At 50.1% G+C, this 89,043-nt stretch carries 59 protein-coding genes, 3 pseudogenes and 1 riboswitch; of the genes and pseudogenes, 13 read left to right on the forward strand and 49 right to left on the reverse strand.

Features of this window, described 5'->3' with window-relative positions; all coding sequences use genetic code 11:
• Nucleotides 1-227 precede the first annotated feature (227 nt).
• On the forward strand, nucleotides 228-3,467 hold the full coding sequence (locus G7Y39_RS03225; RefSeq protein ID WP_165155012.1) for an FAD-dependent oxidoreductase: 3,240 nt from the start codon (nucleotides 228-230) through the stop codon (nucleotides 3,465-3,467).
• A 175-nt stretch (nucleotides 3,468-3,642) separates the two neighbouring features.
• Here the strand turns inward: G7Y39_RS03225 and G7Y39_RS03230 are convergent, their stop codons facing one another.
• The 3 genes from G7Y39_RS03230 to G7Y39_RS03240 are packed head-to-tail and all read right to left on the reverse strand — an operon-like array spanning nucleotide 3,643 to nucleotide 6,868.
• Entirely contained in the window at nucleotides 3,643-4,656 is a 1,014-nt protein-coding gene (locus G7Y39_RS03230) for an ABC transporter ATP-binding protein (RefSeq protein WP_165155013.1), read from the reverse strand.
• Between the two features lies 1 nt (nucleotide 4,657).
• Entirely contained in the window at nucleotides 4,658-5,695 is a 1,038-nt protein-coding gene (locus tag G7Y39_RS03235) for an iron ABC transporter permease (protein ID WP_165155015.1), read from the reverse strand.
• Between the two features lie 9 nt (nucleotides 5,696-5,704).
• Nucleotides 5,705-6,868 carry an ABC transporter substrate-binding protein gene (locus G7Y39_RS03240; protein ID WP_165155017.1) on the reverse strand — a complete coding sequence of 388 codons (1,164 nt, stop codon included), beginning with the start codon at nucleotides 6,866-6,868 and terminating at the stop codon, nucleotides 5,705-5,707.
• 60 nt (nucleotides 6,869-6,928) lie between these two features.
• Nucleotides 6,929-7,128, reverse strand: a riboswitch (cobalamin riboswitch).
• A 182-nt stretch (nucleotides 7,129-7,310) separates the two neighbouring features.
• Between G7Y39_RS03240 and G7Y39_RS03245 the strand changes: the two genes are divergently transcribed.
• Nucleotides 7,311-8,978 carry a formate--tetrahydrofolate ligase gene (locus G7Y39_RS03245; protein ID WP_165155019.1) on the forward strand — a complete coding sequence of 556 codons (1,668 nt, stop codon included), beginning with the start codon at nucleotides 7,311-7,313 and terminating at the stop codon, nucleotides 8,976-8,978.
• Nucleotides 8,979-9,075: 97 nt separating this feature from the next.
• Here the strand turns inward: G7Y39_RS03245 and proS are convergent, their stop codons facing one another.
• Complete coding sequence (gene proS / locus G7Y39_RS03250) at nucleotides 9,076-10,557, reverse strand: proline--tRNA ligase (protein WP_165155021.1); 1,482 nt, start codon at nucleotides 10,555-10,557, stop codon at nucleotides 9,076-9,078.
• A gap of 175 nt (nucleotides 10,558-10,732) precedes the next feature.
• Here proS and G7Y39_RS03255 point away from each other — a divergent pair, with 175 nt between their 5' ends.
• Nucleotides 10,733-13,843 (forward strand): glycoside hydrolase family 2 TIM barrel-domain containing protein, encoded by a 3,111-nt coding sequence (locus G7Y39_RS03255; protein ID WP_165155023.1) that lies wholly within the window; start codon nucleotides 10,733-10,735, stop codon nucleotides 13,841-13,843.
• Between the two features lie 119 nt (nucleotides 13,844-13,962).
• On the opposite strand, the gene G7Y39_RS03260 is transcribed toward G7Y39_RS03255, so the two are convergent.
• From G7Y39_RS03260 to G7Y39_RS03285, 6 genes are all read right to left on the reverse strand, one after another.
• Nucleotides 13,963-14,646, reverse strand: a complete 684-nt coding sequence (locus G7Y39_RS03260) for an SGNH/GDSL hydrolase family protein (RefSeq protein WP_165155026.1) — start codon at nucleotides 14,644-14,646, stop codon at nucleotides 13,963-13,965.
• 192 nt (nucleotides 14,647-14,838) lie between these two features.
• On the reverse strand, nucleotides 14,839-15,978 hold the full coding sequence (hisB, locus tag G7Y39_RS03265) for a bifunctional histidinol-phosphatase/imidazoleglycerol-phosphate dehydratase HisB (protein WP_165155028.1): 1,140 nt from the start codon (nucleotides 15,976-15,978) through the stop codon (nucleotides 14,839-14,841).
• Nucleotides 15,975-17,012 carry a histidinol-phosphate transaminase gene (gene hisC, locus G7Y39_RS03270; protein ID WP_165155030.1) on the reverse strand — a complete coding sequence of 346 codons (1,038 nt, stop codon included), beginning with the start codon at nucleotides 17,010-17,012 and terminating at the stop codon, nucleotides 15,975-15,977. The genes hisB and hisC overlap by 4 nt, the downstream gene beginning before the upstream one ends.
• Nucleotides 17,009-18,289 carry a histidinol dehydrogenase gene (gene hisD, locus G7Y39_RS03275; protein WP_165155032.1) on the reverse strand — a complete coding sequence of 427 codons (1,281 nt, stop codon included), beginning with the start codon at nucleotides 18,287-18,289 and terminating at the stop codon, nucleotides 17,009-17,011. The genes hisC and hisD overlap by 4 nt, the downstream gene beginning before the upstream one ends.
• A gap of 1 nt (nucleotide 18,290) precedes the next feature.
• Nucleotides 18,291-19,142: an ATP phosphoribosyltransferase gene (gene hisG / locus G7Y39_RS03280; RefSeq protein ID WP_165155034.1), complete on the reverse strand. Its 852-nt coding sequence runs from the start codon at nucleotides 19,140-19,142 to the stop codon at nucleotides 18,291-18,293.
• Between the two features lie 293 nt (nucleotides 19,143-19,435).
• Nucleotides 19,436-22,285 (reverse strand): pitrilysin family protein, encoded by a 2,850-nt coding sequence (locus G7Y39_RS03285; RefSeq protein WP_165155036.1) that lies wholly within the window; start codon nucleotides 22,283-22,285, stop codon nucleotides 19,436-19,438.
• Nucleotides 22,286-22,458: 173 nt separating this feature from the next.
• Between G7Y39_RS03285 and G7Y39_RS03290 the strand changes: the two genes are divergently transcribed.
• Nucleotides 22,459-23,703, forward strand: a complete 1,245-nt coding sequence (locus G7Y39_RS03290; RefSeq protein ID WP_165155038.1) for a mechanosensitive ion channel family protein — start codon at nucleotides 22,459-22,461, stop codon at nucleotides 23,701-23,703.
• 482 nt (nucleotides 23,704-24,185) lie between these two features.
• Here the strand turns inward: G7Y39_RS03290 and G7Y39_RS03295 are convergent, their stop codons facing one another.
• From G7Y39_RS03295 to G7Y39_RS03315, 5 genes are all read right to left on the reverse strand, one after another.
• A complete protein-coding gene (locus G7Y39_RS03295) occupies nucleotides 24,186-24,407 on the reverse strand; it encodes a DUF6140 family protein (protein WP_165155040.1) in 222 nt (73 codons plus the stop codon).
• 98 nt (nucleotides 24,408-24,505) lie between these two features.
• Nucleotides 24,506-26,560 (reverse strand): dynamin family protein, encoded by a 2,055-nt coding sequence (locus G7Y39_RS03300; protein WP_165155042.1) that lies wholly within the window; start codon nucleotides 26,558-26,560, stop codon nucleotides 24,506-24,508.
• 11 nt (nucleotides 26,561-26,571) lie between these two features.
• The gene (locus G7Y39_RS03305; RefSeq protein ID WP_165155044.1) at nucleotides 26,572-28,425 is read right to left on the reverse strand and encodes a dynamin family protein; all 1,854 of its coding nucleotides are present in this window, start codon (nucleotides 28,423-28,425) and stop codon (nucleotides 26,572-26,574) included.
• Between the two features lie 2 nt (nucleotides 28,426-28,427).
• Nucleotides 28,428-28,835: a hypothetical protein gene (locus G7Y39_RS03310; RefSeq protein WP_165155046.1), complete on the reverse strand. Its 408-nt coding sequence runs from the start codon at nucleotides 28,833-28,835 to the stop codon at nucleotides 28,428-28,430.
• Nucleotides 28,836-30,632, reverse strand: a complete 1,797-nt coding sequence (locus G7Y39_RS03315) for a dynamin family protein (protein ID WP_165155048.1) — start codon at nucleotides 30,630-30,632, stop codon at nucleotides 28,836-28,838. It lies immediately after the preceding gene.
• A gap of 1,037 nt (nucleotides 30,633-31,669) precedes the next feature.
• On the opposite strand from G7Y39_RS03315, the gene G7Y39_RS03320 reads away from it, so the two are divergent.
• On the forward strand, nucleotides 31,670-32,566 hold the full coding sequence (locus G7Y39_RS03320) for a YafY family protein (protein WP_165155050.1): 897 nt from the start codon (nucleotides 31,670-31,672) through the stop codon (nucleotides 32,564-32,566).
• Here the strand turns inward: G7Y39_RS03320 and G7Y39_RS03325 are convergent, their stop codons facing one another.
• The 25 genes and pseudogenes from G7Y39_RS03325 to G7Y39_RS03440 form a co-directional block, all read right to left on the reverse strand.
• On the reverse strand, nucleotides 32,567-35,434 hold the full coding sequence (locus G7Y39_RS03325) for a TonB-dependent receptor (RefSeq protein WP_165155052.1): 2,868 nt from the start codon (nucleotides 35,432-35,434) through the stop codon (nucleotides 32,567-32,569).
• A 48-nt stretch (nucleotides 35,435-35,482) separates the two neighbouring features.
• Nucleotides 35,483-36,412, reverse strand: coding sequence for a Ppx/GppA family phosphatase (locus G7Y39_RS03330; protein ID WP_165155054.1), 930 nt, complete (start codon nucleotides 36,410-36,412; stop codon nucleotides 35,483-35,485).
• Nucleotides 36,405-38,468 (reverse strand): RNA degradosome polyphosphate kinase, encoded by a 2,064-nt coding sequence (locus G7Y39_RS03335; protein WP_165155056.1) that lies wholly within the window; start codon nucleotides 38,466-38,468, stop codon nucleotides 36,405-36,407. Before G7Y39_RS03335 ends, G7Y39_RS03330 begins: the two co-directional genes overlap by 8 nt.
• A gap of 10 nt (nucleotides 38,469-38,478) precedes the next feature.
• Complete coding sequence (locus G7Y39_RS03340; protein WP_165155058.1) at nucleotides 38,479-38,838, reverse strand: hypothetical protein; 360 nt, start codon at nucleotides 38,836-38,838, stop codon at nucleotides 38,479-38,481.
• 198 nt (nucleotides 38,839-39,036) lie between these two features.
• Nucleotides 39,037-40,557 (reverse strand): MBOAT family protein, encoded by a 1,521-nt coding sequence (locus tag G7Y39_RS03345; protein ID WP_165155060.1) that lies wholly within the window; start codon nucleotides 40,555-40,557, stop codon nucleotides 39,037-39,039.
• Nucleotides 40,558-40,566: 9 nt separating this feature from the next.
• Nucleotides 40,567-41,898: a GDSL-type esterase/lipase family protein gene (locus G7Y39_RS03350; protein WP_165155063.1), complete on the reverse strand. Its 1,332-nt coding sequence runs from the start codon at nucleotides 41,896-41,898 to the stop codon at nucleotides 40,567-40,569.
• Nucleotides 41,870-43,318 (reverse strand): hypothetical protein, encoded by a 1,449-nt coding sequence (locus tag G7Y39_RS03355; protein WP_165155065.1) that lies wholly within the window; start codon nucleotides 43,316-43,318, stop codon nucleotides 41,870-41,872. The genes G7Y39_RS03350 and G7Y39_RS03355 overlap by 29 nt, the downstream gene beginning before the upstream one ends.
• Nucleotides 43,319-43,395: 77 nt before the next feature.
• On the reverse strand, nucleotides 43,396-44,514 hold the full coding sequence (locus G7Y39_RS03360; RefSeq protein WP_165155067.1) for a universal stress protein: 1,119 nt from the start codon (nucleotides 44,512-44,514) through the stop codon (nucleotides 43,396-43,398).
• A gap of 114 nt (nucleotides 44,515-44,628) precedes the next feature.
• A complete protein-coding gene (locus tag G7Y39_RS03365) occupies nucleotides 44,629-44,901 on the reverse strand; it encodes a DNA-binding protein (protein WP_165155069.1) in 273 nt (90 codons plus the stop codon).
• A 139-nt stretch (nucleotides 44,902-45,040) separates the two neighbouring features.
• Nucleotides 45,041-45,733: a phosphatase PAP2 family protein gene (locus tag G7Y39_RS03370; RefSeq protein WP_165155071.1), complete on the reverse strand. Its 693-nt coding sequence runs from the start codon at nucleotides 45,731-45,733 to the stop codon at nucleotides 45,041-45,043.
• 3 nt (nucleotides 45,734-45,736) lie between these two features.
• Nucleotides 45,737-46,504 carry a tetratricopeptide repeat protein gene (locus G7Y39_RS03375; protein ID WP_165155073.1) on the reverse strand — a complete coding sequence of 256 codons (768 nt, stop codon included), beginning with the start codon at nucleotides 46,502-46,504 and terminating at the stop codon, nucleotides 45,737-45,739.
• A 4-nt stretch (nucleotides 46,505-46,508) separates the two neighbouring features.
• Entirely contained in the window at nucleotides 46,509-48,323 is a 1,815-nt protein-coding gene (locus G7Y39_RS03380) for a BatD family protein (RefSeq protein WP_165155075.1), read from the reverse strand.
• A gap of 32 nt (nucleotides 48,324-48,355) precedes the next feature.
• Nucleotides 48,356-49,087 (reverse strand): tetratricopeptide repeat protein, encoded by a 732-nt coding sequence (locus tag G7Y39_RS13605; RefSeq protein WP_370520350.1) that lies wholly within the window; start codon nucleotides 49,085-49,087, stop codon nucleotides 48,356-48,358.
• Nucleotides 49,061-50,077, reverse strand: a pseudogene (locus tag G7Y39_RS13610) (VWA domain-containing protein); the annotation flags it as partial. The gene G7Y39_RS13605 and the pseudogene G7Y39_RS13610, both read right to left, overlap by 27 nt.
• A gap of 13 nt (nucleotides 50,078-50,090) precedes the next feature.
• Entirely contained in the window at nucleotides 50,091-51,077 is a 987-nt protein-coding gene (locus tag G7Y39_RS03390) for a VWA domain-containing protein (RefSeq protein ID WP_165155079.1), read from the reverse strand.
• Between the two features lie 5 nt (nucleotides 51,078-51,082).
• Nucleotides 51,083-52,057 carry a hypothetical protein gene (locus tag G7Y39_RS03395; protein ID WP_165155081.1) on the reverse strand — a complete coding sequence of 325 codons (975 nt, stop codon included), beginning with the start codon at nucleotides 52,055-52,057 and terminating at the stop codon, nucleotides 51,083-51,085.
• A 9-nt stretch (nucleotides 52,058-52,066) separates the two neighbouring features.
• Entirely contained in the window at nucleotides 52,067-52,936 is an 870-nt protein-coding gene (locus G7Y39_RS03400; protein WP_165155083.1) for a DUF58 domain-containing protein, read from the reverse strand.
• The gene (locus tag G7Y39_RS03405; RefSeq protein WP_165155085.1) at nucleotides 52,937-53,932 is read right to left on the reverse strand and encodes a MoxR family ATPase; all 996 of its coding nucleotides are present in this window, start codon (nucleotides 53,930-53,932) and stop codon (nucleotides 52,937-52,939) included.
• A gap of 165 nt (nucleotides 53,933-54,097) precedes the next feature.
• Nucleotides 54,098-55,150: an HU family DNA-binding protein gene (locus tag G7Y39_RS03410; protein ID WP_165155087.1), complete on the reverse strand. Its 1,053-nt coding sequence runs from the start codon at nucleotides 55,148-55,150 to the stop codon at nucleotides 54,098-54,100.
• Entirely contained in the window at nucleotides 55,143-55,433 is a 291-nt protein-coding gene (locus tag G7Y39_RS03415; protein WP_241159953.1) for an HU family DNA-binding protein, read from the reverse strand. The genes G7Y39_RS03410 and G7Y39_RS03415 overlap by 8 nt, the downstream gene beginning before the upstream one ends.
• A gap of 77 nt (nucleotides 55,434-55,510) precedes the next feature.
• On the reverse strand, nucleotides 55,511-56,809 hold the full coding sequence (gene rimO / locus G7Y39_RS03420; RefSeq protein WP_165155091.1) for a 30S ribosomal protein S12 methylthiotransferase RimO: 1,299 nt from the start codon (nucleotides 56,807-56,809) through the stop codon (nucleotides 55,511-55,513).
• On the reverse strand, nucleotides 56,806-57,759 hold the full coding sequence (gene ftsY / locus G7Y39_RS03425) for a signal recognition particle-docking protein FtsY (protein WP_165155093.1): 954 nt from the start codon (nucleotides 57,757-57,759) through the stop codon (nucleotides 56,806-56,808). Before ftsY ends, rimO begins: the two co-directional genes overlap by 4 nt.
• Nucleotides 57,760-57,887: 128 nt before the next feature.
• On the reverse strand, nucleotides 57,888-59,027 hold the full coding sequence (gene nspC / locus G7Y39_RS03430) for a carboxynorspermidine decarboxylase (protein ID WP_165155095.1): 1,140 nt from the start codon (nucleotides 59,025-59,027) through the stop codon (nucleotides 57,888-57,890).
• A 246-nt stretch (nucleotides 59,028-59,273) separates the two neighbouring features.
• The gene (locus G7Y39_RS03435) at nucleotides 59,274-61,610 is read right to left on the reverse strand and encodes an ATP-dependent helicase (RefSeq protein ID WP_165155097.1); all 2,337 of its coding nucleotides are present in this window, start codon (nucleotides 61,608-61,610) and stop codon (nucleotides 59,274-59,276) included.
• 648 nt (nucleotides 61,611-62,258) lie between these two features.
• Nucleotides 62,259-67,796, reverse strand: a complete 5,538-nt coding sequence (locus G7Y39_RS03440; RefSeq protein ID WP_165155099.1) for an alpha-2-macroglobulin — start codon at nucleotides 67,794-67,796, stop codon at nucleotides 62,259-62,261.
• A gap of 150 nt (nucleotides 67,797-67,946) precedes the next feature.
• Between G7Y39_RS03440 and pbpC the strand changes: the two genes are divergently transcribed.
• Complete coding sequence (gene pbpC, locus G7Y39_RS03445) at nucleotides 67,947-70,361, forward strand: penicillin-binding protein 1C (RefSeq protein WP_370520351.1); 2,415 nt, start codon at nucleotides 67,947-67,949, stop codon at nucleotides 70,359-70,361.
• A 64-nt stretch (nucleotides 70,362-70,425) separates the two neighbouring features.
• On the opposite strand, the gene nhaA is transcribed toward pbpC, so the two are convergent.
• The 5 genes from nhaA to uvrA all read right to left on the reverse strand — a co-directional run bounded on the left by nhaA (nucleotide 70,426) and on the right by uvrA (nucleotide 76,801).
• Complete coding sequence (nhaA, locus tag G7Y39_RS03450; protein WP_165155101.1) at nucleotides 70,426-71,787, reverse strand: Na+/H+ antiporter NhaA; 1,362 nt, start codon at nucleotides 71,785-71,787, stop codon at nucleotides 70,426-70,428.
• Between the two features lie 18 nt (nucleotides 71,788-71,805).
• Nucleotides 71,806-73,014, reverse strand: a complete 1,209-nt coding sequence (locus tag G7Y39_RS03455; RefSeq protein ID WP_165155103.1) for a sodium:proton antiporter — start codon at nucleotides 73,012-73,014, stop codon at nucleotides 71,806-71,808.
• Between the two features lie 95 nt (nucleotides 73,015-73,109).
• Nucleotides 73,110-73,724, reverse strand: a complete 615-nt coding sequence (locus G7Y39_RS03460; RefSeq protein WP_165155105.1) for a YigZ family protein — start codon at nucleotides 73,722-73,724, stop codon at nucleotides 73,110-73,112.
• Between the two features lie 3 nt (nucleotides 73,725-73,727).
• Nucleotides 73,728-73,949 carry a hypothetical protein gene (locus tag G7Y39_RS03465; RefSeq protein ID WP_165155107.1) on the reverse strand — a complete coding sequence of 74 codons (222 nt, stop codon included), beginning with the start codon at nucleotides 73,947-73,949 and terminating at the stop codon, nucleotides 73,728-73,730.
• A complete protein-coding gene (gene uvrA, locus G7Y39_RS03470; RefSeq protein WP_165155109.1) occupies nucleotides 73,946-76,801 on the reverse strand; it encodes an excinuclease ABC subunit UvrA in 2,856 nt (951 codons plus the stop codon). Before uvrA ends, G7Y39_RS03465 begins: the two co-directional genes overlap by 4 nt.
• 569 nt (nucleotides 76,802-77,370) lie before the next feature.
• Between uvrA and G7Y39_RS03475 the strand changes: the two genes are divergently transcribed.
• From G7Y39_RS03475 to G7Y39_RS03495, 5 genes are all read left to right on the forward strand, one after another.
• Nucleotides 77,371-77,583: a hypothetical protein gene (locus tag G7Y39_RS03475; protein WP_165155111.1), complete on the forward strand. Its 213-nt coding sequence runs from the start codon at nucleotides 77,371-77,373 to the stop codon at nucleotides 77,581-77,583.
• 206 nt (nucleotides 77,584-77,789) lie between these two features.
• On the forward strand, nucleotides 77,790-79,556 hold the full coding sequence (locus tag G7Y39_RS03480; RefSeq protein ID WP_165155113.1) for a glycosyltransferase family 39 protein: 1,767 nt from the start codon (nucleotides 77,790-77,792) through the stop codon (nucleotides 79,554-79,556).
• 24 nt (nucleotides 79,557-79,580) lie between these two features.
• Nucleotides 79,581-80,822, forward strand: a complete 1,242-nt coding sequence (locus G7Y39_RS03485; RefSeq protein ID WP_165155115.1) for an anaerobic sulfatase-maturation protein — start codon at nucleotides 79,581-79,583, stop codon at nucleotides 80,820-80,822.
• Nucleotides 80,812-82,347, forward strand: coding sequence for a TldD/PmbA family protein (locus G7Y39_RS03490; protein ID WP_165155117.1), 1,536 nt, complete (start codon nucleotides 80,812-80,814; stop codon nucleotides 82,345-82,347). Before G7Y39_RS03485 ends, G7Y39_RS03490 begins: the two co-directional genes overlap by 11 nt.
• A gap of 1 nt (nucleotide 82,348) precedes the next feature.
• A complete protein-coding gene (locus G7Y39_RS03495) occupies nucleotides 82,349-83,668 on the forward strand; it encodes a TldD/PmbA family protein (RefSeq protein WP_165155119.1) in 1,320 nt (439 codons plus the stop codon).
• Nucleotides 83,669-83,760: 92 nt separating this feature from the next.
• On the opposite strand, the pseudogene G7Y39_RS03500 reads toward G7Y39_RS03495, so the two are convergent.
• The 3 genes and pseudogenes from G7Y39_RS03500 to G7Y39_RS03510 all read right to left on the reverse strand — a co-directional run.
• Nucleotides 83,761-83,943, reverse strand: a pseudogene (locus G7Y39_RS03500) (hemolysin III family protein); the annotation flags it as partial.
• A gap of 18 nt (nucleotides 83,944-83,961) precedes the next feature.
• Complete coding sequence (locus G7Y39_RS03505; RefSeq protein ID WP_165155121.1) at nucleotides 83,962-84,168, reverse strand: heavy-metal-associated domain-containing protein; 207 nt, start codon at nucleotides 84,166-84,168, stop codon at nucleotides 83,962-83,964.
• A 15-nt stretch (nucleotides 84,169-84,183) separates the two neighbouring features.
• The gene (locus G7Y39_RS03510; RefSeq protein ID WP_165155123.1) at nucleotides 84,184-86,397 is read right to left on the reverse strand and encodes a cation-translocating P-type ATPase; all 2,214 of its coding nucleotides are present in this window, start codon (nucleotides 86,395-86,397) and stop codon (nucleotides 84,184-84,186) included.
• Between the two features lie 215 nt (nucleotides 86,398-86,612).
• Between G7Y39_RS03510 and G7Y39_RS03515 the strand changes: the two genes are divergently transcribed.
• Complete coding sequence (locus G7Y39_RS03515; protein ID WP_165155125.1) at nucleotides 86,613-87,062, forward strand: YhcH/YjgK/YiaL family protein; 450 nt, start codon at nucleotides 86,613-86,615, stop codon at nucleotides 87,060-87,062.
• Between the two features lie 258 nt (nucleotides 87,063-87,320).
• Nucleotides 87,321-88,451, forward strand: a complete 1,131-nt coding sequence (locus G7Y39_RS03520; protein ID WP_165155127.1) for an ATP-binding protein — start codon at nucleotides 87,321-87,323, stop codon at nucleotides 88,449-88,451.
• 200 nt (nucleotides 88,452-88,651) lie between these two features.
• Here the strand turns inward: G7Y39_RS03520 and G7Y39_RS13615 are convergent.
• Nucleotides 88,652-88,855 (reverse strand): annotated as a pseudogene (locus G7Y39_RS13615) (site-specific integrase); the annotation flags it as partial.
• Nucleotides 88,856-89,043 lie beyond the last annotated feature (188 nt).

The following is an 89,043-nucleotide window of genomic DNA, read 5'->3' on the forward strand; positions in this document are numbered from 1 at the left end:
TTTAATGTGTGGTCGAATATCATTAAAGATACTGAAATTCAGCTACTTGACCTATTTTATTGAGCTAAACTTTGTTAACTAACTCATTTATTTTCAACGGATTGAATAAAAATTTAACGAAGTATTATTGATCAAGAGTCAAAAAAACAAACGATAGATTTCCGGTAAAATTAGAACATTTATCCAATTATATCTGTAATTTTAGCCCGATTAAATCAATAGCAATTATGGAAAGAATCGTTAATCATCCTATTTTGACAATTCCACAAGAGGAAGAACACACTTTTTTATTCAATGGCAAACCCGTAACGGGAATGAAGGGGTTTACCATTGCCGCCGCCTTACATCAGGCCGGCTATCCGGTACATAGTCATAGCGTAAATGGCCGCAATCGTTCGTTGAATTGCGGTATCGGTAAATGTGGCGCTTGCGAAATGCTGGTAGACGGAGAAGTAAAACGTATCTGTATTACGAAAGTAGACCATGTAAAGGTGGTATCGGAAATAACGACACAGCATTATATGACGGACTCCCGGGTAGAACCCGGAAAAGAACCGGTAGAGATCTATCGGACAGATGTAGCCATCATTGGTGCCGGTCCCGCCGGATTAGCCTGTAGGGAAACCTTAAAAGAACTGGGCTTGAATAGCATCGTAATTGATAGCAATGATAAGATCGGCGGTCAATTCTTGATGCAGACCCATGCCTTTTTCTTTTTCGAGAAAGAGAGACGCTTTGGCGGTATGCGCGGTTTTGATATAGCGAAATCGTTAGCCGGAGACGATCACTCCGGTATTTTCTTACATTCCACGGTTTGGGATATCCTAGAAAATAAGCGTATCGCCGTAAAAGACCTGCTTAGCCATAAGAATTTCTATGTGGAAGCTCAGGCTTTGGTAGTCGCTACCGGCGCGGTTCCTTTTATGCCGACCTTCGAGAATGATGATGTGCCTGGAGTTTATACAGCGGCAGTCGTACAGAAAATGATGAACGCCGAGTTTACGTTACTTGGCAAAAACATATTGACAGTAGGCGCCGGTAATATAGGCTACCTGACGTCCTACCAATTGATGCAAGCCGGAGCGAAAGTCAAGGCTGTCTTAGAGGCGATGCCCCGCGAAGGGGGATTCCCGGTACAAGCGAACCGTATTCGCCGCCTTGGTATACCGATTTATACCTCTCATATGCTTTTGAAAGCCATTCCAAACAAGGATCGGACAGGTATCACCGGTGCGGTTGTCTGCGAATGCGAGAACTTCAAGCCAATCCCGGGAACAGAGAAAGTGATCGATGGTATTGATGTTATCAATATATGTACGGGATTGATTCCCGACAACCAATTGCTGACCAAAGGCCAATATGCATTTGGAAAGCGTTGTGCGGGCGTAGGCGACGCCGTACGGATCGGAGAAGGTACTACCGCCGTACTAAGAGGAAAGCAAGCCGCCTATGAGATCGCCCAAGAGTTAGGTGTACGTATCAACTACAACGATTATTTGCAAGTATCTAAAGAATACATCGACTCCCAGCAACATCCGATTCGCGTCAAGGAAGAGGCCCCAAAGCCCACTCCCGAGCGTCAAGCCCAACGTCCCTTCGTTCGCTTGGATTGCCTATACGGTTTCGCTTGTAACCCTTGTTCTTTCGCTTGTCCCCAAAAGGCGATCACCAAAAGTTCCACCAGCGTAACCCCCGAGATCGATTACGAGAAATGTACCGGCTGCATGCAATGCGTGTCCCATTGTCCGGGACTGGCTATTTTCGGCTACGATATCCGGAAGCGAAACGTATTCTTACCGGTAGAATACGAGGTTGAAGAAGGCGCCGAAGTATGGCTCGTGGATGATAACGGGAAGAAACAGGGCGAAGGCATCATTGAGAAAGTATTAAAAAAACCGACGAAAACAAATGTAGCCCGTGTGAAAGCGGCAGGGATGGAGGAGAACGATGCCTTATTGAATATCACAGGGTTCATCGTAAAAGAAAACGATCCGGAGGGGATCGACTTCAAGCAAGAGCCGGTGTGTGAGTCGGAGACCTATGTTTGCCATTGCGAGGATGTATCTTTGGAAGAACTACTTTCCGCCATTGGTGATCGCAAATATATCTCCGTCGACGAGGTGAAACATATCACCCGCCTAGGAATGGGACCGTGCCGGGGAAAACGCTGCATACCCCGCTTACGTATGAAACTAAGGGAAAAAGGTATCGAATTGGTAGGCGACGCTACTCCCCGTGCACCTTTATCTAGCCGCTTCGTCCTTGGGGAAATGTATCCGCGGCGTCAACTGGCAGATAGCTATAAGGTTGATTCCGGAAAGCAGGTCCGTAAGACGGAAGTCTTGATCGCCGGCGGAGGCATCGGAGGTAGCGCATTGTTCCGTTATTTTGCGGAAGCCGGTAAAAAGAGCGTACTTATTAATGCGGATCGAGGATCATCATGGCGTAATATCGGTGGTGGCCGCCCGGCGTTCTCGATCCCTGAATTAGCGGAGATCGCCCGTAATAACCAAACGATATTCGAAGAGACACAAAAAGAATACGATATCCATTACCGCGAGACACGCTATATCACGTTCGCCCACGACGAGGCTACCTACAATGATCTGGAACGTTCCTGCGGTTGGTCTAACGCTTATTTGATCGACAAGAAAGACTTTCAGAAAGAGGTATCCCCTTACTTCAATACGAACCAAAACACCTATTTTGCCGCGCAAATCTCCCGGCATTGTTGGCAAGCCACCCCCGGGCGTGTGATAGATTTTATACGCAACAAAGGCAAGGAACGGCAATGTGAGGTTTTGGAAGACACACGTCTAGTGGAAGTCCACAAAAACGGTGGAAAATATCACGTCTTATTATACACGCATGATAAGCGATACATCGAATACGAATGCGATCATTTCGTGAATGCCCTTGGTTATAGCGCCGAGCGTTTCGCCCGCATGCTGGGCCTTTACACCGGACTCTATCCGGTCAAGCACCAAGCGTTGATTACCCATCGCCTGCCGAATCTGGGAAAAGACGGGGATATCCTCGACATGTTGATAGATCGCCGGAAACGTAACGATTTCTCCGCTGTCTACGGTCAGCAATTCGCCGAGACCGGACAGATTATCGCTTGCGCCTCTCCCGCTGTCGACGCCAAAGCGGAGATCAGCAACTTTGATGAGTTGAAGTTTAATACCCGTCGTTTCATGGAGATCATCTCCGAGGTATTTTGCGATTGGATTCCATCGTTAGCCACCGTACCTGTACAGGCCACATGGTCCGGTTATTATGTAGAGCCTCGCTACATCATCGACCCGGATAACGGATTATTCGTTGGTTTGCAAGGTCACGGCTTCATGCTCTCTCAATACTTGGCTAAGCTATATGTGGACAAAGCATTGGGTCGCACCGTTCCGGATTACATGGAGCGATTGAGACTCGATGGAGACGGAATTAGCGAGAAAGCTTTCAAATAAACCGAACCACGTCCCAAACAGTGAAATCAGGGAGAGACCATATGCCGGCTTCATCGACCAAGTAAGTTAACTTACTTCCACATTTAAGTTAACTTACTTGGCGAATGAAGCTGGTTTACTTCAAAAGAGTGGACTTGAATGGGAAAAACATAACTATGAATGAAGAAAAACGCAGTTATGATTTTTCGGTATCAAAATAGGCAAGTAATTCTTCTATCGTTTGGGCGATATAGGTACCACCGGAAGTCTCATGGATGATAAAGTGGGTGGTCTTTAAGTCGTCAGTCTCAATCCACATGTTCGACTCCACTTCCCGGTTCGCCAAAATTCCGTTTCGCTGGAGTGCTTTATGCGCCATAGCATATTTCTGCCCATGTCCAACGAGGCGAATCTGTCGGGAGAATTGATTATCTATACGGAATAATCCGGTATCCTTATCAAAAACAATCCCTTTCCGGGCGAAGAAATTGCTTAGATGACCACTCAATGCCAAATCCTCGGGAGTACCGGTAGAGATGCCATTCGCTTTATCCATTAGCCAGATCTTATCCGATATCTGGAGGGCCAGTTCTAGATCGTGAGTGGACATAAATATTGTCTTATTCATTTTTCGAGTCAGATGATGGAGTAATTGCATAATCTCTACCTTGCTAGGGAAATCAAGGAATGCGGTAGGTTCATCCAAATAAATAACCGGAGTCTCTTGGGCGAGCGCCTTAGCGATCATCACTTTCTGGCGTTCTCCATCCGATAAGGTATGGACCATGCGGGATGCTAGTTCCTCAATGCGGACAAGGGCGATGGATTCTTCCACGATCCGCTTATCATCCTTGCTCAACTTGCCCCAGAAGCCGGTATACGGGCTACGTCCCATTCCGACCAATTCTCGTACCGACATATTCCGGATCTCACATTTATCGGTCAGTACGACACCGATCGCGGTACTCAACTCCTTATCGGAATAAGTATCTATATCTTTTCCTAGAACCAATATCTCTCCATTTAATTTCGGTTGGAAAGCCGATAATGTGCGCAATAAAGTGGACTTCCCGACCCCGTTAGCGCCCAACAAACACGTCAATTCGCCACTATAGATCGTAGCGTGTATGTCTTTAGCTACCAGCTTTGTACTACTCTTGGAATGGTAACCGATCGAAAGTCCGTTAATATGAATCGTATCTTGTTTCATCTTACTCGTTCAATTCATTCTTACGTTTTCTAAATAATACCGAGGCTACGACAGGAGCACCTACTAAAGCGGTTACCGAGTTGACAGGCAACGCGCCCTCGAATCCCGGCATACGGGCGATCAAATTGCAGATCAATGCCAACGCCGCGCCAGCGAATAAGACCGCGGGCATTAAAATCCGATGGTCGGAAGTTTGAAATATGGATCGGCATAAATGCGGAACAGCCAGCCCCAAGAAGATGATAGGTCCGCAATAAGCCGTGACAATCGCCGTAAGCACCCCGGCCGAGGTGATAACCGACAGACGGGCCCGCTTGATATCAAGGCCCAAGTTACGTGCGTAACTATCCCCTAAAAGCATCAAGTTCATGGTCTTGATAAGCAGGAACGAGAGCGGGATCAAGATTGTCATAAGAATCACGAATAACATCATCTGATTACCGGATACACGGGCGAAACTCCCCAATCCCCAAATCACGTACGCACGGATATCCTCCTCGACACTAAAGAATTTAAGTACGCCGATCACGGCGTTCGCCACGTAACCGATCATCACGCCGATAATCAACAACGTGACATTTCCTTTTACCTTTTGGGAAACATACACAATCAGCGCCATCACGGATAGGGAACCGGTTACGGCCGCTATCGATAAGGCGATCTCCCCCATAAAACCAAGCTTACTCAAGGCAACACCCCCTAAACTACCGCTTAACAACACCACGAAAGCGACCCCCATGCTCGCTCCCGAACTGATACCTAAAACCGAAGGTCCGGCCAATGGATTACGGAAAACGGTTTGCATCTGTAAGCCGCTGATAGATAAGCCGGCTCCCGCTACCAACGCCGTCAATGCCTGCGGCAGCCGGGATTTCCAGATGATATTTTGCCAGGTTATAGGCTCATCTCCTGAATTCCAGATAATATGCCAAACCGATTGAAGTGGAATAGAGACTGACCCCAACACCAAATTCAAAAAGACCAGGACAAAAATAGCGGCGACAATCGCCAACATCCATAGGGTATTTGAATGTCTCATCAGCGTTCCCTATTTAAGTCGAGAATAATAGACTGGCTCATGATCCGGCAGTAAATCCGGATGAAAGATATGAAGCAAATCCGCTAGGACGATCTCCGGTTCTGTCGGCATACTCTCATAAAACGGCGTATTCTTCATGTTACAGTAGATAATCCCTTTCTCCCGGAACGCACGAAAATCCGCATAACGAGGATCTTGCGCTTTCAAGGCTTCATAGCTAAACGTTCCCGGGAAACTATTCACGATACGCCAGTAATCAGCGTCGTCCGCTTGATTATAGACCGTCTCGAAATCTAATGTGACACCCCCGGATCGCTCATCGTCTTTCAAGAAATAATCAGCGCCGGCATCCTTGAAAAGTTGTGCCAAGAAGCTTTTCCCTCCTACGGCATACCAGTTCCCACCCCGTAACTCACCACTAAAAACGACCGGGCGTTTTTTTACCTTAGCATCCGACGTAAGTTCCTTTAATTCATTATACCTCTTCTCGATGGTAGCGAAACGCTCATTGCTTTCTTTCTCTATCCCCAACAACAAGCCGATGAACTTGATCCACTCTGCTTGTCCCAATGGCGTAGTCTCCTTATAGCCCAAATGGGGAATCAAGGGAATACCCACGTCTTTCAACGTCTCATAGCCTCCCCGCTTGAATGGCGATACAAGGATCAAATCAGGACTCATGCTCATGATAACCTCGTTATCGAAATTTCCTTCGATACCGATCTTGGCAGTTTTACCTTCTTTCAGGCGTTCATTCATCTCTTTATTGAACAAATGCCGCGTACTGGTAATTCCAACGACCTTGTCCAAGGCTCCCAATTTAATAAAGTTCGATAGTTGCAGGGAAGTCATACAGATAACGCTTCGGATAGGAAGCTCTATCCTCGTATAATCAGCGGGAATCCCCGTAGGTTTCGCACCTCTTTTCACGAATGCGTAATGAAACGTGGCGCTTTCCTCATTTTGAGGATCTTGGATATCAACCAAGAGATATTGATCCGCATAGGTAAGCTTGAAACCTTGGGCGTACAAAGGCTTAACCCGCTCTTGTGAGAATGTGGATTGTTCTACGGAAACCGTCTTCCCTGTTTCTCCTTTTTCACGGGTACCTGAGGTACACGATAAAGTCAATACCGATAAAAGCAAGCATCCGCCCGCTATAAACTTATTCATAATCCTTTTAATTGACCGTTGATCACTGACCGTTACTCTCGTCCTGCTCCACGGGACAGCAACATCTATTTATGAACCGGCAGGTCTTCTGACTTACTTCCATCCTGAACGCCTTCCCGATTATGAAACCAGTGGCCAAGGTATTGTCCGAATGTTTAGAAGTTCACAGCAGCGTGGTCTGTCCGGGACTCTCACCCGGTTCCCTTTTAATCCGCCTCCCGGGAAAAGGGATGCGCGGAGCCTGTTACAGCGACAAAAGTAGTAAGAATATTTGTATACATGCGCAATTTTAAGGACTTTTGCATCCCAAATAAAAACAGATACACAGGAATCATCCAATCTTATTATTCCATAAAGGGGGGAGAACCTTGTTCCGTATCGTTTTGTTATTATGATAAATTAGATTTACTTTGCTCGAACTATATAAACTTACATAAAGCACATGAAATCGGACATTGAGATAGCAAGAGAAACAGGCTTGCGTAAAATTAAGGAAGTCGCGACAACGTTAGGTATCCCTCGCGAGGAAGTACAAAATTATGGCAGGTATATTGCCAAGATTCCTATCCATCTGATCGATAAAAAGCAAATGGATCGGCATAATTTAATTCTAGTGACCGCGATCACTCCCACTAAAGCGGGAATCGGAAAGACTACGGTTTCGATCGGTCTGGCTTTAGGACTGAATAAAATCGGAAAGAAAGCGGTAGTCGCTTTACGCGAGCCGTCTCTTGGCCCGTGTTTCGGTATGAAGGGTGGCGCTGCCGGGGGCGGATATGCTCAAGTGCTTCCTATGGAAAACATCAACTTGCATTTTACAGGAGATTTTCACGCGGTCACTTCCGCCCACAATATGATTACCGCTTTATTGGATAACTATATTTATCAGACCCGCAATACCTGCGAAGGATTGAAAGAGATCAAATGGAAACGGGTTCTTGACGTAAACGACCGTAGCTTACGTAACATCGTATCGGGTTTAGGCGGCTCAGCGAACGGTGTCCCTACCGAGACAGGATTTGACATCACTCCCGCTTCCGAAATCATGGCGATCCTTTGCTTGGCTACGGATATCGAGGATTTGAAACGGCGTATCGGAAATATCTTATTGGGTTATACAAACGAAGATAAGCCTTTCACGGTAAATGATCTTGGCATAGCCGGGGCTATCACCGTATTGCTAAAAGACGCGTTACTGCCGAACCTGGTACAAACAACGGAGAATACTCCCGCATTGGTACATGGAGGTCCTTTCGCTAATATCGCCCATGGATGTAATTCCATATTGGCTACCCAAATGGCGCTTACCTATGGGGATTATGTGATCACGGAGGCCGGTTTCGGCGCTGATCTAGGCGCGGAGAAATTCTTTAATATCAAATGTAGAAAAGCGGGACTCTCACCGAAACTGACAGTCATCGTAGCGACTGCCCAGAGCTTGAGACTTCACGGTGGCGTTCCCGAGAAAGCAATCAAGGAACCGAATATCGAGGGATTGAAGAACGGATTCGCCAACTTGGATAAGCACATCGAGAATATGAAGAGCTTCGGCCAGCAAGTAATCGTTACTTTCAACCGTTTCGCTACCGATACGGACGAGGAGATCGCTTTGGTGGCTGAGCATTGCAAGGAAAAGGAGGTTGGATTCGCCCTGAATAACGTTTTCGCCCAAGGAGGTGAAGGAGGAGTGGAACTCGCCCGCCTGGTGGTTGATACGATCGAGAATAATCCTTCCGCGCCTTTGCGATATACCTATGATTTGGATGATCCGATCCGTACGAAAGTGCAAAAAGTGGCCCGGAAGATTTACGGAGCCTCCTCGATCGTTTATACGACTTTGGCCGATAAAAAATTGCGTCAGATCGAAAGCCTGGGTATTTCCCATTACCCGATTTGTATCGCCAAGACTCAGTATTCATTCTCTTCCGATCCGAAAGCTTACGGAGTCGCTAAAGATTTCGAGCTAAAAGTACGAGATGTGATCATCAATAACGGAGCTGAGATGATTGTTGTCGTCATGGGTGAGATCATGCGTATGCCGGGACTTCCGAAAGAGCCGCAAGCCCGAAAGATCGATATTGTGGATGGCCTGATCGAGGGGCTGAGTTGAAACAGGCCGTAAACGATTCAGATAAAAAAGATACGCCTCACACATTCATAAGGCGTACCTTTTTTATAACCACTATCGCCCCGAAACCGGGTGGACATCAATACGCCCTGGCGAACAGTACCCGACAAGCCGACGGTCTACCTGTCACCATGCACTTGCCCGGGGTCTTATCCCCGGCTAAAGGAATACAGCGGATCGTAGCTTTCGTCTCGTTCTTGATCAATTCCTCGGTCTCCGGGGTTCCATCCCAGTGAGCCAGGATAAAGACGCCATCCTCGATCTTCTCCTTAAATTCCTCATAGGTATCTACGTTTATGATGTTAGCCTCACGGTGATCGTACGCTTTCTTGAAGATATTCGCTTGGATCTCCTCCAACAGATTCTTCACATATTCCTCAATGCCATCACAAGTGATCGTCTCCTTCTCCAACGTATCGCGACGCATTACCTCGATCGTATTATCCTCCAGATCGCGCCCTCCCATGGCCAAACGTACAGGAACGCCTTTCAGCTCGTACTCCGCGAACTTCCAGCCCGGCTTCTTGTTGTCGGCATCATCATATTTCACGGAGATGCCTAACGCTTTCAACCCGGCCACGATACCAGCTACCTTCTCGCTGATCTGTGCCAATTGCTCGGCGCTACGGTAGATCGGAACGATCACGACCTGTATCGGAGCCAGACGCGGAGGCAACACCAAACCGTTATCGTCGGAGTGAGACATAATCAACGCTCCGATCAAACGCGTGGAAACCCCCCAAGAAGTAGCCCAGGCATAGTCGCTCTTACCGTTCTTGTCGATGAAAGTAACATCGAAAGCCTTGCCGAAGTTCTGTCCCAAGAAATGGGAAGTCCCGGCCTGCAACGCTTTTCCATCCTGCATCATCGCCTCGATCGTATAAGTATCCAAAGCGCCGGCGAAACGTTCGCTCTCAGACTTCACGCCCTTTATTACCGGCATCGCCATGTAATTCTCGGCGAAGTTCGCGTAAACCTCTTGCATCTTCTTCGCCTCGATCTCCGCTTCCTCGCGGGTAGCGTGAGCGGTATGGCCCTCCTGCCACAAGAACTCGGCCGTACGGAGGAACAAGCGAGTACGCATCTCCCAGCGCATCACGTTCGCCCATTGGTTGCACAAGATAGGCAGGTCGCGGTAAGACTGAATCCAGTTACGGTATGTATTCCATATAATGGTCTCCGAAGTCGGGCGAATGATCAATTCCTCTTCCAGTTTAGCCGCCGGATCTACGACGACCCCCGTACCGTCCTGATTTGTTTTCAAACGATAGTGCGTAACCACGGCACACTCCTTCGCAAATCCTTCCACGTGCTCAGCTTCTTTGCTTAAGAAAGACTTCGGGATCAACAAAGGGAAATAAGCGTTCACATGACCGGTTTCCTTGAACATATCGTCCAAGACACGTTGCATCTTCTCCCAGATCGCGTATCCGTAGGGCTTGATCACCATACAACCACGCACGGCGGAATTCTCCGCTAAATCTGCCTTAATTACCAAATCCTGGTACCACTGCGAATAGTTTACACGTCTCGGTGTAAGTTCTTTCAGCTCTTTTGCCATTTCTTTATATTTCTAAATTAGACTGTTTCCTTAATCCGATCTGAATAAGTGACGGGTCGCAAAGGTAAGAAATAATCGTATATGTTCGTAGCCAGTTTCCGCCGGAATTATTGCCATACCCAGAATTTTATGCTTAGTTTTGTGACTTCATAAAGCAGATTAAAAACGAAATAGCATGAAAAGACAACTGATGACCGGACTGTTTGCCGCTTTGGCTTTCGCAGCGGCAGCCCAGTCGAATGAGTGGCGAGACCCCGAGGTCAACGCCGTAAACCGTGCCCCGATGCACGCCCATTTCTTCGCCTACGAGAGCGCCGAGGCGGCGGCGAAGGGCGCCAAGGAACAATCCCGGAACTTCATGACCTTGAACGGCTCTTGGAAATTCTTCTGGGTAAAGAACGCCGACGCTCGTCCTACCGATTTCTGGAGGAGCGATTACAACGACAAAGGATGGAACGATATGCCCGTGCCCGGTGTATGGGAGCTGAACGGATATGGAGATCCGCTCTACGTGAACATCGGTTACGCTTGGCGCGAGCAATTCAAGAACAACCCGCCCGAGGTCCCTATCGTCGATAACCACGTGGGATCCTACCGTCGCGAGATCCTGGTCCCCGCCGACTGGAACGGAAAAGAGATCATCGCCCATTTCGGCTCCGTCACCTCCAACATGTATCTGTGGGTAAACGGGAAGTACGTAGGCTATAGCGAGGACAGCAAGCTGGAAGCGGAGTTCGACCTGACGCCTTACCTGAGACCGGGACAAAAGAACCTGATCGCTTTCCAGGTGTTCCGCTGGTGTGACGGCACGTATCTGGAAGACCAGGACTTCTTCCGTTACAGTGGTGTCGGACGCGATTGTTATCTATACGCCCGGAATCCCAAGCGGCAGATCGCCGACATACGCGTGACCCCGGATCTGGACGCTCAATACCAAAACGGCTCGTTGGCCGTCGGCCTGACCCTGAAGGGTAAAGGTACGGTGGAGCTTGAGCTGTTGGATGCCCGGAACAAAGCCGTCGCCACCCGCTCCTTGGAGGCTTCCGGCAAGGTCAACGCGACGATAGAGGTCGCCTCCCCTCGCAAATGGACCGCAGAGACCCCCTATCTGTATACCTTGCGGGCTACGTTAAAGGAGGGAGACAAGACCATCGAGGTAATCCCCGTGAAGGTAGGTTTCCGGAAGATCGAATTGAAGGACGCCCAGATACTCGTGAACGGGCAACCGGTCCTTTTCAAGGGCGCCGACCGTCATGAGTTGGATCCCGACGGCGGTTATGTCATCTCGTGCGAGCGCATGATACAGGACATACAGCTCCTGAAGAAATTCAATTTGAACGCCGTTCGTACCTGCCACTATCCGGATGATAACTTCTGGTACGATCTTTGCGATACATACGGTATCTATGTCGTGGCCGAGGCCAACGTGGAGTCTCACGGAATGGGATACGGCAAGGAGACGTTGGCCAAGAACCCCTCCTTCAAGAAAGCGCACCTGGAACGCAACCAACGCAATGTCCAGCGCGGTTTCAACCATCCGAGCATTATCTTCTGGTCCTTGGGGAACGAGGCGGGATACGGCCCGAACTTCGAGGCCGCTTACGACTGGATCAAAAACGAGGATCCCAGCCGGGCCGTGCAATACGAGCAGGCCGGGAAGGACGGGAAGAGCGATATCTTCTGCCCGATGTATTACACCTACGAGGATTGCGCCAAGTACTGCGAGGATAACACCATGCGGAAGCCTTTGATACAATGTGAGTACGCCCATGCCATGGGAAACTCGCAAGGAGGTTTCAAAGAGTATTGGGACTTAATCCGTAAATACCCGAAATTCCAAGGCGGCTTCATATGGGACTTCGTGGATCAATCCGTACGCTGGACCGGCAAGAACGGGAAGATGATTTACGCGTACGGCGGCGATTTCAACAAGTTCGACGCCAGCGACAATAACTTCTGCGATAACGGCCTGGTCAGCCCGGACCGCGTCCCGAACCCGCACATGTATGAGGTCGGGTATTATTACCAGGATATCTGGACCACCCCCGGCGATCTGACGAAGGGCGAGATCAAGGTCTACAACGAGAAATTCTTCCGCGACCTCTCCGCTTATTACCTGGAATGGGAGGTACTGAAGGGTGGCAAGGTGGTCCGTAGCGGACGCATCGACGACTTGAACGTGGCGCCTCAGCAGACCGCGGCGATCCGTTTGGACCTGGGCGAGACTTGCGCGTGCGCGGAGTGGTTGCTGAACGTATCGTATAAATTGAAGAACCGCGAGGGCTTATTGCCTGCCGGGCATACCGTGGCCAAGGATCAGCTGACGCTGAACCCCTACAAGGCGCCATCGATGGAATTGAGGAACGTGGAGAGCGCCACTGTCGAGACCGAGGCACCGGCCGTACGGGCGAACGACGCGAATTACCTGATCGTGGAGGGTAGCGATTTCCGCGCCGAGTTCAACCGCGCGAATGGTTACCTGGTCAAATACGAGGTAGCGGGCCAAGACCTGATCCAGGAGGGAGCGGCCTTGACGCCCAACTTCTGGCGCGCCCCGACCGACAATGATTTCGGTGCCGGCCTACAGATCAAGTACGCCGCGTGGAAGCATCCGGAGATGAAGCTGGCCTCCCTGAGCCAACGGACGGAGAACAAGCTCGTGATCGTAGAGGCCGCTTACGACATGCCGACCGTATCCGCCCGGTTGCACCTGACGTACGTGATCAACAACAGGGGCGCGATCCAGGTCACCCAGCGGATGACGGCCGACAAGCACGCCAAGGTATCCCCCATGTTCCGCTTCGGTATGCAAATGCCGATGCCGCGATCTTTCGAGCATATCGAATACTACGGCCGCGGTCCCCAGGAGAATTACAGCGACCGTAAGGGCAACGCCAACCTGGCCATCTACCGCCAGACCGTAGACGAGCAGTTCTACGCGTACATCCGTCCGCAAGAGACGGGGACGAAATCGGATATCCGCTGGTGGAAAATGCTGAACGAGGCCGGCAACGGCATCGAGATCGTAGCCTCCGCCCCATTCTCGGCCTCCGCCTTGCATTATACGATCGAGTCGTTGGACGACGGCGCGCGGAAGGATCAAAGACACACGCCCGAGGTAGAGGAGGCGGACCTGACCAACCTTTGTATCGACAAGGCGCAGATGGGATTGGGCTGTGTGAACAGCTGGGGAGCCGTCCCGCTTCCGGAATACCAGATCCCTTACGGCGACCAGGTGTTCACGTTTACGCTCACTCCGGTAAAGCACAGCCTCAGGATCGAGTGAGACGGATCGTTTATCCGGTAAGGGGTATCTCAGAGAAGAAGGGGAAAACAATCGCTGTTTTCCCCTTCTTTCAGATTCCTGTCCTCCCTATCCCTTGACAGGCACCGCCCGCACGAACCCTACCTCACGGTCTCGCGAATGGCCTTCAGCACGATCTCCTCCATGATCTTGTAGCCCTCCAGGGTCGGGTGCACGCCATCTTTCGACAGGTTGGCGGGCAGTCCGTCTCGCTCGTCTTTCAGGGCGGAATGATAATCTACGTAGGTCAGGCCGTTCGCGTCCGCGTACGCCTTGATCCACTTGTTGAGCTGGATCACCTTGCCGGCCGGCCGCATGCCCGGACGCCACGGGAAGTCGTAAGCCGGCAGTACCGAGCAGAAGATCACCTGGATATGATTCGCCTTCGCCAGCTCCGCCATGGAGACCAGGTTCCCGAAGACGTTCTCCAGGGCGATCGCGCCGTTGTTGTGGGCGATATCGTTGATTCCCGCCAGGATCACCACGGCTTTCGGCTTCAGGTTGATGACGTCTTGGCGGAAACGGACCAGCATCTCCGAGGTGGTCTGCCCGCTGATCCCCCGGTCCACGAAATCATTCCGGATGAAGAAGGCCGAGTCCGCCGGCCACCATCCGTCCGTGATGGAGTTTCCCATAAATACCACGTTCGAAGGGACTTTCACCGTCTTGTTAGCCTCGGCGTAACGGCCGAACTGCGCCCAGTCCCCCTTCTCGGTCTGGGCGAACGATGTAGCGGCAGCCCATAAACAGCCCGCTACCAGCAACGCTTGTTTTCTGTTTCTCATTTTACGCTTCATTTAACCTACAAAAACCGACACGTTTGTCGTTGTCTGGCAAAGGTAATGAAAATAGCCCACCCACCCGCCCGCACGGGAAATTATCTTCTACTCGCGATCATTCCACCCGACCGCGCGGATCGCGGCGGTGTATGCGGCCGCGGAGCTGGGCAGACCTCCCGAGGCCTCGGGAGGCCTTTTTTACAACATCCCCTTCGTGCTGGGCAGCTCGAAGCGGTAAATATCCCGCCGGATCGCCATCCGGATCGAGCGGGCCAGGGCCTTGAAGATGCCCTCTATCTTGTGATGCTCGTTCGTGCCCTCGGCGCGGATGTTCAGGTTCATGCGGGCCGCGTCGCTCAGGCTCTTGAAGAAATGGAGGAACATCTCCGTGGGCATATCCCCTATTTTCTCGCGGCGGAACTCCGCGTCCCAGACCAACCAAGGACGGCCGCCGAAATCCAGCGCCACGCCGCAGAGGCAGTCGTCCATCGGGAGGCAATAGCCGTAGCGCTCGATCCCCCGCTTATCGCCCAGCGCCTCCCGTATGGCCTCGCCGAGGGCGAGGGCCGTATCCTCGATCGTGTGATGTGCGTCGACGTTCAGGTCGCCCTTCATGCGCACCGTCAGGTCCGTGCCGGAATGCTTGCCGATCTGGTCCAGCATGTGGTCGAAGAAACCCAGCCCGGTGTCGATCGATGTCTTTCCAGTCCCGTCCAGGTTCCACTCCACGTAGATATCCGTCTCCCGCGTGGTTCGCCGTACGACCGCGCGCCGCTCGCCGGCGAACAGGTACTCGGCGATCCGGTCCCAGTCGGTCGCGACGCAGACGGGCGACAAGGGGGTGGCGTAGGCCGCCAGCTCCGCCTCCGCGCCCTCCCACGCCGGGCGCAGCCAGATGCCCTTGGCGCCCAGGTTGCGGGCCAGCTCCATGTCCGTGAGGCGGTCTCCGATCACGTAGCTACGCGCCAGGTCGTACGCGCCCGTCATGTACTTCGCGAGCATCCCCGTATGCGGCTTGCGGTTCGGGGAATTCTCCTCAGGAAGGGAGGGATCGATCAATATCTCGTCGAACACGATCCCCTCGCCCTCCAGTGTCTTCAGCAGCAGGTTGTGGGCCGGCCAGAAGGTCTCCTCAGGGAAGGCGGGCGTGCCCAGCCCGTCCTGGTTGGAGACCATCACGAGCTCGAAATCCATCCGCTCGCGGATGAAGCCCAGGTTGCGCATCACCTTCGGCACGAACGCCAGCTTCTCCAGGCTGTCCAGTTGATAATCCGCGGGCGGCTCCTCGACGAGCGTGCCGTCGCGGTCGATAAACAGGACTCTCTTCCGCGCGCTCATAGCCTTATCCTCCTCATCGCATCCAACAAGCGGTCATTCTCTCTCGGCGTACCGACCGTGACGCGAAGGCAGCCCCGGCACTCCTGCACGCTGTTGCGGTTGCGCACCACGATCCCCCGCCTCAGCAGCTCCTTGTAGATGGCCTCCGCCCTGCCGACGTTCACCAACACGAAATTCGCGTCCGAGGGATATACCCGGTAGGAGAACGGGGGCCGGGAGAGGATCCTGGCCAGCCGGTCGCGCTCCTTGAGGATCTCGCCCACCCGGCGCCGCATGGTCGCCTCGTCGCCCAAGAGCTCCAGGGCCTTCTCCTGCGTGAGCCGGTTGACGTTGTAGGGATACTTGATCTTGTTCAATACGGCGATGATCTCCGGCGAGGCGAAGGCCATGCCCAGGCGGATGCCCGCCGCGCCCCAGGCCTTCGACAGGGTCTGGAGCACGACCAGATTCGGGAACCCGGACAATTCCCTGAGGAAAGAGGGATACGCGGAGAAGTCGATATACGCCTCGTCGATCACCACGATCCCCTCGTAGTTCTTCAGGATCTTGTAGATCGAGCCGCGGTCCAAGCTGTTGCCGGTGGGGTTGTTGGGGGAGCAGAGGAAGATCACCTTGGTCCACTCATCCGCCGCCTCCAGCACGCGCCGGGCGTCCAAGTCGAAGCGGGCGTTGAGGGAGACCTTGCGACACTCCACGTTATTCACCTCCGCGGCCACCTCGTACATGCCGTACGACGGCGAGATCGCCACCACGCCATCCTGCCCCGGCTCGCAAAAGGCGCGGATCACCAGGTCGATGGCCTCGTCGCTGCCGTTGCCCAGGAAGATCGAGTCGCGGCTCACGCCTCTCAGCGCGGCCAGGCGATCCTTCAGTTTCCACTGCGAGGGGTCGGGATAACGGTTATACGGCGCGTTCCACGGATTCTCGTTCGCGTCCAGAAAAACGGAGGCGCTCCCATGAAACTCATCGCGCGCGGATGAGTAGGGCCTCAAATTCCAGACATTCGGTCTTACTAAATCTTTCAAATCTCTCATATCGTGTTCAATCGAATGGTTACTGCCTCGCGATGGGCCTCCAGGCGCTCGCCCTCCGCCATCGTACGGATCGTGTCGCCCAGGGTGCGGATGCCGTCGGCGGTGATCTCCTGGAAGGTGATCTTCCGGATGAAGCTGTCCAGGTTCACGCCGCTGTAGGCTTTGGCATAGCCGTTGGTCGGCAAGGTATGGTTCGTGCCGGAGGCGTAGTCGCCCGCGCTCTCGGGCGTATACGGCCCCATGAAGACACTGCCGGCGTTCTCGATCCGCTCCGCGACGGCGGCGTAATCTGCGGTCTGGATGATCAAGTGCTCGGGGGCATACCGGTTCGTGAAGTCCACGACCTCCCGCCAGTCTCTCAACAGGATGATGCGGCTGTGCGCCAAGGCGCTCTCGGTGATCGCCTTCCGGGGCAGGCGGTCGAGCTGCTCCCGGATGGCGCGGGCCACGGGCGCCACGATCGCCTCCGAGGCGGTCACGAGGATCGCCTGGCTGTCCGCCCCGTGTTCGGCCTGCGAGAGGAAATCGGCGGCGATAAAGTCGGGATTCGCCGTCTCGTCCGCGATCACCGCCACCTCGGACGGCCCGGCGGGCATATCGATGGCGACCTCCTTGAGGCTTACCCATTGCTTCGCCGCCGTCACGTACTGGTTGCCGGGACCGAAGATCTTATGCACCTTGGGGACCGACTCCGTCCCGTAGGCCATCGCCGCGATCGCCTGGATCCCCCCGGCCTTGAAGATCTTATCCACGCCCGCGACCCGTGCGGCGAACAGGATGGCGGGATGTACCCTCCCCTCCCGGTCCGGAGGCGTGCACAATACGATCTCCCGGCATCCGGCGATCCGCGCGGGTACCGCCAACATCAATACCGTGGAGAACAGGGGCGCCGTGCCGCCCGGGATGTAAAGACCGACCTTCTCGATCGCCACCGCCTTCTGCCAGCAGGTGACGCCCGGAGCGGTCTCCACCCGCTTTCCCTCGAAACGCTGCGAGGCGTGGAACTTCTCGATGTTCGCCTTGGCCGCGCAGATCGCCCGTCTCAGCTCGTCGGCGACCTGGGCTTCCGCCTCCCGCATCTCCGCCTCCGAGACGCGCAGGGTGGCGAGGCGCACCTTGTCAAACCGCTCCTCATAGGCTTTCACGGCGGCGTCGCCCCGCTCGCGTACCTCGTCCAGTACCGCGCGGACCGTGCCGAACAGGGTGGTCACATCCAACGCGGGACGCCGGGTCAGCGCATCCCATTCCGCGCGCCCGGGATATCTTACAATCTCCATACTATATGATCATTTTCTCTATCGGGAGCACCAGGATGCCCTCGGCTCCCAACGATTTCAGTTTACCGATAATTTCCCAAAAATGCTTCTCGGCGATCACGGATTGGACCGAGACCCACGCGTCGTCGGCCAGGGGCGTGACGGTCGGGCTCTTCATGCCGGGAAGCACCTCGATGATCGCGTCCAGCCTCTCTTTCGGCGCGTTCAGCAACACGTACTTCTTGCCCTCGGCGACTTGGATCGCCTCGAAGCGGAACAGCAACTCGTCCAAGATCTCCCGCTTCTCCCCGGACAGGTTCTTGTTGGCGATCAATAAAGCCTCACAGGGAAGGACCACCTCCACCTCTTTCAGCTGATTGCTTACCAAGGTGCTGCCGGAGCTTACGATATCGCAGATCGCGTCCGCCAGGCCAATCCCTGGGGCGATCTCCACGGAGCCGCTGATCACGTGTATGTCCGCCCTCACGCCCCGCGCTTCCAGGAAAGCGCACAGGATCGCGGGATAGGAGGTGGCGATCGTCTTTCCCTCGAACCACCCGACCCCCCCGTACGCCTCGTCTCTCGGGATCGCCAGGGAGAGGCGGCACTTGCTGAAGCCCAAGCGCTTGATCAATTCCGCCGCTTGCCCTTTCTCTACATACTCGTTCTCTCCGACAATACCGATATCCGCCACGCCGTTGGCCACGGACTGGGGAATATCGTCGTCGCGCAGGAACAATACCTCTACCGGAAATCCCTTCGCCGACAGCAACAGGATGCGTTTGCCCCTGTTCAGTTTAATACCCGCTTCTTCAAGCAACATCATGGTCTCGTCGTACAGACGGCCTTTCGATTGTACAGCGATTCTCAACATAGCTATCTCTTGTTTTTATGTAACAACCAAAAAAGGCCTACCGCGAAACGGCAAGCCTTTGTCTTTTTACCAGGAGTACATACCATCCGGCTCACCGAACTATTGTCCGTTGTGGCAAGGATGGTGATGTAACGCGGTCATTATTTTCATTTCTTTCGTTATTTACGTCGCGAAGTTACAATAATAATCGAAAGAACAACTATTCCTGACAAGATATGATCGCGATATCGCCGGGACCTCGCGCTCCCCTCTTACGGGGCGACGCTCTTGCCCGCGTATCTCCTTACGACGCGTCATCGATAAATCTCTTTCTTTGTTACCTTGACGATCTGCCCGAACCGGGAGAGTCTCTCCATATCCATACGCTTTGAATCGCCGACTATCGCGTAGATCATCAAATGATCTTGTATGTTCTGCCTGTAGAAACGGAGGATATCCTCCAGCGTCATCCGGTCGATCGCCTCCAGATAATCCCTGTTCGGATCGCTCTCGTATCCCTCGCGCCGGAAACCGGCGATCCGCAAAGAGAGCGATCGGCTGGTCGGATATTCATTGTTGATCCCGTTGCGAATCGTCTGCCTCACCGACTCCACCCGTTCCGGACGCTCCGGCATGTCGCGCACCAGACGCTCCAGCACTTCCATCGCGTCGATCGCCTTATCCGCCTGTGTGGCCAATTTCATCACGAAACTGGCGGGCTTCTCCGAGCGATTCAAGGGCGGATGTCTCAAACGGGCGTTCACCTGGTAGGCGAACGAACGAAACTCGCGGATCTCCTGAAACATCAAAGACGACATATCCCCTCCGAAATAGGCGCTGAACAACCGGGAGACCGAGCGATCCTCCCTGGTCTTTAACGGATCGACGTACATATAGGCGTAGATTATGCTTTGCGCGACATTCTCCATGTCCATGAAAAAGACAGTCGGTTTATCATACCTCGCGAGATCGCGGATATAGGGAACGTTCGACGGAAGGCTTACCTCCTCCAACGGTACATGCCGCTGGATCTGCCGGGCGACCTCCTCCGTCGGCAAGGTGCCGCAATAATGCAGGTCGCAAGCGACCGTGCGCACCTCGCGGAAAGTGTCCAGCAGCATCTTTCCTTTCAGTTTCTTGATCTCGGCGAACGACAATTTGGTCAGATAGCGGGACCGCTCCCCGAATAGGACCTTCTCTAACAGCATGTCGGCTACGCTCTCGCTGGAATTGAACAACGATTTCTCCGCTACCTTCGCCTCGTCCACGATCTGCCGTAGCTTCTTGTCATCCGGCTTGGCGTGCCGCAAGAAATCGCCGACCAAAGCCATGGTCCGGGTAAAATGCTCGTCGAAGCCATTCACCACCATCAGGAACGCGGAATCCGTGGAATCGAAAGTCAGGGTACTGCCCAGTTCCTGCAATTTACCCCGAAAGAGCTCGAAAGACATCGATTCCGTAGCCACGAAAGGCAGATAAGCGGACAACTTATCAAGGTCGCGAAGCTCCAACTGCCCCACGCCATAAGAGAATGTCAGCGAGAATATGTCGTTTACGGGATTAGGCGTCTTATACAACGTGACAAGCGGACGCAAGGATACGGCCTCGACGTCTTTCTCAAAATCGAGAAAACGCGGTTTCAGCTCTTGCACGGGTATCTTTTCCAGACGTTCCACGTACGCGGAGGAGGCATTGGAGTTCTTCGGTATGATCGGTAAATAACCCGGCTTGGGTAAGATCGTTTTCGGATAGCGTCCGGTCTTCTTCGTGACGTACATGTAATTCTCCGTGAAATAGTTCTTGGCGACCTCGATCACGTCTTCTCTCGACAGGGCATCGATGCGGGCGACCTCCTCCAAATAGGCCTGCCAGCTTTTCCCTTGCGAGAAAATACGCATCATCACCTCGGCCCTCGAGTTTATATCTTCCAGCTTGGAGGCATATTCGCGCTTCTGTTCCAATTTCAGGCTTTGGAACATCTCATCGCTGAAATCACCCTCCTGGATACGGTTGATTTGTTTCCATACCAATTTCTCGGCCGCCGCGTACGTCTGGAAAAAGAACTTCGGAAATACCAACAAGCCTAATATTCCGGCCTCATTCATACTTTGGTTCACCGCCATCGCCCCCATTACCTTATGATCTACCGTCAGCTTATCCAAAAATCCCGTACCGTTGGAGTTGTTCAATAAAGAGACGGCCACATTGAGCGCTACTTGATCCGGATGATTCGCGGGAACTCCCCGAAATCCCAACGCCATGATTTTCACGAAAGGCATCGGAATGCGCACACTCACTTTCTCCCGCCCCTCGAATGGTGGAAGCGCGACGATATCCCGGTGGGGCGGCGCTCCTTTTCGGATCCGGGAGAAAGTAGACTCCAGGATGGGCAAGACCTCCTCCGTATCGAAATCCCCGCTCAAGATCAATCCCATATTGGAAGCGACATAGTATTTCTCGAAGAATCGGCGCATCTCCGAAAGACGGGGATTCTTCAGGTTCTCCGCGCTTCCGATAATCGGATACGCGTACGGATGCGGATAGAAATAACGCTCTGTCAATTTCTCGATGGCAACGCTGGCCATCGCATCTCCATACATGTTCTTTTCCTCATAGACCGTCTCCAGCTCATTCTGGAAAAGACGGAACACGGGATTCACCAAACGCTCGCTATTGATCTCGGCCCATTGGGCGATATATTGCGGAGAGAATGTATTGAAATATAAGGTATAGTCGTAAGAGGTCCCGGCATTCAACTTTGTTCCGCCGAAACGAGAGATCAACCGGTCGAACTCATTCGGTATCACATATTCGGCGGCGCGTACGCTCAGGTCGTTGATGATTTGCTGCAAGTGGGCACGCGTATGGGGATCCTCGGTATCCGCCAAAGCGTCATATTTCTCGGCGATAATGTCTAGCAAGACTTTCTCGGACGCATAGTCGATCGTCCCGATCTTATCCGTTCCTTTGAACATCATATGCTCGAAATAATGCGCGATACCTGTGTTTGGGGAATCTTTAGCTCCGGCTTTTACGACTACGGCTCCGAATATCTTAGGTTGGCTATGGTCCTCATTCAACCATACCGTCAAATCATTACTTAATTTATGCTCTCGTACCTGTAGAAAATCTGAGGTTGACAACAGAGATCTCATGGAATCCATTTAAATTTATATTATTTCACAAAGGTACATTTTTCAATTGGATTAATACGCTTACATCTGCAAGCAATCTTAACAAAAGGGGCATTTCGTATATGCCTTGCCCGCGATGGCGTTTGAATTATTTTTCCTATCTTCGTCTCCGGATTATCTACTTAAAGTTTAAAATCGTATTTATGAACAAGATACAAGAATGGGTATATAACTTATTGGTTCAAATGGGGTTGATAAGCGAAAATTCCAGTTACCTGGACAATATCGTGATCTTATTACTTATTGTAGCCGTCACCGTCGGGATCGATTACAGTTGCCGGTATATTTTCCTGGGTATGTTCAAACGATTGGCGAGGAAGACGAAGAATCAACTGGACGACTTAATCGTGGATCGCAAGATCATCAATAAGATGATGCATATGATCCCGGCCCTATTGATTTATCTCTTGTTACCATTCGCCTTCTCGGCCGAAGAGACGCCGAGGATTCTAATCGCGCTCCAAAAACTTTGCCAGATTTATATCATAGCGGTCTCCTTAAGGTTTATAAACGCTTCCTTAAATCTGATCCACGAGATCTATAATCAAAAAGATTCCTTTAAGAACAAACCGTTAAAAGGCTTCATACAGATCCTGCAGGTCACGGTTTTCTTTATTGGGGTGATATTGATTATCAGTATCCTGATCAACAAATCCCCGGTTTCTTTACTGGCCGGATTGGGTGCGTCCGCCGCTATCTTGATGTTGGTCTTTAAGGATACGATCTTAGGCTTCGTCGCCGGCATCCAGTTATCCGCCAATGATATGCTCCGGGCAGGGGATTGGATCACGATGAGTAAACATGGTGCGGACGGCACGGTTGTCGAGGTGACATTGAACGCCGTGAAGGTAAGAAACTTTGACAATACCATTACGACCATCCCTCCTTACGCCTTGGTAAGCGACGCTTTCCAGAATTGGAGAGGGATGAGCGAATCCCCGGGTCGTCGTATCAAGCGCTCTATCAATATCGATATGAACAGCGTACATTTTTGCACCCCGGAAATGCTAGAGAAATTCCGCAAGATCTCTCTTATCGCGGATTACATCGACAGTCCCACGGGAGTGAATGGACGTAGACTGACAAATCTGGGAGTCTTCCGCGCTTATCTCGTACGTTACCTAAGAAGCCTCCCGGAAGTAAGCGAGGAATTAGTCTGCATGGTAAGGCATTTACAACCGACTGAGACAGGTATCCCCATCGAGCTTTATTGCTTTTCATCCAATAAGGTATGGGTCGAATACGAAGGAATCCAAGCGGATATATTCGATCATGTACTCGCGGTAATACCAGAGTTCGGACTAAGGGTATTCCAAAATGTGTCCGGGGCGGATCTGAGGAATATTATCGTCAAACTTCCCGACCCCGGGGTAAGTGATAAGACTTAAATAGACTCTATAGAAAAGTTGTGGGGGTGGGGGCTATCTTTTGAGAAGGTCATGCTTACCAACACGCCCCAATGCGACGAAGGCTGAGCAAAAAAGTATGTTAGGAGACTTGCGCCACTCACCTAAGATACTTTGCCAACGCACCTAAGATACTTGAGGGATGGACCTAAGATGCTTTTTATACGAAACAAAGCCTAATCGCGTGACGGATATCGTTTCCTCCAATACATTTTTTATGATTCAAGAAGCAGAAACTTGGATTTTGTCTCAGCCTGATGTCTTGAAGAAAGAGGGCTAGAGGTCCTTTGTCCCAGGTGCTGGGACAGTACACTCCCAAGGCATGGGAGTTATCAGTCCCAATGCTTGGGACGGTACTCTTTCGCTGACTTAGCTGATATTTATATTTTTAACGGACTATTGCTAAAGGACTTGCCATGTATTTCCCATGAATACTGGCAAGCCTTTAAGAAATGCAGATGCGTTCATCCTATTTTCACCACATCCAAATAAACGGTAGACAAAATGCCTGCTTTTTTAGCATCGATCCCATAGATGCGATAAAAGGCATCGACTACAGCCTGACCTCCGTTCGTTGTCAATGGATTACTCATGGTTAAAGTTACTACTTCTACACTCATTCCTTTTTCCACACGAATGCCGTTGGCATTCTTTGACTGTTTTACAGTTACTCTAAATAATGGCATACTACTTTAATTTAAAAATTAGCACTATATTGTTTGATATTGTTGATAAATAACAGATTTATGCCGGTTGAAAATACTTGCTGCCTGCAAATCGAAAATCAAATCCAATTAAGCGTTAACATTTCGTTCATTTCCGTCTCCATTTTACTTTTTTGCTTGCGTAGCATATCTGCTTTCGTTTTCGCATCTGCCAATTTGGCTTCTTTGGAACCTGCTTGCGAACGAATGTCGTCTATTTGTTGTATCATAGGCTCAATCAACTCTGTAAAGAAACTGTCTTTAACCGAATCGATGATTTTATCTTTGTTTTTGTAAATAGTCTCTAAAAAGGGAGTCGGATTAAATTCACCACTGATAGAATTTACATATTGATGAAGCTTGTTTACATTTTCACTGTGATTCAACACGTTTCCTGCCAATCCTAAAGCTCCCCACATCGCTTTATTTAAGAGACGAAAGATGAATTCACTCCATCCATAGTTCTCATCTTCGGTGGAACTATCGAATGAAAACATATCTTCATTCTCTATATCCAAATTTATTTTGTGCTCCAGTTCTTTCATAAAATCACCGGGATCGAAATCAGGCACGTATTTCATCAGCACGTCATCCACTTCTGCCATAAAATCGCGAACACATTTCTTTATTTCTGTTTTGGCCTTATCACTTAACCCTTCCACCTTCCTTTTCAAGGTACGGGTTAACAAAGTTTGTTTCACTCCATCCAGCTTTGGAGAAATCTTCTCTATATCCTCCAATCGTCCCCAATTGTCTATGATTTTCTGCATTTTCCTGCATGAATTATCCACTTCATCTTCCATTTCGTTTTTCCCTTTGCGGATAATTTGCTCGAAGCTATTATCAATGTCGCACCCAAGAAGATCTATTTTTTTATTCAGCCTACGTTTTGCCTTTTCCAAGTTTTCTTTTTTTTCTTCCAATTCCTTGTCCGGCTTTCCCAAATTTATCATCATACCCTCGTATTCGCGAAGCGATTTCTCAACTTCCATCTTTTTGCCATTACCTGCTGCCATGATGGCATTCACCGGCTTTGCAAAAAGAATTTTTTCTTTTTCATTTTCTGCTAATTGTTTCACAGCTGAGGCTAACTTGCCCAAGTGGCTCTTTTCACGCATTTGGCTTTGGCTACTGATTTCAAAAATGCGGCAAGCACGTTTCCATGCGAACTGGAAATCCTCATTGGCTGTGATTTTGCTCATCGGCAGCTCTGACAACAAAGCCATTTCGGCGGACAATGGTATAGGTTCCGCCTGTTTCAATATTTCAGACAAGGAATCATCCTCACACATTTTGCATGCCTTACGGATCTCCTGTTTCACATATTCTTTTATTTCATCTTCCGTCTCCTCGTTTTCGTATGGGATATCGTATTTATTGATTCCGATAATAACTTTCCCTATTCCACACTGCCGTACATTTTGAAACAATATTTCCCTGTCTGTCGCATCAAAAGGCCGGCCGGCATAAAGCATCATCAACACCACATCCGCTTTTTTCAAAAACGCCTTGGTACGTTCCTCGCGAGAAACAATCGGATCGTTGAATCCCGGAGTATCAACAATCTCTACCCCCTTCAAGTATTCCTTCGGATAATAGATAGTTACAGATTTAGTAATGGAAATATATTTGCCGTCGGCTCCCACATAGTCTATCAGATTGCCAAATTCGTCTTCTTGCGTCTTACCCAAGTAAGAGTTAAGCGTAGGGCCTAGTTTGCCGGCCTTTTCCACCAATTCCTTCGCTGCCTTTACCTTCGATTCTTCCAATGCGTTTCCCTGTACGTCACTCCATGAACGGGAAGCTGTCAACTTCTGTTCCTCCCATTCATCTTTTGTATAAAACTCGGCTACTATTTTCTTACTTTCTCCATAAGTAATAACGGACAAGGCCGCTGTCATAGGAGTAGTTGCCGCCGGCAGCACATTGTCTTCAAAGACAAAAGAATTCAAGAATGTGGACTTCCCGCATTTCATTTGTCCGATCACTCCAATAGTCAAGACATCGTTCTCCAGTTTGTTTACGATTCCTTGCCGGCTTTCCGCTGTTATCCAGCCATATTCGGCTGCTTTTGTCGCCAATGCTACAAGCCTTTGTTTCTTGTCTTGTAACTCTTCAAATAAATTCTGTTCCATAATTAGTTATCTTACTTCAATTCTTCGTATTCTCTGATGTATTTATCCAATCGTTCTTTGCAATCTTTCATTTTCCACCATTCACGTCTCGTTTTAACTAAATCATCATTAGCCTTTCCGGCTTTTTCCCGAGCTTCTTCTTGCTCTTTATGTAGTCTACATAGCTTTTTTAGTTGAACGTTACGGATCTGATTAAGAAACTCAACAAACCTGTAGTACTCAACCTCATTCATTTCATACCTGTCTTTACTGAAAAAATGTTCTTCCCAGCGAGGAATTTTTTCAGTGTCTTTACAATATTCCTTTAACTGATCTATGGTTCTTTTACTGGCAGCATCCAATTCGTCACATTTATTGGAAAGTGAAGTCCAACTTTCATAGGCTTCTTTTACTTTTTTTTCTAACTCTTTGGCCTTGCCATCCACAAACGCTCTTAGCTTCTCGGTATATTGATCACTCAAACTTCTATGGGCAACACTTCTTATAGGATTCATCATATCTTCAAGTGGAGCCTTAGCAGAAAAACGGATAAACTTTTGAACCTGCACATTGTTATCGAGCAAGGTCTTACGAATCAATTGTTCTACTTTGTTTACTTCCGTCTCTGCTTTCGTATCAACTTTGTTGACCACTACAAACAATGGTTTTTTCAAGTTTTCTTTTATCAAACGGATAGAGCTTCGATTGACCGTACCGGCATTCACATCAAATACCCAAAACAAAGCATCGCATTCGTTGATTACCCCGATGGTTCTTTCTGCATCTTCCTTGTCGTTCGAATTAAATCCCGGCGTATCCAGAATACTCAGATTATCCAAGTTCCGGTTCTTGTATGCCATTACAAAATACTGAATCAATGAAGATACCCCCTTTACCTGGTCGAGTACTTCTTTATTCACCCGTTTAAACGTATCCTCGCTAAGATTCTTCTGAATATTATCCGGCGTGACAAAACTGTAACGCGTATTGACACCTCCCGAAATATAAGTAGGAATGGCTGTGGTTGCTTTGGTACTTACAGGCAGAAGGGGCACGTCGGGATTGTCTTGTGACAAGATGCGGTTTACAATCGAAGTTTTACCGGCCGAAAACTCACCCACAAAAGCAATACTGGTTTTCTTTCGAATCCATTGTTTCTTTGCGGTAACCGCCCATTCTTCCAATCCGCTTCCGAAATAGTCCTCTTCTCCATTTATGGATTCGCTTTTGATACAATCCCGCAACTCACTCCCTATAAAATTATACAAGTTATCCACCTTGTTGTAAAGTGCCTTTATGTCAGTATCGCCTATACGAGAGGCTGAGAGTATTTCCTGCACAAAACAGAGAGACTCTACCTTCAAATTCAGTTCATTGACTTTATCCTCCAGTTTTGCTTTAACCTTTTCCAGTTCTTCATGCAGTAGCCTTGAACTTTCTGTTTCTTTATCCAATTGCTCTTGCAAAACGTCATTCTCTTCGTCTTTCTTCTTCAACTTTTTCTTGTAATTGTCAATATCATCTTCACAGTCTTCTATCTCGTCTTGCAAGTCCTTAATTTGTTTCTTCAATTTGTCAATCCCCGCCAATTGCTCTTTGACGTTTTCATCCACATGTCCTTCCAGGCAATTTTTCAATTGCCCGTCCAACCGGGCTATATTCGCTTTTGCCTCAGCGAGTAAAATCTCATAGCTACTTTTAATATTTTCAGTTTTCTTTTCTCTTTCAAGAATCTTTTGCTCGCACTCTTTTTCCAGCCGTTCTCTTTCGACCGACCACTCTTGTCCCTTGCCCGTATCAGTTTTCTTACGGCTAATCCAAAAGTAAGTCAGGGCAGCACCTGCGACAGCGGCAACCACTATCCATATTATCGTCAGGACCTCCATTTTCAATCTCTTATTTTATCTTTCAAACGTCCTATCTCCAGCTCATAATGTTCACATGCCGCTTTATACTCCTGTATCTTTTGGCACAAATCATCATTCTGCATACGGAGTTTCTTTATTTCTTTCTTCGCATCCTGCAAATCATCTTCCAGATCATCGTGAGCGTCATCTTTTTTCTTATACTGTTTATTCAGTTTCCGGTTTTCCGCCAACAAATCTTCTATCTGCCGTTCCATTTCTTTGTTTCGCTTGTGGAACTTTTCATTTTCCGCATACAACCGTTCCATCTCTTGTTGCAGAGTTTGCAGTTTTGAGGAACTGTTATCAAACAATTTATCTTTTGCATAAATGCCGGCGCCGGCACCGATCACTGTACCTAATATAAATTCTACCATTTTAAGATTCTTCATTTATAGTGTTAATAACTGATTTTTGTAATCTCGCAACAACGTCATTCTTTTTTCATAATCGTCCTTTTGGGCTTTCCGTTCCTCTCTCAATTGTTCTAAGGACGCAGTCTTCTCTTGAATAGTTTCATAGGCTTCCCTATGCAACACTTCCTGTATGGAAGAGACCAGTTGTTGTTCAATGCGACTCATGGCCTGTTTGAATTCAGGCATCAGTGTATCTTCCATATATTGGCGGATGGCTCTTTTCCGTTGAGGTTTTCCCCATCCTTTGTCTGTAACGAACCCTACCAGGGATTCTACTATGCCTTTTTGACAACCCACCTGTTCTCCTATTCGTCGGTTGCACGCATCAATGCTACTCAATTTATCACCGGTCCTGCTTGCTATATCAATCGCTTTTTCTATTCTGTTGGCGGTCTTGTTGTTCGACATGATACTACCTACATCACTGACTGTATCAGCCACGTCAACAGCACTTCCGACTGCCACGGCCGCTCCCCCTGTTCCGGCTGTCCCGACCACAACAGCCACAGCACCTATGGCTGCTGCGACAATCTTTACCCCGTCGGCTATCATACTGTCGTATGTATGTCCAATGGAATTCAAATCCAAGTTATAGCTGATGTCCGAAATGGAAAGTGAGGATAAATCCAGTTCCTCCAACGATCGAAGCGGAATGGTGTTTTCCGTTTGCTGCTTTGCCTTTTTACGAAGGATGCCATGAATGTTGTTTCTGAAATCGTTCATCAACAGACTGCTGGTATTATTAATGACCGAAATCGCATCGGAATCAAAATTTTGGCTTTTGCCAACCACCAAAACATCCAACTTCTCGGAAATAATGTCTTCAAACTGACGGGATAACTGTACGCTATTTTCATTAATGTCTTCACGGGTAGATTCAACCAATGTATTAATACTCTGATTCAGACGTTTTAATTCATACTCTTGTCTTCTGATAGCCTCATCCAGTCCCTTGTCAGACGAAGAAGCCTGTAACAGTTCATTAATGTGTTGCAACAGCCTGTTGCTTATATTTTTAAGCCGTTGGGCATTCACTTGCTTCAGAATGTTCGCCTTATCTTTCTGTATCGAATCCAACAGATTGTACAGTTCATCCAAATTACCGGTAGCAACAGAAACACAAGCTATCTGTTTCAAAGGCAGTTGAATATTTTCACTGATATATTGCCGCACGGCATCCAATTCAGAGGAAGACTTGGTGTCACATTTTGTGATAACCAAAAAGATTGGACGCTTGACCAATTTCATCGTTTCGATAAAATCCGTCAGCGATCGCGTTATTTGCTGATTGACATCCGTAACCAAAAGAACGCCATCCGCCTGCGGCAAGAAATCAACAAGGGTTTGTTTATGTTTTGGATCAGGAGAAGACAATCCCGGTGTGTCAACCAATACGGTTGTTGCAGGGATACGGGTGGACGTATCAAATACGTTTACCACTGTCGATCCGGTCAGCTTATCATTCTTCAAATCCGCTATATCTTCCACCTCTCGCATCTCTCCGTTCTCACCAACGACAGTAGCATGGCACCTGTCGCATCCAAAATGGATTTCATAGATTGTAGCAGTAGTAGGCTGTGTAGCTGTTTCCAGTTTTTTACTGTCTGTAAGGGCATTGACAAGCGTTGTTTTTCCCGCACTGAACTCTCCTACCAAAGGCAATACAAGCTCAGCATCATCGCTCAACGACTTTGCCTTTACTTGATTTAATTCTGCAATCAAACTTTTTAAGCTCAGAGTCTGAGCAATTGTAATTAAAGTGTCTTCCAGCATAGTTCCTTTCTTGCCTCCCTTGTTCCCAATCGTTCGGCATTCTTTTCTAAATTATCCCAATAAAAAAAGCGCGGGAACTGTTACCTAATTATCCAATCCAGAGGTATCGCCAAACACCTTCAATCCGGATAATCAAACAACAACCCGCGCTCTATACTGTGATGTTTCTTGTCTGGGACATAGAAAGATACAGTAGAGCGCAAGCATTTGTTGCCTACTATTCCCGGATTGTTGAAAATTGGCGATTTTCTGGATTGGGAATAATATCGTAAACGCTTTTTCGCTTTTCAGTATGTCCTTCCGTTCGATTGCCTCGCTTGGCTTCTACTTGAAATTACTGCAAATGTACCGAAAAGCTATTTGTAAACAAAACATATATTCGTATAAAATCAGGCAAATAAAAAGCGCAAGCCTATCGCTCATTATCTGACTTAGAGGTATCGGCAAACACCCACTATCGAAGATAATAGAGCAACAGCTCACGCCTATGTCGTATGTTGGGAAACCGGGCGGCTTCTCATTATATACAAACCAGCATGAGCGTTTGTTGCCTATTATTCCCCGATAGTAAAATTTTGCCGATTTCCTAAGTCGGGAATAATATCGTAAACGCTTTTTTGCTTCTTTTATGTCCTCCGCCGGGCTTTCTTCGCAGGGAAGCCGTCACGGATTGTCGCAAATGTAGCAATCTTATTTGATCTATCATCTTACTATCCTCGCTTTTTTGTGTTTTATCGGAAAACAATTTTTCCTTTTCCCCGCAAAGGAATCGGTTGGGAGAGACAAAAAGTGTCCGAGGCAGGGATGAAAAATAGGGACTCCCTAAAGGTGGTCTTCCTGCGTTCCGGCAAACATCATCCGGTGTTCCGTAAAAACAGCCTACGACCGGTTGGTGAAAAGGATATAGGCAGTGAGCAAAAAATGTATAGGCAGTGGGCAAAAAGTGTATCTTTGCCGGGAGATGCAGGTCGTGGGAAGATTGAAATGCAGAGATAGGGAATTATTAGCAGAAACATCAGTGGATATAATACAAGCGTATGAATAAGTATGAGCGCTGTCTTTGGATTGTCAGCACATTTATGGATTATGGGAATGCTTCGCTGAAGGAGTTGAACGAGCGTTTCCTGCGTTATTCGCAAAATTATGAGGGCGAGGAGATACAGCCGCGGACGTTCGACCGCGACAGGCGCTATATCGCGTTGACCTTCCGGGTCGATATCGACTTCGATCCGCGCCTTAAGAAGTATTGCCTGGTGAATCCGGAGGAGATACGGGACAATGCGGTCTTCAAATACCTGCTGGGAAGCCTGCATGTCAATAATCTTTCCGCATTGGCGTTGAAACATAGGGAGAAGATCCGGTTGCAGGAGATACCGACCGGAGTTGAATGGTTGCACCTATTGTTGGATGCCATTGATAAGGGGCGGACGGTCTGTTTCAACTATACCTCCTATTATGCCAAAGAGAAGGAGTTTACTTTTGAGCTGATTCCCTGTTTTGTCAGGATGTTCGAACAGCGGTGGTATCTGATCGGCGAATATCCGGACCGTAGCCAGACGCGGGTATTGGCGTTGGAACGGATGAGCCGGGTGCGGATAGGAGAGAAACAGCTGGCCCCTTCGCCCGACATGACGCCGGACCGGTTCTACCGAGATTGCTTCGGCATTATCCGGGATGACAAACAGCCGGAAGAGGTGGTTTTGAAAGTCTACCGCAGCCAGGCCGATTATATGCGTTCCGTCCCGCTCCATCCTTCGCAAGAGGAGCTGGAAGCTGCGGATGATTATGTCGTGTTCCGGTACTATCTGCGACCGTCGTACGACCTTGTCCAGCGTTTGTTATGGCATAGGGAGGGAGTGGAGGTGTTACGCCCGGCATCGCTTCGGGAGGAGATGCGCGACCTGCTCCGAAGGATGTCGGGGTTGTATGAATAGTTAGAATCCTATTTTGAAAGAGGCGCCGAACACACTGGGAGTACCCGCCACGAATGTGGGGAAGCCGATCTGGTTGCCGCTGTTGCCGGCATCCACCAGGTACTTCTCGTTGAGGATGTTCTTGCCGAACAGACCCACTTCATAATAGCACTTGGCAGCCTTCACCACTACCCCCGCATTGGCATTGAGCAATCCATATCCCTGCTGGGAGAGCAGCTCGCTGTTCTCATTCTCGAAATACACCTTTGACTTATAATTATACGCAGGGCGGAAGTAGACGGTAGCCTGCCGGCTTACCGGCAGGGTCACATCGATACCCACGGCTGCCGAATGTTTCGGTGTCAGGCGGAAACGGTTTCCCGCATATTCCTGTGCGTGCCCGTCGCTGTCCTCGTCGTTGAATTTCCCGTCGATGTAGGCATAGTTGCCAAACAGGCTGAACACAGGGCTGAAGGTGTAACGCAATCCCGTTTCCACTCCCAGGCTGTGCGCCTTGCCAGCATCGTCCGCCACATACTTTTTCGTACCGTTCTCGTCGGTTTCGAGGCGACTGCTCTGGAAGTGGCTCCAGTCGTAGTAGAAGAGCGAGAGGTCATAGTTCAACCGGTTATCGAACACTACACCCTTTACCCCCGCTTCGTAGCTCACGATGATTTCAGGTTTCAGGCGGGTGACCTCATCGGGACGGTTGTTGAAAGCGATGACAGCGGGACGCCTGCCGCGTGAAATGCCGGCATACACGTTGTTGCGCCCGATCATGTAGCTGAGTGCGGCGCGCCCTACCCAAGAGTAGTAGCCTCCGCTTTCCCATACACGCTTACCGTCCGAAGACTGATAGAGCAAGGAAGAGCCAAGCAGCGGGGCACTCTCCGACGTGGAGGAGTAGCCGGTGCGCTGATGCTCGTAGGAGCCGCGCAGTCCCGCGGTGAAACTCAACCGCTTGGTGATGCGCCAGGTGAGGTCGGCAAACAGTTCGACCGCCTGGTTGGTGGCATAGTTGGTTGAATTTTCCTGATACGTGTCGGGAATCGCCACGTTGCTGTAGGCAGGCAGACCGGCTTGTGTGAGCGAGGCGCTTACATCGCCGGTAATCTGCGCCGCCACCGCTTCGGGGGTCATTCCTAGCAGGCTCAGGTAGGGTTTCACTCCATCGCTGCCGAAGAGCTGTACCAACACGTTGTTTACCGTATGGTTGATGTCGTTGTAGAAGTCGGGCGTAGCACTCCAGGCAGATGCGTTCATCTGCTCATCCCATTGGGCGGCCACTCCTGTCAACGCTGTGCTCAGATTGTTTTGGATGGCGGCTTGCAGCTGTCCTTTTAGTCCGGCCACGATCGGCGCAAACGCCGGATAGGCTGCCGCGATCTGGTCGAGTTGCGCCCCCACACCCTGCACCACGCCGGTGGTGACGGTGGCAGGCAAGTTGAGCGATTGGATCGTCTTTTTGAAGCTCTCGCCCGCAACCAACGGCAACGTCTGTTGCAGGTTGCTATACAGTTGCACATTCTGTTGCGAATGTTCGTAGAAGTAACCGGTTCCGACAAAGCCTGCCCACTTGCCGCCGTTGTCCCAGTTGAGACGCAGCTCCTGCGAGAACTGATTGCCTTTGACATTCTCCTGGCAGTCGAGCAGGTTGAGGTAAGTACCATCGGCATCAAATTTCTCATTGCTCTTGTAGGCACGGAATCCGGTGATGCCGGTCAGTTTGAGCGTAGGCGAGAGGATGTGGTCGACGGTAAAGGCCGCCCCTCCGGTATGGCGTTTGATGCCCAGTTCCTCCCCACCGTTCAGGTAGGCGGCAGTAAAGGGAGAGGTGTCGCCCCCCTGTGGCGCCAGCAGGTTGCTTTTGAAGGAGGTGCCGGGATAGTTGTCATGCTGGTAGTCGAGAACCAAGTTCAGGACTGTGTTTTCGCCGGCCAGGAGACGCGTGCTGTTGCGCATGGCGACGGCACTTTTGCCGTTGAGCCTCCCGCCCGCCAGGTTGTCGATATACCCGTCGTGTGCGTCGTAACTGAAAGCGAACCGGTTGGCGGCCTTTTCGCTCAGGGGCGTGTTGAGGTATCCCTCGGCTCCTCTCTGGTTGTGCGTGCCGTAATTCAGCTTGACCTCCCCGCCCAATTGGGACGCAGGTTTGTTGCGCAGCAGGTGCATGGCGCCAATCTCCGCGCCCCGCCCGAAAAGGGTCCCCTGCGGTCCCTTCACCACTTCAATCCGTTCCATGTCGTATAACTCCACCACCGAAGCCTGCGAACGGGAGATGGAAACACCATCCATGAATACCGAAATGCGCGGTTGGGAATAGCTTTCACCCCCATCGCTCGTCACACCGCGGATCACGTAACCCGGGTTGTTGGGACTCTGGATCTGCACCTGTAAACCGGGCGTGAAGGCAGCCATCTCATCCATTTGCTTGATGTTGAGGCGCGCCATGGCGGTACCACTCAATGCGCTGACGGCAGTCGGCACCTCGATGCTGGTCTGGCGTCGCTTTTGAGTAGTCACCACCACTTCGCCCAACGCTTGCGCGTCCTCTTCCAGTACCACCACCCATTCGTCACGGTTCTCTGCCGTCTGTTCCGACTCCCGGTAACCGATGTAGGAGAAGACCAGCTTCCCGTCTTGAGGCATCGAAAGGCTGAAATGGCCATTTATATCCGTGATGGTACCCGTATCGGCACCTTTGACACGCACGTTCACCCCGATAAGCGGTTCACCTCGCTCATTGATCACTTTTCCCTTTACGGGAACTACATTAGCATCCACCTTCATCGAAGCCGTTTCGGTCCTGCCCAAGGCGTGGATGCTGATAGGCATAGCCAGCGTCAAGGCGCCGAATATGCATAGTTTGAAAACATTCTTTTGTACCATAAATAGAATATATACCTGTTTTTCTTTTTTCCGGATGGATTGGAAACGTTATTTGGATGCAAAAGAACGAGAAATAGCTTCCTGGTTCTTGATGTACAGGCTGTCGATGATACCGTCTGCCAGGCCGATGACCGGCACATGGATATACTCGGCTTTGACAATCTCGGCAATGGTCAGAAAGATCTTGGCCGCGGGAACGATCACGTCAGCACGGTCTGCTTTCAGATCAAACTCCTCCATGCGCTGTTCTGGCGTAAGAGGCTCCAGCACATCATACAGGCCCTGCAATGTCGGAACAGGCAAGCGCAGATTCTTCTTGTCTTTCAGGTCGGCAAGCCGGTACAGCTTGTTGATATTGCCACCCGAACCGATGATATTGATGTTCCGGTGATCGGCGGTCAAGCGGACCAGGTCACTCTTCATCCGTTCCCAGCACCCCTCCTCCACGGCATTGCTCAGTATCCGGACCGTGCCTATATTGTAAGAAAGAGACTGCGTCAGTTCGCCGTCGATCAACAGGTTTATCTCCGTGCTTCCGCCACCGACATCCACATAGATGTAGCTCCCGGTACGGTCTTCCGTGCATTCCACATGGTTGTTGTAGACGATGCGCGCCTCCTCCTCTCCGCCAATCACCTCGATATGGATGCCGGTATCCTTTAAAATCTTCTTGATGACAGGCTTGCCGTTTTTGGCATCGCGCATGGCAGAGGTGGCACAAGCCCGGTAGTCCGTCACCTCATAAATTTTCATCAGTTGGCGGAAAGCCTTCATCAGCCGGAGTAATTTCATCGTCTTTCCGTCGGAAATCTCTCCCAAAGAGAACACATCGAACCCTAGACGCAACGGCACCCGCAAGAGCATCACCTTGGAAAGGCGTCTGTTTACCGACTTCCCGTTGTCTTTCACTTTTTTAATCAACAGCCGCACGGCATTGGTGCCGATATCGATAGCGGCATAACATCTGTTATCAGCCATTCGTAATTTGTGATTTGTAATCGTTATATAGTTCTTCCTGCGAGCGGAAATCTCCCTCTTCCTCCGTTGTCCAAGGGCGATTTTCTCCGGTTCCATCGACGATGTTTCCCTGGCAATTGTCTCGAAGCCCGAAGTCAATGACCTTCCATAGATCTTCTTTGACCTGAGGATCGTAAACCGGAGTGACGACCTCCACCCGGTTATCCAGGTTGCGCGGCATCCAGTCCGCCGAACCGATGAAGGTCTTGTTCTCTCCACCCGCCGCGAAGATGAAGATCCGCGAATGCTCCAGATACCGGTCTATGATGCCGTTGATACGGATTCTGTCGCTCACCACGGGAATACCTGTCATCAGGGAGCAATTGCCGCGTACCAACAGGTCGACGGGAACCCCGTTTGCGGATGCCTCATAGAGCTTCTTCACCATGGCCACATCTGTAATGTGATTGATTTTGATACGGATATAAGCCGGTTTGCCCGCCTGCTTGTTCTTTATCTCCTCGTTGATCAGCCGGACAAACTTCTGCCGCATCTCATTGGGGGAGACCAGCAGCTCCTTGAAGCGGACCGGCGAATAGGGCTTCTCGATGAAGGTGAACACGGCGTCCACATCCCGTACCACGTTGCGGGCGGCAGTCATCAGCATATAGTCCGTGTACACGCGGGCGTTGCCTTCATGGAAATTCCCGGTACTGATGCAGGCGATGTCATTCCCCGAACCCATACTGATATGCGTGATCTTGGAATGCACCTTCAGTCCCTCCACCCCAAAAATGACGTGGATGCCGGCATCCTGCATCTTCTTGGACCAATCGATGTTGGAGGCTTCGTCGAAGCGTGCCAGCAACTCAATGACCACGGTCACCTTTTTCCCGTTGCGGGCGGCGCAAATAAGGGCTTTAACCACCTTGGAATCCTTGGCCAGGCGGTAGAGTGTTGTCTTTACGCTTTTCACCTCCTTGCTGACAGCCGCCTCCTGCAAGACGCGGATGTAATATTCGAAGCTGTGATAAGGTACGTGAATGAAACGGTCTCCCTGCTGTATCCGCCTCAAAAGGCTTTCGCCACTGTTCAGCTCGGGTCTTATCAGAGGCTCCCACACCGGATACCTCAGATCCTCGCGCCCGCAGTCGGGAAAAGACATCAGATCCTTGTGGTTGTGGTAACGTCCGCCTGCCAGAACCGTATCCAGCTTGTCCAGGTTCAACTTGTTCATGACGCGCTTCAACAGGTCCTTGGGCATCTCCGCATCATAAATCACCCGCAGGGCATCTCCCTTCTTGCGGCTTTTTATCCCCTTTGAAATCTTCTGCAACATGCCGTTGCGCAGGTCATTGTCGATCTCCATCTCGGCATCTTTGGTGAATTTGAACGCGTATGCCTTGAAGGAGACATAACTCAAACCGGAGAAAATCATGGGTAGGCAATAGCGGATGACATCGTCCAAATACATCAGGAAGCTTTTTCCTTCCTTGTCGGGCAAGCTTATAAAACGTCCGCATTCAGCTACCGGAAGCGTGATCAAAGCATAGTCGCTCCCTTTCTTGTCCTTGGCCTGCATCTTGACGGCAAGGTAAATATTCTCATCCGCCTCGTCGGTCAGCTGTTTCACGGCCGACAGCCAGACCGGGCTGATAAAGCCACTCAGCCGCTGCCGATAAAACCGGCGTATAAACTTTTGCTGGTTTTCATCCAGTTCATCCTCTTTCAGCAAGAATATATTTTCCTCGCCCAACCGACGGGTTACCTCGTGGATGGCATGCTCATATTCCTTTGAATAATGGTTGTTCAATTTGTTGATCTGCTTGATAAGGGATCGTGCGTGCTCCCGTTCGGCACGCAGGCTTCTGTCCTCACACTCGGCGATACGGTTGAGCGTGGCCACGCGGACACGGAAGAATTCGTCCAGGTTGTTGGAATAGATCCCGAGAAAGCCCAATCTGTCCAACAAAGGGACCCGGCTTTTAGAGGCTTCTTGCAAAATGCGGCGGTTGAAGTACATCCAACTCAAATCGCGGTCGACGTATGCCTCCGATACAGTTTTCTTATTAATCATTTTTTACTTGTTAACGATTCCCGGCAAAAATATGCGGCGCATATTGCAAAAGCATGTTATTGGGATGAAAATTCAAAGAAGAAAACCTTTTAATCCCATCGCACCCCTGCAACGGTACCAACTCGTGCCCGCCGAACAGCCTCGCACCGATGCGTTTCAGTATACTTACATTGGCAAGGTGTTGAAAAAACAGGGTTTTCAGCTCACGAAATCGAAAGGGAAAACGCCTTTTTGAGATCACGGAAATCACGTTGGAACTGGGAAAAGCCCATTTCTCTGTGCCCAGCCCTCCCCGTTTTTTCCATTGAAACCCGATCGGAAAACCATTGAGATACGGCGTTAAGTCAATGGAACGCGAGACGGATTCCATTGACTTAGCCGAGCAAATAGTTATTCTTCTTTGCCTCGATATCTATTTTCGTAAATTTATCGGCAGCTAAAACCTTGAGGTACGTGACCCGCATCCCTCCGGGAAGAAATTGCGAAGGCTTCTTCAAAAGATGCTGGAGCGCTACCTTTCTACGCCTGTACAGGCATCGACTCACGCCGATATACGTGTTTGCCTTCCTTAGAATTGAAAATAAATAAACGGCTGTACTCCCGCGCTCTTAAACTGGACAACAATGAAAATCGCTATCGCCAATATAGCGGCCTGTATCAATAATGGGGAACGTGTCACGACTCCTCTCAAGACATTCTCAGAGCGTTTCGGCATAAAATGCAGCGCGTAACCGATCACCAGTAACGCGAATACCCCTTTATACCCTGAGACGAATTGCAGGAATACCTCCGGATGAAAATTTGTAAAGATCTGGCGAAGCATCTCTTCCGCTGCCTTCATCGAGTCAGCCCGGAACAAGATCCATCCGAAACAAGTCACATGAAACGTAATCAGGATACCCAACACCCGTCGCCAAGGCTTCATCTCGCCTCCCAAGGCCTTAAAGCCGCTGAAACGCGCCATAACGAACTTATGCGCGGCCAAAGCCATACCGTGCAAGGCTCCCCATAGGATGAAATTCATAGAAGCCCCATGCCACAACCCGCCCAGCAACATCGTTATCAGCAGATTCATATAGGTACGAACATTTCCTTTCCGATTTCCGCCCAAGGATATATACAGGTAATCTTTTAGCCAAGAGGAAAGGGAGATGTGCCAACGACGCCAGAACTCCGTAATCGTGGCCGATTGATAAGGAGAGTCGAAGTTAATATTGAAACGGAATCCCAACCATAAGGCGATGCCGATCGCCATATCCGAATAGCCCGAGAAGTCGCAGTAAATCTGTAGCGCATACCCATAGACTCCCAATAGATTCTCTACGCCCGTATAAAGCGACGGAGCATCAAAAACACGGTCCACGAAATTCATACTGATATAATCCGAGATCACCGTTTTCTTTAAAAGACCGCATAGGATAAGGAACAGCCCCTCTCCAAACTCAGATCGCGTCAGCGTAGGATTCTTATACATCTGGGGTATGAAATCCCGGGCACGGACAATCGGCCCAGCCACCAGCTGAGGAAAAAACGACACATAGAAAACATAATCGATCCAACGACTGAGGGGCCGGATCCGTCCCCGATAAACGTCAATCACATAGCTGATGCTCTGGAAGGTAAAGAAAGAGATTCCTACCGGAAGGAAGATGTTCATCTTTAGCCATTCTCCTCCAGCGGCTAGAGTAAACAACTCGCCTAGAAAGTTGAAATACTTGAAATACACTAACATACCTAGGTTAACGCAGAGGCTGAGCGTAACGAACAGCTTGCGTCTTGCCACCGATGTCGTATGCGAGATACGTTGCGCTATCAGGAAATCGGAAGTAGCCGTAAATACCAATAGCCCGAACCAAAGTCCACTACTTTTATAATAGAAATAGAGGGAAAACAGCGTCACGTAAATGATACGAGCCAACGTATGTTTCCTTAGCGACCTATAAATCACCAGGAAACCGATGAACAGGAAAAAGAATAACCCGCTGCTAAACAAGATCGGGGCATTCTGATGATACGTCAGGATATCTCCCAGTTTCTCCCACGCGAATTGATGATTACCAAGCCAATCTCTGAACATATTATATTCCATATAAGATTCTTATCGGTTATTATATGATTCCATGAACGCCCTGAACAAAAGCGTTCCCTGTTCTTGATATCCTTCTTTCGTAAAATGAATCCGGTCCCGTCCCATCAAACGAGAACTATGCCATTTACGGCACGAGTTTTTCCCTCCTGTCGCGGTGAATAAATCCCAGCAGGCGACCTCTTCTTTCTTCGCTACGTTCCGGATGGCACGGGCGGCCCGCTCGGTATTATCATTGCGCACATACGTTCGCTGCTTATTGACGCGTACCCTTTTGTAACATTCCGGTGGAGTCGTCAGCAAGATCGCCGTATTCGGTAGCTCCTTCTTGACGATCGCCAAGAAAACCTCGATCTGGCCGGAAAACTCATCGATGTTAAAACGTCTGCCGAATGTCTCGTTGGTTCCCATGGAGATGATCAACAGGGAGGGCTTCAATAAAGCCAACTGACGTACATAAGCCTCGTCCGTATAATTCGCGTACATCGCCCCGTTTACTCCGATGGAGTGATACAAGATACCGCTGCCGCCGTTCTTCAGCGTCAGGCCATAATACAAATTCGTAAAGGAAGAGGCCGGTCGCAATGTGTTTGTACCCTCTTTCCGCCTCGTACTCTGCAATTGCAAAGTATCGGTCAAGCAGGAGATCCGGAAAGTATCGGCTAATACACCGGGGACACATACGGTATCCGCACGGAATGTCCGAACCGAGTCTTTCAAAACCCCAGCTGGAAGCATGGGCATCGCCCCCTCTCCCCTATATAAGATCGCTTCGTTAAACTCATAACCGGCACCATTATTCGGAGCTATCACGACATCAAAATTAATCGAAGGGGAAACAGACTTAATCCCGATCCCGCCGATCCCTATCGAGGTTTTCCGGACAGGCTGGACGCAACGCCCGGCGATCCAATCCTTAACGACGGATTTGATAAAGTAATCATCCGGCTCGTTGGTCTTGCTCAACTTGAAAGGAGCGATCCAGCCTCGTCCGGCATTCCCGAACGCCTGCTGGAAAAGGCGCATGACACGACCGCTTAAATGTCCGGCTTGGATATGCGAATCCCCCAATTGAACGATCGCGACAGCCGTATCTTTCCCCGCAAGCAACGAATCCAGTTCATTGAAGAAATCATTCCACGCCTTACTTGAATCGGGTAAGATTAACGTATCTTCTCCCACCCTCATCGAATAAGATAAAGGAGGCAATGCTACCGTATCCCGAACCGCCACACGATCAAGAGATACATCCCCATTTGTCCAGGCTTTAGGTTTCGGAACCGAGAAGCCCAGGATCACTCCTAAAACGACCGGACTAATTAACCACTTCCTCCGCTTCATCATAAAAATCTTTTTCTGATAACAACGCTTTCAGTAAGGCCCCGGCAATCTCCCGTCCACCCCTAAAACTTAAATGCGTATAATCCTTACTAGCCCAGTTTAATTCCACGAAACGGACCATACTGTTCTCTCCTCCCATGGCACCGAATATATTCCAGAAAGGAACCCCTGCCTTTTTAGCGGCTTGCCTTTGCGCATGCAACAAGGCTAATACGGCCGGCATCGTCTCGAACTCCCCATCGTCTTGATGGCTCCTGTCCGACACCCCCAACATCAATATATCGGCTTCCGGAAAACAAAGTTGTATATGGTTAATGACCTTTACCATCCGGTTACTGTACCATCCATAATTCATCACGCTATCGCTCACGACATTCAATCCATACTGCAAGACGATCAAATCATACGGACGGATCTTATTCAATGCCTGGCAACGGGAGACATCCAATCGCTCCAATATCATACCTGAGTTTCCCCGCAGAGAGAAGTTATCGACCGAGACACCTGAATGATCCTCCATAGCGACCCCCAATGCCCGGAACTCCGGGGTATTCTTAAAAGTGAAATCCGCCTCGGTAAACGTCCCTTCCAACTCGTATTGGGTTACGATCGATGTGGCGGGAAGCGTTTCTCGCAGGGTATCGGCGGAAGCGTCGCAAACCAAGCGCATCTCCGTATTCTTATTCTGCTCATAAATCAGTTTCAAGGAAGAGAACGCTTGAAGCTCCGGATAACGTTTAGTCGTCTTCACATGGATAGAGGCGTTCTCCTCGTTTGCCTCGAACATCATTCCAGATAAGGTATATCCATGCTCTTGATCCGTCAGCATAGACCAAGTAGTCCATCCGGAGGCACGTTGCTCCACGGTCGGACGGAACTGTGCCGCTACGGATGTGACCGGCACAAAACCTACTCCCCGTCCCCCGAATTCCTTCTGCATCCCGGAACGGAAATCGGCCACCATGATATCTCCTTCGATAAAAGAATCTCCAAGGAAGGCCACACGCACCGGACGATTCAATTCCCGCCTGTTTTTTAAGGCGGTGAAGAATCGTCGCAAACCGATATGTCCAAGAGAATAGTCCTCAATGTGAGCCCCCAGCGAATCCGCCCCTTGAACAGCACAGACCGCTTTGTATAACGAATCGCGAAGAGCCAAAGCCGCCGAATCTATCCCGGCGGAACGCATGATGGAATCCCTTAATGCCACCGAATCTACTTGAAGGGTGTCCGCTTGTTCCAATTGCTGTCTCAAAGAATTCAAGGAAAGCTTTTCCTCTCCCACCTTGAAATCCGATAAAAGATCTACCCTTTTGATCTTATATCCGAATAACGTATCCGGAAGGCTATATAAACCAAAGCTCATCAACAACGCCAGCGACAGTAACGCTAACACTCTACCCAAATCATTATCTTTGTTCATCTGACTTTTGCTTACAAGGGGACAAAGATAGACAAGTTTACCTACCCGGGAATAATCTTCGGACAAAAAAGATGAGACTACTTCTTGCCACCGATTACCAATAAGGGTGTATCGGTGTGGAATAACATTTTTCTCGCGATCGAAGGATTGAACATTCGGGCTAGGATATTACGACGATATGTGCTTAAGGCTATCATATCAATTTGTTTATCACGAACAAATTTCTCGATGGCCAACAGCAAGTCACCATCGGCTAGAACCGTATGGGAGATAGGAGCATGCGGATATTGTTTCTTGAAATATTCACGGACGCCCGTCAAACGAATCTCATTCCATTCATCTTTACTGGTAGAGATATTGAATAGATGAATATTAAAATCAAAACCTTTGATGATCTCCATAAACTCGTCAAACGCAACCAGATCTCTCTGGTTAAACGATGTGGCGAAAGCGATATTCTTAGCGTCTCTCAAATCCGTAAAAGGGACATTCTCCGGTATCGCCAATACAGGAACCCGGTTCACCTCGATCACCTCCCCGGTCACGCTACCGATTAGATCCATATCTTTCTGGCTCTTGCCTCTTGTTCCCATCACGATCAATGTCGGGTGATATTCCTTACTGTAGGCGATGATCTCCTCTTCTGGCAAGCCTTCACGTAATATATAGTCGTATTTTACCTTTGGCAATTCGCCGGAGGACATCTTCCGGTTGATATGCGTACAAATATTCTCCATATCGATACGAACACGTTGTAAGATATGCTGTACGGATTCCTCCTCGTTTACTTGGTAGGCCCAAGTATCTCCCATCGGGATAGCGGATGGAAAATAGGGGCTGAAATAGGCGTGCATGATCATCACCTCCGCACCTACCGCATTCGCATAATTAATTCCCAACTCACATGCCTTAGCGGAATAATCCGAGAAATCAATCGGGATCAGAACTTTCTTGACCGCATTAATCTTCGATTCTTCCCCTTTCGGCTCCTCAAACCACTTACTGTCTTCAATGATGCGTAAAGCATGCGGTAAATCACTCTCCTTAATGCGCACACGCACTCCTGCCGAAACGATGGGCTGGATCTGATTTACATTATGTATATAGACCTCTATGCCTTCCGTTTCGAGGATTGTCTTAAGAATCTGGGCTTTCTCGAACGTGTGGATAGCCAATGTCACTAATTTATCTTCCATACTCAATGCGTCTTTATAGATGAAACAATAGGGATTTATGAATGGTTGAATATAAAAAAATCCCAAAGCGTTCTTTCTTTTAGCTATGGGATTTTTTATACGAATGAATTTCTCTTACGCTTTCTGTGCTTCGACATCCCGACTCTCGGCCAGTATCTGCAAAGCACGTTCGAAAATAGTCATGTCATCTAAAATGACCAATCCTCCGTCCGGACCGGGCTCGATATGGAAACCACAACTCCGTCCATCTTGAAAATTATGTCCACCGAAATAGTTGCGAACGGTCTCTACCTTTAATCCCAGCTCATCGGCGATGCGTTGTGTACTTCCGTCAGGTAACGAGTCTTTAATTCTTCTCAGTTCGTTAAATGTAATCGTCTTTGTCATGGCTTTCTTATTTTGAAGGTTAATACTCTTGTTTAATATGATGGCACTAACTTAGTCATTTAATAGTATTGAAACAAATTATTATCGAGAAAATAAACTGAAAACAAATATGCTTTACGACATACTTAACCGAACTCTCTTATCTTAAGCACGATACCAATTGCTTATTGAATAGGGCTATTAAAAGGATGGTCAACCAAATCGCATAGGTGATCCAACGTTTCCGGGTATCCGAGTAAATAGCCTCCGGATGTATCCAAGAATCCGCCGGAATCAGTTTAGACCTCATGTAGATGTATAACAGATATACCAAATATCCGAATAGCAAACCGGATAAAGCTCCCGGAATAATATCCGTAATAAAATGCACTCCCAAATAAATACGAGTATAGGAGGTCAAGATCGCCCAAAAGAAAATAGTCCATCCGAATAGTTTATTCCTGAAGATCAGTGTCATCAAGGTTGCGAAGCCGAAAGCGTTCGCCGCATGGCTAGAGATAAATCCATACATACCGCCCCGATAACCGAACACCACCCTTACCTGATCCATAAAGTCAGGGTGATGAGTCGGACGGAAACGGGTGAAGATGGGTTTACAAACATGCGAAGCGAACTGGTCGCATAGCGTGATCGTCAAGACAATGGCCAATAAGATCAACGACCACTCCTTCCAGTTCTTCTTATAGCACAATACCACCAACATAAAAAAGGCTAACGGTAGCCAAACCACCTTGCCTGAATAGATCCACATAAAGCGATCTAAAAAAGCGGAGTCGCTACCGTTAAGCAGAAAGAACGCATCACGTTCCCAAACCAATAATTGTTCTAGCATGTATCAGATTTTTTCCAGGTCTTTACTAGGCATCCATCCTACATTCCCATCCTCAAGCTCGATCTCACTCCATTCACCGAGCGTACTCTTCACGGTCACGTTCGTCCCCTCGTGTAATACGAGAAGATCCGTGCCGCTAGCGTCGGGAGAGCTTTTCACCGTAACGGTCGGGGCGAATACGATGGCATGTTTACGGTTTATCATCTCATCCTTCTGGTCGCTGGCGAATATATTGGCAAAAACAACCACAACAATAAATAGAATACCCAAATAGAAACCGAACTTCTTCAAGCATACCCAACGGGAGAAAAAGAACAAGATCAAGCAACCGATAAACAACAGGAAGCACACGATACCTGTCTTCGCCCAAGAGTCAGCAGAACCTAGATCCTGCACGCTCTTAAACCATTTGACCAAGAAAAAATCACCCACCGGCTCAATCTTATCGATCGTCTTCTGATGCGCCATCTGTAAATTGAAGCGAGCATCGCTATCACCCGGATCCAGCAGAAGGCAACGTTCGTAGTTCAATATAGCTGGAGCGATCTTACCCGCCTTATAATAGGCATTCCCCAAATTATAATAAACGGCGGCAGACTCACCATTGCTCCTCAAGATTCTCTCATATAGTTCGATCGCCCTCGCGTAATCTTCTTTCGTGTAAGCGACCTCGGCCTCCTTCAAGGCAGTATCTTGCGCATAAGCAGATCCTATCAGACATAGAATCAATAAGAGAAACAGCACCTTTCTTAAATTTATAGTCATCTTCATCTTCTTACTTTTTAATTGTATTCTCCATTTTACCAATAGCGTCTACCGTCAGCTCATACAGCTTATCCATAGCGTCTGGCGCTTGGGACGGAGCGTAGCGAGCGAACTCACAGGTATTCAAGATATCCATGAACTCATTCGTCAAGGATTCGTTTACACCGTATTTAGCCAATTCCGTCTCTACGTTATCCTTGGTCAGATCAGATTGCGGGATGCTCAGCTTATCGCTCAAATAACCCCATAACGTACGCAGTACCTCATCGTAGAATTCTTCCTTCTTGTTCTCTTTCATCAGCCTACCGGCATTCTTCAGACGTCTGACCGCCATCTTGTTCGCCTTCTTGGTGCGAACCAAGGCGATGTCAGCGTTTTCCTTCACCTGCTTACGATAGATGAAAAAGAATACGATAAACAAGATGGCTGGCACGATATAGCAAAGATAATACATAAAAGAACCGAAGAAAACACCCTCACCTCCCTCGATAAAGGAGAAACCTTTCGTCTTCAAGTAACGGATATCCTGGCCTAAGTATTTCACGCTCTCTTTATTACTAAAGTTCGATACGACCGGGGAAGAGCCGCTCCCCCCCTTGCCTTGCTCCACATGCAACAGATAAGGCTCAGACTTGACAGTTTTATAGGAACCGGACTTGATGTCGAAATAGGAGAAAGCGATCGCCGGGATCTCGAAATCACCTGCGTAACGGGGTATCGCCATATATTCGATGGTCTTGCTACCACTGACACCGGAGGTCGTGGTCTTGACATCTATCTCTACTTTGGGGTCGTAGACATCGAAATCATTCGGGAAAACCACTTCCGGGTTCTTCACCAACTTCACGTTACCATTACCTGCGATTTTTACCTTTATGGTTACAGCCTCGTCTGTCTTGACTTGGTTCGAGCTGATATCAGCCGTCATGGAGAACGTACCTACAGCACCAGAGAAAGAAGCGGGTTTGCCGGATGGCAAAGGCTTCACGTCGATAGTAACCGGGGAAGTGGTCAGCACCTTGCTCACATCTCGATACGAGTCGAAAAAGCTATCGAAGATGCTACCGCCTCCTGCTTGTTGCATACGGACACGCACTACGGCATCATACTTTCCACCTTCGATCGTAATCTTACCGAAACGTTGGGGATACAGGATTACTTGGCGCATTACAGCCGACTGATAGTTACGCCCGTTGTAGTTTTCCAAGGTCAGTTGTTTCTCTTGCGGCAACTCAATCTCTTGTACCAAGAAACCCTCGAACTCCGGATATTTCAATCCCGTAATCGAGAAATTCTCCAAGGAATAGACCTTGAAAGTCACCAAGAAACCTTCTTGCTCGAAGACGCTTCGTTTGGATACGTCCATCTTCACGAACAGCCGATCGTTAGAGATCGCCCCGCTCGCCGTCGTTGTCTCCGCCTCTTGCTTACCCGCCTTATCCGCCGGAAGCACCTTGATGGCCAAGCCATTCGATGTATAATTAGAGCCGTCCACCTTGATCGTTGCCGGAGCGATATTAAACGTGCCTTCCTTCTTCGGCATCAAGACATACGTATACGTAACGGTTGTCTCGCTGGTACTCTTCCCGTTCACTCCCCAGCTACTGCTATAAGAAGTGGATAGGGAAGGACCCATTAATACGTCAAAGTCTGGCATCTCCTGTACTCTCAAATCCTTGCCTTCGGCATTGACAGTGAAAGTCAAGCGAAACGGCTCTCCCATTACCACCGCTTGGGGCGCCGAGGCCTTGAAGGTCACATCCGCAGCCATTATCGTCCCCCTTACCGTTAACATCAGGATGAATAAGAAAATTAATTTCCTCATTGTGTATCTCATTTTTTCGTTAATTATCCAGTTTACCACTCCTTTTCGGTCTTCCGGCGTTGTTGCTGCTGCATCTGTGCCTTCTTCACCTTCTCTTGAGTGTCTTTCTCGTCTTGCAGGAAGGCATCCAACATCTGCTGGGCATTATCCTTGCTCATTTGCTCGTTGGGTTGCTGTTGCTCTTGGGTCTTATTCTGTTTCTGGTCGTCTTGCGGCTGTTGTTGTTGCTGTTGCTGATCGTCCTTCTGATCCTTGTTTTCCTGCTTGTCGTCGTTCTGTTGCTCTTGGCTCTGATCCTGATTCTGCTGATCCGACAACAGTTTTTGGGCCAAGGCTAAGTTATAACGAGTCTCGTCATCTTTCGGGTTCAAGCGAAGCGATTGCTTATACATCTCCACGGCCTTGCCGTAATCCTTGTTCTGCATGAAAATATTCCCCATATTGTGATACACCTCCGACAAGCGTGCCTTCCCTTCCGGCGTAGCCACCATCTTCTCCCCTTGCCCGGCGATCAATTGATATTGCTCGGCGGCCTCGGGGAACTTGCCTTGCTTGTATAGGGAGTTCCCCAGATTATAGATCCCCTCCGTAGAGCGGGGATTCACCTCCAAGCTCTTGCGATAAGCGATCTCAGACTCGGTGTATTTCTCACTCTCATAAAGTTTATTCCCCTCACGCACGTTCTTTCGTTCCGCTTTCTGGGCAGAGACTGTTCCTACGCAGAGAAAAAGAAGGAAGGAGAATAATTTTACTTTCTTGAATATACGGTTCTTACGATCTAAGGTCATGAAATCGGCGATCAAGAGAAACAAGGCGATCCAAGCGAAAATCTGGAACTGCTCGTCATACTCGGAATAAACCTTACTATCCAACTCCGTCTTATTCATTTTCTCGATTTCTTTCTGAAGGGCTTTCAAGGCAGAATTCGTATGATCCGCACGTACGTACATACCATTTCCGGCGGCGGCGATCTCTTGCCCCATCTGCTCGTTCAGTTTCGTGATTACCACGTTCCCATCCTTATCCTTCATATAATTGTTGCTCCCTTGGATGGGGATCGGAGATCCTTTCGGATCCCCCATCCCCACGATGTTCACGTGGATGCTCTTCTCGGCGGCAGCTTTGGCGGCACCGACAGCGTCGTCTTCATGGTTCTCGCCGTCGGTGATCAAGATGATCGCCTTATCAGTCGTATCGTCCGGGGTAAAGGAACGGGCGGCCAAATTGATGGCGGAACCGATCGCCGTACCTTGCGTAGAGACCATCGACGGGTTGATAGAGGACAAGAACATCTTGGCAGAGATATAATCCGAGGTGATCGGCAACTGAGTGAAAGCGTCACCGGCGAACACGATCAGACCTACCTTATCATTCGTAAAGCCGTCCGTCAATCGGGATAACATCTGTTTGGCCTTATCCAAACGGTTGGGCGACACGTCCTCGGCCAACATGGAGTTGGATACGTCCAGACACACCATGATCTCTACTCCCTGACGCTTTACCGTCTCCAGTTTTGAGCCGAATTGAGGTCCCGCTATAATAAAGATAACCAAGGTAATGGCTCCGAACAACAGCCAAAACTTCAGATGCCGGCGCTTGGTCGATGCCTCGGGCATCAACTCGGCCAACAACGTAGGGTTACCGTATTTCTTTATCGCTTTCTTCCTCGCAATCACGGCGTACACGCAGAACGCCACCAACGCAGGAAGGATGAAAAGCAAATATAAAAAGTCCGGATGTGCAAATCGAAACATAAGCCTTTTAACTTTATGGTATATTTCTCAACAACGTATTTCTCAATAAGATCTCCACCAGCAACAAGGCGAACACTAGCAAGGCCCAATTCTTATACTCCTCCTGCTTCTTGCTGTACTCCTGTACGCTGATCTTGGTCTTCTCCATCTGGTCGATCTCGGAATAGATCTCCTTCAGGCTGGCGTTATCCGTAGCACGAAAATACTGCCCGCCTGTGGTAGAGGCGATCTGCTTCAACGTAGCCTCGTCGATCTCTACCGGTATATTCTGGTACTGCACGCCGAAAGCGGTCTGGAATGGATACGGCGCCATGCCTTTCGTTCCGACTCCGATCGTATAGACACGCACACCGAACGTCTTGGCGATCTCGGCGGCGGTAACCGGAGCGATCTCGCCAGCGTTGTTCGATCCATCGGTCAGAAGGATAATCACCTTCGATTTAGCGTGGCTGTCCTTGATGCGGCTCACGGCATTTGCCAAACCCAATCCGATAGCCGTTCCGTCTTGGATCATACCGCTCTGGATATCCTTGAAGAGATTCAACAAGACCGTATGATCTGTTGTCAACGGGCATTGCGTAAAGCTCTCAGCAGAAAAGACCACGAGGCCGATGTTATCGTTCGGGCGGCCGTTAATGAACGACGCAGCCACATCCTTTGCCGCCTCCAAGCGGTTCGGTTTCAAGTCTTGCGCCAGCATACTACCCGAGATATCCATCGCCAACATGATATCAATACCTTCCGTAGAAGAATCGGACCAACTGTTCGTGGATTGCGGACGAGCCAAAATCACGATCAGCAGTGCTACCGCTACCATACGCAACACGAAAGGCATGTGACGCAAGTACACGATCCACGATGTTGCTTCCGGCGCCTCGAACGCCTCCGACGAGGAAACCTGCAAGCTGGCCTGACTCTTGCTCAGCTTGTAGACGTACCATCCGATCATCGGAATGAGCAACAATAATAAATATAAATAATTAGGATTCGCAAATACCATCTCTCTTAGTCCTTTAAATTAGTTGTACCGTTCGTGGATTCGGACTCCTGCCTCTCCTCCACCTTCGTCTGGTTCACGAACAAATACGCGTTCACCATACTCAAATCATTCTCATCCGGCAACGGGTTCATCTTAGCGAATTTTACAAAGTCAGCCAATCGCAGAATCTGCCTCAAGTTATCGTACACACTCTGTGCCTCGGAATTCTTGCGGATCAAGTCTAATATCTCTCCGGAAGTCATCTCCATAGCACTGATACCGAAACGTTCCTCGATATACTTACGCAGTGTATCCGTGATCAAGGTGTAATACTCCTTGCTTCGTCCCTGCTGCCAAAGTTTCTGTCGCTTAATCTCGTCCAATTCCTTGATGGCCTGTTCGTGAGGCGAAAGCTTGGGTTCTTCTTTCTTGAAGGGTATCAATGACTTGTTCGCACGGATCCGTTTCACGATATAGGCAATCACACAAATCAAGAACAGGGTCAGCAAGATCCCCAAAATGATCGGATAATAATCGGCCCATACGAAAGGCGGTCTCCACACGGTCTTGATGTCGTTGAACTCCTCTGGCTTATCTGCGTTCACAGGAATTGTCGAGACTTTCAAGGCGACTTGGTTGGAATATACGGTATCCACCCCATCTATCACCTTCAACGGAGGTAACAGATAGAGTGACGAGTCAAACGAGGTAATCAATACATTTTGCTTGATAACGAGCCGGCCGTTCTCAATCTCCGTAGAGTCCGCCTTGGAGAGATTCAATACCTCCACCCCCGTCATCAAAGTGTCGTTCGGGATCACGATCTGCACGGGGCGATCCTTATCCGCCGTTACCGTAAGGTGCAAGGTAGTCTGCTCTCCGACCAAGATGGCGGCCGAGTCGATGGCAACATCGATCAACGGTCTCTGCGCATTTATTCTCCCCCCCTCGAGGAAAGCGGCGGCGATCAAAAACAGGATACTTTTCTTTATCAATTTCATCTGTTTGCTTTAATTACGTTTGTCAAAAAGAGCGATCAATGCTTTCACATAATCATCTTCGGTACGGACAGAGACAGAGTCTACACGGCATTTCTTGAACGTGTCGTTCATCTTCGCCTGCCGTTTCTCCCACCATTCCTTATACGCCGCACGTACACGGGTGGAGGAACTGTCTATCCATTGCTCCTTCCCGGTCTCGGCATCCTTGATCTTCATCAAACCTACGGCGGGAAGCTCGGTCTCACGACGGTCGTACACCTGAATGGCTACCAAGTCATGCTTACGGTTGGCCACCGTCAGGGCGTCTTTGAAACCCTCCTTATCGATAAAATCGGAGATAAGGAAAGCCGTGCAACGCTTCTTGATGGCGTTGGTCAAGTATTTCAATACTTGGCTGATATCCGTTTTCGTTTCCTCGGGATGGAAATCGATCAGCTCCCGGATAACATATAAGATCTGTTTCTTCCCTTTCTGGGGCGGGATAAACTTCTCAATCTTGTCCGAGAAGAACACCACGCCGATCTTATCGTTGTTCTGTATTGCCGAGAAAGCCAAGGTGGCGGCGATCTCGGTGATTACCTCCTTCTTCATGACGTTGACGGAGCCAAAGTCACGGCTACCGGACACGTCGATCAGCAGCATCACCGTCAGCTCACGCTCCTCCTCGAACACCTTGACGTAGGGACGGACGTAGCGGGCAGTCACGTTCCAGTCGATATCGCGGATGTCATCACCGTACTGATATTCCCTCACCTCGCTGAACGCCATACCACGACCCTTGAAAGCCGAATGATACTGGCCGGCGAAGATATTACGGGAAAGACCACGGGTCTTTATCTCGATACGGCGGACCTTCTTTAATAATTCGCTTGTCTCCATTTAAGGAACTTCTACTTTATTCAAGATCTCACTAATTACCTCCTCTGAAGTCAAGTTGTTCGCCTCGGCCTCATAACTCAAGCCGATACGATGGCGCATCACGTCGTGGCATACCGCACGGATATCCTCCGGGATCACATAGCCCCTGCGCTTGATGAAAGCGTACGCACGGGCAGCCAATGCCAAATTGATAGACGCACGAGGGGAAGCGCCGAAAGAGATCATGCTCGCCAAGTTTGGCAAACCAGCCTCCGCCGGGAAACGGGTAGCGAAGATGATGTCTACGATGTAACGCTCGATCTTCTCGTCCAAGTAAACCTCACGAACCACGTTACGGGCGTCGAGAATCTCCTCTTTCGTCAAGATCGGCTTGATCTCCGGACGCTCTCCGGATATATTCTGGCGTATGATTAATTTCTCATCCTCCTTCTTTGGGTAATTGATGATCACCTTCAACATGAAACGGTCTACCTGCGCCTCTGGCAACGGGTACGTACCCTCCTGCTCGATCGGGTTCTGGGTAGCCATTACCAAGAAAGGCTTCGGCAATTCGTAGGTATGCTCGCTGATCGTGACCTGACGCTCCTGCATGGCCTCCAACAAGGCACTCTGCACTTTCGCCGGGGCACGGTTGATCTCGTCCGCTAACACAAAATTAGCGAAGATCGGGCCCTGCTTTACCTGAAACTCTTCGCTTTTCTGACTGTAAATCATTGTACCGATCACGTCGGCCGGAAGTAAGTCCGGGGTGAACTGGATTCGGCTGTATTTAGCGTCGATCAACGATGACAGTGTTTTAATGGCAAGCGTCTTGGCCAAACCTGGTACACCTTCCAACAGGATATGTCCGTCCGAAAGCAAACCGATCAACAAAGATTCAACCAAATGCTTTTGTCCGACGATTACTTTGTCCATACCCATCGTAATCATGTTCACAAACGAACTTTTACTTTCAATTCGCTCATTCAACTCACGAATGTCTACTGTCTGACTCATAAGATTTATTTTATTGTATTGTTAGTATATTGTCCCAATTTTACATTGATTTTTTTAGGATGCACAAAATTAGAAATGTTAAATTCGTATCCTTCACTTTTGCAGTTAAATAATACTAACCAACACTTCCTTGTTTTGTTTTATTTTACTTAAAAAGGATTTCGCTTACTCCCCGGCAAGTATCTCTGTTTGCAGGGCGGCGGCCTTCTCCCGTGACTTGCGGCTCTTGGCATCGATGCCATACGATTCCGGAGCGGGTATCTCGATCGCGGTACCGATCGGTATGTTGTTCGGGTCTCTTATAACAGCCTTATTATGTTGGTAAATATATACCCAGAATAATTTATTACCATAATACTCCAAGGCGATCACAGTGAGTCGGTCGCCGTGCTTGATCTTCATCTGGCCCAATGGTTTGGGCACCGGGTCCGTATACGGGGTCTTCTCCGCTACCGAATCCGGCTGAAGCATCCAAGATGATTCTTGAGCCGTGTCCTTGGCTTCCGTTATCACTGCTTCTTGGGCAGGTGCCGATTTCCAATTATTCCTTCCTAGATAAAAGAATACAGAGATTACGATTATCAAAAAGGCAACGATCATCAATACTCCTTTCTCCTCCGGTTTTCTACGGGCTCGCCCTTCTGGTCTCTCTAGTATGGGAGATGACTCCGCAACCGGTTCCGGTTCAGATACCAATGGCAGCTCCGGATGGAGTACTGAAGAATCTAACGCTTGCTCTGACTCAGGCAATGGTTCTAGTTCAAGTATCGGTTCAGACTTTTCTTTGGACGGGGTATTTGCCAAAAGGATCTCTTTGTCCGGCATCACCTCCTCCACAGACTCATCTTCCGTTTCTTTCTCCTCTATGGACTCATCCATGTCCGAGAAATCCACGTTCTCGTTAATCTCTGTCGTCTCAAAGATAGAGAAAGGCTTGTTTACCTGTTCTCGCAAGTCTTTATCCGGCAGGAAAGAGAATTTATAATGTCCGGGGATTAAGAAACGTTCGCCGGTATTCACGTGGATACTCTCCCGTTTCTCCACGGAGATAATCTTGAAAGTGCCCAAGCCCTTTACTTTTACAATCTTATCCGTATAAACCCCTTCGGATATCACCGAGATAAAATCTCTCAAGAAACGCTCTACTTCTCCTCTATTCTTACCAGTATGCTCAGATAACAAACCGGCTAAATCTTGTATATTCAGCCGATTATTCATTATCACTCAATTCTTTTAAACGGTTCTTCACTGCTGTTCCGGGCTTGAACACAGGAACTAACTTAGGGGGAACCAGATATCGCTTCCCGTTCGCTGGATTCACGGAAATACGTTCCGCTTTCTTTTTCACCTCGAACTGGCCAAAACCTTGCAAGTAGATCGTATCGTTATCCACTAATTTCGAACTTACAATGGAACTGAGCGCAGAAATCATGTCGGAAACTTCCTTCGAAGTCCAACCCATACGATTCGCCAATTCTGTTATAAGGTCCTTGTTTCTCATATCTAATTCCATAACAGTTCGGGCTGCTATATTAGTTATTTTTTCGTTAACCGACAAATATATCGACAGCTCTCACATCAATTCAACACGTTTCCATACAGATCAAACGCTTGTGCACCAATCACCTTTACTAGATAAAAGCTACCCGGACTCAAGAGAGTCTCCTTGGAAATCAACAGTTCAGGATCCACCTCGGGCGAGTCGTATTGTGTACGTCCCACGTAGAAATCCTCCTCCTCACGGTCTATGACCACCCGGAAGACCTGCCCTACTTTCGAGGCATTCACGTCGGCAGAGATGCCTTCCTGCACACGCATCAGGTAATCCAGCCGCTCTTGCTTCACCTCCTGCGGAGTCTCGTCTTTATAATGCTTATATGCGTAGGTACCCTCCTCGTGGCTATAGGCGAAAGCTCCCATGCGCTCGAAGCGGATCTCTTTCACGAAACGAATCAATTCCTCGAAATCCTGTTCCGTCTCGCCGGGATGTCCCACCATCAAGGTGGTACGCAGATGGATACCCGGCACTTCCCGGCGCATACGCTCCAGCAGCTCATACGTCTCGGCCTTTGTGATATTACGGCGCATCCTTTTCAATATCGGGTCGCTGATATGTTGCAGGGCAATGTCCATGTACTTGCAAACGTTGTCACGCTCGCGCATCACCGGCAACAGCTCATAAGGGAAATGAGACGGATACCCGTAATGCAAACGGATCCACTCGACGCCCGGAATGTCGGAGACCCGCTCTACCAGTTCCGGCAGGGTCATTCGCTTATAGCGATCAAGTCCATAAAACGTCAGGTCTTGGGCGATCATCTGGAATTCTTTCACGCCTTGCGCCACCAACCCACGAACCTCGTCGACAATCTCGTCCATCGGACGAGATTGATAGGCCCCGGTTATGATCGGGATCGAACAGTAAGAGCAGGTACGACTGCATCCCTCCCCAATCTTCACGTAAGCGTAGTGCCTCGGGGTGGTGAGCACGCGCTCGGTAGCCAGCTCTTGATGATACGATTTGCCCAGATCGGAGATCAACTCTTTCCAATTGAATTTCCCGTAAAAACGATCCACCTCGGGAAGTTCCTTCTCCAGATCTTTCAAGAAACGCTCCGACAAGCAGCCCATCACGAAAAGCTTCCCGATCCGTCCTTTTTGTTTTTGCTCACCCAACTCGAGGATCATATTGATAGATTCCTCTTGGGCATCACCGATGAAACCACAGGTATTCACAACCACGATCTCGCCACTGATCGTATGGGGATCATGTTCTACCGTATAGCCATTGGCAACGAATTGACGCATAAGTTGCTCCGAGTCCACTAGGTTTTTCGAACACCCCAGCGTAATAATATCTACTTTGTTTTTTCTCATTCTCCAAATAACGAATTGACAAACTCTCGTTTGCGGAATACTTGCAAATCCTCCATTCCCTCGCCGAGTCCGATATATTTCACGGGGATACGGAAATGGTCGGAGATACCGATCACGACACCTCCCTTGGCGGTACCGTCCAGCTTGGTCACTGCTAAGGCGTTCACCTCGGTGGCGGTGGTAAATTGTTTTGCTTGCTCGAAGGCGTTCTGCCCAGTAGAGCCATCCAATACCAACAAAATCTCGTGGGGAGCATCTGGGACCACCTTCTTCATCACGTTCTTGATCTTGGTAAGCTCGTTCATCAAGTTGATTTTGTTATGTAAACGTCCGGCGGTATCGATAATCACCGCGTCGGCATCATTCGCCTTAGCGGAGTTTAGGGTATCGAAAGCTACGGAAGCGGGGTCCGAGCCCATGTTCTGCTTCACGATAGGTACGCCTACCCGCTCGCTCCAGATCACTAACTGCTCCACGGCGGCGGCGCGGAACGTATCAGCGGCGCCCAGATAGACCTTCTTGCCGGCTTTCTTGAACTGGTAGGCCAACTTACCGATCGTGGTCGTCTTACCGACCCCATTCACGCCTACTACCATGATCACGTAGGGTTTCTTGCCCTCCGGGAGTGCGAATTCCTCGGCATCCTCCGTATTGTTTTCTGTTAGCAAGCTGGCGATCTCATCACGCAGCAACGTGGTCAATTCTTGGGTGGTGACATACTTGTCACGGGCTACACGCTTCTCGATACGGTCGATGATTTTCAACGTGGTATCCACGCCGACATCCGAGGTAATCAGCACTTCCTCCAAATTATCCAACACATCGTCGTCCACCTTACTCTTACCGGCGATCGCCTTGGTAATCTTGGAGAAAACACTTTCTTTCGTCTTCGACAGACCTTTATCCAAGGTTTCCTTTTTTTCCTTATTGAAAAAGCTAAAAATACCCATATCTATTTTGTTTCTGTTTTTATTTGCTTCAAATCACACTCATCAAGTAGTTTCCGGATCACCTTAACGAACAGGCTCCTCCTCGCTTGCCCCGTGATTTCGAGCAGTCACATCTTTCTTGTTTTTAGTTAATCCATCCTGTTCTTATAATCCTCATAGCCGAACATACGGTACATCACCAGCTGGTTGTCCTTGCTCCAAAGAGCCAAGGATGGATGCGGTATACCGTTGAACATATTCGTCTTCACGATCGTGTAGTGGATCATATCCTCGAAAATCAGTTTATCACCGATCTCCAGCGGTTTATCGAATGACCAATCTCCCATATAATCACCACTCAAGCAGCTGTTTCCCCCAATCCGATAGGTAGGTTTTCCTTCCTCGGCATCCGTGGCGAAACGGATAGCCGGTTTGTAGGGCATCTCCAGGCAATCCGGCATATGGCAAGTAAAGGAGGCATCAATAATAGCCGTCTTGATACCACGGTTCTCCACGATATCCACTACGGTTGTCAGCAAAAATCCGGTTTGCCATGCGAAGGCGCTTCCCGGCTCCAGAATCAACTCCAAGTTCGGATATTTCTCCTTAAAGCCTTTCAGCAAAGCGATTAAATGCTCCACGTCGTAGTCCTTACGGGTCATCAGATGACCGCCTCCCATATTCAGCCACTTAACGTGAGGAAGGAAACGACCGAAACGCTTCTCCACCTCGGCTAACGTCCGCTCCAGATCATGGGAAGTGGACTCGCACAAGGTATGGAAGTGCAGCCCCTCGATACCCTCCGGCAACGTATCTCCCAGCAGGTCACCAGTCACTCCCATCCGGGAACCCGGGGCGCAAGGATTATACAAGTCCGTCTCCACGTCGGAGTATTCCGGATTGATCCGCAATCCACAAGACACCCGGTTACCATCCGCCCGCACCATCGGATAAAAACGATGGAACTGAGAGAGAGAGTTGAATGTGACGTGACTACTGTATCTCAAGATCAATGGGAAATCGGCCTCCGTATAAGCCGGGGAATAGGTATGTGCCGGACTTCCCATTTCCTCGAAGGCCAGCTGAGCCTCGAATTTAGAACTCGCGGTCGAAAAATGGATGTACTCACGCACGATCGGAAACGCTTTCCATAAAGCGAAAGCCTTAAAAGCCAATAGGATGCTCACTCCCGCACGTTCCTTTACGCACCTGATCAAGGATAAGTTGTTTCTTAGTAATTTCTCCTCCATCACATAGCAAGGCGAGGGTATCTTGTTGATGTCTATCATGCTGTATCTCAGTATTTCATAATAAATACGCAAATGTAGCGAAAACATTCTAGGAAAGCAAGGTTTCATTTCCGAAAAAGCAATAAAAAAACAACTCTATTTTTCATTTAAGGACAATTGTGTTTCGTCTCGAACACTATTGTGTTTGGCGGCGAACACAGTATAGCGACGCGAAAGTAAGCGCGAAAGTGAGTGTGAATCGAACAGAAGTCTCGTCGCGAGGGCGAGGTATCCACAAGCCGACATTCAATCATTCAGCACGGTAAGTTTAGCGAACTTCAGAAGCAATTGCTTTTGCCCGAAATGATCGAAGGCTACCGTAGCCTTCGCGTTACCACCTTCTCCTTCTATTGAAACAATCTCACCTTCCCCAAAACGATCATGGCGAACTTTGGATCCTGCCCGTAAACCCGATAGATCCGGAGCCACCGAAAAGCACGATTCCATCGTGCTTTTTAGCTTCGTAAGAGACCCTTGACGCTGTGCTGTTTGCCTCATTGGCGAAACGGAATCACCCTCAACCACCCTTGGTTGCCGGAATGGAGAGGCAAAAGCCGGGCGCCCGTAGCGTTCACGAGCCGAGGCGAACGCATCTGAAGCGCCGACATCCGAAGTCATATCCAAATACTTAGCGTCTATGTCCCTCAAGAAACGACTGGCCGTACAGATATCCGTCTTTCCGTTACGATAGCGGCTCATCGCATAGCTCAATACGCAATTTTGCTCCGCACGGGTAATCGCCACGTAGAACAAACGACGCTCCTCCTCTACCGCTCTCGGGTTATCTTTCGATAGAGACGAGGGGAACAGGTCTTCCTCCAAGCCTACCACGAAAACATTCGTGAATTCCAACCCCTTGGCAGCATGCACGGTCATCATAGTGACCTTATCGGAGTTTTCCTCTTTATCGTTATCCTGATCCGTGAGTAAGGATACTTCCGCCAAGAAATCGGACATAGCGACTTGCTCCATACCCTCCTCCCTCCGGATCTCGCTGAACTCGGCGATGCCTTTCAGCAACTCCTGCAAGTTCTCTTGTTTGCTCACGCCCTCTACGGAGCGATCTTGAAACAGGTCGGAAACGACTCCGCTACGCTTCACCACCAAGGTGGCCAATTCTTCTGCGGAGAGTCTTTTATTCTCTTCGATGAAAGCTTCGATCAAATTCCGGAAATCGCTCAATTTCTTTGCTGTACCGTTGTTTATAGGCAGCGAATATTCCAAGGGGGATCGCAGCACGGTCCATAGACTTACCCCGTATTCGGTAGCGGCGCTGACCAGCTTACCTACTGTCGTATCTCCGATTCCCCGGGTGGGATAATTGATGATTCGCTTCAGGGCCTCCTCGTCGTGCGGGTTCACGATCAGGCGGAAGTAAGCGATCATGTCCTTGATCTCTTTCCGCTGGTAAAAAGACAAACCACCGTAAATCTTATAAGGGATACCCCGCTTTCGCAACGCCTCTTCCAAGATACGGGACTGGGCGTTGGTACGATACAGGATCGCGAAATCGGCATACGAGAACTTCCCCGATATCCCGCGCATCTCGTTGATCCGGGCGGCTACGGTGTAGCCCTCCTCATAGTCGGAGTAGGAGGTGAAGACCCTCACCTTGCTGCCCGCCTCCTTCTCGGAGTAGACCGTCTTGGGTATCTGACGGGTATTCTTGCCAATCAGGCTATTGGCGGCGTTCACGATATTCTGGGTGGAACGGTAATTCCTCTCCAGCTTGAAGATACGGCAACCGGTATAAAGATTCTTGAATTGCAGGATGTTATCTATATTAGCGCCTCGGAAGGAATAGATACTCTGGGCGTCATCCCCTACCACGCAGATACGGCCGTGTCTCTCGCAAAGCCGTTGTACGATCAGGTGTTGGGCGAAGTTCGTATCTTGATACTCGTCCACCAATACATACCGGAAGAAACTCCGGTATTTCTCCAATACGGCCGGATGATCCCGAAACAGGATATTGGTTTGCAGCAACAGGTCGTCGAAGTCCATCGCCCCCGCTTGCAGGCAACGGTTCTGGTAACGTTTGTAGATTTCCCGGAGCAAGGGGACCTTGGCATTCATATCACTTTCCACGAGTTCTTTATTTTGCTCGTAGGCCGTATAGGTGATCAAGGAGTTCTTCGCGTTGGAGATCCGGCTCTGCACCATCCCGATGCGATACACCTTATCATCCAATCGCATTTCCTTGAGGATGGATTTCAGTAAGCTTTTGGAGTCAGTGGCGTCATAGATCGTGAAATTGGAAGGGTAACCGATATGCGCCGCCTCGTTTCGTAGAATACGGGAGAAGATGGAGTGGAAAGTTCCCATCCATAGCCGACGGGCCGTTTGCTCACCGGTGATGGCCGCGATACGCTCTTTCATCTCCCGGGCCGCCTTATTAGTAAAGGTCAGCGCCAAGATACTATAGGGAGGCAATCCCAATTGCAATAAATAGGCGATCTTATAGGTCAGTACCCTTGTCTTACCGGAGCCCGCCCCGGCTACGACCAAGGATGGCCCTTCGTTGTAAACCACCGCTTCCCGCTGGCTCTCATTCAGTTGATTCAAATATTCTTCCACATTCATCCGTTTTAGGGGTACAAAAGTAGGGAAAATAAGCGATTCCGCATAAAAAAACGGCACCGATAAATCCCATTATCGGTAAGATACCTAAATCGCCCTATTTCTTTCTTTATGACTCTTTTTACAGGCAAATCGTGACAGCGACGTTTCTAAGATCGGCCAAACCAGAAGCCCAGAGGAGTCACAAAACGCGCTTTTGGGTGGAAATATACTCGTTTTCGGGCATGAAAGGAGACAAAAGCCTACATATTTAGTCGCGTTGGGCAACGCCAATCCTGTCGTTGGGCATTGTAAACCATCAAGAATAGGGTTGTCAACCGCCGTGAATAGGCATTGTAACCTCGTTAGAATCCCAGTCATAACCCTATGGAATCGCCCAAAGAGGTCCATGGATATGCGTTCGGATGAATGATTTTCGCTAGAATGAAAGGAGGTTTTTCGGTATACAGCTAAAGATGAATTGATTAAATATATTTTAACGTGGATTTGAGGGCGTCTTATCCCTTGGCCCGGAAGAAGCGATTCTCCGGGGCTTCCGTTTACAAAATGTCAAACTGTCAAATCACGTACGGAACATGCCTCTGCCGGAGCCGTAGCCACCACCTCTGTCGTTATTGAAGAAAGGGCGGGGTATACCCGTCCCTTTCATAACTAGAATACGGTAACTTCCCGTCCCGCGGTATTCGCACGGATTAAGGAGTCGTACATCGCCTCGCAATAGACCGGAGGCAGGTAAAAGCGACCCGGATAGACCGCGCAAAGATGGATCTTCACGGTCACCTGACGGCCTGCCGGCAGACGGTCTATATAACTATGGACACGATCGTCACGAATATCCTGATAATTCACTCCGGCGGTCAAGCTGTCCGTAGCGGACTCATGCAAGAAACGGGTATTCAGTATTTCCCAGCCGGCAGGGAAGATCTCCGATACTACCAAATTAGTATATCCCCGGGTCGAGGGGTTCTTTACCGTAACGACAGCGGAGAAGTTCGTACCTTGCTCCAATTTGGCGATATCGACTGGACGGCCGTTCAGATCCACATAGCGAACCGCCAACGAGATACCGTTCGCATACGCCTTCTCCTCGCCCTGCTCCGGTGTTCCTTCGGTTATGATACGGGCGAAGAGCGTAGATTTACCCGTGTTCTTCAACTCGATGCTCGCCGAGGTTCCCGCCTTATCCGATAAGGTCTCGGACCATATATGTTTATCCGTTCTCACCTGTCCATCCTTTCCGCCACAGGCATACGTGAAATACAGGGTCTCATCTACCTGGTATCTGGCGAGGTAGTCGGATAAGGCAACCAAGGCGAATGCCGTGGACTGTGTGCTCAACCAGTCATCCGAAGAAAGCTGCTTGGACAATTCTTCCACCAAAGTAGCGGCCTCCTTGCCCTTATTCAATAAGCAAAGCGTCATTAGCCGGAGGGATTGATCCCGGACCTCACTGCCGAACGTCTCGTCATACTCGGGAGAACCGGAAGGAAGAGCCGTCGTCTCACTGATCAAGTCTTGAGCGACATCTTCACGGCCGACCAATGCATAGGCGGAAGCTAGCAACCAGCGACTCATGGAGGTCAGGTCTTTCATCTCTTTCAAGCGGTTCATGGCACCCATCTCCGGCGACCCTGCCAACGCCAATACATACAGGCGATAGGCTTGCGTAGTCTCTTCCGAATCCTTATAATAAGAGGTAACCGGCTTCCAATTACGGGCTACCCGGCGTAAGTTATTCCATACGCTTTGTTTCATAGCCTCGGGGACCAAGTAACCTTTCTTCGAAGCTTCCAGCAAGAAATGAGTCGCGTAAACCGTACCCCAGCCATTGCCGCTCGTTCCACCCGGCCAATAAGCGAAAGCCCCATCCACGGTCTGGTAAGAACGCAGACGACGGATCACCTCTTTCACGGTCTCCTCCGCAGATTTCGCCTGTCGCGGGGTCAAATCCGCAAACGCAGAGATATAAAGCTGCGGGAATCCTTTCGAAGTGATCTGTTCCAGACATCCGTGCGGATAACCCGACAAATAAGACAGACGTGAAGATACGTTCACGGGGGCGATATCCGACACTTCCAAGGTCAACTGATTCGTACCCGCGGCACCCGGCATCGCGATCGTCTCTTTCCAAGACTTGCCGGCCTCTAAGGTAGCGGCGGTAACTTTCACTTGCGGGCGACGTACCGTACGGATCTCCAGTTCCGTCTCATAAACGGATGTATCTCCTTTACCCGTAGCGGTTATCGTTACCTTCCCGATACCCGGGTTCTTCTTTACCCGGATACGGAACGAAGCTTGCTGATCCCCTTTTCGCACGAAGCTTAAAGTTTTCGTCGCCTCGCCAACCACTTCCATATTCGAGCTGCAAGCGATAGATACATTCACGGCTCCTATGCCATCCTCGGTAGCGAATATCGTAGCGGGTACTACCATCTCCTCTCCCACGCCGATCACCCGGGGCAAGGTTCCCAGTAACATTACAGGCTTACGTACCATCACGCTCTTATCGGCATGTCCATAAGCTTCCCCATTTCCAGCTACCACCATGATCTTGACACGCCCGTTATAATTCGGCATCCGATAGGTATGTCGAGCGGTCTTTCCCTTCTTCAGCAGGAACGGGCCGTCAAATCGCACCACAGGCTTGAAACGGTTCACGATCGCTTTCGGACCTTTTTCCAGCGCATCGTCGCCACCGATACTGAACAATTGCTCGATACGGCCGCCATAAGCGCCAACCACGTAGTTATACAAATCCCATGTATTCACGCCCAACGCTTCCCGGGCGTTAAACGCTTTCCAGGGTTCCGGCGTACGGAAACGAGTCAGATCCAGCAAACCCTCATCTACGATCGCCAGCGTATAAGCCATCTCCTTTCCATCCTTCTCGGAGACGGATACGGTATAAGAGGCTTCCGGTTTCAGCTCGGCGGGAGATTGGATGACCGGGGTCAGATGGCTCTCGGGAGAAGTTACCGTGAACGGGACTACGCCGTACAGGCGGATCGGCAAATCGTTCTTCGCGAAGCCATGAGGCTGCAATAAGGTGATATGGACGTAAGCGTTCGGCTGCATATCTTTCGTCACATCCAGCCTCACGGTTGTTTGCTTATCCTCGCATGCATGTTCCGTCAAGGAGAGGACACGCACGCCATTCTCTATACGGACAATCGCACGGCTTCCTTTCGTAGAGGGAAAGGTAACTATCATCTTCTCGCCGGGCGTATAACGATCCTTATCGGTCCGGAAACGAAGCATCGTGGCGGACTCGCTGCCATCGGCGTTACGCCGGCCCTCATTATAAGGCCAATCGAAATAACTCATTACTCCCGTAGCGTGCTTGCTCTCCTTATCTTTCACGGAGATGAAATACGTCCCCCACTCTTTATCCGGGAACGAGAGCCGGAACGTACCCCGGCCGCTCTCATCCGTACGGACGGTAAATGTCCTTACCGGCTTATTGTAGGAATCCGATACGTAATTGGCCAGACCGCTACTGTTGGAATCCCACCACCAATGCCAATAAATCTTATATACTTTCACCTCTAATGCCGTATTCGCTTGCGGTCTCCCCAAATAATCGACAGAAGCGACCTCGTAGGTATAATTGGCTCCGGTATTTAATTGTTCCTTGTCTTTTTGCGGAGATTTGATACCGGCATATCGGCGATAAGGCGAGTAAAGCATCCGGTTCGCATCGATACTGAAATCACCGGATTTCTCATAGACCCGGGTCACCAGATTTGCCAGCAACCTGCCGGGAGCGGTAGCACCCAATTCAAAACGGGCTTGTACCGCGGCATTCCCCTGCGCATCGGTAGTCCCGGAGATCAGCTTGCTCTCTTCCGTATGGAATACACGGGAAGGATCATCGAAACAGAAATCCTTATACCCCTCGAAGGTGGTCGGGGTGGCGATAAAGGTACCCTGTATATCGTATTTCAAGTTACGGGCAATAGCGCCTTGCAGCCATTCCACATGCAGGCGGGCATCCATAGGCTCACCGCGCAACAAGGTCTTCTCCGGCAAGGATAAGGCGATCTTCAGACGGTTTGGCTTGATGGACTCGATACGTAAACGCTTCGAGAAAGAGACCCCACCCACTTGCGCCTTCACATTCCACGCACCCGTGGGGGCATCCGCCTCGGTAACGAAATCGAAGACGTAAAGCCCCAGCTCGCCACGGGTCTGTGTCTTACGGGCATACATCTGCCCTAAGGGGTTGTACAGCTCCATCACGATCGGATGGCCGACAGGTAATTGCTTCGCCCGATCATTCAGCATAAAGCCCAGATGCAACGTATCCCCCGGACGCCATACGCCTCGCTCGCCATAAATAAAGCCCTTGATCCCTTTCTGGACTACCTCGCCCGATACATCGAACGAACTGAGCGAGAGAGCCGATCCGTCATCCACCCGCAGATAGGAGCGTTGGGCTCCCTGTGAGGCGATCAGGTAGAACGGACGTCCCGAGGAGAGATCCAGCCGTACCTGTCCCTCGCCGTCGGTCGTACCCGAGGCCAACGATTGGTGTTGGTAATTATAGGCGGTAACCGTAACCCCCCGCTCCGGCTCCGTATTCTGTATATTATGCGCCAGCACGGTCATATCTTGATCCTGCCCCATCATGGCGATCAGTCCCAAATTAGTGGCCATGACATTCTTTCCCTCCACCTTGTCAAAGTAATAACTGTCCGAGCAGGGATCACCCCGTTTATTCCAACTATAATCAGACCCATCATATTGGCGATAATAGTAATACCCACCCTCGTCAAAACGGGCGGACTCTTCCTTGAAACGGATCTCATCCAAGGCCAAGATCTGTTCCTTAGAGAGGGGCACCGTATCATTCCCGCAAGGATAAACAGACAAAGGCCGATCGAACGAAAGCTCCAGGCGGTAGATAGCGCCCGGTTCCGGTTCGATCAAGCGTTTCAAATCGATCGCGAACGTATTCCACCGGGACAGATCAAGACCCTCTTCATCCAAGAAGATCGTCTTACGGGCGATCAAGCGTCCGACGCGCATCAGCTCCCCGGACTCATCCAAGTTGTTCGATTGCAGGAACTGACCGATATTCTGCTCCAATATCTTGATGACGCTCACCGTAACCCCTCGCAAATAAATCGCTTGGAAAGGAACGGATAATTGCGCGGATCGCGGGATGATCACTCCTTTCCCGATAAAACGGACGTTGGGTTTCCGCTCATCGGCTGCCACTTGACGCACGACGGCCTCTTTGAGGTTCAAGCCGCTCTTACCGCGGATGCCTGGGTTCAAATGGATGTCCATCACGCCCTTCTCCCGTAAGTCGGCGTCCGGATATAGGCGTAGTTTGTTTCCATCCACGTTTACGATCTCCGAGGTATTGCCGGCGATAAAAGCCAAGCCTCTCATATCTTGGGCCGGGTCCAGTAATTTCGTGAAAGCTACCTCCACATAGCGTTCCGGCTCGGATACATAGACCACGTCGTATACAGAGAAATCGTTCTGATCCGGGACGCTCACCGTCACGATATCCGCCTTCTCCACGCCCAGTTTATTCGAAGAGACGGAAAGCCTAAGCCTCCGTTCCCCCTCCGTCCCGGCGGGAACATTAGCCAGGGTTACCTCATGTCTCTTCCCGTCCGGGCTGTGTTGCCAAGTGGCGTCTACCCTCTCCGAGAAATCCACCAACGACTCCACGATCTCCGGAGACTCCTTGTCCGGAGTAAAAAGCACGGCGGTCAGATCGTACCCGTTCTCGTTTTTCTCGTGGATATCCATCGATTCCAGATTTCCCCGAAGGGCTAAAGGAAACGTGGTAAAACCGAAAGCGAACCGCTTATCCTTGTCCTGTAGCTCAAACCATTCGGACAAATCGGCTTTCACCTGATAAGAGGTGTTCCGCTCAAAGCCTTTCTCCGGCTTGAATACCAACGTCCGGTTATTTTCGAAAGCCCATTTCCCCGGCACATCGGGCTCGAGGCGCACGAGTTTCCCCAGCCGGTCCGACTTTAATCGATCCGCCGGGATCTCTTGATTAAAGATCAAGTAAACAAGGGAATACCGGGAAATCTTCCCGGTAGTAAACGCCTCCACATTTGGATTATAAGGCGGGAGATCTGGATCCTCAGAGCTTGTCGTATTACAACTTGTCAAGAGAGACAAGAGATAAAGTACGCAGAATAAACCGATAGACCGTATCATACACATGGATGTTTAAATGGTTGATCCGCAAATGTACGTAAATAAGAGGATTTAGCGCCTATACTTCCAGACAAACTGATATTTTTCCTACATTTGTTTTAAATATGTGTTATTCAAAGTTCGATCGTTATGAGGAGAGTGTCAACAGGTATGATTGAGGCAGCGTGCCTCAGCCGTCTATCCATGTCGCTATTACAGAGGCGTGGACGCGTGTCATGGCGTCTCCTCGCGTCCGTCTTGGGAATCGGCGTGGCGGCGTGGTGTATCCTGTATAGCATCGTGCCCCGGCAATTATTTCCCGCCCCCTACTCTACCTTATTGTATTCGGCAGAGGGCCAACTTTTAGGCGCACGTATCGCACCGGACGGGCAATGGCGTTTCCCGGCGGCGGATAGCTTGCCTGATAAATTCACGGATTGCTTGCTCACGTATGAGGATAAACGTTTTTTTTACCATCCCGGCATAGACCCAGCCGCCATCTTCCGGGCGATCCGCCTGAACTGGAAAGCGGGGCGTGTGGTGAGCGGAGGAAGTACCTTGACCATGCAATTGGCACGCATTGCGAGAGGGAACCCAGACCGGACTTTCTACGAGAAAACAATCGAGATGTGCTGGGCGCTCTTTCTGGAAACCATCTATAGCAAGCAAGAGATACTGGGCCTCTATGCCTCGCACGCTCCCTTCGGGGGAAACGTAATCGGGCTGGAGACCGCGGCATGGCGTTATTTCGGGCGGAGCGCCTCCGAACTATCGTGGGCCGAGAGCGCCACGCTCGCGGTTCTTCCCAACTCCCCCGCCTTGATCCATCCCGGAAGAAACCGGAAACAACTGAAGGAAAAGCGGGATCGCTTATTGGCTTCCCTCAGGAAGAGAGGTGTATTGGAAGAGACCGAATACGAGCTGGCCTGCATGGAGCCGCTTCCCGAAGCCCCTCTCCCTTTGCCGAATGATGCCCCGCATCTGCTGGAAAGGCTAGCCGCGGAACAACCGGGGCAACGCATCCAGACCTCCGTCCGCCAAGCCCTGCAACGGCAGACACAGGCTCTCGTAAACCGTTATGCCCGCGAGTACAGTTCCAACCATATCCATAATCTGGCGGCGATCGTAGCGGACGTGGAGACCGGAGAGGTATTGGCCTACGCCGGAAACGCTACCTACCCGGCCGACGAACGCCGGGGGAATCAAGTGGATATCATCACCTCGCCCCGGAGCACGGGAAGTATTCTAAAGCCCTTCCTGTATGCCGGTATGCTACACGACGGGCTGTTGCTCCCCTCCATGCTGGTATCGGACGTGCCCTTGAATATAAATGGTTTCTCCCCCCATAATTACAACAAGACATTCTACGGGGCGGTACCGGCTCATGTAGCCATAGAACGCTCCCTGAACGTGCCCTTGGTACGTATGCTCTCCCAATACAATACCGGACGCTTTATGTCTTTGCTGAAATCGTGGGGAATGACTACCTTGCGCTTCTCTGAGGAACATTACGGAGCCTCCCTGATCTTGGGAGGGGCAGAGGGTACTTTATGGGATCTTTCCGGCATGTATGCCTCCATGTCTCGCGTGCTTAAACATTACCGCCTTTATAACGGACGCTATCATCCGGCGGACATCCATCCGCTGACTCCCTTTCCGGCGGAGAGGAAGGAACCGATCCGTTCCCTTACCGATAGCCGGCTCACCGATAAGGCGCTCCTCTCCTCCGCGGCCCTGTGGTACACGTTCGAGGCGATGTCCGCCCTGAGCCGTCCCGAGGAAGAAGCCGACTGGCAACAATTTGAGTCGATGAAGCGGATCGCGTGGAAGACCGGGACGAGTCACGGGGGACGAGACGCTTGGGCGATCGGCACGACTCCCCGCTATGTCGTCGGCGTATGGGCCGGCAACGCCTCCGGCGAGGGGCGTCCGGGACTTACGGGTGTCGGCAACGCCGCCCCGGTCCTTTTCGATATCTTTTCCCTATTGCCTGGTGGCGAATGGTTCGACCTGCCCTATGATGAGACGCGTCCACTGGTGATCTGCCGGAACAGCGGGCATAAAGCCTCGCCCTATTGCGAGCAAACAGACACTTTATACCTGCCGCTGTCCGGCAATAACACGAAAATCTGCCCCTACCATAAGCTCGTGCATCTATCAGCGGACGGACGGTACAGGGTCAACAGTTCCTGCGAGTCTGTCGACCGGATGATCAGCCGCTCATGGTTCGTGCTTCCTCCCGCGCAGGAATATTACTACCGCAACTATCACATCGATTATATCCCGCTCCCTCCGGTAAAACCCGGCTGCGGGCAAGACCTGAGCCGCCAGATTGAACTGATCTATCCCGAGCATAAGGCCATTCTCTACCTCCCGAAGGGCTTCTCTGGGAAGTCCGAGCAATTTATCTTCAAGGCCGCCCACGCCCGCCGCGACGCTACGATCTACTGGCATCTGGACGAAAGCTATCTGGGAGAGACCACCGAGAATCACCAGATGCCTTGCTCCGTGAGCCAGGGGAAACATCTCCTTACCCTCATTGACAACGAGGGGAACCAAAAGAAAATACAATTCGAGGTCAAGTAAAAATGCGCCCTCCCCGTCCCTGCTATGGAAGGAACTTGATCATGGATCGACTCGCTGTTTTTATTCAGGCCGTTTCCACCTTTTCTTTCGGCAAGACCCATTTCAATACCAGATAACCGCAAAGACCGGATACAAACGATCCCGTGAATACACCCAGCTTCGCCTGATTCAAGAGATCCGCGCCCGCCGCTGAATTGGCGTCAAAGGAAAGATTCGCTATGAACAAGGCTACCGTGAAACCGATTCCCCCGAGCATGGATACTCCAAATAGATTACGTTTGCTCATACCTGTAGGCATGGAGGCAAACGGCGTACACGCAAACAGGAAAGAGAACGAGAATATACCCAATGTCTTTCCGACAAATAAACCCACGAACACCGCCAACGGTACATTAACCAACGTTTGGGGGTGGATATCCCCGAACGTCACACCGGCGTTCACGAAAGCGAACAAAGGAAGTATCACATAGTTTACCAATGGATGCAGCTTATCAGCGATGGTCTGCAACGGACTGATCGTCTTATCCGCCAACGTATGGATGTTATTCAATACATGAATTTGCGCGGACGTAAGCACCTCCGCTTTACGCGACTGACGAACCTCGGTATAGTCCAGCAGATCTAAATACCCGTTCATATCACGCGTGAAATCATCCAGCTTGACAACCGGACGGGCAGGAACCGTAAAGGCGACCAACACGCCGGCGATTGTCGGATGTACTCCTGACTCCAGAAACAGCAGCCAGACGATAAAGCCACCGATATAGAAAAACAATCGATTGTGTATCCGGAACTTTCCTCCCACATACAACAAAGCGAGGACTATCAGGGATATCAACAAAGGCTCGAAAGCGATATGCCCGCTATAAAACATGGCGATAATTATAATCCCCCCGATATCGTCCACCACGGCCAGGGCGGTTAAGAAGATACGCATGCTCAACGGCACCCGCTTCCCCAACAAGCCCAATACGGCCAAGGCGAAAGCGATATCCGTAGCCATCGGGATAGCCGCCCCGTTTACCTCGGGAGGCATATTACATACTAACATATAAAACAGGACCGGCGCGATCATTCCACCACAGGCCGCGATGATGGGCAATAGCGCCTTCCGGACGGAACTCAACTCGCCGATCAATACCTCTTGCTTGATCTCCAGGCCGATCACGAAAAAGAAAACCGTCATAAGGGCGTCGTTCACGAATGCCAGCATAGACATGGTCTCCCCGTGATGCGCGAAGAAGTTGAACTGCCCGGCTTGCAGGTCGATTGGAAAATCCAACAACAGATGGTACCTGTCTGCCCAAGGCGAATTGGCCAAGACCATGGCGATGATGGTAGCGGCAAATAATAAAAGACTGGCGTTCGGCTTCTGTATAGCGAAGCGACGCAACGGTTTAAGGATAACATTGATCGTACGGTCCATAATAAAGTATTTTTTCTATTAATTGACAGCTTTGACTTTTCCTGCTAGCTCCAGGTTATAAGCGCTGCGTGTGAGTTTCTCTACCCAGATGACAAATATACCGGTTAAAATTAAATTAAACACAATAGTTAACACAGAAATTATCAACATCGGGCCACCTAATCCGTATCCTAAGGCTATGAAAATGACTCCGGCTCCTACCTCTCCACGGGTAAACATACCGATAGACAGCGCCAAGCGCTCGCGTTTCATCCGGTCGCGGTAGAAAAACAGGGGGAATAGTTTGCCGATATTGGATAAGAAGGAGACGATTACGACATGTAAAGCGATCAGCGGCCATGAGATCATCGGCTGGGAACTTGTCACCGTGGTCACCTCCGCCGCTTGCCGGGCGAAGTCCACGCCCATAAACACCGGCATGCTCACTCCGACAAGGAACATGAAGAGGTAAGAGATGAAATCGGACACTTGGCGCTCGACCTTGGTATCGATATGCTTATGTCGCATGATCATACCTACGACAAACGCGGGTAAGAGGACCTCGATATGGATACTGGCCTCCTCTCCGTACACATGTTTCGATACCAGGTAAATCACTTGCGTGATAGCAAACGTCGCGATGGCGTAGAACAAGATGGCTTTCCAGTCTTGACGCACGTCGTAATGCCCCATTTTCTTCCAGCCCAAGACCAAGAGCGATACCACGACCAGGAGGATGACTCCCAATTGCCAGCGCAAGCCGATCATCATGATTTGCAACGGGATCATCAGCAGGATCGTGTCCAGGTCGTCGAAGATCGCCAATACCTGTACCTTCTTGTATACCCAAGAGGCTTTTAGCCCGGCGGCGGCCAACATCGTGAACAAGATACCCGCCGAGGTAGGGGCGGCGAAACGGCTTAGCAACAGGTTTTCCCTCCAGGCGTCCCAACTTCCCCATAAATCGCCCGGGAGCAAGACAAACATGTAATATAAAGCCACGAATATCCACGGGAACGCCGCCGTGGCCATCGCTATGAAATAATCTTGGGTATAAGACTTCCACCGGGCCTTATCAATCTCGAACTCACGCCCCACATTGATCATGATAAACGCGAGGCAAACAAACAAAAAGGTGTTGGAGATCGTCTTTACCAGCGGATACTGTTCCCCCGCCACAGCGGGAAGCATTTGCGACACGATCAAACCCGACACTAGAAAAAGAGAAAATAAAAGAACTTTTTTCATTCAGCTAAAACTATATTATTATTTACACAATAAAATGCGGGGGCAGGGTTCCTCATGAGCCTTGTCTCCGCGAAAAAAAACAATTGAAAACTAAATTAGTCGGTCGCTCGCCGCTCTTTCAGGTAAGCGGTCTCGACCTTCAACAAGCGATTTTTGAGGCGTTCGGCCTCCCCTTTACGGATGCGAAGCGTCATCTCGCAATCCATCTCGAACTTCTGTGAGAGGATAACGGGGTTATCCTCTTTTACGATACGCATGATCCCGTTCAGGTAGGGGTACTCGAAAACGACCGTGATATCCTCGTCTACCGTACGCTCCTCGATCTCGGCGGCGGCGATGGCCTCGGCGGCGGCGGCGCGATAGGCGACGATCAGCCCGCCAGTCCCTAGCTCGACCCCTCCGAAGTAGCGTACCACGACAACCAACACATCGGTCAGCTCATTCGAGTTGATCTGCCCGAGGATCGGTTTCCCGGCCGTGGAAGAGGGCTCCCCGTCATCGTTGGCCCGGAACGTCTGCCGCTCCGGGCCTAGCATATACGCCCAGCACACATGGCGGGCATCGTAATATTGTTTGCGGTATTTCTCCAGTCGCTCCTTCACCTCGTCCACCGTACGCACGGGTATGGCATACGAGATGAAGCGGCTGCGCTTCTCGGTATAATAGCCCTCGGCGACTTGCTTGATGGTCTTGTAACTGTCGTCTGCCATAAATCAATCCGGTAGTTTAGTCTTGGACACTTCCTCCCGGTACGCCCGGAAATCTTTCATGATCTCTTCGATCTCCTCGATGAAATAAGGGTCTCTCACCCTGTTTCTCACCTCCTCATAATAGGTCTCTATGGCAGCCAACGCGCATACGTCCTGCCCTCTCAGCACGAAGTAGGGTTCCTCCTTCTCCACGCATTGCTTGATCATTTGTATCGGATTCTTCATTTTTTCTGGTTTGCTGTATCTAACTCTTCTTTCAGGAACGGGGCCGTATACCCGACACCGCGCGCCGCCAGGGCCTCCGGAGTCCCGGTGAAAACGACGTTGCCCCCGCGGCGACCGCCCTCGGGGCCCATGTCGACCAGGTAGTCGGCGCATTTGATGACATCGAGGTTATGTTCGATAACGATGATCGTGTTGCCTTTATCCACCAGCTTGTTCAACACCCCGAGCAAGACCCGGATATCCTCGAAATGCAGGCCGGTGGTAGGTTCGTCCAGCACGTAAAGCGTCTTTCCCGTATCCCGCTTCGCCAGCTCGGTGGCCAGCTTGACGCGTTGGCTCTCGCCGCCGGACAAGGTGGTGGAGGGTTGCCCCAGCTTGATATATCCCAGGCCTACATCCTGCAGGACCTTGATCTTGGATAAGATGGCGGGGACGCTCTCGAAGAACTCCACGGCCCTGTTGATCGTCATATCCAGGATATCCGCGATCGATTTCCCGCGGAAGCGGACCTCCAGGGTCTCCCGGTTGTATCGCTTGCCGTGACAGTCCTCGCAGGGCACCAGCACGTCCGGGAGGAAATTCATCTCGATCGCCTTGTAGCCGTTTCCCTTGCAGGTCTCGCACCGTCCACCCGATACGTTGAAGGAGAAACGTCCCGGCTTGTACCCTCTCACCTTCGATTCCGGAAGCCCGACGAAGAGATTCCGGATGTCCGAGAACACTCCCGTGTAGGTCGCCGGGTTGCTCCGGGGGGAACGGCCGATCGGGGATTGATCCACGTTCACGATCTTATCGACATGCTCGATGCCCTCGATGGCGTCGTAGGCCAGGGGATCTTCCAGCGAGCGATAGAAATGCTGGCTCAAGATCGGCCGCAGCGTGCGGTTTATCAAGGTAGACTTCCCGCTGCCCGACACGCCCGTGACGCAGATAAGAGTGCCCAGGGGGAGCGATACGTCCACGTGCCTCAAGTTATTCCCGCGGGCCCCTTTGAGGGTGATGAACCGCCCGTTGCCTTTCCTGCGCTCGGCGGGGACGGCTATCCGCGTGTCGCCGTTCAGGTAGGAAGAGGTCAGGGTATCCGCGCGCAACATCTCCTCGGGGGTTCCCTCGAAGACGACCTCGCCCCCCAGGCGTCCCGCCCTGGGGCCCATGTCCACCACGTAATCGGCGCTCAGCATCATGTCCTTGTCATGCTCCACGACGATCACGGAGTTTCCCGTATCGCGCAATTGCTTCAGGGAATTGATCAAACGGACGTTGTCTCGTTGGTGCAGGCCGATGCTCGGCTCATCCAATATGTAGAGTACGTTCACCAATTGGCTCCCGATCTGGGTGGCCAGCCGGATACGCTGGCTCTCGCCGCCGGACAGGGTGGCCGAGCCCCGGTTCATGGAAAGGTAATCCAGCCCCACGTCCAGCAGGAAACGCAGGCGAGAGCGTATCTCCTTCAATATCTCCGCGGCGATCCGGAGCTGCCTCGGGTCCAGCCTCTCCTCGATGCCCTCCAGCCACTCGTATAGCTCCGAGATATCCATGGCCGACAACTCGGCGATGTTCTTCCCCGCTATCCGGTAGCTCAGCGCCTCCTTGTTCAGCCGCCAGCCGCCGCACTCCGGGCAAGTGGCCATCTTGATGAATTGTCCCGCCCATTTTTGGGCCGAGGCGGACGCCTCGCTCTCCTGTTGCATCAGGATGTACTTGGCGACTCCCTCGTACGACAGGAAATAGCCGGACGATCCCAGCGAGTTGTTCTTGATCCGCAGCCGCTCGTCCGTACCGTTCATGATCTCGTCCATCGCCTCCTCGGGGATATCCCGTATGGGCGTCTTGATCGTCACGCCATGCTTCTGGCAAAGCGCCTCGATCTGCCAGAATATCAGCGAGTCCTTGTATTTGCCCAGGGCGACGATGCCACCGCCGTATATGCTCAGGGAGGGATCGGGGACGATCTTGTCCATATCCAGCAGGTGGACCTGCCCCAGCCCTTTGCAGCGCGGGCAGGCTCCCTGGGGGGAGTTGAACGAGAAATTGTGCGGGGCCGGCTCGCTGTAGGACAACCCGGTAGCCGGATCCATCAGCCGACGGCTGTAGTGGCGAACCTCGCCCGTCTCGGCGTCCAGTATCAAGACAAGGCCGTCGCCTTGCTTCATGGCGATCTTCAGGCTCTCTCTCAACCGGCGCTCGCCTGCCTCGGAGACGATCATCTTGTCGATCACCACCTCGATACGGTGTGTCTTGTAACGGTCCAGCTTCATCCCGTGGAGGATCTCCCTCAACTCGCCGTCGACACGGACGTTCAGGTATCCTTTCTTGCGTACCTGCTCGAAAAGCTCCTTGTAATGCCCCTTGCGATTGCGGACCAGCGGGGCCAGGAGGTAGGTTTTTTTCCCGTCGTACGCGTCCAGGATCAGCCGCAAGACCTGCTCCTCGGTATATTTCACCATCCTCTCCCCGCTCAAATAGGAATAGGCCTCTCCCGCCCTGGCGTAAAGCAGGCGGAAAAAGTCGTAGATCTCGGTCGTCGTACCGACCGTGGAACGAGGGTTCTTATTGGTCGTCTTTTGCTCGATGGAGATGACCGGACTCAGGCCCGTTATCTTATCCACGTCGGGCCGCTCCATATTTCCCAGGAAATTCCGGGCGTAAGCCGAGAATGTCTCCACATACCGCCTTTGTCCCTCGGCGAAAATCGTATCGAACGCCAACGAGGACTTGCCGCTGCCGCTCATGCCGGTAATCACCGTCAACTTATTCCTCGGGATCTCTACATCTATGTTCTTCAGATTATGGACACGCGCGCCGAGTACGGATATGCGCCCGCCTTCCAATGCCTGCTTCTCTTTTATCATCTTTTTCCTGTCTGGTTTAGGGGCCGTAAAGGTACGAAAAAAAACGGAAGCCTGTCAAACTTTCCCGCGAATCGCGATGAGACGTGCGAGATGTTATCCGATTCGCGATCGGGATAACATTTATCACTATTTTTGTTTATCCATTCGATAACGGGATAACGTAAAAATCTTTAGACGTTATCCCGTTCACTTTCCGGATACTATAAAATTAGATAAATGATAACCGAATCACGATCGACTAAACAAATTTTTCTCGCGAACGTGGGGAGCATCCCTTGTCGGCCCAACTTTCGCGTCGCGTATCGCGCCGCGTATCGTGACGCGGGTCCCGTGTCGGCGGGACGAAACGCGAGAAATAACCAGTCCCGGGTGAGGGGATAACCGGATAATATTCCATCACCTCCCGGTAGGGGATCGCTACGCTCAGGCGGATAAAGCGCGCTCGCGAATAGCGTGATTTATCTTCCGGTTTTATCTTCCCGCGCAGAATAGTTATATTTTATTGTGTATATTATAAAATTGTAATTATATTCGCGACAGTATTCATAAAATAAACTATCAGAAGAATTATGGCACGTACAGTAGATTATTCAAGAAAAGCGGAGAAAATCAAAGAGCAAGTCGATGAATTAGTACAGGAATTGGCGGCCGCCAAGTCGGCTCCGGTGATTGTCAAAAGAAGTTTAAAAGTAACCGACATCAATTTCGAGGAGGAGGATATCAATACATTGATGCAAATACAAGCCCGCCTCGCTCGCGTTATCTTGGAGAAGAGCAAATAAGAGAAAGCTCCGTCAAAGTTTGAATAAAAGCGTTTTTCCCCCCTTCAAGGCTGTCCGGGAAAAGCGCTTTATTTTTCGGGTCCCGCGCGCCGCGCGCAAAATTTTCTTGAAAACGCGGGGAAAGTCCATAAAAAAATCGTTCTTTTGCAAACGGTTTCTATAACGTCAACGGGGCGGGGCCCCTGCACTATACATTAAATGTCATTATGCGTACACCTACACTTCAATATCTTTACTTGCAAAAGCCGGTAACCCTGATGGTAATCATCTGCGCCCTGTCGGTGTTACCCTGGATCGGACTCGGCGATTTTTCCACCAAGGGGGAGCCCCGGGAGGCGGCCGTGGCGATCTCCATGCTTGAGACAGGGAACTGGGTCTTGCCGCGATCCTACGCGGACGAGTTCGCTTTCAAGCCGCCGATGGCGCATTGGTTGATGGCGGCCTTCTCCTATCCGCAGGGACACGTCACCGAGTTCACCTCCCGCTTGCCGTCCGCCTTGGCCTTTATCGTCTTGGCCGGATTCGTGTTGCTCTTTTTCGGCAAGCGGATCGTAAAGTTCCAGGAGGCATTCATCGCCACCCTCCTGTTGGTCACCTGCGTAGAGATACACCGGGCGGCCATGACGACCCGGGTGGATATGCTGCTCACTACTTTCATGGTCATAGGCCTTTTCCAGCTATACCGGTGGGAAGAAAAGCTGGAGTTGAAAGGGCTTCCCCTATTCATACCGTTGCTGCTGGGATGCGCCGTGCTTACCAAAGGGCCGGTAGGCGTGGTATTGCCCCTGTTCGTATTCGGCATTTACTTGTTGATGTTGGGCCAATACAGTTACCTTACGATATTCAAGGCTTTACTATACGCGGGAATTTCCTCTTTATTCCTGCCGATGTTGTGGTATACCGCCGCGTGGAAACAGGGGGGAGATGAGTTTCTCAATGTCATACTGGCGGAGAATCTCGCCCGCTTCCTGCACCTGGAGACCCCCGGGATTTCCTATGACCTGGGACATGAGAATGGCGTCTGGTACAATCTCATGACGTTGGCGGCCGGCTTTATACCTTGGACCCTTTTCTTTTTCTTCTCCCTATTCGGGCTGAAGCTCAGCAAGCCTGAGCGACCTGTCAAAGAGATCCTGAGGAACACGTGGAGGCGCGTCCGTTCCATGGAAAAAGTCCGTTTATTTAGTTTGGTCGCCTTAGTCGGCATCCTTTTCTTCTATTCGATCCCTTCCAGCAAACGGAGCGTATATATAATGCCGGCCTATCCGTTCATAGCCTTGTTCTTGGCCCAATACGCCTTGTATATCACAGAATACCGTACGAAAGCGACCCGGATGTTCGCCGCTTTTTTAGTCTCCGCGGCAAGTGTCGTCATGATAGCGATCTTGCTCACGGTATCCGGAATTATCGACCCCGTCGGCATCGTCGGTCAATATACGCGAGACACGTCGACCTTGGAGATGGTACGGATGGCATCAAACGTATGGGTTCACCCCAGCGCGCTTACGATGGGTATTATCTTCGTAAATCTATTGGTACTGGGAACGGTCTATTACCAAATGTTCAAGAAAATAAATATCAAGATTCTCTACGCCACGATAGCCCTGACATTCTCGGTTAATTTATTAATCGACGGTATCCTGATGAGAGGCATTCGAGAGGGAGATTCCTGCCGTGTTTTCGCGGGACGTATCTTGAAAGAGTATCCATTGAATAAAGAGAATGTATACGTCGTAAACAACCTTCGGATCTATCGGAATCTGTACGGTTTAAACTTCTATATGGGGAATATCTTCCATGACTTCGATAAAGAAACACCCGCCAAAGGCTATTTCCTGATCGGGGAAAAGGAGATGGAAAAGGTACTTTCCGCCTACGGGAATAACTATATATTCCGTACGCTGACGGTGTCCGATCAAACGTTCAGCGAGCTAAAACAAAGAATCGTGCTTAGCGAGTTCGAGTTGAAATAAAAATATAATATCTGATCGTATACGATGAATGCCCCCTATATTTCCCCTTTCGCCAAGCCTCTCTACATCCTGTTAAAACCGGTAGGCTCTGTTTGCAATTTGGCGTGCGAGTATTGCTATTACCTTGAGAAAAGCAAGTTCTATCCGGAGGTGAAGAATCACATCATGACGGATCAGATACTCGAGAAATTCATCAAGGAATACATGGAATGCCAAACCCTGCGGGAGGTCTTGTTTACGTGGCATGGAGGCGAGGCGTTGATGCGGCCGATCAGCTTCTATAAAAGAGCCCTGGAGCTGCAACGTAAATACGCGAAAGGACGGCGAATCGATAACTGTATCCAGACCAATGGCACCCTATTGAATGATGAGTGGTGCCAATTCTTCAAGGAAAATAATTTCTTGGTGGGCGTATCCATCGATGGCCCGCGAGAGTTCCACGACGAATACCGTAGGAGCCGCCAGGGACTCCCCTCTTTCCATAAGGTGATGCGGGGAATCGGGCTGTTGAGAAAACATGGGGTGGCGTATAACGCCATGGCCGTCGTGAATGACTATAACGTGGATTATCCGCTGGAATTCTATCAGTTCTTCAAGGAACTGGATTGCCGTTTCATCCAGTTCGCCCCGATCGTGGAGCGTATCGGCCGGCACGAGGAGGGGACCAAGCTATCCGCTCCCGAGGAGCAAGACGCGGCGATCAGGCTAGCTCCGTTCTCGGTAGACAGCGAGAAATGGGGGGATTTCCTGTGCGCCTTGTTCGATGAATGGCTGAAGGAGGATGTCGGTAAGTTCTACATCCAATTGTTCGATTCCACCTTGGCAAACTGGGTCGGCGAGCGACCCGGGGTATGCACCCTGGCCCGCCATTGCGGCCACGCCGGGGTAATGGAGTTCAATGGCGACGTGTACGCTTGCGACCATTTCGTATTCCGGGAATACAAACGCGGGAATATCCAAACAAAGACATTAACGGAGATGATGTACAGTCCGGCACAACAAACGTTTGGAACGGATAAAGAAGACAAGCTCCCTACGCGATGCAAAGCATGCGAGTATCTGTTCGCCTGCCACGGGGAGTGCCCGAAAAACAGGTTCCTCCATACGCCGGACGGGGAACCGGGACTAAATTACCTGTGTAAGGGATACAAGAAATTCTTCAAGCACGTAGCCCCTTACATGGATTTTATGAAAAACGAGTTACTGAATCAACGTCCACCCGCAAACGTGATGGATTGGGCTAAACAACAACAATATGGATATTAACAGACGTGATTTCATTAAAACAGGAAGTATGGTTATGCTTGGGACATTAGCGGCTCCTTCCCTGCTGGGAAGTTGCACCGGTAGTAGTGAGCGTGATAAAGCGGCAGGTATCTCATTCGCCATGAATTATTTCAAGGTGAGTGAGGAGGATTTGAGGAAGGTATTGGCGGCAGCCTTGGAGAAAGGCGGAGACTATGCCGATTTGTTTTTCGAGCATTCATACAGGAACAACGTGGGGTTGCAGGATGGTGCCGTAAACCGAGCCTCATCAAACATCGATTTTGGAATGGGCGTACGCGTCTTGGCGGGTGACCAAACGGGATATGCCTACGTAGAGAACGTCACCTTGGACGAGATGCTGAAAGCGGCTCATACGGCCGCGCGGATCGCCACCGGATCGGCGGACACCGCCCCGATAAACCTGACGGAAAAAACGTGTACGAGCAATTTCTATAGCGTACAAACACCTTGGGACGAGATCGCCATCAATGACAAGATGCCTTTCTTGCAGAAACTGAACGATCAGATCTTCGCCAAGGACAAGCGGGTCACCAAGGTGATGGCCTCTTTGGGAGATACGACCTCTCATATCTTATTCTGCAACTCGGAAGGGCAGGTTTATTACGATTATCGCCCGATGAGCGCCTTGAGTGCCGTCTGTATCATGGAGGATAACGGGAAGATCGAGAACTCGTACGCCGCACGGGCCTTCCGCATGGGAGCGGAATTCCTGACGGACGACCTGATCAACGAGCTTGCTCAGGAGGCGGTGGATAAGACCTCCATCTTATTCCAGGCGATCAAGCCAAAGGGAGGGGAAATGCCCGTTGTAATGGGCGCCGGAGGTTCTGGTATCTTATTGCATGAGGCGATCGGTCATGCCTTCGAGGCAGACTTCAACCGTAAGAACACCTCCATTTTCTCCGATCAACTGAACAAGAAAGTTTGTAACGAGCATATCAACGTGGTAGACGACGGCACGATTCCCTTCAACCGGGGCTCGGTCAATATCGACGACGAGGGCGTGGACGGGCAAAAGACCTATATCGTGCGGGAAGGAGTCTTGGCCAGTTATCTGCACGATCGTATCAGCGCCAAACATTACGGTATCCCCTCCACGGGCAATGGCCGCCGGGAGTCTTTCCGCCAGGTGCCTATTCCCCGTATGCGTGCCACATATATGGAGGCGGGCAACGTAACGGAAGAAGAGATCATCTCTACCGTAAAGAGAGGTATCTATGCCGCCAACTTCACAAATGGGCAGGTACAGATCGGGGCGGGCGATTTTACCTTCTTCGTGAAGGATGGTTACTTGATCGAGAACGGCAAGCTCACCCAACCAATCAAGGATATCAACATCATTGGTAACGGCCCGAAAGCGTTGGCGGATATCACGATGGTGGGTAATAATTATAAAATGGACAACGGCACATGGACCTGCGGCAAGGATGGACAGTCTTGCCCGGTAACCTGCGGTATGCCGTCGGCCTTAGTCAGCAAACTTACAGTAGGAGGAGAAAACTAATATGATAACAGACAAGAATAAGAAATTAGCCCAATGGGCCATGGAATATGCCTTGAAGAATGGTTGCCAGTCCTCACGTGTCACGCTTTACAATGGCTCCAGCAGTTCGTTTGAGATACGGGATATGAAAATAGACCGCCTGCAACAGGCATCCGAGAACAGCCTGGCGATCCATCTGTTCGCGGACGGTCGCTACGGCTCCTACTCCACCAACCGATTGGATAAGAAAGAGCTTGAGAAGTTCATCAAAGAGGGTATCGCCGCCACCCGTTTCCTCGCCGAGGACAAGGCCCGCACGCTGCCGGACGCTTCCTTATATTACAAAGGTGGAGCGGCGGACTTGCGATTGATCGACCCGGATTTCGACTCCGTGCAACCGGACGATAAGGTAGCCTTGGCCATGAGCGTCTGTGAGGAGATCATGGGCAAGGACGACCGGATCATCTCCGCCGGCTCTTCCTACAGCGACGAGAAGGACTTTAAGTATATGGTAGCCAGCAACGGTTTTGAAGGCGAGGCTTCCGGTTCCTCTTATGGCTTGGTGGGGAGTGTCAGCATCCGTGGGGAGGGCGACGCCCGTCCCGAGTCTTATTGGTACGACTCGTCTTTGTATTATGATGAGCTGGTGAAGACCGGTATCGGCACGAAAGCGCTGGAACGGGTGCTTCGGAAACTGGGACAGCGGAAAGTGGCATCCGGTAAATACACCATGATCGTGGATAACATGAACTCCGGTCGTCTGCTTTCTCCGGTAATCGGAGCCATTTACGGTTCCTCCATCCAGCAAAAGAACTCTTTCTTATTGGATAAGATCGGCCAAAAGGTAGCAAGCGACAAGATGACCTTGATAGATGAGCCTCATTTGGTAAAGGCCTCCGGCGCACGTTATTTCGACAGCGAGGGTGTCGCCACAAAACACCTTCCGGTATTCGAGCAGGGTATATTGGATACGTATTATATCGATACGTATTCTGCCAACAAGATGGGCGTGAGACAGACGATCGGTTCTCCCTCGATTCTTACCATGCGGCATGGCGATAAGGATCTGGACGGATTGATCGCCTCTATCGACAAAGGCATATTAGTGACTGGTTTCAACGGGGGAAACTGTAATAGTACGACCGGCGATTTCTCGTATGGCGTGGAAGGCTTCTTGATCGAGAGTGGTAAACTATCCCAGCCGATCTCCGAGATGAACGCCACGGGCAATATGCTCTCCCTGTGGAGTAACCTGGCGGAAGTCGGAAACGACCCCCGTTTATCCTCCAGCTGGCGAATCCCCTCCTTGCTTTTCAATGAGGTCGATTTTAGCGGATTGTAAAAAGTAATACAGAACAAGACAAGAGAGAAGGCGGACTATTTTTGAAGTCCGCCTTCTCTCTTTTTTCTTACGCCAAATTATAAATCGCTATAAGTCACATACGAGGAGGTCATACACAACGCATAAACGGCGAAACTACCGATTACCCGTGGGTCACCCGTACGAACTCCGGCGATCATCAAGACGACAATCGCCGTTAAGCCGAACAACACACCCACACCATGCGTAAGCACATTCGCTACTTCCTCACCATGAGTCTGTCTTTGTTTTCCCATCCATCCGGATCGTTACGACTACAAGGCGTCGGCCTTGAAACCAGCCTCTGATACGGCGGAAAGAATGGTCTCCGCCGGAAGATCGGTCGTTATAGTCAATGTTCTATCCGGGGATTTCAAATCGATCGACCATGCATCTTCTTTTACCAATTTATTCAACTTAGCGCCGATAGCCGCTACACATCCGCCACATTTGGCGTTTGTCTTAAATTTTAATGTTGCCATATCTCTTCTTATTATTTAAAGTTTACTCCATTTCAACCGTAAGCTGTTTAATACCACCGACACGGAACTGAAAGCCATCGCGGCGCTTGCCAACATCGGATTCAGCAACAAACCGTTTACCGGGAATAAGATGCCCGCCGCCAATGGGATTCCGATCAAGTTATAGATAAATGCCCAAAATAAATTCTGATGGATCGAGCGAACCGTACGTTTCGACAAGCGGATCGCATCCGGCAATAACATCAAATCCGAGGTAATCAACGTGACCATCGCCACATCCATAGCGATATCCGTTCCTTTACCCATCGCAATGCTCACGTCCGCACGAGCCAAGGCTTGTGAGTCATTGATACCATCCCCCACCATCGCCACTTTCTTTCCGGCAGCTTGCAAGGAACGGATATACTCCTCTTTATCGTTCGGCAAGACATCCGCCTTATAATGACGGATACCCAGCAGGGCCGCCACGGTCTCGGCGGTCCGTTTCCCATCGCCGGTCAATACATGAACCTCGACACCCATTTTCTTCAAGGCCTCCACCGCCTCTCCCGATGTGGGTTTCAACCGATCCGAAATAGCCATGACCGCGAGCAGCTCCGATTTCCTGCCGTAATAAACGATACTCTTGCCATCCTCTTCCCACCGGATAATTTTCCGGCCAGCCTCAGGCGGGACCATCGCCTTGAAGGTTTCCAAGAAGCCTTTGCTTCCTACCCAATACGTCGCGCCATACACCTGCATCTGGATCCCACGCCCCGTTACGCTTTCAAAACTATCAGCGTCGATCTCCGCGGCCTCCGTCCCTTTCAACCATGAGAGGATAGCGGACGCCAAGGGATGCTCGGATTTCATCTCTGCGGTGTAAAGAATATCCAGCATATCCCGGCTTGCCTCCGATATCCAGAAAGAGTCCGTCACCTCGGGTACGCCCTCGGTCAAGGTCCCGGTCTTATCCAGCACGACGGTATTCACCTTGCAAAGGTTTTCCAAGGCAAACGCATCTTTGATCAATATATGATGCTCGGCTCCTTTACCCATCCCGACCATCAAGGCGGTTGGCGTAGCAAGTCCTAACGCGCAGGGGCAAGCGATCACCAATACCGATACCGCCGATAAGAGGGCATACGAGAAGCACCCGCTTCCTCCTGCCACCAGCCAGACGATAAAAGTAAGTATCGCCAATCCGACAACGACCGGTACAAATATACCACTTATTTTATCAACGATACGCTGCACGGGCGCTTTACTTCCCTGAGCAGCTTGTACCATTTGCACGATTTGCGATAATACGGTAGCGCTCCCCACCCCGGTCGCCTCCATCCAGAAAGCGCCCTTTTGATTGATCGTCCCGGCCAAGACTCGGTCTCCTTGTGATTTCACGACAGGAATCGGTTCACCACTCAACATACTCTCATCCACGGAAGAGGAACCTTGAGACACCGTACCGTCCACCGGGATCTTCTCGCCAGGACGGACACTGACAAGATCTCCCACCCGCAATAACGAGATAGAGACCTCTTCCTCCTGTCCATCTTTCACACGACGGGCGGTTTTAGGCTGCAATCCCATCAAGCTCTTGATAGCGGAAGAAGTGCTGTTCTTCGCCCGTTCCTCCAGAAGCTTACCCAACAGGACGAACGCTATGATCACGCCGGATGCCTCATAATAGACATGCGGCTCCAATCCTTTCTCATACCAGAACCGCGGATATACGGTATTAAAGAAACTAAACAGAAAAGCGATCGAAGTACTCAACGCTACCAGTGTATCCATATTGGCACTACCGTGCAACGCATGGCGCACACCATTCACGTAGAACGACCGCCCAAACCCGATCATAATCACCAAGGCCAGCGCCATCATGATCCAACTACCGCCGGGCGTATGCGTAAATACCATACTCAGCAGAGCCAGCGGGATAGAAAGTACCCAAGCTCCAATCGTATTCCGGCGTAGCTTCCGGTAATGCGCTCGTGCCTTCTCTTCCTGTACCGCCGTCGGATCCTCTTCCTCCACGACCAAATCGTATCCGGCCGCCTGCACGGCCTCCCTCATTTTCAGAGGGGTGATCAAGGATGGATGGTATTTGACAGAAAGCATATTCGCCGCGAAATTCACCGATGCCTCTTCCACGCCGGGAAGTCCCTTCACCGTATTCTCCACGTTATTGGCACATACGGCACAACTCATCTCGAGAACCGGTAATATAATTGTCTCCAAATCTTGCATAGATCGTATCTCCTGTTTAGTTATATTTAAACGAACGACAAAGATACGATAAATAGGATTGCAACAAGATTGCAAACTTTGCAAAACAGTATTTACGTACGTTAAGAAGCCGAGGAACTCAATAGATTTATTTGAGAAATATGACCATTATTTAACAGGGAAATACCCGACATTTGTAACGATTTTCAGATCACTCACTAAAACGTAATAACGATATGATTCTAGACTCATTTGAGAACTCTAAGCGGGTCGAATGTATCCATCCGCTGTTCAAGCAGGCTTTTGACTATATTAAGTCTACTGATTTTTCAAAAATGGAAGATGGTAAATACGAGATAGCAGATGCTGGTTTCACGGTTAGCGTCGCCAGCCTCTTCGGAAAGGAGAAATCAGAAGCAGCCATCGAGACTCATAAGAAGTTCATCGATATCCAATTCCCCTTGTTAGGCGTAGAGAAAATCGGATGGAAACCCGGAGATCAATTGTTAGAGGAATCTGTTCCATACAACGAGGAACAAGATATTGCCTTTTATATTGACAAACCTACCGCCTATACGAAAATCTATCCCGGGCAATTCGCCATTTATTTCCCAGAAGACGGGCACGCCCCGGGTATCGGCCAAGGTAATATCCGGAAGGTGGTTATCAAGATTCCGGTTCAATAGTATCAGATACCTTATCTATTCCACAAGGGAAAGTCATACAGGCTTGTCATACAAGGGAGGACGGACAATACCTCTGACCTGTGGGAAGGGGAGTACACATACCGGAGTATACTGACCAACGACTTTGGAACCTCCGCATATTGGCAGTAGTTATAAATGATCCTATTATAAAAATCACCATTTAAGAATATGATTTTTGTGAAAAAATCGTCATTGAAGAAAACAATGAGTATATTTGCAAAAAGGATTGATTGAGATATGGAAACGATAAACAGAATACTCCAAGAGAAGATTACGGCACGAATCGCACCCAATAAAGCTGTATTGATTTTCGGGGCACGGCGTGTGGGCAAAACGGTGATGATGCGCAAAATCGTGGATAGCTACCCGGGTCGAACGATGATGCTTAACGGCGAGGATTACGATACGTTGGCTTTGTTGGAAAATCGCTCGGTTGCCAATTATAGGCATTTGTTAGAGGGCATCGACCTGTTGGCTATCGACGAGGCGCAGAATATCCCTCAAATCGGCAGTATACTGAAACTGATCGTCGATGAAATACCGGGCTTAAGCGTATTGGCCAGCGGTTCGTCTTCATTCGATCTTCTGAATAAGGCGGGTGAGCCGTTGGTCGGCCGAAGTACGCAGTTCCTGCTAACGCCTTTCTCGCAACCGGAAATCGCGCATACGGAAACGGCACTCGAAACCCGTCAGAACCTCGAAGTGCGATTGATTTACGGCTCCTATCCGGAGGTGGTAATGATGGACAATTACGAGCGCAAGACCGACTATCTGCGCGATATTGTCGGGGCATATTTGCTGAAAGATATTTTGGCGATCGATGGGTTAAAAAATTCGAGCAAAATGCGTGATCTATTGCGGCTTATCGCTTTCCAGCTGGGAAGCGATGTCTCTTACGAGGAGTTGGGCAAACAGCTCGGTATGAGCAAGACGACCGTTGAAAAATACCTCGACCTGTTGGAGAAGGCTTTTGTCGTCTATCGGCTGGGAGCTTACTCGCGAAATCTCCGTAAGGAGGTTACGAAAGCAGGGAAATGGTATTTCTACGACAATGGAATCCGCAATGCGATTATCGGTGCATTTTCACCGCTGGCCATTCGGCAGGATGTCGGTGCATTGTGGGAGAATTACATCATCGGAGAACGGCGCAAGGCGAATTTCAACGAAGGATTGCACAAGGAGTTCTATTTTTGGAGAACCTATGACAAGCAGGAAATAGATTTGATCGAAGAAAGTGCAGACAGCTTGACGGCTTTGGAGTTCAAATGGGGGAACAAGATGCCCAATGTTCCGAAAGTGTTTCAAGAAGCATATCCCCATGCCGAGTTCCATGTCGTGAACAGGGATAACTATTTGGAATTTGTATAATATTTATAAACAATAGGAATCAAACCACACTCGAACAGGCGTAAGTGTCCGGGGAAAGTCGGCTTTCACCGAACGCTTACTATAAAGCGTATGTGTCGTTCGATTTTTCATCCGGATGTCTTTTTTAAGAGAACCGGTCTTGAAGAACAACTCGATTTTCGGGAGTCGATTTTCAGACTTCAATACTATCAAATTTTAAACAACCCGGTGAAGGTGCAGAAGATGAAAAGGTCTCGTATCAGCTCGTAGCTTTTCTTTTTGAACGTGCCGTTGATGAGTTGGGTGATTTCCTCCTTTGTCAGAAATCCGCGTTTTGTTTCCTCTTTCGTGATATGGTAGGCATAGAATGGGTCACGCGGCAGCCAGCCGTTGTTGATGGCAGTATAGATGATGCTGCGGAAAGGCTTCTCAATTTTTTCATACCTTTCCTCTAAAGAAAAGAGATAGCATAGCACCGCAAAACGCGTAAGCGTCCAAGCACAGCCTGAGTAAAACCGACTACATTCGCGGCTGTAACATTAATCTTGATAAATTATGTATTACAGCAACGAAGATTTTGAAAACTTTTACATTCGCTACAAGGCGGAGGGTC

This window comes from Parabacteroides sp. ZJ-118, from assembly GCF_011038785.1.
Lineage (GTDB): Bacteria > Bacteroidota > Bacteroidia > Bacteroidales > Tannerellaceae > Parabacteroides.

Excerpts from the sequence above, each read along its gene's own strand:
- G7Y39_RS03360 (WP_165155067.1), bottom strand. The coding sequence starts at position 44,514 with ATGGAAGATAAATTAGTGACATTGGCTATCCACACGTTCGAGAAAGCC.
- G7Y39_RS03245 (WP_165155019.1), top strand. The coding sequence starts at position 7,311 with ATGAAATCGGACATTGAGATAGCAAGAGAAACAGGCTTGCGTAAAATT.
- G7Y39_RS03345 (WP_165155060.1), bottom strand. The coding sequence starts at position 40,557 with ATGGAATATAATATGTTCAGAGATTGGCTTGGTAATCATCAATTCGCG.
- G7Y39_RS03510 (WP_165155123.1), bottom strand. The coding sequence starts at position 86,397 with ATGCAAGATTTGGAGACAATTATATTACCGGTTCTCGAGATGAGTTGT.
- G7Y39_RS03495 (WP_165155119.1), top strand. The coding sequence starts at position 82,349 with ATGATAACAGACAAGAATAAGAAATTAGCCCAATGGGCCATGGAATAT.
- rimO (WP_165155091.1), bottom strand. The coding sequence starts at position 56,809 with ATGAGAAAAAACAAAGTAGATATTATTACGCTGGGGTGTTCGAAAAAC.
- G7Y39_RS03475 (WP_165155111.1), top strand. The coding sequence starts at position 77,371 with ATGGCACGTACAGTAGATTATTCAAGAAAAGCGGAGAAAATCAAAGAG.
- G7Y39_RS03390 (WP_165155079.1), bottom strand. The coding sequence starts at position 51,077 with ATGGTATTTGCGAATCCTAATTATTTATATTTATTATTGTTGCTCATT.
- hisC (WP_165155030.1), bottom strand. The coding sequence starts at position 17,012 with ATGAGAGATTTGAAAGATTTAGTAAGACCGAATGTCTGGAATTTGAGG.
- nhaA (WP_165155101.1), bottom strand. The coding sequence starts at position 71,787 with ATGGACCGTACGATCAATGTTATCCTTAAACCGTTGCGTCGCTTCGCT.
- G7Y39_RS03305 (WP_165155044.1), bottom strand. The coding sequence starts at position 28,425 with ATGGAGGTCCTGACGATAATATGGATAGTGGTTGCCGCTGTCGCAGGT.
- G7Y39_RS03400 (WP_165155083.1), bottom strand. The coding sequence starts at position 52,936 with ATGGAGACAAGCGAATTATTAAAGAAGGTCCGCCGTATCGAGATAAAG.
- G7Y39_RS03405 (WP_165155085.1), bottom strand. The coding sequence starts at position 53,932 with ATGAGTCAGACAGTAGACATTCGTGAGTTGAATGAGCGAATTGAAAGT.
- proS (WP_165155021.1), bottom strand. The coding sequence starts at position 10,557 with ATGGCAAAAGAGCTGAAAGAACTTACACCGAGACGTGTAAACTATTCG.
- G7Y39_RS03370 (WP_165155071.1), bottom strand. The coding sequence starts at position 45,733 with ATGCTAGAACAATTATTGGTTTGGGAACGTGATGCGTTCTTTCTGCTT.
- ftsY (WP_165155093.1), bottom strand. The coding sequence starts at position 57,759 with ATGGGTATTTTTAGCTTTTTCAATAAGGAAAAAAAGGAAACCTTGGAT.
- G7Y39_RS03225 (WP_165155012.1), top strand. The coding sequence starts at position 228 with ATGGAAAGAATCGTTAATCATCCTATTTTGACAATTCCACAAGAGGAA.
- hisD (WP_165155032.1), bottom strand. The coding sequence starts at position 18,289 with ATGGAGATTGTAAGATATCCCGGGCGCGCGGAATGGGATGCGCTGACC.
- G7Y39_RS03440 (WP_165155099.1), bottom strand. The coding sequence starts at position 67,796 with ATGATACGGTCTATCGGTTTATTCTGCGTACTTTATCTCTTGTCTCTC.
- nspC (WP_165155095.1), bottom strand. The coding sequence starts at position 59,027 with ATGATAGACATCAACAAGATACCCTCGCCTTGCTATGTGATGGAGGAG.
- G7Y39_RS03480 (WP_165155113.1), top strand. The coding sequence starts at position 77,790 with ATGCGTACACCTACACTTCAATATCTTTACTTGCAAAAGCCGGTAACC.
- G7Y39_RS03515 (WP_165155125.1), top strand. The coding sequence starts at position 86,613 with ATGATTCTAGACTCATTTGAGAACTCTAAGCGGGTCGAATGTATCCAT.
- G7Y39_RS03325 (WP_165155052.1), bottom strand. The coding sequence starts at position 35,434 with ATGGTACAAAAGAATGTTTTCAAACTATGCATATTCGGCGCCTTGACG.
- hisG (WP_165155034.1), bottom strand. The coding sequence starts at position 19,142 with ATGTTGAGAATCGCTGTACAATCGAAAGGCCGTCTGTACGACGAGACC.
- G7Y39_RS03415 (WP_241159953.1), bottom strand. The coding sequence starts at position 55,433 with ATGAGAAACAAGGACCTTATAACAGAATTGGCGAATCGTATGGGTTGG.
- G7Y39_RS03340 (WP_165155058.1), bottom strand. The coding sequence starts at position 38,838 with ATGGAATCCGTCTCGCGTTCCATTGACTTAACGCCGTATCTCAATGGT.
- G7Y39_RS03255 (WP_165155023.1), top strand. The coding sequence starts at position 10,733 with ATGAAAAGACAACTGATGACCGGACTGTTTGCCGCTTTGGCTTTCGCA.
- G7Y39_RS03465 (WP_165155107.1), bottom strand. The coding sequence starts at position 73,949 with ATGAAGAATCCGATACAAATGATCAAGCAATGCGTGGAGAAGGAGGAA.
- G7Y39_RS03455 (WP_165155103.1), bottom strand. The coding sequence starts at position 73,014 with ATGAAAAAAGTTCTTTTATTTTCTCTTTTTCTAGTGTCGGGTTTGATC.
- G7Y39_RS03490 (WP_165155117.1), top strand. The coding sequence starts at position 80,812 with ATGGATATTAACAGACGTGATTTCATTAAAACAGGAAGTATGGTTATG.
- G7Y39_RS03330 (WP_165155054.1), bottom strand. The coding sequence starts at position 36,412 with ATGGCTGATAACAGATGTTATGCCGCTATCGATATCGGCACCAATGCC.
- G7Y39_RS03435 (WP_165155097.1), bottom strand. The coding sequence starts at position 61,610 with ATGAATGTGGAAGAATATTTGAATCAACTGAATGAGAGCCAGCGGGAA.
- G7Y39_RS03310 (WP_165155046.1), bottom strand. The coding sequence starts at position 28,835 with ATGAAGAATCTTAAAATGGTAGAATTTATATTAGGTACAGTGATCGGT.
- G7Y39_RS03290 (WP_165155038.1), top strand. The coding sequence starts at position 22,459 with ATGAACAAGATACAAGAATGGGTATATAACTTATTGGTTCAAATGGGG.
- hisB (WP_165155028.1), bottom strand. The coding sequence starts at position 15,978 with ATGAGCGCGCGGAAGAGAGTCCTGTTTATCGACCGCGACGGCACGCTC.
- G7Y39_RS03375 (WP_165155073.1), bottom strand. The coding sequence starts at position 46,504 with ATGAAGATGACTATAAATTTAAGAAAGGTGCTGTTTCTCTTATTGATT.
- G7Y39_RS03295 (WP_165155040.1), bottom strand. The coding sequence starts at position 24,407 with ATGCCATTATTTAGAGTAACTGTAAAACAGTCAAAGAATGCCAACGGC.
- G7Y39_RS03240 (WP_165155017.1), bottom strand. The coding sequence starts at position 6,868 with ATGAATAAGTTTATAGCGGGCGGATGCTTGCTTTTATCGGTATTGACT.
- G7Y39_RS03365 (WP_165155069.1), bottom strand. The coding sequence starts at position 44,901 with ATGACAAAGACGATTACATTTAACGAACTGAGAAGAATTAAAGACTCG.
- G7Y39_RS03300 (WP_165155042.1), bottom strand. The coding sequence starts at position 26,560 with ATGGAACAGAATTTATTTGAAGAGTTACAAGACAAGAAACAAAGGCTT.
- G7Y39_RS03410 (WP_165155087.1), bottom strand. The coding sequence starts at position 55,150 with ATGAATAATCGGCTGAATATACAAGATTTAGCCGGTTTGTTATCTGAG.
- G7Y39_RS03520 (WP_165155127.1), top strand. The coding sequence starts at position 87,321 with ATGGAAACGATAAACAGAATACTCCAAGAGAAGATTACGGCACGAATC.
- G7Y39_RS03460 (WP_165155105.1), bottom strand. The coding sequence starts at position 73,724 with ATGGCAGACGACAGTTACAAGACCATCAAGCAAGTCGCCGAGGGCTAT.
- G7Y39_RS03505 (WP_165155121.1), bottom strand. The coding sequence starts at position 84,168 with ATGGCAACATTAAAATTTAAGACAAACGCCAAATGTGGCGGATGTGTA.
- uvrA (WP_165155109.1), bottom strand. The coding sequence starts at position 76,801 with ATGATAAAAGAGAAGCAGGCATTGGAAGGCGGGCGCATATCCGTACTC.
- G7Y39_RS03285 (WP_165155036.1), bottom strand. The coding sequence starts at position 22,285 with ATGGATTCCATGAGATCTCTGTTGTCAACCTCAGATTTTCTACAGGTA.
- G7Y39_RS03260 (WP_165155026.1), bottom strand. The coding sequence starts at position 14,646 with ATGAGAAACAGAAAACAAGCGTTGCTGGTAGCGGGCTGTTTATGGGCT.
- G7Y39_RS03235 (WP_165155015.1), bottom strand. The coding sequence starts at position 5,695 with ATGAGACATTCAAATACCCTATGGATGTTGGCGATTGTCGCCGCTATT.
- pbpC (WP_370520351.1), top strand. The coding sequence starts at position 67,947 with ATGATTGAGGCAGCGTGCCTCAGCCGTCTATCCATGTCGCTATTACAG.
- G7Y39_RS03335 (WP_165155056.1), bottom strand. The coding sequence starts at position 38,468 with ATGATTAATAAGAAAACTGTATCGGAGGCATACGTCGACCGCGATTTG.
- G7Y39_RS03230 (WP_165155013.1), bottom strand. The coding sequence starts at position 4,656 with ATGAAACAAGATACGATTCATATTAACGGACTTTCGATCGGTTACCAT.
- G7Y39_RS03395 (WP_165155081.1), bottom strand. The coding sequence starts at position 52,057 with ATGAAATTGATAAAGAAAAGTATCCTGTTTTTGATCGCCGCCGCTTTC.
- G7Y39_RS03320 (WP_165155050.1), top strand. The coding sequence starts at position 31,670 with ATGAATAAGTATGAGCGCTGTCTTTGGATTGTCAGCACATTTATGGAT.
- G7Y39_RS03355 (WP_165155065.1), bottom strand. The coding sequence starts at position 43,318 with ATGAACAAAGATAATGATTTGGGTAGAGTGTTAGCGTTACTGTCGCTG.
- G7Y39_RS03350 (WP_165155063.1), bottom strand. The coding sequence starts at position 41,898 with ATGATGAAGCGGAGGAAGTGGTTAATTAGTCCGGTCGTTTTAGGAGTG.
- G7Y39_RS03380 (WP_165155075.1), bottom strand. The coding sequence starts at position 48,323 with ATGAGGAAATTAATTTTCTTATTCATCCTGATGTTAACGGTAAGGGGG.
- G7Y39_RS03485 (WP_165155115.1), top strand. The coding sequence starts at position 79,581 with ATGAATGCCCCCTATATTTCCCCTTTCGCCAAGCCTCTCTACATCCTG.
- G7Y39_RS03315 (WP_165155048.1), bottom strand. The coding sequence starts at position 30,632 with ATGCTGGAAGACACTTTAATTACAATTGCTCAGACTCTGAGCTTAAAA.